The 109,645-nt window shown below is 71.9% G+C and carries 110 protein-coding genes and 1 tRNA gene (1 of these 111 running past the window's edge); 53 read left to right on the top strand and 58 right to left on the bottom strand.

What is annotated here, in order from left to right:
• Positions 1 to 47: 47 nt before the first annotated feature.
• On the bottom strand, positions 48 to 1,037 hold the full coding sequence (locus tag ACIA8R_RS40290) for a hypothetical protein (protein ID WP_397042781.1): 990 nt from the start codon (positions 1,035 to 1,037) through the stop codon (positions 48 to 50).
• A 55-nt stretch (positions 1,038 to 1,092) separates the two neighbouring features.
• Here ACIA8R_RS40290 and lepA point away from each other — a divergent pair, with 55 nt between their 5' ends.
• A complete protein-coding gene (gene lepA, locus ACIA8R_RS40285; protein ID WP_364086769.1) occupies positions 1,093 to 2,925 on the top strand; it encodes a translation elongation factor 4 in 1,833 nt (610 codons plus the stop codon).
• Positions 2,926 to 3,014: 89 nt separating this feature from the next.
• Here lepA and ACIA8R_RS40280 read toward each other — a convergent pair whose 3' ends face one another.
• Positions 3,015 to 3,332 carry an acyl-CoA thioesterase gene (locus ACIA8R_RS40280; RefSeq protein ID WP_397042779.1) on the bottom strand — a complete coding sequence of 106 codons (318 nt, stop codon included), beginning with the start codon at positions 3,330 to 3,332 and terminating at the stop codon, positions 3,015 to 3,017.
• The gene (locus ACIA8R_RS40275) at positions 3,329 to 3,622 is read right to left on the bottom strand and encodes a hypothetical protein (RefSeq protein ID WP_364086773.1); all 294 of its coding nucleotides are present in this window, start codon (positions 3,620 to 3,622) and stop codon (positions 3,329 to 3,331) included. The genes ACIA8R_RS40280 and ACIA8R_RS40275 overlap by 4 nt, the downstream gene beginning before the upstream one ends.
• 67 nt (positions 3,623 to 3,689) lie before the next feature.
• Here ACIA8R_RS40275 and ACIA8R_RS40270 point away from each other — a divergent pair, with 67 nt between their 5' ends.
• Positions 3,690 to 4,181, top strand: coding sequence for a GNAT family N-acetyltransferase (locus ACIA8R_RS40270; protein ID WP_397042777.1), 492 nt, complete (start codon positions 3,690 to 3,692; stop codon positions 4,179 to 4,181).
• Positions 4,182 to 4,185: 4 nt separating this feature from the next.
• Here ACIA8R_RS40270 and ACIA8R_RS40265 read toward each other — a convergent pair whose 3' ends face one another.
• Both ACIA8R_RS40265 and ccmA read right to left on the bottom strand, forming a co-directional pair.
• Complete coding sequence (locus tag ACIA8R_RS40265; protein ID WP_397042775.1) at positions 4,186 to 5,685, bottom strand: DUF6297 family protein; 1,500 nt, start codon at positions 5,683 to 5,685, stop codon at positions 4,186 to 4,188.
• Positions 5,686 to 5,800: 115 nt separating this feature from the next.
• Positions 5,801 to 6,424, bottom strand: a complete 624-nt coding sequence (gene ccmA, locus ACIA8R_RS40260) for a heme ABC exporter ATP-binding protein CcmA (RefSeq protein ID WP_364086779.1) — start codon at positions 6,422 to 6,424, stop codon at positions 5,801 to 5,803.
• Positions 6,425 to 6,659: 235 nt separating this feature from the next.
• Here ccmA and ACIA8R_RS40255 point away from each other — a divergent pair, with 235 nt between their 5' ends.
• Complete coding sequence (locus ACIA8R_RS40255; RefSeq protein ID WP_397042773.1) at positions 6,660 to 6,992, top strand: hypothetical protein; 333 nt, start codon at positions 6,660 to 6,662, stop codon at positions 6,990 to 6,992.
• Positions 6,993 to 7,046: 54 nt separating this feature from the next.
• Complete coding sequence (locus ACIA8R_RS40250; protein ID WP_397042771.1) at positions 7,047 to 7,679, top strand: MOSC domain-containing protein; 633 nt, start codon at positions 7,047 to 7,049, stop codon at positions 7,677 to 7,679.
• A gap of 27 nt (positions 7,680 to 7,706) precedes the next feature.
• Here the strand turns inward: ACIA8R_RS40250 and ACIA8R_RS40245 are convergent, their stop codons facing one another.
• The 3 genes from ACIA8R_RS40245 to ACIA8R_RS40235 all read right to left on the bottom strand — a co-directional run bounded on the left by ACIA8R_RS40245 (position 7,707) and on the right by ACIA8R_RS40235 (position 9,799).
• Positions 7,707 to 8,951, bottom strand: coding sequence for a glycoside hydrolase family 18 protein (locus tag ACIA8R_RS40245; protein ID WP_357694110.1), 1,245 nt, complete (start codon positions 8,949 to 8,951; stop codon positions 7,707 to 7,709).
• A gap of 63 nt (positions 8,952 to 9,014) precedes the next feature.
• The gene (locus ACIA8R_RS40240; RefSeq protein WP_364086786.1) at positions 9,015 to 9,233 is read right to left on the bottom strand and encodes a hypothetical protein; all 219 of its coding nucleotides are present in this window, start codon (positions 9,231 to 9,233) and stop codon (positions 9,015 to 9,017) included.
• The gene (locus ACIA8R_RS40235; protein ID WP_397042769.1) at positions 9,230 to 9,799 is read right to left on the bottom strand and encodes a styrene monooxygenase/indole monooxygenase family protein; all 570 of its coding nucleotides are present in this window, start codon (positions 9,797 to 9,799) and stop codon (positions 9,230 to 9,232) included. The genes ACIA8R_RS40240 and ACIA8R_RS40235 overlap by 4 nt, the downstream gene beginning before the upstream one ends.
• A gap of 55 nt (positions 9,800 to 9,854) precedes the next feature.
• Here ACIA8R_RS40235 and hemW point away from each other — a divergent pair, with 55 nt between their 5' ends.
• Entirely contained in the window at positions 9,855 to 11,072 is a 1,218-nt protein-coding gene (hemW, locus tag ACIA8R_RS40230) for a radical SAM family heme chaperone HemW (RefSeq protein ID WP_364086790.1), read from the top strand.
• On the opposite strand, the gene ACIA8R_RS40225 is transcribed toward hemW, so the two are convergent.
• From ACIA8R_RS40225 to ACIA8R_RS40215, 3 genes are read right to left on the bottom strand one after another with little or no spacing between them, the layout of a single operon-like run.
• The gene (locus ACIA8R_RS40225) at positions 11,065 to 11,667 is read right to left on the bottom strand and encodes a DUF4870 domain-containing protein (RefSeq protein ID WP_364086792.1); all 603 of its coding nucleotides are present in this window, start codon (positions 11,665 to 11,667) and stop codon (positions 11,065 to 11,067) included. The two genes, hemW and ACIA8R_RS40225, sit on opposite strands and share 8 nt — an antisense overlap.
• Positions 11,664 to 12,473, bottom strand: coding sequence for a DUF3097 domain-containing protein (locus tag ACIA8R_RS40220; RefSeq protein WP_364086794.1), 810 nt, complete (start codon positions 12,471 to 12,473; stop codon positions 11,664 to 11,666). The genes ACIA8R_RS40225 and ACIA8R_RS40220 overlap by 4 nt, the downstream gene beginning before the upstream one ends.
• Before the next feature lie 17 nt (positions 12,474 to 12,490).
• Complete coding sequence (locus ACIA8R_RS40215; RefSeq protein ID WP_357694100.1) at positions 12,491 to 13,252, bottom strand: hypothetical protein; 762 nt, start codon at positions 13,250 to 13,252, stop codon at positions 12,491 to 12,493.
• Between the two features lie 156 nt (positions 13,253 to 13,408).
• On the opposite strand from ACIA8R_RS40215, the gene hrcA reads away from it, so the two are divergent.
• The 3 genes from hrcA to ACIA8R_RS40200 are packed head-to-tail and all read left to right on the top strand — an operon-like array spanning position 13,409 to position 16,311.
• Entirely contained in the window at positions 13,409 to 14,422 is a 1,014-nt protein-coding gene (gene hrcA, locus ACIA8R_RS40210; RefSeq protein WP_357694098.1) for a heat-inducible transcriptional repressor HrcA, read from the top strand.
• Between the two features lie 11 nt (positions 14,423 to 14,433).
• Entirely contained in the window at positions 14,434 to 15,576 is a 1,143-nt protein-coding gene (gene dnaJ / locus ACIA8R_RS40205) for a molecular chaperone DnaJ (protein WP_357694095.1), read from the top strand.
• Between the two features lie 9 nt (positions 15,577 to 15,585).
• Positions 15,586 to 16,311, top strand: a complete 726-nt coding sequence (locus tag ACIA8R_RS40200) for a 16S rRNA (uracil(1498)-N(3))-methyltransferase (RefSeq protein ID WP_357694092.1) — start codon at positions 15,586 to 15,588, stop codon at positions 16,309 to 16,311.
• Positions 16,312 to 16,320: 9 nt separating this feature from the next.
• Here the strand turns inward: ACIA8R_RS40200 and ACIA8R_RS40195 are convergent, their stop codons facing one another.
• Positions 16,321 to 16,959, bottom strand: a complete 639-nt coding sequence (locus ACIA8R_RS40195) for a hypothetical protein (RefSeq protein ID WP_397042765.1) — start codon at positions 16,957 to 16,959, stop codon at positions 16,321 to 16,323.
• On the bottom strand, positions 16,956 to 17,435 hold the full coding sequence (locus ACIA8R_RS40190) for a SigE family RNA polymerase sigma factor (protein ID WP_113704031.1): 480 nt from the start codon (positions 17,433 to 17,435) through the stop codon (positions 16,956 to 16,958). The genes ACIA8R_RS40195 and ACIA8R_RS40190 overlap by 4 nt, the downstream gene beginning before the upstream one ends.
• Positions 17,436 to 17,747: 312 nt before the next feature.
• On the opposite strand from ACIA8R_RS40190, the gene ACIA8R_RS40185 reads away from it, so the two are divergent.
• The 8 genes from ACIA8R_RS40185 to era all read left to right on the top strand — a co-directional run bounded on the left by ACIA8R_RS40185 (position 17,748) and on the right by era (position 23,661).
• Positions 17,748 to 18,092 (top strand): histidine triad nucleotide-binding protein, encoded by a 345-nt coding sequence (locus ACIA8R_RS40185; RefSeq protein WP_357694087.1) that lies wholly within the window; start codon positions 17,748 to 17,750, stop codon positions 18,090 to 18,092.
• A 90-nt stretch (positions 18,093 to 18,182) separates the two neighbouring features.
• Positions 18,183 to 19,220 (top strand): PhoH family protein, encoded by a 1,038-nt coding sequence (locus ACIA8R_RS40180; RefSeq protein WP_357694085.1) that lies wholly within the window; start codon positions 18,183 to 18,185, stop codon positions 19,218 to 19,220.
• Positions 19,217 to 19,693, top strand: a complete 477-nt coding sequence (gene ybeY / locus ACIA8R_RS40175) for an rRNA maturation RNase YbeY (RefSeq protein ID WP_357694083.1) — start codon at positions 19,217 to 19,219, stop codon at positions 19,691 to 19,693. Before ACIA8R_RS40180 ends, ybeY begins: the two co-directional genes overlap by 4 nt.
• Positions 19,690 to 20,985: a hemolysin family protein gene (locus tag ACIA8R_RS40170; RefSeq protein WP_397042762.1), complete on the top strand. Its 1,296-nt coding sequence runs from the start codon at positions 19,690 to 19,692 to the stop codon at positions 20,983 to 20,985. Before ybeY ends, ACIA8R_RS40170 begins: the two co-directional genes overlap by 4 nt.
• 307 nt (positions 20,986 to 21,292) lie before the next feature.
• Positions 21,293 to 21,928, top strand: a complete 636-nt coding sequence (locus ACIA8R_RS40165) for a hypothetical protein (RefSeq protein WP_357694078.1) — start codon at positions 21,293 to 21,295, stop codon at positions 21,926 to 21,928.
• 10 nt (positions 21,929 to 21,938) lie between these two features.
• Complete coding sequence (locus ACIA8R_RS40160; RefSeq protein WP_397042760.1) at positions 21,939 to 22,256, top strand: cytidine deaminase; 318 nt, start codon at positions 21,939 to 21,941, stop codon at positions 22,254 to 22,256.
• Positions 22,257 to 22,263: 7 nt separating this feature from the next.
• A complete protein-coding gene (locus tag ACIA8R_RS40155; protein WP_364087376.1) occupies positions 22,264 to 22,734 on the top strand; it encodes an NUDIX domain-containing protein in 471 nt (156 codons plus the stop codon).
• Positions 22,735 to 22,752: 18 nt separating this feature from the next.
• Entirely contained in the window at positions 22,753 to 23,661 is a 909-nt protein-coding gene (gene era, locus ACIA8R_RS40150; protein WP_397042758.1) for a GTPase Era, read from the top strand.
• A 42-nt stretch (positions 23,662 to 23,703) separates the two neighbouring features.
• On the opposite strand, the gene ACIA8R_RS40145 is transcribed toward era, so the two are convergent.
• Together ACIA8R_RS40145 and ACIA8R_RS40140 are read right to left on the bottom strand one after the other, a co-directional pair.
• A complete protein-coding gene (locus ACIA8R_RS40145) occupies positions 23,704 to 24,177 on the bottom strand; it encodes a hypothetical protein (protein ID WP_397042756.1) in 474 nt (157 codons plus the stop codon).
• 149 nt (positions 24,178 to 24,326) lie between these two features.
• Positions 24,327 to 26,894 (bottom strand): BTAD domain-containing putative transcriptional regulator, encoded by a 2,568-nt coding sequence (locus tag ACIA8R_RS40140; protein WP_397042755.1) that lies wholly within the window; start codon positions 26,892 to 26,894, stop codon positions 24,327 to 24,329.
• A 46-nt stretch (positions 26,895 to 26,940) separates the two neighbouring features.
• Here ACIA8R_RS40140 and ACIA8R_RS40135 point away from each other — a divergent pair, with 46 nt between their 5' ends.
• Positions 26,941 to 30,393, top strand: coding sequence for a protein kinase (locus ACIA8R_RS40135; protein WP_397042753.1), 3,453 nt, complete (start codon positions 26,941 to 26,943; stop codon positions 30,391 to 30,393).
• On the opposite strand, the gene ACIA8R_RS40130 is transcribed toward ACIA8R_RS40135, so the two are convergent.
• Complete coding sequence (locus ACIA8R_RS40130; RefSeq protein ID WP_357694067.1) at positions 30,390 to 30,830, bottom strand: ATP-binding protein; 441 nt, start codon at positions 30,828 to 30,830, stop codon at positions 30,390 to 30,392. The two genes, ACIA8R_RS40135 and ACIA8R_RS40130, sit on opposite strands and share 4 nt — an antisense overlap.
• Before the next feature lie 107 nt (positions 30,831 to 30,937).
• On the opposite strand from ACIA8R_RS40130, the gene ACIA8R_RS40125 reads away from it, so the two are divergent.
• Positions 30,938 to 31,711, top strand: coding sequence for a helix-turn-helix transcriptional regulator (locus ACIA8R_RS40125; RefSeq protein WP_357694064.1), 774 nt, complete (start codon positions 30,938 to 30,940; stop codon positions 31,709 to 31,711).
• A complete protein-coding gene (locus ACIA8R_RS40120) occupies positions 31,702 to 31,941 on the top strand; it encodes a DUF397 domain-containing protein (protein WP_357694061.1) in 240 nt (79 codons plus the stop codon). The genes ACIA8R_RS40125 and ACIA8R_RS40120 overlap by 10 nt, the downstream gene beginning before the upstream one ends.
• A 9-nt stretch (positions 31,942 to 31,950) precedes the next feature.
• Here ACIA8R_RS40120 and ACIA8R_RS40115 read toward each other — a convergent pair whose 3' ends face one another.
• Together ACIA8R_RS40115 and ACIA8R_RS40110 are read right to left on the bottom strand one after the other, a co-directional pair.
• Entirely contained in the window at positions 31,951 to 32,520 is a 570-nt protein-coding gene (locus tag ACIA8R_RS40115) for a hypothetical protein (protein WP_357694059.1), read from the bottom strand.
• A gap of 235 nt (positions 32,521 to 32,755) precedes the next feature.
• Positions 32,756 to 33,487 (bottom strand): Mut7-C RNAse domain-containing protein, encoded by a 732-nt coding sequence (locus ACIA8R_RS40110; protein ID WP_397042750.1) that lies wholly within the window; start codon positions 33,485 to 33,487, stop codon positions 32,756 to 32,758.
• A gap of 26 nt (positions 33,488 to 33,513) precedes the next feature.
• Between ACIA8R_RS40110 and ACIA8R_RS40105 the strand changes: the two genes are divergently transcribed.
• A complete protein-coding gene (locus tag ACIA8R_RS40105) occupies positions 33,514 to 34,413 on the top strand; it encodes a TAXI family TRAP transporter solute-binding subunit (RefSeq protein WP_397042748.1) in 900 nt (299 codons plus the stop codon).
• Here the strand turns inward: ACIA8R_RS40105 and ACIA8R_RS40100 are convergent.
• The 6 genes from ACIA8R_RS40100 to ACIA8R_RS40075 all read right to left on the bottom strand — a co-directional run bounded on the left by ACIA8R_RS40100 (position 34,404) and on the right by ACIA8R_RS40075 (position 41,240).
• Positions 34,404 to 35,729, bottom strand: a complete 1,326-nt coding sequence (locus tag ACIA8R_RS40100) for a sensor histidine kinase (RefSeq protein ID WP_397042746.1) — start codon at positions 35,727 to 35,729, stop codon at positions 34,404 to 34,406. The genes ACIA8R_RS40105 and ACIA8R_RS40100 overlap by 10 nt on opposite strands.
• Complete coding sequence (locus ACIA8R_RS40095) at positions 35,726 to 36,391, bottom strand: response regulator transcription factor (RefSeq protein ID WP_397042744.1); 666 nt, start codon at positions 36,389 to 36,391, stop codon at positions 35,726 to 35,728. Before ACIA8R_RS40095 ends, ACIA8R_RS40100 begins: the two co-directional genes overlap by 4 nt.
• A gap of 9 nt (positions 36,392 to 36,400) precedes the next feature.
• Complete coding sequence (locus tag ACIA8R_RS40090) at positions 36,401 to 37,711, bottom strand: MFS transporter (RefSeq protein ID WP_364086823.1); 1,311 nt, start codon at positions 37,709 to 37,711, stop codon at positions 36,401 to 36,403.
• Positions 37,712 to 37,818: 107 nt separating this feature from the next.
• The gene (locus ACIA8R_RS40085) at positions 37,819 to 39,936 is read right to left on the bottom strand and encodes a glycoside hydrolase family 6 protein (protein ID WP_397042741.1); all 2,118 of its coding nucleotides are present in this window, start codon (positions 39,934 to 39,936) and stop codon (positions 37,819 to 37,821) included.
• 26 nt (positions 39,937 to 39,962) lie between these two features.
• Positions 39,963 to 40,937 carry a GNAT family N-acetyltransferase gene (locus ACIA8R_RS40080; protein ID WP_397042739.1) on the bottom strand — a complete coding sequence of 325 codons (975 nt, stop codon included), beginning with the start codon at positions 40,935 to 40,937 and terminating at the stop codon, positions 39,963 to 39,965.
• 57 nt (positions 40,938 to 40,994) lie between these two features.
• Complete coding sequence (locus ACIA8R_RS40075; RefSeq protein WP_364086829.1) at positions 40,995 to 41,240, bottom strand: DUF2630 family protein; 246 nt, start codon at positions 41,238 to 41,240, stop codon at positions 40,995 to 40,997.
• A gap of 38 nt (positions 41,241 to 41,278) precedes the next feature.
• Between ACIA8R_RS40075 and ddaH (ACIA8R_RS40070) the strand changes: the two genes are divergently transcribed.
• Both ddaH (ACIA8R_RS40070) and leuA read left to right on the top strand, forming a co-directional pair.
• Entirely contained in the window at positions 41,279 to 42,025 is a 747-nt protein-coding gene (ddaH, locus tag ACIA8R_RS40070) for a dimethylargininase (RefSeq protein WP_397042737.1), read from the top strand.
• 239 nt (positions 42,026 to 42,264) lie between these two features.
• Positions 42,265 to 43,971, top strand: a complete 1,707-nt coding sequence (gene leuA, locus ACIA8R_RS40065; RefSeq protein WP_364086833.1) for a 2-isopropylmalate synthase — start codon at positions 42,265 to 42,267, stop codon at positions 43,969 to 43,971.
• Between the two features lie 72 nt (positions 43,972 to 44,043).
• Here the strand turns inward: leuA and ACIA8R_RS40060 are convergent, their stop codons facing one another.
• Positions 44,044 to 44,739, bottom strand: a complete 696-nt coding sequence (locus ACIA8R_RS40060; protein WP_397042735.1) for a TetR/AcrR family transcriptional regulator — start codon at positions 44,737 to 44,739, stop codon at positions 44,044 to 44,046.
• 117 nt (positions 44,740 to 44,856) lie between these two features.
• Between ACIA8R_RS40060 and ACIA8R_RS40055 the strand changes: the two genes are divergently transcribed.
• Genes ACIA8R_RS40055 through ACIA8R_RS40045 form a run of 3 tightly spaced genes read left to right on the top strand, consistent with a single transcriptional unit; the run spans position 44,857 to position 47,005 of the window.
• Positions 44,857 to 45,210 (top strand): YrdB family protein, encoded by a 354-nt coding sequence (locus tag ACIA8R_RS40055; RefSeq protein WP_397042733.1) that lies wholly within the window; start codon positions 44,857 to 44,859, stop codon positions 45,208 to 45,210.
• A 2-nt stretch (positions 45,211 to 45,212) separates the two neighbouring features.
• Positions 45,213 to 46,124 carry an NAD-dependent epimerase/dehydratase family protein gene (locus tag ACIA8R_RS40050; RefSeq protein ID WP_357694031.1) on the top strand — a complete coding sequence of 304 codons (912 nt, stop codon included), beginning with the start codon at positions 45,213 to 45,215 and terminating at the stop codon, positions 46,122 to 46,124.
• Positions 46,121 to 47,005: a Gfo/Idh/MocA family protein gene (locus ACIA8R_RS40045; protein WP_397042730.1), complete on the top strand. Its 885-nt coding sequence runs from the start codon at positions 46,121 to 46,123 to the stop codon at positions 47,003 to 47,005. The genes ACIA8R_RS40050 and ACIA8R_RS40045 overlap by 4 nt, the downstream gene beginning before the upstream one ends.
• On the opposite strand, the gene ACIA8R_RS40040 is transcribed toward ACIA8R_RS40045, so the two are convergent.
• From ACIA8R_RS40040 to ACIA8R_RS40025, 4 genes are all read right to left on the bottom strand, one after another.
• Positions 46,989 to 47,813, bottom strand: coding sequence for a hypothetical protein (locus ACIA8R_RS40040; protein ID WP_364086841.1), 825 nt, complete (start codon positions 47,811 to 47,813; stop codon positions 46,989 to 46,991). The two genes, ACIA8R_RS40045 and ACIA8R_RS40040, sit on opposite strands and share 17 nt — an antisense overlap.
• A gap of 71 nt (positions 47,814 to 47,884) precedes the next feature.
• On the bottom strand, positions 47,885 to 48,889 hold the full coding sequence (locus ACIA8R_RS40035; protein ID WP_397042728.1) for an acetamidase/formamidase family protein: 1,005 nt from the start codon (positions 48,887 to 48,889) through the stop codon (positions 47,885 to 47,887).
• Entirely contained in the window at positions 48,886 to 50,253 is a 1,368-nt protein-coding gene (locus ACIA8R_RS40030; RefSeq protein WP_364086845.1) for an APC family permease, read from the bottom strand. Before ACIA8R_RS40030 ends, ACIA8R_RS40035 begins: the two co-directional genes overlap by 4 nt.
• Positions 50,254 to 50,305: 52 nt before the next feature.
• Complete coding sequence (locus tag ACIA8R_RS40025; protein WP_364086848.1) at positions 50,306 to 51,385, bottom strand: substrate-binding domain-containing protein; 1,080 nt, start codon at positions 51,383 to 51,385, stop codon at positions 50,306 to 50,308.
• Positions 51,386 to 51,436: 51 nt separating this feature from the next.
• Between ACIA8R_RS40025 and ACIA8R_RS40020 the strand changes: the two genes are divergently transcribed.
• A complete protein-coding gene (locus tag ACIA8R_RS40020) occupies positions 51,437 to 51,895 on the top strand; it encodes a MarR family winged helix-turn-helix transcriptional regulator (RefSeq protein ID WP_397042726.1) in 459 nt (152 codons plus the stop codon).
• On the opposite strand, the gene ACIA8R_RS40015 is transcribed toward ACIA8R_RS40020, so the two are convergent.
• The 3 genes from ACIA8R_RS40015 to ACIA8R_RS40005 all read right to left on the bottom strand — a co-directional run bounded on the left by ACIA8R_RS40015 (position 51,892) and on the right by ACIA8R_RS40005 (position 53,947).
• The gene (locus tag ACIA8R_RS40015) at positions 51,892 to 52,374 is read right to left on the bottom strand and encodes a cupin domain-containing protein (protein WP_357694012.1); all 483 of its coding nucleotides are present in this window, start codon (positions 52,372 to 52,374) and stop codon (positions 51,892 to 51,894) included. The two genes, ACIA8R_RS40020 and ACIA8R_RS40015, sit on opposite strands and share 4 nt — an antisense overlap.
• A 28-nt stretch (positions 52,375 to 52,402) precedes the next feature.
• Complete coding sequence (locus tag ACIA8R_RS40010) at positions 52,403 to 52,597, bottom strand: hypothetical protein (protein WP_364086852.1); 195 nt, start codon at positions 52,595 to 52,597, stop codon at positions 52,403 to 52,405.
• A gap of 72 nt (positions 52,598 to 52,669) precedes the next feature.
• Positions 52,670 to 53,947: a Glu/Leu/Phe/Val dehydrogenase gene (locus ACIA8R_RS40005; RefSeq protein WP_357694008.1), complete on the bottom strand. Its 1,278-nt coding sequence runs from the start codon at positions 53,945 to 53,947 to the stop codon at positions 52,670 to 52,672.
• 216 nt (positions 53,948 to 54,163) lie between these two features.
• On the opposite strand from ACIA8R_RS40005, the gene ACIA8R_RS40000 reads away from it, so the two are divergent.
• From ACIA8R_RS40000 to ACIA8R_RS39985, 4 genes are all read left to right on the top strand, one after another.
• Positions 54,164 to 55,717, top strand: coding sequence for an alkaline phosphatase D family protein (locus tag ACIA8R_RS40000; protein WP_397042724.1), 1,554 nt, complete (start codon positions 54,164 to 54,166; stop codon positions 55,715 to 55,717).
• Positions 55,718 to 55,726: 9 nt separating this feature from the next.
• On the top strand, positions 55,727 to 56,443 hold the full coding sequence (locus ACIA8R_RS39995; RefSeq protein ID WP_397042722.1) for a class I SAM-dependent methyltransferase: 717 nt from the start codon (positions 55,727 to 55,729) through the stop codon (positions 56,441 to 56,443).
• 130 nt (positions 56,444 to 56,573) lie between these two features.
• Complete coding sequence (locus ACIA8R_RS39990) at positions 56,574 to 57,110, top strand: RNA polymerase sigma factor (protein WP_357694002.1); 537 nt, start codon at positions 56,574 to 56,576, stop codon at positions 57,108 to 57,110.
• Positions 57,103 to 58,299, top strand: coding sequence for a CU044_5270 family protein (locus ACIA8R_RS39985; protein WP_364086861.1), 1,197 nt, complete (start codon positions 57,103 to 57,105; stop codon positions 58,297 to 58,299). The genes ACIA8R_RS39990 and ACIA8R_RS39985 overlap by 8 nt, the downstream gene beginning before the upstream one ends.
• 161 nt (positions 58,300 to 58,460) lie before the next feature.
• On the opposite strand, the gene rocD is transcribed toward ACIA8R_RS39985, so the two are convergent.
• From rocD to ACIA8R_RS39970, 3 genes are all read right to left on the bottom strand, one after another.
• The gene (gene rocD, locus ACIA8R_RS39980; RefSeq protein ID WP_357693997.1) at positions 58,461 to 59,666 is read right to left on the bottom strand and encodes an ornithine--oxo-acid transaminase; all 1,206 of its coding nucleotides are present in this window, start codon (positions 59,664 to 59,666) and stop codon (positions 58,461 to 58,463) included.
• A 1-nt stretch (position 59,667) separates the two neighbouring features.
• Positions 59,668 to 60,465 (bottom strand): dimethylargininase, encoded by a 798-nt coding sequence (gene ddaH / locus ACIA8R_RS39975; RefSeq protein WP_364086864.1) that lies wholly within the window; start codon positions 60,463 to 60,465, stop codon positions 59,668 to 59,670.
• Positions 60,466 to 60,586: 121 nt separating this feature from the next.
• A complete protein-coding gene (locus ACIA8R_RS39970; RefSeq protein WP_397042719.1) occupies positions 60,587 to 61,075 on the bottom strand; it encodes an Lrp/AsnC family transcriptional regulator in 489 nt (162 codons plus the stop codon).
• A gap of 91 nt (positions 61,076 to 61,166) precedes the next feature.
• Here ACIA8R_RS39970 and ACIA8R_RS39965 point away from each other — a divergent pair, with 91 nt between their 5' ends.
• A complete protein-coding gene (locus tag ACIA8R_RS39965; RefSeq protein ID WP_397042717.1) occupies positions 61,167 to 63,515 on the top strand; it encodes a GH1 family beta-glucosidase in 2,349 nt (782 codons plus the stop codon).
• Here the strand turns inward: ACIA8R_RS39965 and ACIA8R_RS39960 are convergent.
• The 4 genes from ACIA8R_RS39960 to ACIA8R_RS39945 form a co-directional block, all read right to left on the bottom strand.
• Complete coding sequence (locus ACIA8R_RS39960; RefSeq protein ID WP_397042715.1) at positions 63,512 to 64,459, bottom strand: isopenicillin N synthase family dioxygenase; 948 nt, start codon at positions 64,457 to 64,459, stop codon at positions 63,512 to 63,514. The genes ACIA8R_RS39965 and ACIA8R_RS39960 overlap by 4 nt on opposite strands.
• 75 nt (positions 64,460 to 64,534) lie before the next feature.
• On the bottom strand, positions 64,535 to 65,944 hold the full coding sequence (locus ACIA8R_RS39955; protein ID WP_397042713.1) for a glycoside hydrolase family 16 protein: 1,410 nt from the start codon (positions 65,942 to 65,944) through the stop codon (positions 64,535 to 64,537).
• A gap of 217 nt (positions 65,945 to 66,161) precedes the next feature.
• On the bottom strand, positions 66,162 to 66,881 hold the full coding sequence (locus ACIA8R_RS39950) for a DUF5941 domain-containing protein (protein WP_352323408.1): 720 nt from the start codon (positions 66,879 to 66,881) through the stop codon (positions 66,162 to 66,164).
• Positions 66,878 to 68,386: a CDP-alcohol phosphatidyltransferase family protein gene (locus ACIA8R_RS39945; protein WP_357693980.1), complete on the bottom strand. Its 1,509-nt coding sequence runs from the start codon at positions 68,384 to 68,386 to the stop codon at positions 66,878 to 66,880. The genes ACIA8R_RS39950 and ACIA8R_RS39945 overlap by 4 nt, the downstream gene beginning before the upstream one ends.
• A 140-nt stretch (positions 68,387 to 68,526) precedes the next feature.
• On the opposite strand from ACIA8R_RS39945, the gene recO reads away from it, so the two are divergent.
• The 4 genes from recO to ACIA8R_RS39925 all read left to right on the top strand — a co-directional run bounded on the left by recO (position 68,527) and on the right by ACIA8R_RS39925 (position 72,651).
• The gene (gene recO, locus ACIA8R_RS39940) at positions 68,527 to 69,261 is read left to right on the top strand and encodes a DNA repair protein RecO (protein ID WP_357693977.1); all 735 of its coding nucleotides are present in this window, start codon (positions 68,527 to 68,529) and stop codon (positions 69,259 to 69,261) included.
• Positions 69,258 to 70,040, top strand: a complete 783-nt coding sequence (locus tag ACIA8R_RS39935) for an isoprenyl transferase (RefSeq protein WP_357693975.1) — start codon at positions 69,258 to 69,260, stop codon at positions 70,038 to 70,040. The genes recO and ACIA8R_RS39935 overlap by 4 nt, the downstream gene beginning before the upstream one ends.
• A 116-nt stretch (positions 70,041 to 70,156) precedes the next feature.
• The gene (locus ACIA8R_RS39930; RefSeq protein ID WP_397042709.1) at positions 70,157 to 71,065 is read left to right on the top strand and encodes an ATP-binding cassette domain-containing protein; all 909 of its coding nucleotides are present in this window, start codon (positions 70,157 to 70,159) and stop codon (positions 71,063 to 71,065) included.
• Complete coding sequence (locus ACIA8R_RS39925; protein ID WP_397042707.1) at positions 71,062 to 72,651, top strand: ABC transporter permease; 1,590 nt, start codon at positions 71,062 to 71,064, stop codon at positions 72,649 to 72,651. The genes ACIA8R_RS39930 and ACIA8R_RS39925 overlap by 4 nt, the downstream gene beginning before the upstream one ends.
• 258 nt (positions 72,652 to 72,909) lie before the next feature.
• Here the strand turns inward: ACIA8R_RS39925 and ACIA8R_RS39920 are convergent, their stop codons facing one another.
• Complete coding sequence (locus tag ACIA8R_RS39920) at positions 72,910 to 73,437, bottom strand: CGNR zinc finger domain-containing protein (RefSeq protein WP_397042837.1); 528 nt, start codon at positions 73,435 to 73,437, stop codon at positions 72,910 to 72,912.
• 91 nt (positions 73,438 to 73,528) lie between these two features.
• Between ACIA8R_RS39920 and ACIA8R_RS39915 the strand changes: the two genes are divergently transcribed.
• Complete coding sequence (locus ACIA8R_RS39915) at positions 73,529 to 74,446, top strand: DMT family transporter (protein WP_397042705.1); 918 nt, start codon at positions 73,529 to 73,531, stop codon at positions 74,444 to 74,446.
• Here the strand turns inward: ACIA8R_RS39915 and ACIA8R_RS39910 are convergent.
• The 5 genes from ACIA8R_RS39910 to ACIA8R_RS39890 all read right to left on the bottom strand — a co-directional run bounded on the left by ACIA8R_RS39910 (position 74,386) and on the right by ACIA8R_RS39890 (position 77,731).
• Complete coding sequence (locus ACIA8R_RS39910; RefSeq protein ID WP_357693965.1) at positions 74,386 to 74,775, bottom strand: transcriptional repressor; 390 nt, start codon at positions 74,773 to 74,775, stop codon at positions 74,386 to 74,388. The genes ACIA8R_RS39915 and ACIA8R_RS39910 overlap by 61 nt on opposite strands.
• A complete protein-coding gene (locus ACIA8R_RS39905) occupies positions 74,772 to 75,644 on the bottom strand; it encodes a metal ABC transporter permease (RefSeq protein WP_357693962.1) in 873 nt (290 codons plus the stop codon). Before ACIA8R_RS39905 ends, ACIA8R_RS39910 begins: the two co-directional genes overlap by 4 nt.
• Positions 75,641 to 76,405, bottom strand: coding sequence for a metal ABC transporter ATP-binding protein (locus ACIA8R_RS39900; protein WP_364086887.1), 765 nt, complete (start codon positions 76,403 to 76,405; stop codon positions 75,641 to 75,643). The genes ACIA8R_RS39905 and ACIA8R_RS39900 overlap by 4 nt, the downstream gene beginning before the upstream one ends.
• Positions 76,402 to 77,274 carry a metal ABC transporter substrate-binding protein gene (locus ACIA8R_RS39895; RefSeq protein WP_397042703.1) on the bottom strand — a complete coding sequence of 291 codons (873 nt, stop codon included), beginning with the start codon at positions 77,272 to 77,274 and terminating at the stop codon, positions 76,402 to 76,404. Before ACIA8R_RS39895 ends, ACIA8R_RS39900 begins: the two co-directional genes overlap by 4 nt.
• A gap of 112 nt (positions 77,275 to 77,386) precedes the next feature.
• Positions 77,387 to 77,731: a DUF6703 family protein gene (locus ACIA8R_RS39890; RefSeq protein WP_397042701.1), complete on the bottom strand. Its 345-nt coding sequence runs from the start codon at positions 77,729 to 77,731 to the stop codon at positions 77,387 to 77,389.
• A gap of 57 nt (positions 77,732 to 77,788) precedes the next feature.
• Between ACIA8R_RS39890 and ACIA8R_RS39885 the strand changes: the two genes are divergently transcribed.
• On the top strand, positions 77,789 to 78,076 hold the full coding sequence (locus ACIA8R_RS39885; RefSeq protein WP_364086892.1) for an antibiotic biosynthesis monooxygenase: 288 nt from the start codon (positions 77,789 to 77,791) through the stop codon (positions 78,074 to 78,076).
• Positions 78,077 to 78,170: 94 nt separating this feature from the next.
• On the top strand, positions 78,171 to 79,556 hold the full coding sequence (locus ACIA8R_RS39880) for a glycine--tRNA ligase (RefSeq protein WP_357693950.1): 1,386 nt from the start codon (positions 78,171 to 78,173) through the stop codon (positions 79,554 to 79,556).
• Between the two features lie 68 nt (positions 79,557 to 79,624).
• Here ACIA8R_RS39880 and ACIA8R_RS39875 read toward each other — a convergent pair whose 3' ends face one another.
• A complete protein-coding gene (locus ACIA8R_RS39875) occupies positions 79,625 to 80,503 on the bottom strand; it encodes a dienelactone hydrolase family protein (RefSeq protein ID WP_397042698.1) in 879 nt (292 codons plus the stop codon).
• Between the two features lie 181 nt (positions 80,504 to 80,684).
• Between ACIA8R_RS39875 and ACIA8R_RS39870 the strand changes: the two genes are divergently transcribed.
• The gene (locus ACIA8R_RS39870) at positions 80,685 to 81,347 is read left to right on the top strand and encodes a response regulator transcription factor (RefSeq protein WP_357693948.1); all 663 of its coding nucleotides are present in this window, start codon (positions 80,685 to 80,687) and stop codon (positions 81,345 to 81,347) included.
• Positions 81,344 to 82,516: a HAMP domain-containing sensor histidine kinase gene (locus ACIA8R_RS39865; protein WP_364086897.1), complete on the top strand. Its 1,173-nt coding sequence runs from the start codon at positions 81,344 to 81,346 to the stop codon at positions 82,514 to 82,516. Before ACIA8R_RS39870 ends, ACIA8R_RS39865 begins: the two co-directional genes overlap by 4 nt.
• 45 nt (positions 82,517 to 82,561) lie before the next feature.
• Here ACIA8R_RS39865 and ACIA8R_RS39860 read toward each other — a convergent pair whose 3' ends face one another.
• On the bottom strand, positions 82,562 to 83,005 hold the full coding sequence (locus ACIA8R_RS39860; protein ID WP_364086899.1) for a hypothetical protein: 444 nt from the start codon (positions 83,003 to 83,005) through the stop codon (positions 82,562 to 82,564).
• A gap of 410 nt (positions 83,006 to 83,415) precedes the next feature.
• On the opposite strand from ACIA8R_RS39860, the gene ppdK reads away from it, so the two are divergent.
• A complete protein-coding gene (gene ppdK, locus ACIA8R_RS39855; protein ID WP_397042695.1) occupies positions 83,416 to 86,052 on the top strand; it encodes a pyruvate, phosphate dikinase in 2,637 nt (878 codons plus the stop codon).
• A gap of 291 nt (positions 86,053 to 86,343) precedes the next feature.
• The gene (locus tag ACIA8R_RS39850; protein WP_397042694.1) at positions 86,344 to 86,814 is read left to right on the top strand and encodes a GNAT family N-acetyltransferase; all 471 of its coding nucleotides are present in this window, start codon (positions 86,344 to 86,346) and stop codon (positions 86,812 to 86,814) included.
• On the opposite strand, the gene ACIA8R_RS39845 is transcribed toward ACIA8R_RS39850, so the two are convergent.
• The gene (locus ACIA8R_RS39845; RefSeq protein ID WP_397042692.1) at positions 86,811 to 88,301 is read right to left on the bottom strand and encodes a M48 family metallopeptidase; all 1,491 of its coding nucleotides are present in this window, start codon (positions 88,299 to 88,301) and stop codon (positions 86,811 to 86,813) included. The genes ACIA8R_RS39850 and ACIA8R_RS39845 overlap by 4 nt on opposite strands.
• A gap of 80 nt (positions 88,302 to 88,381) precedes the next feature.
• Between ACIA8R_RS39845 and ACIA8R_RS39840 the strand changes: the two genes are divergently transcribed.
• Positions 88,382 to 89,602, top strand: a complete 1,221-nt coding sequence (locus ACIA8R_RS39840; protein ID WP_357693935.1) for a deoxyguanosinetriphosphate triphosphohydrolase — start codon at positions 88,382 to 88,384, stop codon at positions 89,600 to 89,602.
• Positions 89,603 to 89,665: 63 nt separating this feature from the next.
• Here ACIA8R_RS39840 and ACIA8R_RS39835 read toward each other — a convergent pair whose 3' ends face one another.
• Positions 89,666 to 90,526, bottom strand: a complete 861-nt coding sequence (locus ACIA8R_RS39835) for a M23 family metallopeptidase (protein ID WP_357693933.1) — start codon at positions 90,524 to 90,526, stop codon at positions 89,666 to 89,668.
• Positions 90,527 to 90,762: 236 nt separating this feature from the next.
• Between ACIA8R_RS39835 and dnaG the strand changes: the two genes are divergently transcribed.
• Both dnaG and rpoD read left to right on the top strand, forming a co-directional pair.
• The gene (dnaG, locus tag ACIA8R_RS39830; protein WP_397042689.1) at positions 90,763 to 92,604 is read left to right on the top strand and encodes a DNA primase; all 1,842 of its coding nucleotides are present in this window, start codon (positions 90,763 to 90,765) and stop codon (positions 92,602 to 92,604) included.
• Positions 92,605 to 92,958: 354 nt separating this feature from the next.
• Positions 92,959 to 94,062 carry an RNA polymerase sigma factor RpoD gene (gene rpoD / locus ACIA8R_RS39825; protein WP_397042687.1) on the top strand — a complete coding sequence of 368 codons (1,104 nt, stop codon included), beginning with the start codon at positions 92,959 to 92,961 and terminating at the stop codon, positions 94,060 to 94,062.
• Positions 94,063 to 94,126: 64 nt separating this feature from the next.
• Here the strand turns inward: rpoD and ACIA8R_RS39820 are convergent, their stop codons facing one another.
• From ACIA8R_RS39820 to ACIA8R_RS39790, 7 genes are read right to left on the bottom strand one after another with little or no spacing between them, the layout of a single operon-like run.
• Positions 94,127 to 94,933, bottom strand: a complete 807-nt coding sequence (locus ACIA8R_RS39820) for a transporter substrate-binding domain-containing protein (protein WP_364086908.1) — start codon at positions 94,931 to 94,933, stop codon at positions 94,127 to 94,129.
• On the bottom strand, positions 94,930 to 96,306 hold the full coding sequence (locus ACIA8R_RS39815; RefSeq protein WP_397042685.1) for a hypothetical protein: 1,377 nt from the start codon (positions 96,304 to 96,306) through the stop codon (positions 94,930 to 94,932). Before ACIA8R_RS39815 ends, ACIA8R_RS39820 begins: the two co-directional genes overlap by 4 nt.
• Positions 96,303 to 96,941: an FHA domain-containing protein gene (locus ACIA8R_RS39810; RefSeq protein WP_357693925.1), complete on the bottom strand. Its 639-nt coding sequence runs from the start codon at positions 96,939 to 96,941 to the stop codon at positions 96,303 to 96,305. Before ACIA8R_RS39810 ends, ACIA8R_RS39815 begins: the two co-directional genes overlap by 4 nt.
• Positions 96,941 to 98,227, bottom strand: coding sequence for a VWA domain-containing protein (locus ACIA8R_RS39805; protein ID WP_397042683.1), 1,287 nt, complete (start codon positions 98,225 to 98,227; stop codon positions 96,941 to 96,943). Before ACIA8R_RS39805 ends, ACIA8R_RS39810 begins: the two co-directional genes overlap by 1 nt.
• Positions 98,220 to 99,074, bottom strand: coding sequence for a PP2C family serine/threonine-protein phosphatase (locus ACIA8R_RS39800; protein WP_397042681.1), 855 nt, complete (start codon positions 99,072 to 99,074; stop codon positions 98,220 to 98,222). Before ACIA8R_RS39800 ends, ACIA8R_RS39805 begins: the two co-directional genes overlap by 8 nt.
• Positions 99,074 to 101,230: a tetratricopeptide repeat protein gene (locus ACIA8R_RS39795; protein WP_397042679.1), complete on the bottom strand. Its 2,157-nt coding sequence runs from the start codon at positions 101,228 to 101,230 to the stop codon at positions 99,074 to 99,076. The genes ACIA8R_RS39800 and ACIA8R_RS39795 overlap by 1 nt, the downstream gene beginning before the upstream one ends.
• Entirely contained in the window at positions 101,227 to 102,393 is a 1,167-nt protein-coding gene (locus tag ACIA8R_RS39790) for a hypothetical protein (RefSeq protein WP_397042677.1), read from the bottom strand. The genes ACIA8R_RS39795 and ACIA8R_RS39790 overlap by 4 nt, the downstream gene beginning before the upstream one ends.
• A 178-nt stretch (positions 102,394 to 102,571) precedes the next feature.
• On the opposite strand from ACIA8R_RS39790, the gene ACIA8R_RS39785 reads away from it, so the two are divergent.
• Genes ACIA8R_RS39785 through ACIA8R_RS39775 form a run of 3 tightly spaced genes read left to right on the top strand, consistent with a single transcriptional unit; the run spans position 102,572 to position 104,507 of the window.
• Complete coding sequence (locus tag ACIA8R_RS39785) at positions 102,572 to 102,730, top strand: hypothetical protein (RefSeq protein WP_397042675.1); 159 nt, start codon at positions 102,572 to 102,574, stop codon at positions 102,728 to 102,730.
• Positions 102,731 to 102,762: 32 nt separating this feature from the next.
• Positions 102,763 to 104,037: an MGH1-like glycoside hydrolase domain-containing protein gene (locus ACIA8R_RS39780; RefSeq protein WP_364086921.1), complete on the top strand. Its 1,275-nt coding sequence runs from the start codon at positions 102,763 to 102,765 to the stop codon at positions 104,035 to 104,037.
• Positions 104,034 to 104,507 (top strand): hypothetical protein, encoded by a 474-nt coding sequence (locus ACIA8R_RS39775; protein WP_357693908.1) that lies wholly within the window; start codon positions 104,034 to 104,036, stop codon positions 104,505 to 104,507. The genes ACIA8R_RS39780 and ACIA8R_RS39775 overlap by 4 nt, the downstream gene beginning before the upstream one ends.
• Positions 104,508 to 104,550: 43 nt before the next feature.
• Here the strand turns inward: ACIA8R_RS39775 and ACIA8R_RS39770 are convergent, their stop codons facing one another.
• A complete protein-coding gene (locus tag ACIA8R_RS39770; protein WP_357693906.1) occupies positions 104,551 to 104,868 on the bottom strand; it encodes a YtxH domain-containing protein in 318 nt (105 codons plus the stop codon).
• 126 nt (positions 104,869 to 104,994) lie between these two features.
• Here ACIA8R_RS39770 and ACIA8R_RS39765 point away from each other — a divergent pair.
• A tRNA-Asn gene (locus tag ACIA8R_RS39765) sits at positions 104,995 to 105,069 on the top strand.
• 117 nt (positions 105,070 to 105,186) lie between these two features.
• Here ACIA8R_RS39765 and ACIA8R_RS39760 read toward each other — a convergent pair.
• Entirely contained in the window at positions 105,187 to 105,363 is a 177-nt protein-coding gene (locus ACIA8R_RS39760; protein WP_357693903.1) for a hypothetical protein, read from the bottom strand.
• A 306-nt stretch (positions 105,364 to 105,669) separates the two neighbouring features.
• Between ACIA8R_RS39760 and ACIA8R_RS39755 the strand changes: the two genes are divergently transcribed.
• The 4 genes from ACIA8R_RS39755 to ACIA8R_RS39740 form a co-directional block, all read left to right on the top strand.
• Complete coding sequence (locus ACIA8R_RS39755; protein ID WP_364086926.1) at positions 105,670 to 106,767, top strand: nitric oxide synthase oxygenase; 1,098 nt, start codon at positions 105,670 to 105,672, stop codon at positions 106,765 to 106,767.
• Between the two features lie 41 nt (positions 106,768 to 106,808).
• Positions 106,809 to 107,582 (top strand): enoyl-CoA hydratase-related protein, encoded by a 774-nt coding sequence (locus tag ACIA8R_RS39750; RefSeq protein WP_364086928.1) that lies wholly within the window; start codon positions 106,809 to 106,811, stop codon positions 107,580 to 107,582.
• A 141-nt stretch (positions 107,583 to 107,723) separates the two neighbouring features.
• Positions 107,724 to 108,761 carry an NAD(P)-dependent alcohol dehydrogenase gene (locus ACIA8R_RS39745; protein WP_397042671.1) on the top strand — a complete coding sequence of 346 codons (1,038 nt, stop codon included), beginning with the start codon at positions 107,724 to 107,726 and terminating at the stop codon, positions 108,759 to 108,761.
• Positions 108,762 to 108,830: 69 nt separating this feature from the next.
• Positions 108,831 to 109,645, top strand: partial view of a glycoside hydrolase family 15 protein gene (locus ACIA8R_RS39740; RefSeq protein WP_397042669.1) — the 5' end (the start) only. It continues 1,015 nt past the right edge of the window; 815 of the gene's 1,830 nt are visible here — the first part of the coding sequence; its start codon is at positions 108,831 to 108,833; its stop codon lies off the right edge, out of view.

Here is a 109,645-nt window from a genome sequence, read left to right as displayed (position 1 = left end):
CAATAACCCAGGTGGCTGCTCAAATCAACGCCCCGGGTGTTCTCAGTTTAGGCCAGCCAGCGGGTCATGTACTCCTTCCAGTCCTCTTCGGTGGCGGCGAAGTCGACGTACAGGGCCAGGCCGAAGCGTTCGCGGCGGCCGTGCTCGGACAGGGCCAGACTCGCGCCCTCGGCGGCCGTCGCCACGCTCTCGGCGGCGTCCAGCCAGGGCAGGCCGTGGTCGTGGTAGGCGGGGGCGCCGATGACCAGGGACTTGTCGTCGGGGACGAGGTGCAGGGCGAGCGCGGCCTGCCTGGCCACATGGCCGCCGTAGAGGGACTGCGTGGGGGCGCCCGAGTCGTACGTCATGATCGCGACCTGGTCCACCCGGTTCACGACCTCCTGGAAGTAGCCCTGCGACCAGTATTTGTCGTGGCCCAGGACGAGCCTGCCCGCCGGGCGCATGAGGGGATAGGGCTCGATCTGCGGGGTGGAGGTGGACAGCAGCCTCGTGTAGGCCCTCGTCCGCTCCAGCAGGTCGAGGAACTCGGCGTCGCCGTCGCCGATGGGCTCGAAGTTGTAGTGGATGCCGTCGTAGCCCGCCTTCATGATGTCGGCCACGCCGGCCAGGACGTTCGCGCGGGACGCGGCGTCGTCGAGGTCGAGGCCGTTCTTGACGCTCTGGCCCAGCCAGGCGGAGACACGCACGCCCGGCAGGTGCCGGTGCATCCAGGTCACGAAATCCGCGGACTTGGGGTGCTTGGCGGGGTCGAGGCGGCCGTCCCATTCGAACGGGCCGGAATGTACATACACGTCCTTGATGCCGGTGGTGCGCAGGCGTACGGCCAATTGCTCCACGTCCCGCTCCGTGCGGCGACCGTCGACCCAGGCGTGGCCGAGCCAGAGTGCGTCGTTGCCGGTGCTCTTCGCCCAGGCCGCCGGGGCACCGGTAAACTGAAGGAGGAGCGCGCCGGCGAGGAGGCCGGCCAGCGCCACCACGACGGCCGAGGCCAGCGCGACCAGGCGCAGGCCACGGCGGATGACGGTCCGGGTAATCACCCGGGCATGTCACCATGAAAGACGCTTGACCTCAACCCTGTCGAAACGGACTTCGGTGCGCACTCAGCCTGGCCAGACCGACCCCGCGTTGATCCGCAACTTCTGCATCATCGCGCACATCGACCATGGCAAGTCGACCCTTGCCGACCGGATGCTGCAGATCACCGGCGTGGTCGACGAACGCTCCATGCGCGCGCAATACCTCGACAGGATGGACATCGAGCGCGAACGCGGCATCACGATCAAGTCGCAGGCCGTGCGGCTGCCCTGGGACGGCCACGTCCTCAACATGATCGACACCCCCGGGCACGTCGACTTCACCTACGAGGTGTCGCGGTCGTTGCAGGCCTGCGAGGGCGCGATCCTGCTGGTCGACGCCGCGCAGGGCATCGAGGCGCAGACCCTGGCCAACCTCTACCTGGCCATGAACGCCGACCTGCACATCATCCCGGTCCTCAACAAGATCGACCTGCCCGCCGCGCAGCCGGAGAAGTTCGCCGAGGAGCTGGCCGGCCTGATCGGCTGCGACCCGTCCGACGTGCTCAAGGTGTCGGGCAAGACCGGCGTGGGCGTGCGCGAGCTGCTCGACCACGTGGTGCAGACCGTCCCCGCGCCCGTGGGCCAGGCGGACGCCGCCGCGCGGGCGCTCATCTTCGATTCCGTCTATGACACCTACCGCGGCGTCGTGACGTACGTCCGGGTCATCGACGGCCATCTGAGCAAGCGCGAGCGCATCCTCATGATGTCCACCAACGCCACGCACGAGACGCTGGAGATCGGCGTCATCTCGCCCGAGCCCAAGCCCTCCGACCGCGGCCTGGGCGTCGGCGAGGTGGGCTACCTCATCACCGGCGTGAAGGACGTGCGCCAGTCGCGCGTCGGCGACACCGTCACCTCGTCGGTCAAGCCCGCCAAGGAGATGCTGGCCGGCTACGAGCACCCCAAGCCGATGGTGTTCTCCGGGCTCTACCCGATCGACGGCGACGAGTACCCCGAGCTGCGCGAGGCGCTCGACAAGCTCCAGCTCAACGACGCCGCGCTGGTCTACGAGCCGGAGACCTCGGCCGCGCTGGGCTTCGGCTTCCGCGTCGGCTTCCTCGGCCTGCTGCACATGGAGATCGTGCGCGAGCGCCTGGAGCGCGAGTTCGGCCTGTCGCTGATCTCCACCGCGCCCAACGTGGTCTACCGCGTGGTCATGGAGGACGGCAAGGAGCTCACGGTCACCAACCCGTCCGAGTTCCCCACGGGCGGCAAGATCGCGCAGGTCTTCGAGCCGGTCACCAAGTCCACCATCCTGGCGCCCGCCGAGTTCATCGGCGCGATCATGGAGATCTGCCAGGGTCGGCGCGGCCAGCTCCTCGGCATGGACTACCTGTCCGAGGACCGCGTCGAGATCCGCTACACGCTGCCGCTCGGCGAGATCATCTTCGACTTCTTCGACCAGCTCAAGTCGCGCACCCGCGGCTACGCCTCGCTCGACTACGAGCCCGCCGGCGAGCAGGAGGCCGAGCTGGTCAAGGTGGACATCCTGCTGCAGGGCGAGGCCGTCGACGCCTTCAGCGCGATCGTCCACAAGGACAAGGCCTACTCCTACGGCGTCGACATGGCCAAGAAGCTGCGCGAGCTCATCCCGCGGCAGCAGTTCGAGGTGCCGATCCAGGCCGCCATCGGCGCCCGGGTCATCGCCCGCGAGAACATCCGGGCCATCCGCAAGGACGTCCTGGCCAAGTGCTACGGCGGTGACATCTCCCGTAAGCGCAAGCTGCTGGAGAAGCAGAAGGAAGGCAAGAAGCGGATGAAGATGGTCGGCCGCGTCGAAGTGCCCCAGGAGGCGTTCGTCGCCGCGCTGTCCACCGACTCCTCCGGCGCCGACAAGACCAAGAAGTAGCCGCTACAGGCCCATCACGGCGGGCGTTCGCGCGAGCGCCCGCCAGCGATTTCCCGGGTCGTGGAGCAGCCGGCGGGCCCGCAGGTCCATCAGCCCGCCACTCCGGTCAGCTCGCCGTCCGCGCCCCTGAACTCCTGCCTGATCCTGAACGTCCTCCCCTCGCCCCACTCGAACGCGCACGTCACCTCGACCTCGTCGCCGGCGCGCAGCTCGCGGTGGAAGCGGATGGTGCTCTCCAGCGTCACCGGGCCGACGCCGGCCTCCCGCAGGTCGTCGATCGAGATGCCGGCCGCGCGCAGGCACTCCCAGCGGGCGTGGTCGCCGTACTGGTGGTAGACCACGTTGTTGAGGTGGCCCTGGGTGTCGAGCTCGTAGCCGCGTACGGCGATGCGTACCGAGAAGGTCATGATCGTTCCTCCAGCCAGGCGTGCGACTTGGCGGTGAGGTAGCGCAGGCCGTCGTCGCCGAGCTCCACCCAGTCGCCGCGGGCCCAGCCGCCAGTGGTCTGGGGGGCGAAGCCGTGCCGCTGGAACAGCGCCGACGCCTCCTTCTGGGTGAGGCCGCGGCGGCCCCACTCCGCGATGACCCGGGCCGTACGCTCGGCCTCGCCCACCTCCTCGTCGCCCAGCGCGGCGGCCAGCTCCTCCAGGCCGCGCGCCATCAGACGCAGGGAGGCCTGCACGCGGGCGATGTCCATCGGGCGCTCCTCATCGCTGTTCGATCGGTACCGATAGCTTAGCGATGGAAGCGGCTACCCTGAAAGGGTGGAATTGGTACGTACGGAACGTATGGTCCTCGCCCGGGTACGCCTGGAGGACCTCGAAGCCGTGCACGAGATCCACGCCGACCCGCGGACGAACGTCTACAGCTCCGCCGGGCCCCCCGTGGACCTGGAGGCCAGCCGGGTCATGCTGGACCTGTGGCTGGCCGACTGGGCCGAGCGGGGGATCGGCTACTGGGCCGCCCGCCTGCCGGAGCGCGCGCGGGTGCTGGGCATCGGCGGCCTGCGGCATGCGACCCTGGAGGGCGAGGACGTGCTCCACCTCTACTACCGGTTCCGCCCCACGGTCTGGGGCAACGGGTACGCGGTCGAGCTCGCCAGGGCGGCCCTGCGCGTCGGGCGCAACCTGGGCACCGTGGTGGCCCTGATCGGGGGCGGCAACGAGCCGTCCCGCCGGGTGGCGGAGAAGGCGGGCCTGCACAGGGAACGCACGATCCGGTACGGGGGCGTGCCGAGCGACCTCTACGTCGCCTGACCACTCAGGCCCGAGGGCCCCCGTCAGGGCGGGACCTCAGCAGGACGCCCGCCAGGGCCGCGAGGCCCGTCAGTGCCTGGGCCGCCAGGAACCCGCCCGGTGCGGCCGGCCCGGTGGCCAGCGCGACCACCGCGGGCAGGCAGCCGAGCAGCGCCAGGTCGGCGCCCGTCGCCGCCCACAACAGCGGCCCGGTCGGGACGGCGCCGCCGGGGGTGTCGATGACCGGCATCGAATGGTCGACCGGCCCCCTCCTGGCCATCCGCAGCGCACCGGCCGCGAGCGCGGGAGCAGCCGGCAGAGCGAACCACCACATACCGGACGGAAGGCCGCCGACCACCGCGACACCGGCCAAGGCCAGGCCCGCCCAGGTACCGCCCACCAGCGCGGGCAGGAGGGCTCGCGCCGCCAGCGCCGGACGCCGGCCCACGCCGGTCAGCCGGGCCAGGGCGGGGTTGTCGGCGTCCCTGCGCGCGCCGGACGTGCCGGACGCCGCCACCGCCAGCGCCCCACCCAGCACGACCAGCCCGAGAACCGCCGGAGCGGCACCCGCCTGGGCGAACACGGCGGGCAACGCCGCGCTCGCGGCCGTGGCCGCCAGCCGCCAGGGCCGACGGCCGAGCCGCACCCAGTCCTGCCAGGCCAGCGCGAGCGGCGCGGGCAGCCCCGGCCACCGCCGCGAGGTGAGCTTCCTGGCCCGCCAGTGGTTGTCCTCGGCGATCCAGCTCAGCGCGCCGGGATCGAGAGTGACGGCGGCGTTGCTGACGTGCCCGGCCCGGGTGGAGGCGGTCAGCAGCAGGCGGGTGGGGATGGCGGCCAGCGAAGCCCAGGCCCGGCGGGCCAGGACGGCGGCGATCGCGGCCATGGCCGACGCCGTGGCGGCCGGCGCGGGCAGGGGCGCGTTCGCGGCGGCCGCGAGGGCCGTACGGGCCTGGCCGCTGACGGCGACCACGGCCAGCACGAGGAGCGCGGCCAGGACGCCGGTCAGCCAGGCGTTCCAGACCGGGGACGCTTGGGCGAGCATCGCCAGCGCCATGCCCGCCACGCTCGCCGCCGTGGCCAGCGCCAGCGCGGCGAGCAGCCGCCACACCAGCGCGCCGGGCGCGCCGAGCGCCGCGAGCAGCCCCAGCCCGAGCAGCAGCCCGGCCACCAGCGCGACGACCATGAGCACCCGCCCGGTACGCCCGAGCAGCCGGCGCCGGTTCAACGGCGACATCAGCAGCCAGGACGCCTCCGCCGCGGGCACCATCACCGGCCCAGCCACCCGCGCCACGGCCAGTAAGCCCGCGAACGCCAGCAGCACCAGGGCGACCCCCGCGCCCATCCGCCCGGACTCGACCGTCCCGGAAAGGCCCGACACCGCCGAGGACAGCGGCTGCCCGAGGACGGCGACCAGCATGCACAGGCCGAACAGGCTGACGTAGCGATCGACCAGACCGCCGCGAGCACGGCCGCGCGCCCGGACGAACGCCCGCACCGACCGCACACTCACCTCATGCGCACTCACCGCCCGTCCGCCTTCCGCCGCACTGCGCCGGCCCGCTGGGAGAACCGTCCGTCCTGGGAGAACCGTCCGTCCGCCTTGCGTGGCGGCCCGGCGGTGGGGCTGGGGGCGTGACGGCTCATGCGGGCACTCCGGCGGGGGAGACGCGGCGGGCGACGTCGGCGAGGGTCTGGTCGTGGGTGGCCATCACCACGGTGCCGCCCTCGTCCGCGTACTCTTCGAGGAGTTGGGCGAGCCGGACGCGGAAGCCGGCGTCGAGGCCGCGTTCGGGCTCGTCGAGCAGCAGCAGCGTGCTGGGCCTGAGCAGCGTGGCGGCCAGGCAGAGGCGCTGGCGCTGGCCGGTGGACAGGTTGAGCGGCGGCGCGTCGGCCCGTTCGGTCAGCGCGAACTCCTCCAGCGCCGACTCCACCGTCATGCGCGCCTCGGCGTGCACGGCCCCCATGAGCTCCAGGTGCTCGCGCGCCGTCAGCCCCGGGTACCAGGCGGGCTCGTCGCCGAGCAGCGCCACCCGGCGCCAGAAGGACGCGTCGTCGGCCGGTACGGCCCCGAACACGCGTACCTCGCCGGAGGTGGCGGGCTGGAGGCCGGCCAGGCAGCGCAGCAGCGTGGACTTGCCCGAACCGTTGGGCCCCACGACCGCCACGATCTCACCCGGCTCGACGGCCAGTTCCAGGCCCCGGAGCACCGGATTGCCTCCGAGCTCGACCGAAAGTCCCGCGACATCGATGATCAGACCGCTCATCGTTCGAGCGTAGCCACCGCCCCGGCCTCCCGCGTGACCGCCCTCCGCCCGATCCCGCCCCTCGGCCGCCGGCCTTCGGCAAGCCTCCTCAGGGAAGAAGAGCGGGCTGCCCCGAGGAAGAGACACGGGCCTCTCCGGACCCCTTCCAGAGCCCCTCCAGGGCGGAAGAGCCGATTCTGTCGGTGGTGGTCGCTACCTTTGCTGTTCCCGAACACCAGTGCTACTGGAGGGTGACGTGATTGCTTCTGAGCGATTCGAGCGTGCCGCTGTGCTGGGGGTGGCCGTGGCGGAGGAGACGCGGCGGCTGCTGCGGCTTCACCTGAGACCCGCCGAGGTGGGCGGGGACGGCAGGGTGGTGGTGGACGTGCCCTATCCCGACGCGGCCGTGGTGGCGGCGCTGCTCGACGTCGCGGCCGAGTGTTTCGGCGAACGCGGCGGCTCGGTCGAGGAGACCAGGCAGGCGGCGCTGGAGACCCTGTTACAACTGGCCGAGCTCGACGCCGACTCCCAGCTCGGCCGGATGGCGCCCGGCGGTGACAATGTCCGCCTTTCTCCCTACAAGGGCTGAGAAAAGCGGAAAAAACAGTGCAGAACACCTCGATCTGTCCGCTACGGTCGCGGCATGCGCATCCTCTCCGTGAACGTCGGGAAGTCGTTCGACGCGGAATGGGCCGGCAAGCTCGGCCGTACGGCGATCGACAAGCGAGCCGTGACCCACCGGGTGGAGGTGCTGCGCAACGGGCTCGCGGGCGACGAGCGGGCCGACACGCCCAACCACGGCGCCCCCAGCCATGCCGTCTACGCCTACGCCCGCGAGGACTACGACTGGTGGCAGGGCGAGCTGGGCCGCGACCTGCGCGACGGCCGTTTCGGGGAGAACCTGACCACCGACGGCCTCGACGTCAACGGCGCCCTCGTGGGCGAGCGGTGGCGCGTCGGCAGCGCCCTGCTGGAGGTGACCGGCCCGCGTACGCCCTGCGTGGTGTTCCGCAACTGGATGGACGAACCGGGCTGGCTCAAGCGCTTCACGCAAGCCGCGCGGCCGGGTGCGTACCTGGCCGTGGTGGAGCTGGGCGAGCTGGGCGCCGGCGACGAGGTGGAGATCGTCTCGCGCCCGGAGACCGGGATGACGGTGGCCGACGTCTTCCGCGCCCGCCACGGCGACGCCGACGCGCTCGCCCGCGTGCTCGCGGTCCCCGGCCACGGCCCCGAATGGGACGAGCTGGCCGCCCGGACAGGCCGGGCGGGCGACTGAGGAGGCCGCCCCACCCGGCCGGGCGCGTCAGCGCAGGACGGAGTACAGGGCCGAGGTGAGGGACGCGCGGGCGTCGTCCTGGTCGATCGACCACATCATCGAGCCGCCCAGCCCCTTGAGCCGGATGTAGGCCGCCTTCTCCAGCAGCGACGCCGGGTCGTCGTAGGACCAGAACTCGTTGCCGTCGTACAGCCACATCGCGCCGGTGCGCAGGTCGCGGTAGCGCTTGCCCGGCTTGGCTGCCAGGTCCTTGTAGTCCTCGCTGCCCGCCCCCCACTTGCCGGCGGCCGGTCCGGTCGCGGGCTGGTAGAGGCCGTCGCCGCCGCCGGTCACGCCGGTCCAGCCCTGCCCGTACGCGGGCACGCCCACGACGATCTTGCGCCCGGGCGCGCCACGCGACAGGTAGTCGCGCACGGTCTGGTCCACGCTGTACCTGACGGGGTTGGGGTCGCGCCGGTCGTTGAACAGGTTCCCGTTGTGCCCGGTCCGCGACTCCCACGTGCCGTGCAGGTCGTACCCCTGGACGGTGGCGAAGTCGAGCGACCGGAACACGCGGCGCACCTCGAACCCGGCGTCGATCTTGGCGGCGGCGGCCGGGAGGAAGGCCGTGAGCTGGGAGGTCGCGGAGAAGGCCCGGAGCTGGGCGCGCAGCTCCTCGACGAAGAGCGTGAAGTTCCGCTTGTCCTCGGGCCTGATCACGTTCCCGTCGTTGCCCGCCGAGCCGGGCCACTCCCAGTCCAGGTCGATGCCGTCGAACACGCCGGCGCCCGCACCCGGCTCCAGGCCGGGCAGGTTGCCGCGCAGCCACAGGTCGACGCACGAGCGCGCCAGCGCGGCCCGGGACTCGGGGGTGAGCACGGCGTCGGAGAAGTACTTGGACCCGGTCCAGCCGCCGAGCGACATCAGCACCTTGAGGCCGCGATGCTTGGCCTTGAGCTTGCGGAGCTGGTTGAGGTTGCCGTTGAGCGCCTGGCCGGGTTGGTCGGCGACGCCGTCCACGCTCTGCTCGGCCGGCACCGGGCGCTGCCAGTCGGCCCACGGGTCGGCCGAGTAGCAGGAGCCCTCGGCGTTGACGAAGCCGAAGGCGTAGTTGAGGTGGGTGAGCTTGGCGGCGGCGCCGGTGGCGTCCACGTCCTTGACGTGGTAGTTGCGCCCGTACACGCCCCACTGGATGAAGTAGGCGACCCGCTTGAATCCGGAGTGGGCCTCGGCGGGCACGGAGACCGCCGTCAGCCCGAGTAAGAGCGAGAGTGCGAGGACGATCTTCTTCACGGGCGCTCCTGGGGGGTCAACTTATAGGAAACTTTCCTATAAGTTGACGCGATCGTAGAACCGTCACCCCTCGCCGTCAACGACGAGCGCGACCTCCTCGGCGCTCGACAGCAGCTCCCACGCGCGGGCCGGGTCGCCGAACAGCGACAGCACCAGCTCGGCCACGTCCTGCCTGGTCGAGGCGGCCCTGAGCAGCGCGAGGACGTGCTCCGCCGGAGGCCGCAGGAAGGCGTTCGTCCACGCGGTGACCGGCCCGGCCGCCACCCACATGCGCCGGGTCACCTCCCGCGCGAACGCCGCGTCGTACGGGCCAGCACTTCGAGCGGACCGCCCGGGATCGCCTCGACCAGCACGCCGCCGCGCACACCGGCCCGCGTCATCATCGCCATGCTCAGGATCTCGCCGCAGCCGGGCGAGATGTTGAACCCGAAGGCCGGGCCCGGATCGAACCCGCGGAACAGCCCGGCCGCCAGGACCCGCTGCGGCGCCAGGTACGGGGACCGCGCCGGATCGCGCGGGAACAACGCGCGCACCGAACGCCTCCCGGTGGCCACCACCATCAGCTCGTGCCCGCGCGACCAGCGGTCGACCTGGCCCGCGTCCGGCGGGAGGGGATCCCCCTTGATCGAGAGCCTGCCGGCGGTCAGCAGGCAGCCCGGGTCGAGGAAGTGCAGGCTGCCCAGCTCCCGCTCGCGGGCCATCCTGCCCACGGTGTTCGGCAGCCGCCCGCGTCCCAGGTCCTCCGCGTCGCCCTCGCTGTAGAGCGTGGTCGGGACGCCGAGCTGTTGCAGCCGCAGCGCCAGCGTCAGCCCGGAGATCCCGGCGCCCACGATTCCGACGCCCGTCACGTGCCGCCTCCTTCGATGGCTCGGAGCACCCCCGTGAGCAGGCACACTGGATGACGTGCCATCCACCCTGCCCGACGGCGACCCGGCGCCCGCCTCCGGCGAGCTGCCCGACAGCGCGCTGCGCGGACTCGGCGAGCGCCCGTTCGGCTTCTACGTGCACGTGCCCTTCTGCGTGACCCGCTGCGGCTACTGCGATTTCAACACCTACACGGCCTCCGAGCTAGGGCCGGGCGCCTCCCATCGCGACTACGCCGACACGGTCGTGGCGGAGGTGCGTCTGGCCCGCCGCGTGCTGGGCGACGCCGAGCTGCCGGTGGAGACGGTGTTCTTCGGCGGCGGCACGCCCACGCTGCTGCCTCCGGAGGACCTGGCGCGCGTCCTGGCCGCGATCGACGCGGAGTTCGGGCTGCGGCCGGGGGCGGAGGTCACCACCGAGGCCAACCCCGAGTCCGTCGACCCCGCCTACCTCGACAAGCTGCGTCAGGGCGGCTTCAACCGGGTGAGCTTCGGCATGCAGAGCGCCCGCGAGCACGTGCTCCAGGTGCTCGACCGCACCCACACGCCGGGCCGCCCGGCGCGGGCCGTGCGGGAGGCGCGGGAGGCCGGGTTCGAGCACGTCAACCTCGACCTGATCTACAGCACGCCGGGGGAGTCCGACGACGACTGGCGGGCCTCGCTGGCCGCCGCGATCGAGGCCGGGCCCGACCACGTGTCGGCGTACTCGCTGATCGTGGAGGAGGGCACCAGGCTGGCGGCCAGGATCCGGCGCGGCGAGCTGCCGATGCCCGACGACGACGTGGCCGCCGACCGCTACCTGATCGCCGACGAGATGCTGGCCGAGGCCGGGTTCAGCTGGTACGAGGTGTCCAACTGGGCGACCTCCGAGCAGGCCCGCTGCCGGCACAACCTGCTCTACTGGACCGGCGGCGACTGGTGGGCCGCCGGCCCCGGCGCCCACAGCCACGTCGGGGGCACCCGCTGGTGGAACGTCAAGCACCCGGCCGCCTACGCCCAGCGTTTGGCAGCGGGCACCTCGCCCGCGCACGCGCGCGAGGTGCTCACCGACGCCGACCGGGCCGCCGAGCGCCTGATGCTGGAGTTGCGGCTGATCTCGGGCTATCCGCTCGCCGAGGTGGCCCCCGGGGCGCGCACGTCCGTGGCGAGCGCGCTGGCGCGCGGGCTGCTGGAGCCCGAGCCGTTCAGGGCGGGCCGGATGGTGCTCACCCTCAAGGGGAGGCTGCTGGCCGACGCCCTGATCACCGAGCTCATGTGATGAGGCGGATGGCGAACGGGTAGCGGTAGTTCTCGCCCCGGTTGGTGGCGACGGCCGCCTGGATGTGGAAGATCAGCGACACGATCCACACGATCGGGAACAGCAGCAGGCCGACCAGCACGACCGTCAGCACGCCCGCGATCAGATAGCCGATGAACATCGTGATCTGGAAGTTCAGCGCCTCGGCCGCCTGGTCCCTGACGTAGGGGGACTCGTCCTTCTTCATCAGGTAGATGATCAGCGGGCCGACCCACGAGACCAGCAGGCCCAGCAGGTGGGCGAGCATGGCCATCGTGGTGTCGTCGCTGCCGCGGCGCGGGCCGAACCGGCCGGGCACGTACGGCCCGGCGGGCCGGCCGTAGCCCTGCTGGGCGCCGTAGCCGGGGGGCTGGCCGTAGCCGGGCGGCGGGGGCACGTAGCGGGGCGGCGTCGGCATGGGGCCGGGCTGCGGGCCGCTCTGGCCGGGCGGCTGCCGCCCGTAGTCGGGCTGGGAGCCCGGCTGCTGGCCGTAGCCGAGCCGGGGGCCCTGGTCGCGGGGTACGTCCGAGGGCGGGACGTCCGGGGAGTCGTCGGCGGGCGGCGGATCCTGGGTCATGATGCCTCCGTAACGAAGTCGATCAGTTCCTCGACCCGGCCGAGCAGCTCCGGCTCCAGGTCGGCGAAGGACGAGACGGCGCCCAGAATGCGCCGCCAGGCGTCCGCTGGCTCCATGCGCCAGCCCAGCGCGGCGAGCACGCCCTCCTTCCACGGCACCCCGCGCGGCACGTCGGGCCAGCCGGGGATGCGCAACACGGACGGCTTGACCGCCTGCCAGATGTCGATGAACGGATGGCCCACGACGAGCACGTGCGGCGAGGTGACCCGGGCCGCGATCCGGCTCTCCTTCGACCCCGGCACCAGGTGGTCGACCAGCACGCCCAGCCTGCGGCCCGGCTCGGGGGCGAACTCGGCCACGATGGCGGGCAGGTCGTCCACGCCCTCCAGGTACTCCACCACGACCCCTTCGACGCGCAGGTCGTGGCCCCAGATCTTCTCCACGAGCGCGGCGTCGTGCACGCCCTCGACGTAGATCCGGCTCTCCTTGGCGACCCGGGCCCGCAGCCCCTCCACGGCGATGGACCCGGACGCGCTGCGCCTGGGCCCGGCCGGGGCCGCGGCCACCGGGCGCACCAGCGTCACGGGCCTGCCCTCCAGGAGGAAGGCGGCCGGCGCCAGCGGGAACAGGCGGCGCTTGCCGAACCGGTCCTCAAGGGTGACGGCCTCCTTGTCGCAGGCCACCACGGCGCCGCAGAAGCCGCTGTCGGCGTCCTCCACGACCAGGTCGAGTTCGGCCGGCACCTTCGGGATCTTGCCCTTGCCCGGCCGCCGCCAATTGCCCGCCAGCACATCACCCTCGTACACACGGGGACCGTAGCAAATCACCCGCTGACCGCAAGGCGCTTACGCGCGCCGCTGCGCCGTACGAGGATGACGATCGTGCCGATGATGCCGATGAGCAGGCCGGCGCCGGGGATCAGGAACAGCGCGGCCACGCCGCCGAACACGCCGCCCGCGGCCGAGAGCACGTCACGGCCCACGCCGAAGCGGGCCGACGACTCCTCCTGCGTGGCGCAGGTCAGCTGGTAGTCGCCCTTGGCGGGGGCGTTGACGGCGAGGATCTCCTGCCAGGTCTTCCCGCCGGCGGTGAGCGTCTGGGTGCCGGAGACCTTGACGAGCCTGGCCTGGGCCGGGCCGCCGGAGATCTCGCACTGGTAGTTGACCCGCGTGTCGGTGGCGATGTACACGGCCGGGCGCTGGGCGGGGTCGATCGCCACCTTCACGCTTTCGCCCGACGCGAACGTGGTCGTCGGGGCCATGTCGGTCACGCTGCTCAGCACGCCGCCGGCGAACACGACCACGCCGACGACGCCCAGCACCACGGCCACGGCCCACACGACCGCGATCCACCACAGGCGTGGCTTGATCGCCTTGCCGTCGATCCTGGCCGGGAACTGGGGCTGCTGGCCGTACTGGTTGTACTGGCCGTACTGGGGCGGGGGGCCGAACTGGGGCTGCTGCTGCTGGTAAGGGGGCTGGCCGTACTGCGGGGGCTGGGGCTGGGCGTACTGGGGCTGCTGACCGTAGTAGGGACCCTGCCCCTGGGGCGGTCCGTACTGCGGGGGCTGGGAATTGTCGGTCATGCGGCAAGTGTGAGGCCTGTCGCTTGTAAGTCGCTAGCAACAGGATGGGACCCGGTGTTATCGCACCTTGTGGGCGAGAGCCGTACACTTGGCACTCGGGAACACGGAGTGCTAGACCTGTCGTTTCCCTGTAAGGCACAGGCAGGAGGTGAGCACGTGCTCGACGATCGGAAGCTGGCGGTGCTCCGCGCCATTGTCGAAGACTACGTGTCCACCAACGAACCGGTGGGCTCAAAGGCGCTGGCCGAGCGCCACAACCTGAAGGTCTCCCCGGCAACGGTCAGGAACGACATGGCCGCTCTGGAGGAGGACGGCTACATCACCCAGCCGCACACCAGCGCGGGCCGCGTGCCGACGGACAAGGGCTACCGCCTGTTCGTCGACCGGCTGTCGCAGGTCAAACCCCTGTCGGGGGCCGAGCGGCGGGCGATCGAGACCTTCCTCGCCGGCGCGGTCGACCTCGACGACGTGGTCTTCCGCACCGTGCGGCTGCTCGCGCAGCTCACCAGGCAGGTCGCGGTCGTGCAGTACCCGACGCTGACCCGTTCCACGGTCAGGCACGTCGAGCTGGTCCCGCTCAACGACCGGCGGGTCATGCTCGTGCTGATCACCAACACCGGGCGCGTGGAGCAGCGCGTGATCGAGCTGCCCGAGGTGGTGGAGGACGACCGCATCGCCCACCTGCGCGCGGTGCTCAACTCCTGCCTCGACGGCTGCGGGCTGAGCAACGTCCCCGAGCTGGTCGCCGACCTGCCCGAGCGGCTCCCCGCCGAGGACCGGCCCGCCGTGGCCACGATCCTGTCGGTGCTGCTCGAAACCCTCGTCGAACGCCACGACGAGAAGATCGTGTTCGCCGGCGCGGCCAATCTCGCGGGCGCCGACTTCGCCACCGGCCTGCGCGACGTGCTGGAGGCGCTGGAGGAGCAGGTCGTGCTCATGCGGTTGCTCGGCGAGACATCCACAGACACCCCGTCCGCGCTCACCGTGCGCATCGGCTCGGAAAACCCCTACCTTCGCGGCACGTCCATCGTCGCAACCGGATACGGTTCTGGCGACAACCAACTGGCCCGGCTCGGCGTGCTGGGTCCCACGAGGATGGACTACCCCGTGACGATGGGCGCCGTACGCGCGGTGGCACGCTACGTCAGCCAGATCCTGGCTGCATCTTAAGAGGTCGATAAGTGGCAAACAGCGACTACTACGCCACCCTCGGGGTGCGCCGTGACGCCAGTCAGGACGAGATCAAGAAGGCATACCGCCGCCTCGCCCGCGAGCTGCACCCCGACGTGAACCCCGACCCTGAGACCCAGGAGCGGTTCAAGGAGATCACGCAGGCCTACGAGGTGCTGTCCGACCCGAACAAGCGCCAGATGTACGACCTGGGCGGCGACCCCTTCGGCGGCGGCGCGGGTGCGGGCGCGGGCGCCGGCGGCTTCGGGGCGGGTTTCCCCTTCAGCGACATCATGGACGCCTTCTTCGGCACCGCCGGCGGCACCCGCGGGCCGCGCTCGCGCGCCAGGAGGGGCCGCAACGCCACCATCCGGGTCGAGCTCGACCTGCGCGAGACCGCGTTCGGCACCACCCGCGAGCTGGTCGTGGACACCGCCGTGCTGTGCGAGGTGTGCCACGGCGCCGGCGCCGCCCCCGGAACCCACCCCGACGCCTGTGACATGTGCAACGGGCGCGGCGAGATCTCCCAGGTCACCCGCTCGTTCCTGGGCCAGGTCATGACCTCGCGGCCGTGCCCCCAGTGCGGCGGTTTCGGCAGCATCATCCGCCACCCCTGCCAGGAGTGCTCGGGCGACGGCCGGGTGCGCACCCGCCGCACGATCAAGGTCCGCATCCCCGCGGGCGTCGAGGACGGCACCCACATCCAGCTCGCCGGCGAGGGCGAGGTCGGCCCCGGCGGTGGCCCGCCCGGAGACCTCTTCCTGGAGATCGTCGAGCGCCCCCACGAGATCTTCGAGCGGCGCGGCGACGACCTCCACTGCACGGTCCAGATCCCGATGACGGCCGCCGCGCTCGGCACGATCCTCGCCGTGGAGACGCTCGACGGCTCCGAGGAGATCGACGTGCGCCCCGGCACCCAGTCCGGCCAGGTCATCACCATGTACGGGCGCGGCGTGCAGCGGCTCAACGAGTCCGGCAGGGGCGACCTGCTCATCCACGTCAACGTCGAGACCCCGATGCGGCTCGACCAGCCGCAGGAGGACCTGCTGCGCGAGCTGTCCAGGCTGCGCGGCGAGGAGCGGCCGCCGGGGAAGTTCGCCCCGGGGCAGCAGGGTTTTTTCTCCCGCCTGCGTGACGCCTTCAACGGCAGGTGACGATCACCCGTGACCGTCCCCGTGTTCCTCGCCGAGGACCTCAACGGCTCCGAGCTGACGCTCGACGGCCCTGAGGGGCGGCACGCGGCCTCCGTGCGGCGTCTGCGCGCCGGTGAGCGGGTCGACCTGACCAACGGCGCGGGCGACGTCGCCGAGTGCGTGGTGCGCGAGGTGTTCAAGGACGCGCTCGCGCTCGACGTGCTCGCCCGCTACACCGTCGAGCCGCCCGCGCGGCGGCTGGTCGTCGTCCAGGGGCTGCCCAAGGGCGACAGGGGTGAGCTGGCCGTCGAGATGATGACCGAGGTGGGGGTCGACGTGATCGTGCCCTGGGCCGCCTCGCGCAGCATCACGCAGTGGAAGGGCGACAAAGTCGCCAAGGCGCTGGGCCGGTGGCGTTCCACGGCCCGCGAGGCGGGCAAGCAGGCGCGCCGGTTCCACCTGCCCGAGGTGGCCGAGCAGGCCTCCACCGCGCAGGTCGAAGGGCTGCTGGCCGACGCGGCGCTGGGGCTCGTGCTGCACGAGGAGGCCGTAGAGCCGCTGTCGCAGGTGGCGCTGCCGCCCGGCGGCGACATCGTGGTGGTCGTGGGGCCCGAGGGCGGGGTCTCGGAGGAGGAACTGCGCAGGTTCGTCGCGGCCAAGGCGGTGCCCGTGCTGCTCGGGCCCACCGTGCTGCGCACCTCCACGGCGGGGGTGGCGGCGGCGGCCGTGCTGCTCGCGCGTACCGGGCGCTGGTAGGCCCGCGGCTCAGGGAGTCGTGTGCGGCACGCCCACGAGCGGGCTGCTCAGGTCGCTCGGGGCGGCCGTCGGCAGGTCGTCCGGCGGGCACTCGTCGGCGGTGCACGTCGTCGGCGTGCCGATCGACTCCGGCGACTCCGGCGCCGTCGGTGTGGGCGTCGGCGTGATCTCGGGGCAGTCCTGCTCGCCCGCGGGGTCGCCGGTCGGGCAGGGCGTCGAGGACGGTGTCGGCGACGGCGAGGGCTGCCGGGTCGACCTGGCCGTCTCCGAGGGCCTGTGGGTCTCGCTGTGGCTCGGCGGCACGACCACGACGGGCGGCGGCTCGGCGCTGTGGCTGTCGCGCCTGGGCGGCGTGGAGAGCCTGGTCGAGGAGTTGCCGGGGGTGGTGGTCGAGTTGTCCACCGGCTCGATGGGCGCCTCGAAGATCTGGGAGCGCAGCCCGGGAACGACCATCACGATCGTCCCCGCCACCAGCACGGCGCTGATCGCCGCCGCGCCCGCACGCCACCAGAACAGGTTACGGACGCCGCGCCGCTCGATGCGGGCGCGGATGATCTGCAGTCCCTCCGGCGAGGGCACGACCGCGTCCGCCTCCGCGCGGAGCGCACGGCGCAGGACGTCGCCGTACTCGTCGGGGGGCTGGGTCATGACATCTTCTCCAGAACGGATCGCAATGCGGCCATGCCACGTGCGGTGTGGCTCTTGACCGCGCCCTTGCTGATTCCCATGGCATGGGCGATCTCAGCTTCGGACAGATCTCCGTAATAACGCAGAACCAGTGCTTCTCTCTGTCGGGTCGGCAGGGCGCGTAACGCCTCGATGACGGCGGAGCGTTCCAGCTCGCCGATCGCGCCGTTCTCGGCGCTCGGGGCGTCGGGCAGGCCCTTGGGTGCGTACTTCTCGACGACCGCGCGGTGACGCAGCACGGAACGGGACCGGTTGACGACAGACTGACGCAGGTAAGCGAGTGCCTTGTCGGGATCACGCAGTCTGCGCCAGGCGCCGTGAATGGCGACGAACGCGTCCTGCACGACTTCCTCGGCGGTTGCCATGTCACGCACCAGCAACACCGCGAGACGCACCAATGACCGGAAATGCGCGCTGTAGAGCGCGGTCACGGCCATGTCGGCATCCCACCCGACCGGCACCGCCCCCAACGACCTGTCGGCCAGAAGGGTTTCGGTGGTCACATCAGTGGGACGCGCGGCCTTCCCAGAGGGTTTACTCTCTTCCGGTTCTGAAGGTTTCCCCGGTTCCTTAGGGTGCATTACCCAGTCGTGTTCCTCGCCAGGTGGCGCTCGCCCGACCCTGAATCAACTTTTTTGCTCCGAAGTGTCGCACACTCACCCTAACTGCGCGGATCTTCCGGCGCACGACACCACGGATTACCGATTCGCAACGGACTGCCGAACGGTCGCTCTCGATAGAGTACTGCTGTGAGCGACTGTCTCTTCTGCAAAATCGTGGCCAAGGAAATTCCGGCCGACGTCGTCTACGAGAACGCCAGGGCGCTGGCGTTCCGCGACATCAATCCGCAGGCCCCGACCCACGTGCTGGTCATCCCGCGGGCGCATCACCCCGACGCGGCGTCGCTGGCCGCCGCCGACGACGGGCTCGCCGACGACGTGCTGAAGGCCGCCCATGCGGTCGCCGTCCAGGAGGGGGTGGCCGAGCGCGGTTACCGGGTCGTCTTCAACACCGGCCCCGGCGCCGGCCAGACCGTCTTCCACGTGCACGCCCATGTTCTCGGAGGGCGTGACCTCACGTGGCCGCCCGGCTGATATTGACGCGAGCAATCAGCCTGGTGCCGGATACGATGGGCGGAGAAGAACACCGAACAGACCGGGAGGCATCAGGCCGCTGGCCTGCCCATGTCCGAACTACATGAATCCCGACGCACGGCACCTCCCTCGCGCACTCAAGCCAAGGTGCTGATTCCGGACGAATACCCGATGGTCAGCCTCCTCGGCTCCCGTGACGAGCTGCTTCGCGTGATCGAGGGCGCCTTCAGGGCCGACATCCACGTGCGGGGCAACGAGATCACCGTCACCGGCAGCCCCGACGAGAGCGGCGCGGTCGTGCGCCTGTTCGAGGAGCTGGTCGAAGTGCTGCGCAGCGGCGGCGAGCTCACGCCCGACGCCGTAGAGCGGAGCATCGCGATGCTGCGCATGACCTCCGACCGTCCGGCCGAGGTCCTCTCGCTCGACATCCTGTCCTCCCGAGGCCGCACGATCCGGCCGAAGACCGTCAACCAGAAGCGGTACGTCGACGCGATCGACCAGCACACGATCGTGTTCGGCATCGGCCCCGCGGGCACCGGCAAGACGTACCTGGCGATGGCCAAGGCCGTGCGCGCGCTGCAGGAGAAGCGGGTCAACCGCATCATCCTGACCAGGCCGGCGGTCGAGGCGGGCGAGCGGCTCGGCTTCCTGCCCGGCACCCTCTACGAGAAGATCGACCCCTACCTGCGGCCGCTCTACGACGCGCTGCACGACATGGTCGACCCCGACTCGATCCCGAAGCTGATGGCCGCGGGCACGATCGAGGTCGCGCCGCTGGCGTACATGCGGGGCCGTACCCTCAACGACGCCTTCATCATCCTCGACGAGGCCCAGAACTCCTCGGCCGAGCAGATGAAGATGTTCCTGACCCGGCTGGGGTTCAACTCCAAGATCGTGGTCACGGGCGACGTGACCCAGGTCGACCTGCCCTCGGGCACGGTGAGCGGGCTGCGGGTCGTCCAGGAGATCCTGGAGGGCATCCCCGACATCCATTTCGCCCGTCTGTCCAGCGCCGACGTGGTGCGCCACAAGCTGGTCAGCGAGATCGTCGACGCCTACGGGCGCTACGACGCCACCCAGGCCACGCAGGAGCCGAAGGCCATCCACCGGGGGAAGCGACGCCCGTGAGCATCGAGATCAACAACGAGTCCGGCGTCGGCGTCGACGAGGAGAACCTCGTCGCGCTGGCCACCCACGTGCTCGGCGAGATGGGCATCAACCCGCTCGCCGAGCTGTCCATCGTGGTGGTCGACGAAGACGCCATGGCCGAGCTGCACGAGAAGTGGATGGGCGAGCCGGGCCCGACCGATGTGCTGGCCTTCCCGATGGACGAGCTGCGTCCCGGCGGCGGTGCGCGCGGCGACGGCGAGAGCCCGGCCGACCCGGCGCTGCTCGGTGACGTGGTGCTCTGCCCGCAGGTCGCCGACCGGCAGGCCAAGGAGGCCGGCCACAGCGCCCAGGCCGAGCTGGAGCTGCTGTGCACCCACGGCATCCTGCACCTGCTCGGCTACGACCACGCCGAGCCCGAGGAGCACAAGGAGATGTTCGGGCTCCAGGCTCGGCTGCTCGAGTCCTGGCAGGAGGTGCGCGACTCGCGGTGAACGCCTGGTTGCTGTGGGCCATCGCCCTTGTGATCATCGGTGGCCTGATCGCCAGTGCGGAGACGGCACTGACGCGCATCTCCAGGGTGCGCGCGGAGGAGTTCGCGCGTGAGGGCCGGCGCGGGGCCGACCGGCTCCAGGCCATCGTCACCGACCCGCCCCGCTACCTCAACCTGCTCCTGCTGCTGCGCCTGAGCTGCGAGCTGGTGGCCACGGTCATCGCGACGCTGCTGTTCATCGACCTCATGCACGACCAGGGCTGGGCGTACGTGGCCGCCGCGGCGGTGATGATCGTGGTCAGCTACGTCGTCGTCGGCGTCATGCCCCGTACGCTGGGGCGTCAGCACGCCGAGCCGGTCGCGCTGGCCGGGGCGCCGATCGTCTACGGCCTGACCCGCATCTTCGGCCCGCTGCCCAAGCTGCTCATCCTGCTCGGCAACGCCCTGACCCCCGGCAAGGGCTTCCGCGACGGCCCGTTCACGTCGGAGGCCGAGCTGCGCGACCTGGTCGACCTGGCCGAGGAGCGCCGGGTGATCGAGCCGGACGAGCGCGAGATGATCCACTCGGTCTTCGAGCTGGGCGACACGCTGGTCCGCGAGGTCATGGTGCCGCGCACCGACATGGTCTACATCGAGCGCGGCAAGACGATCAGCCAGGCGCTGTCGCTCGCGTTGCGCAGCGGCTTCTCCCGCATCCCGGTCGTGGGCGAGAACGAGGACGACGTCATCGGCATTGCCTACCTCAAGGACATCGCCCGCAAGATCCACGAGTCGGGTGAGGGCGGCGGCAAGGAGACCGTCGAGTCGATCATGCGGCCGGCCGCGTACGTGCCGGAGAGCAAGCCCATCGACGAGCTCATGCGGGAGATGCAGGCCCGGCAGATCCACATGGCGATCGTCATCGACGAGTACGGCGGCACCGCCGGCCTGGTCACCATCGAAGACGTCCTGGAGGAGATCGTCGGCGAGATCACCGACGAGTACGACCAGGAGGCCCCGCGCGTGGAGACCATGCACGACGGCGCCATACGGGTGACCGCCCGCATGCCGGTCGACGAGCTCGGCGAGCTGTTCGACACCGAGCTCGAGGTCGACGACGTCGAGACCGTCGGCGGCCTGCTGGCCCACGCGCTCGGCCGGGTGCCGATCGCCGGGTCGCAGGCCGAGGTGGCCGGGCTGGAGCTGACGGCCGAGAGCCTGGCCGGGCGGCGCAACCGCATCAGCACCGTCGTCGTCCGCAGGGTCGCGCCGTCCGAGGAGGACGACGTCCAGGCCGGAGCCGAACGGGAGTGACCGCTTTGCGGGGAGATGTCGCAAGCGTTCTACAAGTCTTCTGCAAGTGGGGTCCGGCAGTCTCATCCCTGACACCCGGTGCGGTGGGTGTCACGAGGAAGCGTCCGAACGCCGGGTGGGGTTCGCGGCGGGAGGACGCTCCTGGGGGGACGATGGCGTTCCGGCCGGCTGGCCGGCCAGGGCGTCGATCGGCGTAAAGGGTGTTCTCGTCTGAAAACCAGGCGGGGGCACCCTTTTTGCGTTTGGTGGAGACGCTGGGGAGATTGCCGCATTCGTCGCCTGGGGAGGCTGCGGTCCAGGGGGAATCATGAAACCGGGGATCATCGTGTACGGGCTGCTGGCCGCGACCCTGGCGGGCTGCGCGGGAGGCGGCGCGGAGACCGTCGTCGACGCCCACGCCATGGCCCAGCTCCGCGACGTGCTCAACAGGCGGCCGAGCCTGCCGGACGGCTTCGCGCAACGGCCCGATCAGGCGTGGCGGGTGCCGTTCGGCCGGGTGGACCAGAGGTGCAGGTCCGCACTCGACGCGGCGGCCGGGCACGCGCCGCAGGAGGGGCTCACCGGCCAGGCGGCGGTCAGCTACCAGGGGGACGGCCTGGGGGAGCGCGCGGCCGTCGGCCTGGCCCGGTACGCGGGCGAGGAGGCCGAGGCGCGCTTCGACGCGCTGAGCGACGCCCTGGAGTCGTGCCGGGAGATCCGTACGGCGGGCGGCACCGACCTGCGGGCCCGCAGGCTGGACCTGGGCGACGCCGCCCGCTCCGGGGACGAGGCCGCCGGGACGCGGCTGCGCGGACGGCTGAACGGCTACCCGTACGCCCTGGACGTCGTGCTGTCGCGGACCGGCGACACACTGGTGTCGGTCGTGCACGCCGGCATCACCGACGTGGACCGGGACCGGACGAGGAAGCTGGTCGCCGCCGTGCTTTCGATGTCCACGGCCTAACCTGGTCCTCGTGACTCTCGATCCTGAAGACAGCAAGATCATCACCTTGGCGCGGGCGGCCAGGGCGCGCAACGAGGCCGCCGAGGGCGCCGCCGTGCGCGACGAGACCGGCCGCACGTACTCGGCGACCGACGTCGCGCTGTCGTCGCTGAGGCTGTCGGCCGTGCAGGTCGCGGTGGCCATGGCGGTCTCCAGCGGCGCGCGGTCGCTGGAGGCGGTCGCGCTGGTGACGGCGGGCGAGCCGTCCCCGGCCGACGAGGCGGTCGCGTCGGAGCTGGGCGTCAAGGCCCTGCTCGTGGCCGGCCCCGACGGCACGCTGAGGTCCTGACGTGGGCATGACGCCGTTCCTGGCCCGGCTGCGGGCCAAGATCGGCAACGACCTGCTCATGCTGCCGTCGGTCAACGGGTGCGTGTTCGACCACGCCGGGCGGGTGCTGATGGCCAGGCACGGCGACGACGGCCTGTGGGCCACCCCCGGCGGCGGCGTCGACCCCGGCGAGCGGCCCGAGGAGGCGGTGGTCAGGGAGCTGCGCGAAGAGCTGGCCATCGAGGTCGAGGTACGCGGGCTGGTCGGCGTCTTCGGGGGCCCCGAGTACCGCACGGTCTACCCCAACGGCCACGAGGTGGCGTACGTCATCGCCATGTACGCCTGCACCCTCGCCTCCGGCACGCCCGTCCCCGACGGGGACGAGATCACCGACTACCGATGGGTGGCCGAGCACGAGGTCGGCGGCCTGACGACGACGGCCTGGACGCCCCTGGCGTTGCCCGACGCGTTCGCCTGGTGGCGTGAACACGGCGGCTGATAAGCGACAATGCACAATGTGACTTCGCCAGACAACCATCGCGCCGGATTCGCCTGCTTCGTGGGAAGGCCGAACGTCGGCAAGTCCACGTTGATGAACGCCCTGGTCGGCGCCAAGGTGGCGATCACCTCGTCCAAGCCGCAGACGACCAGACGGGTCATCAGGGGCATCGTGCACCGCCCCGACGCCCAGATCGTCATCGTGGACACGCCGGGCCTGCACCGGCCGCGCACGCTCCTCGGCGAGCGGCTGGACAGCCTGGTGCTGTCCACGCTCACCGAGGTCGACGTGATCGGCTTCTGCGTGCCGGCCAACGAGCCCATCGGCAAGGGCGACCGGTTCATCGCCGACAAGCTGGCGGCGGTGAAGAAGACGCCCGTGGTCGCCGTGGTGACCAAGTGCGACCTGGCGAGCCGGCAGCAGATCGCCGAGCAGCTGCTCGCGGTGTCGCAGGTGGCCGAGTTCGCGGCGGTCGTGCCGGTGTCGGCGCAGTCGGGCGAGCAGCTCGACGTCCTGGGCGACGTGCTGATCGAGCACCTGCCCGAGTCGCCGCCGCTCTACGAGGGCGGGCAGCTCACCGACGAGCCCGAGCAGGTGATGGTGGGCGAGCTGATCAGGGAGGCGGCCCTGGAGGGCGTCCGCGACGAGCTGCCGCACTCGATCGCCGTGGTCGTCGACGAGATGTTGCCCCGCGAGGGGCGCGAGGACCTGCTCGACATCTACGCCCACATGTTCGTCGAGCGGCCCTCCCAGAAGGCCATCGTCATCGGGCACAAGGGCGAGCGGCTGCGCGACGTGGGCACCAAGGCCCGCAAGCAGATCGAGGCGCTGCTCGGCACGCGGGTCTACCTCGACCTGCGGATCAGCGTGGCCAAAGACTGGCAGCGCGACCCCAAGCAGCTTCGCCGGCTCGGCTTCTTCGACTGACCCGACAGCGCCCGTGACCCGACAGCGCCCGAGCGGGCCGGGTCAGCGCGCCCGGCGCACCAGGGTGAGCACGGACAGCACGACGATCGCGAGCGAGCAGGCCAGCGCGGCGAACCAGCCGAACCTGATGACCGGCTCGACCGACAGCAGCCGGCCCAGGTCGATGGAGAGCCGGTCGCCGATGCGGCCGGGGTCGGCGACGAACATCACCAGCAGCAGCGTGGCCAGCGCGCCCGGGATCACGGCGAGGGCCGCGACGCGTGGCCGGCCGCCGAGCAGGCCCATGACGCCGAGCGCCAGCGCCGCCAGCCCGGCGAGCAGGGTGTACAGGCCCGTGCTGACGTCGATGCCGCGCACGTCGTCGGAGACGCCGCCGCCGAGCAGGTCGCTGCGGGCCTCGATCCCGGCCCAGGGCATGATCGCGGTGAGCACCAGGAGGGCGGCCGCGACGGCGACGGCCAGCGCGGCGCCGCGGCGGGCGGACGTCGTCCGGGCGGGCTTGAGGTCATCGGCCACACGATCACTGTAAGCCGGGCTCCCGCCCGTCACCACCCGGCGCGACGGACTCGTCACCAAGCCGCGCGCCCGCCGCCGGGCGGGGCCGGCGGTCAGGTCGTCGCCAAGTCGCACACCCGCCGCCGGGTGGGGACGGGCGGGGGCGGCGGTCAGGGGGTGGCCAGGAAGGCGCGGGCGTTGGCGGCGGCCCGGCGGTCGCCGGTCTCGTCGAAGATCTCCAGGGCGGCCGTGGCCAGCTCGCGGGCTCGTCCGGCGGCGCCCTCCGCCCGGTTGACCCGGGCCAGGGCCAGCAGCGCGTACGCGTCGAGCAGGCGGTCGCCGAGCCGTACGGCGATGCCCCTGGCGCGTTCGGCGGCGGACCTGGCGTCGGGTTTGGCGCCCTGCGCCAGCCGTACGGCGGCCAGGTCGAGCAGGGTATCGGCCTGCCGGTGCCGGTCGCCCAGCTCGGTCAGGTGGCCGACGGCCGCCAGCAGGCGGACGGCGGCCTCCTCCAGACGGCCCGCCCGGCGCAGCACCGCGCCCAGCACGCGTTCGGCGTCGGCGGCGTCCCGCTCGTTGTCGGCCGCCTCCAGGCAGGCCAGCAGCGCCCGCTCGGCCTCCTCCAGCCGGTCCCGCTCCAGGTGCACGCGGCCCAGGCGGCGCCGGGTGTGGTTGACGTCGCGGGTGCGGCCCTGGCGCAGGAACATGCCGAGCGCCAGCCGCAGCTTCTCGTGGGCCAGGTCCCAGTCGCGCTCGGCCAGGTGCAGGTCGCCCTGGTCGAGCAGGACGAGCGCCTCGCCCCGGTCGTCGCCGGACCGCCTGGCGCTCTCCAGCGCCCGGTCCGAGACCGCCCGCCAGTCGTCGAGGAACCGGTGACGCTCCAGGTACGGCCCCAGCAGGTGCGCCAGCCGCCAGCACGGCTCGTCGAGGCCGGCGGCGTGCAGGTCGGCCACCAGGCTCACCAGGAACGGCCGTTCGGCGTCCAGCCATTCGACCGACTCCCTGATGTCCCTGGTCGCCACGGCCGTGCCCGGGTCGCCCGACACCAGCGAGAAGCGCGAGGCCCGCACCCGGGCCAGCACGAGCTCCGACACCTCGGCCAGCACGCCCGGCAGCGGCTGCTCGCGGGCGAACAGCCGGGTCAGGTCGTGCATCCGGTAGCGGACCTGGCCGGCCGCGTCCACGCCGTGCGTCTCCAGCAGGCCCGCGTCCACCAGGGCCTCGGCGCCGCCGCCGAGCCGGTCGGTGAGCCAGTCGGCGAAGTCGGGGGCCGACAGCGCGCCGAGGCCGCGTAACGTGCGCCTGGCGGGCTCGGGCAGGCCCTCGTAGCCGATGGCGAACACGCTGCGGACCGCCTGGTCGCCCGCGTGCAGCCGGTCGAGCCGCTTGTGCTCGTCCTCAAGGAGGCCCACCAGGTAGTCCACCGTCCAGTTCGGGCGGGCCGCCAGCCTGGACGCGGCGATGCGCAGCGCGATCGGCAGGCCGCCGCAGAAGCGGGCCAGGCGGTGCAGCGCCTCGTCCGCGGGCCGTCCGGAGCCGGTCGTGAGCAGGGCCAGGGCGTCCTCCTGGCCGAGCACGCCCACCGACAGCCGGGTCGCGCCGGTCAAGCCGCCCAGGGACGAGCGGCTGGTCACGACCGTCGGGCAGGACGTCAGCAGCGGGCGCACCTGGGCCTCGCCGGCGGCGTTGTCCAGCAGGACCAGCAGGCCGCGGTTGGCGGTGTAGGCGCGGAACAGGCGCTCGCGCTGCTCAAGCCCGGCCGGGATGGCCTGGGCCGGGCAGCCGAGCCAGCGCAGGAAGTCCTCCAGGACGGCCGAGGGGGCCGTGGTCTCGCGCAGGTCGGCGTACAGGATGCCGTCGGGGAAGGACTCGCGGGCCCGCCAGGCGGCGTGCACGGCCAGGGCCGACTTGCCCGCGCCGGCCTGGCCGTGCACGACGACGTGGCCGCCGACCACCCGGTCGAGCAGGTCGGCGCGGCCGGTGAAGCCCGCGATGTCGGGCGGCAGCAGCACCGGAGGGCCCGCCGACACGTGCAGCGACACGTCGTCGTGGAGCATGCGGTGGTAGAGGAGCTGGAGCTCGGGGTCCGGCTCGATCGCGTGGCCGCCGTCGAGCTGGTCGCGCAGCACCGCGTACGCGGCCAGCGCGTCGACCCGGCGGCCGCTGCGGTAGAGGGCCAGCATGTACTGGCCGCGGAAGCGCTGCCACAGCGGGTGCTGCTTGGTCAGCCGCTTCAGCTCGGCCAGCAGCTCGCGGTGGCGGCCGGCGTCCAGGTCGGCCTGGAGGCGGCGTTCCAGGGCGAGCAGGCGCAGCTCCTCCAGCTCCTCGCGCAGGCGCCGGGTCTCCTCCCACCGCTCGCCGTCGGGGTCCAGGTCCTCCAGCGCGGGGCCGCGCCACAGCGTCAGCGCCTCCTCGTACGAGCCGCGGTCCACCAGCAGCCGGAACCGGTCGACGTCGAGCTGGTGGCCGCCGATCGCCAGCGCGTACGAGCCGGACACGGTGGTGATCACGTCCTTGCCCAGGAGCTGGCGGAGCTGGCCCACGTACCCGCGTACCAGGGAGTCGGAGCGGTCGCCGCCCTCGCGCGGCCACAGCAGCCGGCGCAGCCGCTCCACGGTCAGCGGACGGCCCGCGTTCAGCAGGAACATCGCCAGCAGGTCGCGGTGCTTGGGGGTCGTGGGGGTGCGATCCCGGCCGCCGTCCCGGACGTCGAGCGGCCCCATGATGCGAAATTCCACGCGACCTTCCTTTTGGGAGGGGATGTCGATCAGAATGGCACATCTGATGGCTCCTCTGATCTCGTCCGACCCTCACCGGTTGGGCCGCTACTGGCTGGCCGGACGGCTGGGCGCCGGTGGCCAGGGCGTGGTCTACGAGGCGTACGGCGAGGCCGGGGAGCGCGTCGCGGTCAAGGTGCCCAGGTTCGACAGCGCGCAGTCGCGGTCCAGGCTGGCCAAGGAGGCGGCGGCGGCCCAGCGGGTGGCCTCCTTCTGCACGGCCAGGGTGATCGAGGCGCAGGTGGACGACGCGCCGCTGTACATCGTCAGCGAGTACGTCCCGGGGCCGAGCCTGCGGGAGGTGGCCGCGGGGACGGGGGCGTACGAGGCGGACGCGCTGCGCCGCCTGGCGATCGGGGTCGCCACCGCGCTGACGGCCATCCACCGGGCCGGGATCGTGCACCGCGACCTCAAGCCGGACAACATCATCCTGGGCCCGGACGGCCCCCGCGTGATCGACTTCGGGGTGGCCAGGGAGGCCGGGCCGACCACGAGCGGGCCGGCCATGGGCACGCCGGGCTACATGGCGCCCGAGGTGCTCACCGGGCGCGCCGCCACCGAGGCGGCGGACGTGTGGGCGTGGGGGATGGTGGTGCTGTTCGCGGCGCGGGGGCGTGACGCGGTCGAGCCGGGCGAGCCGATGGCGGTCGTGGGCCGGGTGCTGGAGTTCGAGGCGGACGTCGCCGGGCTGCCGGAGGAGCTGGCGTCGCTGGTGTCGGCCGCCACCGCCCGCGACCCCGCCGCCCGTCCCGCCGCCGGGGACCTCCTGCTCCGCCTCCTGGGCGAGGGCCCCCGGCGGGACGACGGCGATCCCCTGGCCCGTGGCGGGATCGTGGCGGGGGAGTTGAAGGGGCAGGCGGGGCCGGACCTGGGGGCGATCGCCGAAGAGCTCTACGGCGAGCTGAGCGAGGACGAGCGGGCCGCCGTGCCCGAGGTCTTCCTGCGGCTGCTCGACGGCGACGGGCTGCGTCCCGTGGAGCGCGAGGAGCTGCCCGAGGCCAGGACGGTCGACTCGATGCTGGGCCTGTTCGTCTCGGCGGGCATCCTGAGGACGGGCGGCGGCGCGTACGAGCTGGTCGCCCCCGGCCTGGTGCAGGCGTGGCCGCGGCTGCGCGACTGGCTGGCGGGCAACCGCGAGGGGCTGCCCGTGCACCGCCGCCTGGCCGAGGCCGCCGCCGAGTGGGACGGCCACGGCCGCAAGCCCGCCGACCTGCTCCACGGCACCCACCTGGACCGCACGCTGCAATGGGCCGCCACCGAGCGCAAGGACCTCACCCTGGCCAGGCGCGAGCGCGAGTTCCTGGACGCCGCCGCCGGGCAGGCCCGCACCCGCACCAGGCGGCGCGGCCTGCTCGCGGCCGTGCTGGCGGTGCTGCTGGTGGCGGCGCTGGGCGGGCTCGGCACGGCGGAGTACCTGCGCAGGGAGTCGGCCCGGCAGCGGGACGAGGCGCTGGCCAGGGAGCTGGTGCTGCGCGCCGGCGGGCTGCGCGAGCTGGAGCCCGCGCTGGCCGGCCTGCTCTCCGTGGCGGCCTGGCGGCTGGCTCCTGAGCTGATCGAGACGGCGGGCGGGCTGTACGACGCGGCCTCCCAGCACGTCACCGACGTGTTCGTGGCGCCGAACGTGGCGGCGGGGAGCGTGCAGGCGCTCAGCTTGGACGGCCGCGTCCTGGCCTCCGCGACGGACGGCACCGCCCGCCTGTGGGACATCCCGACCGGTCGGGAGCTGCACGAGCTGGCCGGTCTGGGGCCAGGCTTGCAGAGCCTCGCCGTGAGCCTCGACGGCCGTCTTCTGGCCGCCCTGGACGACAAGGGCGTGCGGCTGTGGGACACCGCCACCGGCAGGCCGCGCGGCGGCCGGTTCGCGAACAACGCGAGCGGGTTCGGGGCGCTGGAGTTCGACCGCACCGGTCGCCGGCTCTCGGTCCCGTACAGCTCCGAGAGCGAGCGATGGTGGGACGTCGCCACCCGCACCCCCCTCACCGCCCCCGACGGCGCGATCCTGAACGGCGTCAGCCCCGACGGCCGCTACGGCTACGTCGCCGACGACGACGAGGAGCGGGCCGTGGTGTGGGACCTGCGCCGCCGCAGGCGCCTGGACCTGCCGACGCTGCCCGGCACCGGCACCTCCGTCGAGGCCAGGTTCAGCGAGGACAACGGCGCCCTCGTGGTCATCGAGGACGTCCCCCGCCACGACAAACCCAAGATCCACCTGTACGAGCTGACCGCCGGCACCGCCGAGAGCGAGTTCGAAGGCCAGAACGCCCAGGCCGCGGACCTGGTCTTCGGCGGCCGGTACATGGCCACGTGGCGGCCGGGGGACCTGCTCGTCCTGCGGCCGCGCGACAGCCTGGTGACCGCTCTGCGGCTGCCCCTGCCGGACGGCGTCACGCAGGTCCGCTACGACCTGGCGGGCAAGGCCGTACGCCTGCTGGACGCGGCCGGCGGCGTCACCACGGTCGACGTCTCCACGCTGTTCGACCCGCCGGTCGAAGGGGAGCTGCCGGACCTGCGGATGCGCGAGGACGGCCGGGTCCTGGCCGTCAAGCGGGACGACCGGCTCGAACTGCTCGACCCGGCGACCCGTCGCCGCCTGGCCGGCCCGATCGCGTGGAAGGGCGAGGGATCGGCGATGGCGTTCAGCGGGGACGGCACGCGGCTGGCCTACGGCGACGGCCCCCGCGTCCGCGTGCTCGACGTCGCGGGCGGGCGGGAGACGCAGGCGTTCGAGCTGGCCGGGAAGGGTGCGGAGAAGGCCGACGCGCTCGCCTTCAGCCCCGACGGCCGCACCCTGGCCGTGCTGCCCTCCAGGTTCGAGGGGGCGCTGCCGCTGGAGCTGCGCGACCTCGCGACCTCGCGGACGCGGACCACGAAGGTGTCCGGCGTCGGGCCGATGAGCTTCGCGCCGGACGGCTCGCGGCTGCTCATGGGAGGCCCTGAGCTGCGGCTCTACGACCCGGTCGGCGGGACCGTGCTGCCGGTGGGGGACGAGGCCAGGCGGATCGGCGGCGCCTTCGCCTACAGCCCCGACGGACGTCAGGTGGCCTTCTCCCATCCCGACCGGATCACGCTGTGGGACCGGGACCTGCGGACCCTGCTCGGCGCCTTCCCCACCGTGCCGGGCGCGGAGCAGTTCGAGCTGCCGGCCTGGTCGCCCGACGGGCGGCTGATCGCCACGTACGAGAAGGGCCCGCGGATCCGCCTGTGGGACGTGGCCTCGCGGCGGCACATCGGGGTCGTGTTCGACGGGCTGGCCGAGTCGACGGGCGACAACGTCTGGCTCGGCTTCTCGGCCGACGGGACCAAGTTGCGCACGCTGGACGACGACGGCGCCTTCCGTACACATGACCTCGACCGGCGGCACGTGGCCGCGACCGTGTGCGTCCGCGCCCGCCGTGCGCTCACGGCGGCGGAGTGGCGGGCGTACCTGCCGGGGGTCGAGCCGTTCGACGTGTGCCGCTAGGACGTCCAGGCGACCACCTGGAACCAGACCGCCTTGCCGGGCGGCTCGGGATGCCAGCCCCAGCCGTAGGACAGCCGGTGGACGATGGCCAGCCCCCGCCCGCGCCCCGCCAGCGGGTCCGCCTGGCCCATCCGGGGCAGGGCCGTGCACGAGTCGCGGACCTCCACGGTCAGCAGGGAACCCTCCCTGACCACCACGATCCGGACGGGTTCCGCCGAAGGGTCGTGGGTGAGCGCGTTGGTGGCCAGTTCCGAGACGAGCAGCTGCGCCGTCTCGACGGCCTCCATCAACGCTTCGTGGTCGGTGGCGAGGTCGCCGACGAACCGCCGGACGGACGAGACGCATCCGGGATGCCGGGGCATCCACCGCTCGCCGAGGACCGTGTCCGGCAGGGGCCGCCGGTCGGCGAGCGTCACGGCGGGACTTTCGGGTTTCATGTGGCCAGCGTGACGCCACTTGACTACGGTCGGTAGTGGCTCGGTCGCAAGGAGTGGACTTTGAAGTCCGGGCCGTCGGCGTTGAACTCGGGCGAGGGGAGGGCGAGATGGTCGACTTCTACGCGCCCCAGGCGATCTGGGGCAGAGAGCTACGGCACTACCGGAAGGCGGCGGGCCTGACGCAGGGGCAACTCGCTGAGCGCATCCATTTCAGCGAGGGCCTGATCAGCGGCGTCGAGACCGGCCAGCTCCCGGCCAGCCCCGAGTTCGCCGAGTCCTGCGACAAGGCCCTGGCCACCGGCGGAGCGCTGCGCCGCCTGCTCGACTGGCGCAAGGGTCAGATCTTCCCCTCCTGGTTCGGCAAGTGGCACGAGAAGGAGCAGGCGGCCCTCACCCTGCGGACCTACGAGCCGCTGCTGGTGCCGGGGTTGTTGCAGACCGAGCAGTACGCCCGCGCCGTGCTGCGCGGCAACGAGGCCGCGGTGGCCGCCCGCTTGGAAAGACAGGCGATCCTCGCCCGCGACGACCCGCCGTCGTTGCGCTGCGTGCTCGACGAGGCGGTGCTGTTCCGGCCCATCGGCGGCCCGGAGCTGATGAAGGGGCAACTGCGACGGCTGCTCGACGTGGTCACCCCCCGGCTCAGCATCCAGGTCCTCCCGCACGGGTTGCACTCCGGCTTGACGGGTGGTTTCGTGATCGCGACCCTGGACGGAGGCTCCGAGGTGTTGTACGCGGAAACAGCGGTGCGCGGCATCACCACGAGCGATCATGAGGACGTCTCGGCGGCCGTGGAGCGGTTCGAGGCCATCCGTACCGAGGCGCTGCCCTTGAGCATGTCCCTTGAAACGATAAAGAAAGCCATGGTGGAACGATGGACCTGAGCTTCGCCCGGTGGCAGAAGTCCAGTTTTTCCGGTGACAACGGCGGCAATTGCGTCGAGATCGCCGAGCTCAAGAACGTTCATGGCGGCCCTGAGCACAAGGTCGGGCAGGACGAGCTGGTCGTCGTGCGTGACTCCAAGGACCCCGACGGGCCCAAGCTGTTCTTCACGCCCGCCGAGTGGGACGCGTTCCTGGCGGGCGTGAAGGCGAGAGAGTTCGACCGCGCGTGACGGCGGGGTTCAGCAGGTGGCCGGACCGGCGTCCCGCTGGACCTCGATGGAGGGCGTCTCGCCCTCGTGCGGCGGCATCGCGGACGCGGCCACGAGTGGATCGCCCGGGGTGCCGCCGACCTTCTCCAGGAAGTCGCTCCACTCGGTCGGCACGGCGAGCGCGGTGATCGAATACCACTCCCCGGCCATCGCGGGGTCGCCGCCTTCGAGCGAGACGGGCACGTCCCACTGGCCCGAGGCCCGTACGGTGTCGACGCGGTAGAAGCGGGTGCGTCTGGTGCGCGGGGTGCCGGTCGTCCGGCGCACCCCGACCAGCAGGGACGTGCCCTCGGGCAGCGTCGCGGTGCCTCTCACCAGCGGGCAGGGCGGCGCGGTGGCCCCGGGGCCGGTGACGGGCGCGGTGATGGCGAGCCGGGGCGTCTCCCGCTCGCTCTGCGCCTGGCTGTACTTCGCCACGACGCCGGGCAGGCCCACCAGCGTCGTGGCCATGCCGACGATGGCGGTCGCCCACTTCCTTCTGGCGCTCCATACGCGTGGAGCGGACCCGGCGCTGTGGCCGAGCTTTCGGTTCTTGGCCATGTGCGATATTTCCCCCGATCGTGCGCCGCGAGATGGATACGCGGAAACGCGACGTGTCCCATTTTTTCGGGATAAACGTCGAATTAGAGTGTTTTACTCAACGGGGTGGAAGGGTGTCGGCCTGCACCCGATTTCGGGTGATGCCGTTTCCCCTGCTCATACCCTTGATCGTCCGCGTAACCCCCGGCCGAGGGTGTTTTTGAGATCAACTTGACGGTCGTTCACCAAGCGTGAATCAGGGGTTATTGGCCCAAATGCGCGCTGACTGCACGATTTCCTCAAGGCTGTCGCTGTGCGCGCCCTTCCAATAGACCTGGCCGCAGTCGCCGCACCGGCCGTAGGCGTCATAGCTGCGCCGGGTGCCCGCCTCCAGCAGCGGTTCGACCTCCTCCTTCGGCACCGGCACGAGCACGCCGTTGCAGGCTGTGCAGCGCGTCCAGGGGGCCAGCGGCGGCGCGAACCGTTCGAGCACGTCGCGCAATTGGTCGGCGGGGCGCGAGCCGCGGACGTAGGCCCCCAGCCACAACGCGCGGCGGCGCAGCAGGCCGCGATCCTGGGTGAGCAGCACCCGCCGCTCCTCGTTGGCCTGGACCACCAGCGCCGGGTCGTCCATGTCGTTGTGGTAGGCGGTGTCCACGCCGAGCAGGCGCAGCCGCCGGGCCAGCGTGCCGAGGTGCACGTCGAGCAGGAACCGCGGCTCGGCGGGCAGCGGCTGCGGGCGGGGCATCGGCCGCACCTCGACCGCCTCGCCCGGCGCGAGCAGGTGGGAGGGGGGCACGCCGCGGCCGTCCGACACCATCGGGCCGACCTCGGTCAAGGGGATGCCGAGCGATTCCACGTGATGGCCGAGCGTCGAGGTGCCGTCGGTGGTCACCCGATGCCACTCGCGCCGGCGGCTCACGGGCAGGAACATCCTCAGCTCAGCGGCGATGCGCAGGCGTGCGTCCCGTTCGGTCACGCTGTCCATTCTGCGGGACCGGATACCGTGAAATCATGCCCATCTCCCGCCGAGCCTTCCTCGGGCTCGCCGCGCTCGCGGCCGGCTGCTCCACGGCCAGGCCCGCCGAGCTGCGGCTGGTGACCGGGCTGGCGGGCGGCCCGTATGGCGCGCTCGGGCAGCGGCTGGCGGGCGAGCTGCGGCACGACGGGCTGACCGTGCGGGTGGTGGAGACCGCGGCCAGCGTCCAGAACCTCACCATGATGGCCGGCGGCCGGGCCGACGTCGGGTTCGCGCTGGCCGACAGCGCCGACGACGCGGTCCGGGTGCGCCACCAGCCGGTCTCCGCGCTGGCCCGGATGTACATGAACTACGTGCATCTGGTCGTGCGCGAGGGCGCGCGGATCACCGGCGTCGCTGACCTGGCGGGGCGTCCGGTGTCGATCGGGGTCGAGGGGTCGGGCACGGCGGTGACCGCGACGCGCGTGTTGGCGGCCGCCGGGCTGCGCACCCCGCCGGAGATCACCAGGCTCGGGCTCGACGCCTCCGTCACCGAGCTGCGCGACGGCCGCATCGAGGCGTTCTTCTGGTCCGGCGGCGTGCCGACGCCCGCGCTCGCCGCGCTCGACGACATCGCGCTGGTCCCGCTGGAGTCGCTGGTGCCGGTGCTGCGCCGCCGCTACGGGCCGGTCTACGAGCACGCCGCCGTGCCCGCGGGCGCGTACGGGCTGGCCAGGCAGGTGCCGACCGTCGGCACGCCGAGCTACCTGATGTGCCGGACGACGCTCCCCGACGAGCTGGCCTACACCGTCACCGAGACGCTCTTCCGCGCCCGCGACCGCCTCCAGGCCCCGTCGGCCCCCGGCGGCCGCCTCGACCGGCGCTACGCCATCGGCACCGGCGTCGTGCCCCTGCACCCGGGGGCGGCCCGCTACTACCGCTCGGTCTACGGCTGACCCGGCGCCAGCTCGACCACCAGCCCGTGCGGCACGGCGGGCAGCAGCCGCAGCGTGGCCCCGCACGCCTTGGCCAGCTCGGCGGCGATGGCGAGCCCGAGCCCGCTGCCCGGGACGTTCGCGTGCGCCCCCGACCGCCAGAACCGCCCGAGCGCCTCGGCCCGCTCCTCCTCGGCCAGCCCCGGCCCGTCGTCGGCGACGCGCAGCACCCCGCCGTCGAGCGTGACCGTCACCGTGCCGCCCTCGGGGACGAACTTCTGGGCGTTGTCCAGGGCGATGTCGGCGATCCTGGCCGCCGCCTCCGGCACCAGCGCGCCCGCGGGGACGTCGGCCACCAGGCACACCCCCTTGGCCGCGTAGACCTCGCGCCACACCGCCAGCCGCCCGCCGAGCGCGACCTCCTTGCCCGCCAGCCCCGCGCCCGCCTCGACAGTGGCCAGCGCCAGCAGGTCCTCCACCAGCAGCGCCAGCCGGTCGAGCTCGGACATCGCCTCGGCATACTCGGCCGTGCCCTCCTCGCGCAGGTGCGGCTCCAGGTTCTCCAGCCGCAGCCCGAGCACGGTGAGCGGGGTGCGCAGCTCGTGCGAGGCATCGGCCACGAACGCCCGCTGCCGTTCCATCGCCGCCGAGACCGCGTCGGCCATCGCGTTGAAGCGCTCCTCCAGCCGCCGCAGCTCCGACGGGCCCACCCCGGGATGCGCCCGCGCGTCGAGCTGACCCTGCGCGATGGCCCGCGTGGTGCGGTCGAGCTCGGTCACCGGCCGCAGGATCCAGCGGGCCAGCCGCCGGGCCGCCAGCGCCGAATAGGCCAGCGCGACCAGCGCCCCCGCCGCCAGCGCGCCCCACACCAGCGACACGTCCAGCCGGGCCTGGCCGGTCGGGGCCTCCAGCAGCACCACGCCGGACAACTGCGCGTCGCGTCCGGCGGGCTCGGCCAGCAGCACCGTGGCCGGGCCGAACGGGCTGACCGTGGGCAGGTCCTCGGTCGTGCGGCCGGACAGCGCGAGCCGGGTCGCCTCCCGGTCGTCGGCCTCGAAGCGGCCGGCCGAGACCAGGATCGAGCCGTCGCGGTCGCGCACCCGGACGGCCGCGCCGTACAGGTCGGCGTACCGGGAGACCTCGGTGATCAGGCCCGTACGGTCGTCGTCGCGGGCCGCCGCGTCGGCCAGCTCGGCGAACCGGGTGGCGTCGGCGCGCCGGTCGAGCAGCAGGCGGTTGGTCCGGTGGGAGGCGTAGGCCAGGCCGAGCGGCACCGCCAGCGCCGCGATCAGGAAGACGATCAACGTGGTGAACGTGACCACCAGACGCGTGTTCATCCCGTCGAGCCCAGCCGGTAGCCGGTGCCGCGCAACGTCTCCACCAGCCCCGGACGCCCGGTCTTGGACCGCAGCCCCGCCACGTGCACGTCGAGCGACCGGGACGCCGACAGCAGCGGGTCGCCCCAGACCTCGTCGAGGATCTCCTCCCGGCTGCGCACCACGCCCGGCTCGCGGGCCAGCAGCGCCAGCACGTCGAACTCGCGCCTGGTCAGCGTCACCGGCTCCCCGGCCACCGTGACGTGCCGCGACTCCAGGTCGATGCGCACGTCGCCGACGCACACCACGTGGTCGCGCACCGGCATCGGACGCGTGCCGCGCCGCATCACCGCCTCCATGCGGGCCATCAGCTCGACCGTGCGGAACGGCTTGACCAGGTAGTCGTCGGCCCCCGAACGAAGGCCGCGCAGCACCTCGCGCTCCTGCGTGCGCGCGGTGACCACGATGAGCGGCACCGCCGAGACGCGGCGCAGCCGGCGCAGCACGTCGAGCCCGTCCATGTCGGGCAGGCCCAGGTCGAGCAGTACGAAGTCGACGCCCCCCGCCAGGCGGAGGGCGTCGACGGCCAGGCCGGCGCGGGTGACCGAGTGGCCGTGCCGGGCCAGCGCCGTGGTGAGCGCGGAGGCGAGACGATCGTCGTCCTCGACCAGGAGAACCCGCATATGGCCAGGTTAGACGCGGGCGGTGACCGGATCCGACGGCTCGGCGCCTTCGCTGCGGGACAGCGCCACGTCGCGCGTCTCGCGCATGGTCAGGTAGACGACCAGGGACACGGCGGCGCAGGCGGAGACGTACCAGAAGTAACCGGACTCGATGTCGTGGCGCTTGAACCACAGGGCGACGTACTCGGCGGTGCCGCCGAACAGGGCGTTCGCGATCGCGTACGGCAGCGCCACCCCCAGGGCGCGCACGTGCGTCGGGAATAGCTCGGCCTTCACCACGGCGTTGATCGAGGTGTAACCGGTGACGATGACCAGGCCGGCCAGCGACAGGACGAGCGCGCCCCCGAAGCCGCTCGCCCCGCCCAGCGCGCTCATCAACGGCACGGTCCCCAGCATCGACCCGATCCCGAACGTGATCAGCAGCGGCCTGCGCCCGATCCGGTCCGACAACGCCCCGGCCAGCGGCTGGATGCACATGAAGATGAACAGCGCGCAGAAGCTGACCAGCGTCGCGGTCTCCTTCGCCAGGCCCGCGCTGTTCCACAGGTACTTGGTGAGGTACGTCGTGTAGGTGTAGTAGGCGACCGTCCCGCCCATGGTCAGGGCGATGACCAGCAGCGCCTCCTTCTTGTGCGCGAGGAGCTGCCTGATGGTGCCCTTGTCCCGGTGCTCCTCTTCCTCCTCGCCGTACACCTCCGTCTCCAGCAGGCTGCGGCGCAGGTAGAACACGACGGCGGCGGCCACGGCCCCGACCACGAACGGGATGCGCCAGCCGTAGGAGTTCAGGGCGTCGGTCGACATCGTGTTCTGCAGGATGATCTGCAGGCCGAGGCCGACGAGCTGGCCGGCGGTCATGGAGACGTACTGGAAGCTGGAGGCGAAGCCGCGCCGGCCGCGCGGGGTGGCCTCGGTCAGGTAGGTGGCGCTGGCGGCGTACTCGCCCCCCACCGACAGGCCCTGGAGCAGCCGGGCGACCACCAGGACCAGCGCGCCGGCGTAACCGGCCGACTCGTACGTCGGGGCGACGGCGATGAGCAGCGCGCTGGCCGACATCAGCGTGACGGTGAGCGTGAGCGCCGCCTTGCGGCCCCGGCGGTCGGCGTAGCGGCCGAGCAGCCAGCCGCCGAGCGGGCGCATGAAGAAGCCGACGGCGAAGATGGCCGCGGTGTTGAGCAGTTTGGCGGTGTCGTCCCCGTCAGGGAAGAACGAAGCGGCGAAGTACACGGCGAAGCTGCTGTAGACGAACCAGTCGTACCACTCGACCAGATTGCCGACGGAGCCGCCGATCACTGCCTTCCACGGCACGCGCGCTTTGTTCATGTAGGACCTCCTGGGGGGAGTGGATGCAGGCCAGAGCCTCTCCCCAGAAGGTTGTTCGGACAAGGTCGGCGGCTCAGATCTAACGTGCGCTTAACATCGGGTTCTTCTCAGCGCAACGGAGGCTGCGCGTTCCTGGCGCGTTCGAGCGCCAGATCGGCCCACCACTCGCCGCTCTCCGGGGCCACCACGCCGCGCTCGGGGTCCTTGTCGCCGTTCGTGCCGCGCCGGCAGCGTCCGCCGGAGCTGCCCGCCCGGGTGATCCACAGGTAGGCGTCCGCGAGCTCCTCGCCGGTGTCGGTCGTGGGCCGTTCGCCGACGCCCCGGCCCGGCGGGTTGCACCAGACCTGCGGGTCGGCGTACTTCTTCGTCGGCGTCCACGAGCCCTGGCCGTTCCTGGCGGTGTCCACCACGAAGTGCGGCAGGTCGCCGCCGGGGTCGGCGTCCTTCGGGCAGGTCGTGCCGCCCGTCCTGCGCATGACGGCGACGCAGGCCGACAGCGACTTGCCGTACTCGACGGCCTTCGGGGTGCGCTGGAAGGAGGCGGTGTTGACGAAGAACCCGTCGGCCTGGTCGATCCCCGCGCCGATCAGGCGCCGGGCCATGATCTCGGTGCCGGGGTAGAGGTCCTGGCTGCCGTCGAGGTAGACGGCCGTGCCGGGGTGCCCGGTCCGCAGCGACCGCACGGCCTCGCGCAGGTCCCGGTAGCGCTGCTCGGCCGTGCCGGCCAGCTTGCAGTCCTTGGTGCCGGGGAGGTTGACCAGGCTGGAGGGCTCCAGGATGATCACGGCCTTGCGGTCGCCGATCTGGCGGGCGACGCCCTTGACCCACTCCTGGTAGACCCGCATCTCGCCCGCGCCGACGGCGGCGCAGTCGCCGCCGCCCGGCATGTAGTTGATCAGGAGCACGGGCACGCCGCCCGCGTCCTGGGCGGCGGTCACGGCGGTCTCGACCGTGGCCCTGACCTCGGGCTGGTTCAGGCGGACGGCGTGCGGGACGGCGGCCAGCCGGTCCATCAGGGCGGCGTCGGCCGGGCGGTCCTTCCGCCACACGGCGGCCTGGCGGGCGGCGGCCTTCTCCTTCTCGGAGTAGAAGGTGACGCCGTTCTCGCGGAGGGGGTTGCGGGGGGTCGTCGTTCGGGCGGGGGTTCCCTGGTCGGTGGTGGGCGTGGTCGTACGGGGGGTGGCGGTGTCGTGGCGGGTCCACAGGAGGGCCGTGGTGACGCCCGCGGCCAGCACGACGGCCGCGGAGGCCGCCAGCAGCCTCGTACGCCGCCTTCCCGCCGCCGTCCCGTCCGTCCCTTCGGGGGGAGCCGTCCCGTCCGTCCCTTCGGGGGGAGAAGGGGGAAGAGTGCGCCGCCCGTCGGTGGTGGGTGGGGGAGGGGGAGTCCGGGCCTCGGAGGGAGGTGGGGTGGGGAGGGCGGTTGAGGGGGTGGTGGTGCTGAGGTGGTCCATCAGTTGCTGGGCCGTGGGGCGGGTGGCGGGGTTCTTGGAGAGGGACGCCGTCACCAGGTCCAGCAGCGGCCCCGACAACCCGCGCAGCTCGGGAGCCTCGTTCACGATGCGTAACAGGATCGTCGGCACCGACCCCGCCCCGAACGGCGGCAGCCCCCCGGCGGCGAAGGCCACGGTGCAACCCCACGAGAAGACGTCCGAGGCCGGCCCGACCGGCGAGCCCGCCACCTGTTCGGGCGACATGTACGACGGCGTCCCCACGATCGCGCTGCTCATTTCCGCGTCCGCCAGCCGCGCGATGCCGAAGTCGATGACCTTGGGCCCCACCTGGGACAGCAGCACGTTCGACGGCTTGAGGTCCCGGTGCACGACCCCGGCCCCGTGGATGGCGCGCAACGCCATCGCCATGGCCGCCGCGAGCCCGTCCAGCGCCGAGCCCTTCAGCGGCCCGGAGTCGCGCACGGCGTCGTCGAGGCTGGGCCCCTCGACGTACTCGGTGACCAGGTACGCCACGTCCGCCCGTACGTCGGCGTCGAGCACCGGGGCGGTGCAGAAACGGGCGACCCGCCGGGCGGCGGCCACCTCGCGGGCGAACCGCCGCCGGAAGTCGGGGTCGGAGGCCATCCTGGCGTGGATGAGCTTGACGGCCACCCGCGTGCCGCCGGGGTCCTCGCCCAGGTAGACGACGCCCATGCCGCCCTCGCCCAACCGGCCCAGCAGGGCGTAGCGCCCCACCTGCCGCGGATCACCGTCCCTCAGCGCCTCCGACGTCATGACTCGTCAGGTTACTCGGCGAGGGGTCAGAGCGTCAGCCGCCATTCGTCCCACTCGTCGAGCAACTCGAAGCCCATGGCCTCGTTGATGGCCAGCATGTGGGCGTTGGACGTGGCGTTCCAGGTGATGATCCGCTCCAGGTGGGGCTCGCGCTCGCGCAGCCACAGCAGGTTGGAGATCTTGAGCAGCAGGCCCAGGCGATGGCCGCGGTGCTCGCGCAGGACGGTGGTGTCGGTCTGGTGGCCCCAGCCGTCGGAGCGGTCGGCGGCGAGGTAGATCCGCGTGTAACCGGCGGGCGCGCCGTCGGAGTCGCGCCTGGCGATCATCGTGTAACAGGTCTCGCCGCCGACCGTGACGCGCTCCTCGCGCAGGCGCAGGCGGTCGAGGCTGAAGGTCATGTCCTGGACGTCGGCGTCGCGCGGGGCGTCGTTCATGCCGCTCATCACCGTGGCGAGGTCGGCCAGCAGCTCCGGCCCGGCCGGACCGGCGAAGCGCTCGACGGTGTAGCCGGGGACCTCGGGCAGCATGCCGCGCAGCGCGTCCCAGTCGGCCGTGCGCAGGTCGAGCGTGCGGCGGGCCTCCTGGAGAGCGACCGTCATCCCGTGGGCGCGGGCGAAGCGGGCGCCGACGCCGGTGGTGGGGGTCTCGGTGAGCAGCAGGGTGCGGCCGTGGGCACGCATCCGGCCGAGCGCGTGCTCGAACAGCTGGGTCCCGAGGCCGCGGCCGCGCAGCTCGGGCCGGACCACGAGCGGGAAGATCCAGCCCATGTGCCGGTTGTCGTGCTGAGGGAGCGCCAGGCTGTAGCCGCCGGCGACCTCGCCGCCGTCGGTCAGGACCCAGGTCTCGACCCGGTCGCCGGGAGGGCCCAGGCGGGCGATGACGGACAGGCGGAGGAGTGACAACTTGGGGCCGGGCTCGTGCGCGTGGGCGGCCAGGTAGGCGTCGTACAGGCCCGTCATCAGCTCGCCCGGCCGGTCGAAGTCGATTGGCTGGATGTGCATCCGTCCAGCCAATCGCATCGGCGCCGCCTCCGGCCAGCCGTTTTACCGCCGGTGCCCCTACTGCCGGTAGTTCTCCACCTCGCCGGCCGGGCGGACGGCCGCGCCGTCGGGGTCGTCGCCCGCGCCGCGCCTGGCCCGGCGCTGCCGGAGCAGGTCCCAGCACTGGTCGAGCGCCACTTCCAGCTCCTTGACGCGCGCGTGCTCCTCGTCGGAGGTGACCTCGCCCGCCGACAGCCTGCCGCGCAGTTCGTGCTCTTCGGTGACCAGAGCGCTGATCCTGGTGAGAATCTCGTCGTCCCGCATGCCCAAGACTCTAACGACTGCGTGATAGAACACGCCCTATGTCTGGTATCGCGCTGGTAAGGAAGCCCGGCCCCCGGATCGCCGAGGGCATCGTCACGCACATCGAGCGCGAACCCGTGGACCACGAGCGTGCACGTCATCAGCATGACGCCTACGTCGCGGCGCTGGCCGCCGCCGGATGGCGGCCCGTCTACGCCGAGGACGCCGACCACCTGCCCGACGCGCCCTTCGTGGAGGACGCCGTGGTGGTGTCGGGACGGCTGGCCGTGCTCACCCGGCCGGGCGCGCCGGGCCGGCGTCCCGAGGTCGAGTCGGTGGAGCGGGCCGTACGGGAGCTCGGCCTGAAGGCCGTCAGGATCGCCCGCCCCGGCACCCTGGACGGCGGCGACGTGCTCCAGGTCGGCCCCACCGTGTACGTCGGCAGGTCGGGCCGGACCAACGACGAGGGCGTCGGCCAGCTCGCCGCCCTGCTGCCCGAGCGCCGGATCGTGCCGGTGGGCCTGCGCGGCGTGCTGCACCTGAAGTCGGCGGTGACCGCCCTGCCCGACGGGACGCTCATCGGCGATCCCGGTCGCGTCGAGCTGCCGGGCCTGCTGGAACCACCGGAGGAGCCGGGCGCGCACGTGGTGCCGCTGGGCGGCGACCGCGTCCTGCTGGCCGCCTCTGCGCCGGTGACGGCGGCGATGCTGGAGCGGCGCGGGCTCGCCGTGACGACGGTGGACATCTCGGAATTCGAGCGGCTGGAGGGCTGCGTCACCTGCCTGAGCGTGCTCATCCCGGACTAGAGGACAGGGCGAGCCGGAATTTCACGGCCCCCACCAGGCGTTTTCCCATTGGTTGACCGATCGGCTCTCATGATGTGAGATCAAGGGCGGCGTATCCCGAGACGTCTGGTAGCGTGCTTGGCATGCTGCGCGGGCTGCTTCTTAGCTGCCGCGGCGAGGGCCTGTAAGGCCGGCTCCCTCGTCGCGGAGCCAGTCATGCGCGTCGGCCGCTTTCACTCGACCGACGAGGAGCAGCAGACATGAACGCCCAGCAGCCCAGCCCCATGCCGGCCCATCGTTACGAGCCGTTCCAGCCGATCAGGCTGACCGATCGCACCTGGCCCGACCAGGTCATCACCAAGGCGCCCCGGTGGTGCGCGGTAGACCTGCGCGACGGCAACCAGGCCCTGATCGACCCGATGGACTCCCACCGCAAGCTCCAGATGTTCGAGCTGCTGGTGCGCCTGGGCTACAAGGAGATCGAGGTGGGCTTCCCGGCCGCCTCCCAGACCGACTTCGACTTCATCCGGCAGATCATCGACGAGGGCCGCGTCCCCGACGACGTCGCCATCCAGGTGCTGACCCAGGCCAGGCCCGAGCTGATCGAGCGCACCTTCGAGGCGATCGAGGGCGCCAAGCAGGCCATCGTCCACCTGTACAACTCGACCTCCACCCTCCAGCGCCGCGTCGTGTTCGGCCTGGACCGGGAGGGCATCACGGCCATCGCCGTCGAGGGCGCCAAGCTGGTCAAGAAGCTGGCCGACGCCACCGACGTCGACGTGCGCTTCCAGTACTCGCCCGAGTCGTTCACCGGCACCGAGCTGGAGTACGCCGTCGAGGTGTGCGACGCCGTCAACGAGGTGTGGCAGCCCACCCCCGACCGCAAGGTCATCATCAACCTGCCCGCCACGGTCGAGATGGCCACGCCCAACATCTACGCCGACCAGATCGAGTGGATGCACCGCAACCTCAAGCACCGCGACTCGATCGTGCTGTCCCTGCACCCGCACAACGACCGCGGCAGCGCCGTGGCCGCCGCCGAGCTGGGCTACATGGCGGGCGCCGACCGCATCGAGGGCTGCCTGTTCGGCAACGGCGAGCGCACCGGCAACGTCTGCCTGGTCACGCTGGGCATGAACCTGTTCTCCCAGGGCGTCGACCCCGAGATCGACTTCAGTGACATCGACGAGATCCGCCGCGTCACCGAATACTGCAACCAGCTGCCGGTGCACCCGCGTCACCCGTGGGGCGGCGAGCTGGTCTACACCGCCTTCTCCGGCTCCCACCAGGACGCCATCAAGAAGGGCTTCGAGCACCTGGAGCGCGACGCCGCGGCGGCCGGCACGCCGGTGGCCGAGTTCACCTGGGCGGTGCCCTACCTGCCCATCGACCCGAAGGACATCGGCCGCTCCTACGAGGCCGTCATCCGGGTCAACAGCCAGTCGGGCAAGGGCGGCGTGGCCTACATCATGAAGGCCGACCACCAGCTCGACCTGCCGCGCCGGCTGCAGATCGAGTTCTCCAAGGTCGTGCAGGCCCGTACCGACTCCGACGGCGGCGAGATCAGCCCCGCCGCCATGTACGAGATCTTCCGCGACGAATACCTGCCCAATCCCGCCAACCGCTGGGGCCGCCTGAGCCTCATGGCCCACCGCCACGAGTCGACCGTCGACGACAAAGACCGCATCGGCGCCGACGTGCGCCTCGACGGCGAGATCCGGGAGATCGCGGGCGTGGGCAACGGCCCGATCTCGGCGTTCATCGACGCCATCGCCGGGGTCGGCATCAAGGTGCGGGTCCTCGACTACGTCGAGCACGCGATGAGCGCGGGCAGCGACGCCAAGGCCGCCTCCTACCTGGAGTGCGAGGTCGACGGGCAGGTGCTGTGGGGTGTGGGCGTCGACGCCAACACCACGACGGCCTCGCTCAAGGCGATCATCTCGGCGGTCAACCGCGCCGCGCGCTGAACCGTCCGGTCGTGCGGAGAAGGGCAGGAGCACCGCGCTCCTGCCCTTCGCCGTGTCGTGGCGGCGTGCCGTTCACGTGGCGAGCCCGAACTCCCCGGCGGCCAGGCGCAGCGCGTGGTCGAAGGCCGCCCGCCGGCGCTCGATCGTGTTGTTGAACTGGCCGAACACCTCGAAGTTGACCCAGCCGTAGAGCGTCGCCCAGGACGCCATCGCCCGCCACACCACGTCGTCGGGCACGCCGGACATCAGGGCGCGGATGTTCTCGGCGTCCGCGGCCACCTCGGCGGGCGGCTCGGGAGTGGCCGGCGGGTGCAGCGCGCCCGCGTTCCAGGCGTCGGCGACGATCGCGCCGAGCACGGTGACGTCGCGCAGGCGGGCCACGACGGTGTCCTGCGGCGCCTGGTAGCCGGGCACGGGCGAGCCGTAGATCAGCGCGTACTCGTGGGGATGGGCCACCGCCCAGTCGCGTACGGCGTGGCCGGCGGCCAGCCAGCGGTCCAGGTGGGCCGTCCGCGGGCAGGCGGCCTCGGCCTGCTCGACGGCCTCGCCCAGCGCGTTGTAGCCGTCGATGATCAGGGCGGTCAGCAGGTCGTCGCGGCTCGGGAAGTAGCGGTAGATGGCCGAGGAGACCATGCCCATCTCCCGCGCCACGGCCCGCAGCGACAGGCCGCCGGCGCCGTCGGTGGCCAGTTGGCGGCGGGCGATGTCGGTGATCTCCCTGGTGAGCTCGGCTCTCACGCGTTCTCGCGCGGTACGGCTGGCTGTCATGGACAGCAGATTATCAGAGCACTAGCAAAAAACGAGAGCACTGCTCTTGACGATTGCCGCTCTCTTGAGAGAGCATTGCTCTCGTAAGCGAACAGCGCACCCCCACAGGAGACCCCCATGCTCGCCCTCGCCAAGAACGCCAACGCCGTCCTGATGTTCTTCCTGGAGCTCGGCGTGCTGGGCGCGGTGGCGTACTGGGGGTTCACGCTCAGCCCCAACTGGGCGATCAAGCTCCTCGCCGGGCTGGGCGGGCCGGCGCTGTTCATCGCCGCGTGGGCGCTGTTCGGCGCGGGGGGCGGCGCCAACGCCACGATCCCGCTTACCGGTCTGGCCCGCGCCGTGCTGGAGATCCTCTGGTTCGGCGGCGGCGCGCTCGCGCTCTACGCCGCCGGCCGGGTCACCCCGGCGATCGTCTTCGCCGCCGTCTTCATCGTCAACGCGGTGCTCCGCGTCATCTGGAAGCAGGTCTGATCATGGGTAAGCACGTCGTCGTGGGGTCCGGCCAGGTCGGCACGCATCTGGCCACCAAGCTCGCCGCTCAGGGACACGAGGTCGTCGTCGTGACCCGCTCGGGCCGCGGTCCCGAGGGGACGGTCAGGGTGGCCGCCGACGTCGCCGACAAGGCCCGGCTGTCCGAGCTGAGCAAGGGGGCCGACGTCCTGTACAACTGCGTCAACCCGGCCTACCACCGCTGGCTCACCGACTGGCCGCCGATGGCCGAGTCGTTCCTCGCCGCCGCGGAGTCGAGCGGGGCCGTGCTCGCCATCCTGGGCAACCTCTACCCGTACGGGCCCGTCACCGGCCCGATGACCGAGGACCTGCCGCTCGCCTCCACCACCCCGAAGGCCCAGGTGCGGGCGAAGATCTGGCACGACGCGCTGGCCGCCCACCGGGCCGGGCGCATCAGGGCGACCGAGGTGCGCGGCTCGGACTTCTTCGGCCCAGGTGCCACCGACCAGTCCCACCTGGGCACCCGCTTCATCCCGGCGCTCAGGGCGGGCAAGACCGTCCGGCTCGTCTTCCCGGCCGACGTCCCGCACAGCTGGACCTACCTGCCGGACGTGGCCGACGCCCTGATCACGGCGGGCGCCGACGAGCGGGCCTGGGGCCGCCCCTGGCACGTGCCCACCGACGACCCGATGACCTTCCGCGAGGTCGGCGCGCGGATGGCCGCCCTGCTGGACCTGCCGGCGCCGAAGATGAGCACGCTGCCGTGGCCGCTGCTGCGGGTGTCCGGGCTGTTCTCGCCCATGATCGGCGAGCTGCGGCACGTGCGCTACCAGTTCACCGCGCCCTTCGTGCTCGATTCCTCGGCGTTTCAGCAGGTCTTCGGCGTCGCGCCTACGCCGATGGAGGCCGCGCTGAGGGCTACGCTCGACGGATGAAGATAGCCATGATCGGCCTGGGCGACATCGCGGAGAAGGCGTACCTTCCCGTGCTCGCCGCCCAGTCCCTCGACCTCCACCTCTGCACCCGCAACACCGCGCGGCTCGACCGGCTCGGGGACGCCTACCGCGTCGCCGACCGGTCCACCAGCGTCGACGAGGTGATCAAGGCAGGGGTCGACGCCGCGTTCGTGCACGCCGCGACCGAGGCGCACGCGGAGATCGTCGAGCCGCTGCTCAGCGCCGGGATCCACGTCTACGTCGACAAGCCGATCGCCTACAGCCTCGCCGAGTCCGAGCGCCTGGTGCGCCTGGCCGAGTCCGAGGGCCGGTCGCTCATGGTCGGGTTCAACCGTCGCTTCGCCCCCGGCTACGCCGGGCTCCTCGCCCTTCCCCGCCACCTCGTGCTGATGGAGAAGAACCGCGACAACTACCCCGACGCGCCCCGGCGGGCCATCTTCGAGGACTTCATCCACGTCGTGGACACGCTCAGGTTCCTCGCCCCCGGCCCGGTCACCGAGACCAGGATCCGCACCCGCGTCCGCCGCGACCTGCTCGAACACATCGTCCTGGAGCTGTCGGGCGCCGGGTTCACCGCGATCGGCGTCATGAACCGGGTCAGCGGCGCCGGCGAGGAGACCTGCGAGGTCATGGGCGACGGCATCAAGCGGCGCGTGGTCAACCTCGGCGACGTCCTCGACTACGAGGGCGGCGAGATGCTCACCCGGCGGCCCGACTGGGTGCCGGTCGCCCGGCAGCGCGGCATCGAGCAGATCTGCCAGGAGTTCCTGCTCGCGGTCCGCGAGGGCCGGGTGATCGGCGCCGACGACGCCCTGATCACCCACGCGATCTGCGAGGAGGCCGTCAGCCTGGCTTCCTGACCCGCATCGACTCGTCGGCCCTGGCGAACATGCGGTCGAACGTCGTCCCGCCCAGCCGGGCGAGCACCGTGTAGCCGTCGGTGTCGCTCAACGGGCTGGAGGAGGAGACCACCCCCGCCACCGAGTCGCCGTACAGGACCGGGCCGCCGCTCCCCCCGGCGGCGGCGTGGCAGTTGCGGGTGACCATCACCCCGGGGCCCACCGTCGAGCCCTCCACCGCGTCGCCCAGGCATCGGTACATCTGCGTGCCCGGGTAGCGCTTGCCCGCCGGATAGCCGAGCAGTTCGAGCCCGCGCAGCCCGGCGCCCCGGCCCGTGCGCAGCGGCGGCAGGCCCTGGCCGACCACCGCCTCCAGCGGGCGCTTGCCCTTGACGACCCCGACCAGGCCGACGTCGTACGGGAGCACGTCGGGGGAGTCGGGGTCGGCCTTCCAGCGGTCGGGCACCCAGGTCCGCACCGCGGACCAGACGCCGAGCCGCGGGTTCCCCCGGTCGAAGCCGGGCATGAAGGCCAGCCGCCTGAGCGGCCGGCCGTCGTGGTAGAGACAGTGCGCGGCCGTCAGCACCAGGCTGCGGCTGCGCGAGCCGATGACCGCGCCCCCGCACCACACGTCGGTGCGGGTGACGGGATCATGGCCGAGCAGCACTCCGGTCAGCCGCCGCGCCCCCGTGTAGGGGCGCGGGACCGGCGCGTAGCCCAGGCGGTCGCCGTCCGGGGTCAGCACCTGGGGGACGGGGACGCTGCGCTGTGAGACATCGGTGACGCCAGCCGGATCGAGCAGGACCAGAGACAGTACCAACCTGAGCACCTTCCCACTCTACGGGGAAGATGATCAATGCTCTGACCTGCGACACCAAGGTTTACCTAAGTGGGGGATTGTCATGCGTCGTACTGGGCGCCCAGGGCCCGCAGGCGGGCGTGGACGTCCTCGTACACCGATGGGGCTCCCAGGTAGGTCTTGGGCAGCTTGGCGACCATGGTGTAGTTGGTGTCGCACACGTTCCCGACCGGCGCCTGGCCCGCCTGGCTGACGAGCTGGTACGCGTCCAGCGTGTCGAGGCCGGTCAGCTCCGACGTCCAGGTCACCAGGTCGTGCTGGCTGATGCGGTAGGCGTCCTCCAGGGGCCTGGCCGAGCCGGTGGACATCAGGTGCAGGTCGTCCTCCAGTCGGGGCCACGGCGTGGCCACGCCCTTGATCAGCTCGACCGCGACCACGGTGTTCATGGCCGACTCCACGGCCGTGCCGCAGACCTCGCCGTGCCCCTGCAGACCATGGCCGTCACCGATCGAGAACATGCCGCCCTCGACGTTGACGCCCAGGTAGACGGTGACGCCCGCGCGCAGCTCCGGGGTGTCCATGTTGCCGCCGTGCGCGTCGGGGGTGATGGTCATGCGGGCCTCGTTCGCGCCCGGGGCCACGCCCACCGTGCCGTGCATCGGGTCGAGCGGCAGCGCGACGCTGAAGTCGCTGTTGCGCGCGTGGTAGACCGCCACGCCCTTGTCCACGTCGATGTCGTAGCGCCACACCCGCTCCTCCAGCGGCGGCTGGAGCGTCGCCGTGGTGTGGGTGCCGGTCAGCGCGCCGAAGTGCGGGAACGTGGTCGAGACCGCCCAGTCGCGGGCGGGCGTGATCTTGACGAAGTGCAGCGCCAGCGTGTCGCCGGGCTCGGCCCCCTCCACGTGGAAGGGGCCGGTCACCGGGTTCAGGTACGGGAACTCGCAGACCCGCGACGGCAGGTCGTCCACGGTCCGCACCCGGCCGCCGAAGCAGTCCTCGGTGTACAGCTCCATCACCGTCCCGGGCCGCACCCTGCCCAGGGCGGCACGGCCGCCGAAGGTGTAGCTGAGCTCCTCCGGCGAGGGGTGGTAGGAGACGACGTTCACTTGACCTCCGAGGGAAGAACGGGCCTGCGGCCCATGCGGTAGGCGATGCCGAGGCCGAAGATACCGAGCAGCAGCCAGATGCCGCCTACCCACTGGGCGGCCACGTTCTGGTTGTACACGACGGCCACCAGGACGACGAACCCGACGACGGGCACCACGAGGTGCATCAGCAGGTTACGGCTGCGCCTGCGGAAGACGTAGTGCACGACCACGGCGATGTGCAGCAGCAGGAAGGCGGTCATGGCGCCGAAGTTGACCAGCGAGGCCAGCTCGCCGATGCCGTTCTTCCGCGTGCTCATCCAGATGCCGAGGGCCAGGGAGATCGCGGCCACCAGCAGGGTCGCGTTGACCGGGACCTTGTGCCGCGGGTCGACCTTGGACAGGAACGAGGGCAGCATGCGGTCGCGGGCCATCGCGAACAGCAGCCGGGAGGTGGCCGCCTGGGCGACCAGCGAGTTGGCGAAGCCCCACGCGACGGCGGTGGCCACGGCCGTGAGCACGGACAGCCAGTGGCCGCCGGCGAACTCCGCGGTGTCGTAGAACGCGTTGCCCGTCGTGTCGCCCGCGGAGATCAGGGTCTCCCGGTTGGGCGTGAGCAGCGCGGCCACCCAGGTCTGGACCACGAACAGGACGGCGGCCAGGCCGAGCGCGGCCAGCATGGACCGGCCGAGCCGGGCGCCGCCCTCGCGGTTCTCCTCGGCCAGCGTGGAAATGCCGTCGAAGCCCAGGAACGACAGCACCGCCACCGACGCGGCGCCGAAGACCACCGTCCAGGTGAACGAGGAGGACTCGAAGATCGGGGTGAACGCGCTGGTCTGGGCCTTGCCCTGGGCCAGGGCGATGACGCCGACCACCAGGAAGATCGCCAGCACGATCAGCTCGGCCACCAGCATGACCCTGGTGATCCTGGCCGTCATCTGGATGCCCAGGTAGTTCACCACCGTGTTGAGCAGCACGAACACGACCAGCCAGCCCCAGATGGGGATGCCGGGCACGAACGAGGTCATGGCCGTGCTGGCCACCAGGTAGAGCAGCGCGGGCACGAGGATGTAGTCGAGCAGGATCGCCCAGCCGGCGATGAACCCGACCGGCGCGGCGATGCCCCGCCCGGCGTAGGTGTAGACCGAGCCGGCCATCGGGAACGCGCGGGCCATCTGCGCGTACGACAACGCGGTGAACCCCATCGCCACCAGGCCGATGATGTAGGCGAGCGCGACCATGCCGTGGGAGACGGCGAAGACGTTGCCGAAGATGCCGAACGGCGCGATCGGCACCATGAAGATCAGGCCGTAGATCATCAGGTCGGAGAAACCCAAGGATCTCTGGAGTTCCTGGCGGTAGCCGAACTGCTCGATAGTGCTCATCTGGGGCTCCTCGAAGCGTGGGGGGCGATTGGCACCTTAGAGCCAAAGCTTTCTAGTGAAAAGGTTTCTCAAGCAAGAAATCCAGGCCGTCCGCCCTGCCGAGGTGCACCGTGCGCCGCACCTGGCGGTTCAGCAGCGTGAGCGGGCCGCGCGCGCTCACGATCGTGGTGCCGTCGGCGACCGCGTCGAGGGCGGGGACGGCCAGGCTGCCGGCCCGTCCGGACAGGGCGGCGAGCATCGCGACGGCCTCGTAACAGCCCTGGCCGTGGGCGTTGAGCATGGGGGCGTGCGGGCCGAAGCGTTTGGCGTACCGCTCGGCGAAGTGCAGGCTGGCCTCGGTCGGCAGGTCGCGGAAGTAGCCCATCGAGGTGTAGAGCTCGCCGGTGCCGTCGCCGCCGATGCCGAGCAGGCCGTGCTCCTCCAGCGCCCCGCACAGCCGGGCCGCGCCGAGCCCGCTCGCCGCGTAGGCCCGGTTGAAGGCCACCAGGTCGCTGCCGATCAGCGTGAGCAGGATCGCGTCGGGGCGGGCGTCGGCGATCCGGTCGAGCCAGGAGGCCGCCTCGCCGTACCGGACGAACGTCTCGCCGACGACGGTCGCGCCGCGCGCGCGCAGCCGGCGCCGGGCGCCCGCGTGCACCAGGCGCGGCCAGACGTAGTCGTTGCCCAGCAGGTACCAGCGGCGTGCCCGGTGGGCGCGGACCAGCCATTCGATGCCGGGTTCGAGCTGCCTGCCGGGGGTCTCGCCGAGGAAGTAGACGCCCGGCGCGTGCCCTCCGCCCTCGTACGGCGGCGCGTACACGAACGGGACCCGCCCGCCGATCGCGGCGACCACGTCGACCCGGACGTCGCTCGCGTGCGTGCCCACCACGGCCTCGACCGTGCCGGACGCCACCAGGCCGGCCACCTCGGCGGCCACCTCGCGCCCCGGCCGCCCGCCGTCGACGAGCACCAGCTCGACCTGCCTGCCCAGGACGCCGCCCCGGGCGTTGACCTCTTCGGCGGCCAGCACCGCGCAGTTGATCGCGCACGGTCCCACCAGCCCGAGCACCCCGGACACGGGCACGACGAGGCCGATCCTGACCGCGTCTGAGGGGAGGAGCCGGGCCTCGAAAGGATCGACGATCGCCGCCACGCCGACGAGTATCCTCCGAACTAGCTCTCCGGTGAAAGGACCTGATCATCCATGGCTAAATCCGGGCTGGGGTCCTCACTCGCGTACGTGCTCAGCCGCGCCGAACGCGAGGTCACGCGCGGCCTGGCGGCGACCCTGGCCGGTGAGGACGTCACCGTCGAGCAGTGGCGCATCCTGCGCGCGCTGGCCGACGGGCGCGGCCACTCGATGGGGGAGCTGGCCGAGGCGGTGCTCATGCCGCACCCGACGCTCACCAAGGCGGTCGACCGGCTGATCGACCGGGCGCTGGTCCACCGGGGCGCGTCGGCGGGCGACCGGCGGCGGGTGGCGGTGTTCCTGGCCGACCGGGGGCGCGACCTGCTGGCCCGCGTGGACGGCGCGGTGGCCGAGCACCACCGGGCCGTCGCCGCCGCGTTCGGCCAGGAGCGCACCGAGCGGCTGATGCGCGAGCTGGAGGACCTGGCGGCGGCCCTCGACCACGCCTCGGCCGAAGCCGTGGCCCCCCGCTAGCCCAGCCAGTACGTGTCGTGGCGGATGAAGAACTCGGCCTTCTCCTCCTCGCTCTTGCCCGCCAGCTCGGGCAGCCCCTCGAAGTAGCCCTCGCGAGGGGCGCCGGGGGCGAAGTGCAGCAGCATGGTCGCGGGCTCGCCCGACTCGTTGCGGAAGGCGTGCACGCCGCCCTCGGGCACGTGGACCCAGTCGCCGGGCCGCGTGTCGATCCAGCGGCTGCCGTCGTAGATCCGCACCGAGCCTTCGAGGATGTAGAACGACTCGGAGATCGACTTGTGGAAGTGGGGGCTCGGCCCGGACGGCTCGGGACCCATGACCCAGCGGTAGAGCCCGAACTGGCCGTTGGTGGTGGCTCCGGTGGCCAGGTAGTGGACGGTGTTGCCGTTCTGGTAGGTCAGCTCGGGGCCGTGGGCGTAGGGGCGGTACGTGGCCGACAGCTCGCCGGTGTCGCCCGAATAGCGCGGTTCCGGATAGGTCATGAGGCCATCCTGCCCGAACCGCCGGCGGTCAGCTCTCGCGGTTCCTCCTGTCGTGGTCGCCCCACACCAGAAGGGCCACGCCGATGGCCGCGAGCCCCAGATACGCCGCGAGGGGCAGCTCCACGAGCCGCCCCACGAACCCCCACTCCGTGTCGAACCAGACGCGCCCGACGAACCCGCCGAGCCCCTGGAGCACGGCCATGATCCCGAAGAAACCCCTCATGGCCTCGACAGTGGCAGAACGGGACCCGCCCCGGCATCCGACCTTGGGCGGGTCACGTGCGACCAAAGTCGGTCAGGGGTAGAGCCCGCGCATGCTGTGCGCCTCGGCGACCCGGCCCACGCCGATCACGTGCGCCGCCTCCCGCAGCGTCAGCCCGCGTTCGGCGGACATCGACCTGACCTCGGCGAAGGCGCTCTCCATCAGGTCGCGCAGCTTCACCTCGACCTCACGCGAGCTCCAGGAGAAGGCCTGCATGTTCTGCACCCACTCCAGGTAGGACACGATCACCCCGCCCGCGTTGGCCAGGATGTCCGGCACGACGGTGGTGCCGTTGGCGGCCAGGATCTCGTCGGCCTCCGGCGTGGTGGGGCCGTTGGCGCCCTCCACGATCAGCCGGGCGCGCACGCGGGGCGCGTTCGCCTCGGTGATCACGCCTTCGAGCGCGGCCGGGACGAGCACGTCCACGTCCAGCTCGAAGAGGTCGTCGTGGGCCATCGCGTCGGCGTGCGGGTAGCCGGACACGCCGCCGGTCTCGGCCACCCAGGCGCGCACGCGGGCGACGTCGAGGCCGCCGGGCGCGTAGAGCGCGCCGGTCACGTCCGAGACGGCGACCACCTTGCAGCCCTCGTCGGACAGGTACTGCGCGGCCAGCGCGCCCACCTTGCCGAAGCCCTGCACGGCCACCGTGACGCCCTCGGGTGAGCGCCCGAGCGCGGCCAGCGCCGCGATCTGCACGCCGCGCGAGGTCGAGCCGGTGCGGCCGAGCGAGCCGCCGAGCGTCATCGGCTTGCCGGTGACCACGCCGGGCACCGAGTAGCCGGCGTTGACGCTGTAGGTGTCCATGATCCAGGCCATGGTCTGCTCGTCGGTGCCGACGTCGGGGGCCGGGATGTCCTTCTCCGGGCCGATCAGCGGCAGGATCTCGTTGACGTAGCGGCGGGTGAGCCGTTCGAGCTCGATCGTGGTCAGCGCGCCCGGGTCCACGGCCACGCCGCCCTTGGCGCCGCCGTACGGGATGCCGACCAGTGCGCACTTCCACGTCATCCACATCGCCAGGGCGGTGACCTCGTGGATGTCGGTGCCGGGATGAAAGCGGATACCGCCCTTGGCGGGGCCGCGCGAGACGTTGTGCTGGACGCGGAAGCCCTGGACGACGTCCATGCGCCCGTCCTCGCGGCGCACCGGGACCGAGACGGTCAGCGAGCGGCGCGGCGTGGCCAGCATCGTGCGGAGGCCGTCGTCGAGCCCGAGGTGGGCGGCGGCCTGATGGAGTTGGTGGAGAGCGGAGTCGAGCGCCTGTTGACCAGGTGTGATCAGCGCCGGCGTCTTTGACGGCACCATGATGCTCATGGTCGAGTTTCCTCCTGTATGCGCGCCCAGTTTGCGGGAGAAGGCGCCATTGCCTTCCCTCTTGGGCGTGTTGTCTCGATCATCCTAGGCCGGGCTGTTTGACCTTGCCTAGGTTATGAAGGGATATCCAAGCCGTTGATCAACGTGCTGGGAACGTGCCACTCTGGCAGGCTGTCGATCGAGAGTTTGCCGAATCGTCGAAAACCGGAGGGTTGGATGCCCGCACTCGTGGTTGGGCCGATGTTGCGTCACGTCGACTCGGTCAGCGCCTCGATCTGGGTGGAGACCAGCGAGCCCTGCACGGTCACCGTCGAGACGGCAGGCGGGGCTTATCGGTCGCCCACCTTCACCGTGCACGGTCACCACTACGCGATCGTGGATCTCGTCGGCCTGTCCCAGGATATCGCCTCCTATTCCGTCAGCCTCGACGGGGACCAGGTCTGGCCCCTGGCGGGTCGCCCGGCCAGCCGGGTCCGGCTGCTGCCCGCAGAAGGGCCGCGCAGGCTGGCGTTCGGGTCGTGCCGGACGAGCGTGCCGCACGACTCCGCCCACGTCCGCACCCACGGCGACGACGTGCTGCGCGCGTACGGCGTGAGCCTCATGCGCGCCGACGAGCAGGAGTGGCCCGACCTGCTGCTGCTCCTCGGCGACCAGGTCTACGCCGACAGCCCCTCGCCCCAGATGCTCGACTACATCCACGCCCGCCGCACCACCGAGCCGCAGGGCGAGATCGCCGACTTCGAGGAGTACGCCGAGCTCTACCGCCAGGCGTGGACCGACCCCGAGATCCGCTGGCTGCTGTCCACCGTGCCCACCGCCATGATCTTCGACGACCATGACCTGCGCGACGACTGGAACACCTCGCAGTCCTGGCGGGAGAAGATGGCCCTGACGAGCTGGTGGCCGCGGCGGGTGGTCGCGGGGCTGGGGGCGTACTTCGTCTACCAGCACCTCGGCAACCTGACTCCGGTCGAGCGCGCGGCCGACCCGCTGGTGCGCGAGCTCACCGAGGGCGGCGGCGACGGCGGCCCGGCCCTCGACGCGTTCGCCGCCAAGGCCGACGCCGAGCCGAGCAGCAACCGCTGGAGCTACACCCGCGACCTCGGGCACACCCGGCTCATCATGATCGACACCAGGTGCGCCAGGCAGCTCACCCCCGGCGACCGGCGCATGCTCGACCCCGACGAGTGGGCCTGGCTCCAGGAGCAGGCCGCCACGCCGGCCGAGCGGCTGGTCATCGGCTCCTCGATCCCGTTCCTGCTGCCCGAGGGCGTCCACGGCGTCCAGAACTGGAACGAGGCGCTGTGCGACGGCAAGTGGGGCCGTACGGCCCAGCGGCTGTCGGAGCAGCTGCGCCAGGCCGTCGACCTGGAGCACTGGGCGGCCTTCCGGCGCTCGTTCGAGGACCTGGGCAGGATGCTGGTCAAGCTCGGCAAACCGGCCGTGATCCTGTCCGGCGACGTCCACTACTCCTACCTGGCCAAGGCGTCGGCCGGGCAGATCTACCAGGTCGTCTGCTCGCCGATCCGCAACCCGCTCAGCCGGCTGCTGCGCTGGGCCAACGTGCTCACCCAGTTCGGGCTGGCGACGCTGGTGGGCAGCCTGCTGGCGCGGCTGGCCGGCATCCCGCGGCCGCCGTTCCGCTGGCGCGTGACCAAGGGGCCGCTGTTCCAGAACGCGCTGGCCACGCTGACCTTCCCCGACACGATCACCTGGTACGAGTCGGTGGGCGACGGCGTCCGGCCGATCGACTCGGCCCGGCTGGCGTAGAAAGGACCCATGAACGACGACCAGTACTCCAGGGCGGTGCCCTTCTACGACCTGTGGCACGAGGACGGGCACGTCCCCGAGATCCGCGAGTCGCTGCCGCCCCTGCTGAAGGGGGTGCGGGGCGGCGTCATGGAGATCGGCGCGGGCACCGGCCTGATCACCGAGCTGATCGTGCGCGAGACGCGCGGCGAGGTGTTCGCCGTCGAGCCGGCGCTCGCCATGCGGTCGGTGCTGCTGTCGCGGCTGGCCGGTGACGAGGAGGCGCGCCGCCGCGTCACCGTGCTGGCCTGCGGGGCGCTCGACGTCGACGTCGACGTACCGGTCGAGGCGGTCGTGATGATCTCGGTGCTCCAGGCGTTCCCCGCCGGGCGGCGGGAGGAGCTGTGGCGGGTGCTGGCCAGGCAGCTCGAACCGGGCGGGCTGCTGCTGTTCAACTGGCGCGAGCGGCCCGCGCCCACGCCGGGTGAGCTGGAGCTCATGGGGTCGTACCAGGTCGGGCGGCACGCCTACGAGGTCTGGGGCCAGGTGCTCGGCGTCTCCGGCGAGACCGTGCGCTCCCGCTTCCTCTACCGGGTCAGGCAGCGCGGCGTGGTGATCGGCGAGGACGAGGTGACCAGCGAGGCCCACCGGCCGGGCGGCGAGCGGCTGGCCGCGGAGCTGACGGCGGCCGGGTTCGTCAAGGACGAGGCCCCCGACGGCCTGGCGGCCTGGCGGAAGGCGGCGTAACCCGAAAAAGGTGGAACCGGGCTTCCGGGTGCGGCCAACAACAGGGTGACCGCATGAGAGAGGACCGGATGTGGTGAGTGTCGAGGACACAACCGAAACGCTGGATGACTCGACCCTGATCGGGCATTCCATGGGCGACCCTGAGCGTTTCGCCGCACTGTTCGACCGGCACGCCGACGAGATCCACCGGTACGCCGCCCGCCGCCTGGGCGCGGAGCTGGCCGACGACGTGACGGGGGAGGTGTTCCTCGTCGCCTTCCGCGGGCGCGGCCGCTACGACCGCACCCTGCCCGACGCCCGGCCCTGGCTGTACGGCATCGCCACCAAGGTCGTGTCCCAGCACCGCAGGGCCGAACGGCGGCGCACCGCGGCCATGGCCAGGGTCGGCGCCGACCGTCCCGGCACGTTCGACGAGCGCAGCGCCGACCGGGTCACCGCAGAGCAGCTCCAGCCGCGCCTGGCCAGGGCGCTGACCAGGCTCAGCGCGAGCGAGCGCGACCTGCTGCTGCTCGTGGCGTGGGCCGACCTGACCTACGAGGACGCCGCCCGCGCCCTCGGGGTGCCGGTCGGCACCGTCCGGTCCAGGCTGCACCGGCTCCGCGTCAAGGTACGCAGGGCGCTCGGCGGCATCGACCCCTTCGCAGCAGAGGAGCCCCAGCATGGATGACGAGATCCGGACGTTCGCCGACGGCAGGCCGTCCGCGCCGCCGTACGAGCCGCAGGCCCGCGCGCGGGCACGGGAACGGCTGCTGGCCGAGGCGCGCGGCGGGCGACGCCTGCGGCTGCCGAGGCTCGGCTGGCAGACGGCCGCCGCGTTCGGCGTCACGGTCGTCCTGGTCGGCGGCGTGGCGGTGGCGCTGTCCGGCCAGGGCGGGACGGAGATCCGCCCGGCCACCTCCGTGGTCCTCTCGGGCGGAGAGCTGAACCCCAGGCCGGACCAGTTCATCCTGGTCGAGTCCGACACCATGTACGGCTCGCACTCGGTCGACGCGTCCGGAGGACAGACTCGCTACCTCTACCGCCAGCACCGCAAGATCTGGAAGTCGGTGGACGGCAGCAAGGACGGCCTGCTGCTGACCGAGGGGCAGGAGCCGCGCCCCTGGCCGGGCGAGCCGCTGCCGGCGGACGCCAAGAGCTGGCGAGGCAGCGAGTGGAACCAGCTCGCCTCCTGCCCCGACCTGCGCGGCCCCTACCGCGACGACTACGCCTTCCTGAGCACGCTCCCGACCGACGCCACGGCCATGCGCGACCGCCTCTACCAGCCGGTCCCCAAGGGCAAGGACGTCAACGCCGACGCCGCCGCCTTCACCCGCGCAGGCGACCTCGTCAGGGAGAACTACCTGCCCAAGCCGCAGCGGGACGCCCTGTTCGAGGCGGTCAAGACGATCCCCGGCGTCGAGGCGGCCGAGGGCGTGGCCGACTCCTCGGGACGCGTGGGCGTGGCGCTGGGCCGGGTCGCCGACTGGGGCGTGCGTGAAGAGCTGATCTTCGACCCGGCCGCGCACACGTTCCTGGGCGAGCGGCAGGTCGCGGTGGACGCCAAGGCCGGGGCGCCGAAGGACAGCGTCCTGGCGCTGACGGCCCAGCTCGACGTCTCCGTGGTGGACGCCCTGCCGGACGCCCCCGACGCCGGTGCCGACGCGAGCTGCACGCCGGAGACCCAGGCCCCCACGCCCATTCCCTCGGAGTCCGGCTCGACGACGGCGGAGCTGCCGGCGGCCGAGGCGACGATCACGTTCACCCCGGAGCCGACCAGCGCGTTCGCGGTCGAGTCGACCAGCGAGCCGGAGACCGGGCCGACCGGCACCCCGGAGCCGACGGTGACGCGTACCGTCACCCCCACCCCGGGTTCGTGACCTCCACCGGCGGCCGGCGGCCGGCCACCCGGTAGACCCACCCAGCAGGCCCACAGGGCGCGCCGCCACGGCGGCGCGCCCGTGCGGGGTCAGCGGCCGTTTCCCGGAGGGCCGCCGGCCGAAGTACGGCGGGTGGCGTGACCAGGCGAAGCCGTGAAGACCTATAGGTCTTCGAGGACGGCGGCGAGCTGGTCGACCGCCCAGACCAGGTCCTCCTCGGAGATCACGATCGGCGGCGCGAGCCGGATCGTGGACCCGTGGGTGTCCTTGGCGAGCACGCCGCGCGCCATCAGCGCCTTGGAGACCTCGCGCCCGGTGCCGAGGGCCGGGTCGATGTCCACGCCCGCCCACAGCCCGCGCCCGCGCACCGCCACCACGCCCTTGCCGGCCAGCTCGCGCAGCCGCGCGTGCAGCACCTCGCCGAGCCGGGCGGCCCTGGCCTGGAACTCGCCGGTGTTCAGGATGTCGATGACGGCGATGCCGACCGCGCAGGCCAGCGGGTTGCCGCCGAACGTGGACCCGTGCTGGCCCGGCTTGATCACCCCGAGGACGTCCTCGTCCGCGGCGATGGCCGACACCGGCACCACGCCGCCGCCGAGCGCCTTGCCCAGGATGTAGATGTCGGGGACGACGTTCTCGTGGTCGCAGGCGAACGTGCGGCCGGTGCGGCCGAGCCCCGACTGGATCTCGTCGGCGATCATCAGCACGTTGTTCTCGGTGCAGATGCGCCTGACCTCGGTGAGGTAGCCGTCCGGCGGCACCAGCACGCCCGCCTCGCCCTGGATCGGCTCGACGAGGACGGCGACGGTGTTGTCGTCGATCGCCTCCCTGATCGCCTCGGCGGACCCGTAACGGACGATCGTGAAGCCGGGCGTGTACGGGCCGAACCCGTCGTGCGCGTCGGGGTCGGTCGAGAAGCTGATGATCGTGGTGGTGCGGCCGTGGAAGTTGTCCTCCATCACGATGATGTTGGCCTGCTCCGGCGCGACGCCCTTGACCTCGTAGCCCCACTTGCGGGCCACCTTGATCGCGGTCTCGACGGCCTCGGCGCCGGTGTTCATCGGCAGGATCATGTCCTTGCCGGTGAGGTCGCCGAGCCCGGCGCAGAACCGGGCGAACTGGTCGTGGTAGAAGGCCCGGCTGGTCAGCGTGAGGTTCTTCAGCTGCTCCTGGGCGGCCTCGATGATCTTCGGGTTGCCGTGGCCGAAGTTCAGTGACGAGTAGCCCGACAGGCAGTCGAGATAGCGCTTGCCCTCGACGTCGGTGACCCACGCGCCGTGCGCCTCGTGGATGACCACGGGCAGCGGATGGTAGTTGTGCGCGCTGCGGCGCTCGCTTACTTCGATCAGCTCTGCGCTGGTGCTCATGTTACTTCTCCCCCCTGATCTCCAGTGTGCAGCACTTGGGACCGCCGCCCGCCTTGCGCAGCTCCGACAGCTCGACCGGGATGACCTCGTAGCCGTGCCGCTTGAGCTCCAGCTGGAGCCCGGACGCCTCGGAGTTGATCACCACGTTCCTGCCGTCGCTGACCGCGTTGAGGCCGAGCACCTCGGCGTCCTCGGCGGTCGCGATCACCGCGTCGGGGAACATCGAGCGCAGCACCTCCTGGCTGCCCTTGGAGAAGGCGCCGGGGTAGTAGGCGACGTTGCGGCCGTCGAGCGGGAACAGCGCGGTGTCGAGGTGGTAGAAGCGCGGGTCCACCAGCTTCAGCGAGACGACCGGGCGGCCCAGGTACTCCTGCGCCTCCTGGTGGGCGACCACGTCGGTGCGGAAGCCGGTGCCGGCGAGGATGACCTCGTCGAGGGTGAGGAAGTCGCCCTCGCCCTCGTTGACGTACGTGGGCTCCAGGGTCGGGTAGCCGCGCTCGACGAACCAGCGCAGGTAGGCGGGGCCCTCGGGGCCGCGCTCGGGGAAGGTGAAGCGGGCGCCGTAGACCCGGCCGCCGACGACCAGCGCGCCGTTGGCGGCGAACACCATGTCGGGCAGGCCCTCGATCGGGTCGATGAGGCTGACCTTGTGCCCGAGCTCCTCGTACGCCGACTTCAGCCCTTCCCACTGCCGGATCGCCACCTCACGGTCGGCGCCGGCCTCGGGGTCCATCCACGGGTTGATCGCGTACTCGACCGCGAAGTGGTCCGGGCGGCACATGAGGAAGTGTTTGGGCATGCAGGGCTCCGTCGTCATTGCAGGGGAAGTTCCCGTGTCGGGGGAGACGAGCACAGCCTAAGAATTGACGTTTGCGCAGGCCAAGCGGTGCGCATTGCGCGTTGGCGCAGGTCTGTTGCGTCTATCGGGTGACGACGTGCGATCCGTTGCGCACATCGGTGAGAGCGGCTCCCGGAGGCGTGTCGACCAGCCGTGACAGCACGATCGAGCTCTTCGTCCGGACCACGAAAGCCTCGGCCGCGATGCGCTCGATGACCCGCTCGACGTGCCGCACGTCGGTGGCCCTGATGTGCAGCAGCGCGTCGGCCTCGCCGGTGATCGTGGCCGCCGCCACCACCTCGGGGAACTTGGCCACCGCCAGCGCGATGTCCGACGGCTTGGTCTTGCCCTGGCAGAACAGCTCGACGTACGCCTCGGTGGTCCAGCCGAGCGCCTGCGGCGCGACCCGCGCGCTGAAACCGGTGATCGCCCCGCTCTTCTGCAGCCGGTCGACCCGCCGCTTGACGGCCGACGCGCTCAGCCCCACCTGATGGCCGATGTCCGCGTAGGTCGCGCGGGCGTCGTCGACGAGCGCCGCGATGATGTCACGATCGAGCCGGTCCAGTTCCACGCGCTCTGTATACCGCCTGGCCAGGCTGGCGCGCGACGAGCGCCGCGCGGGAGACTGGGCGCTCGGTCCACTGCCGGAGGATTGACGCCACATGAATATCGCACGCTTTCCCGAGGGTTTCGTCTGGGGGGTCTCGACGTCGGCCTTCCAGATCGAGGGCGGCACGGCCGCCGACGGCCGCGGGCCGTCCATTTGGGACGCCTTCGCCGGCGGCCCGGCCGACGCCTGCGACCATTACCACCGATATCGCGACGACGTACGGCTGATGAAAGACCTGGGAATGGCGGCGTACCGATTCTCGGTGAGCTGGCCGCGCATTCTTCCCGAGGGCGCGGGAAAGGTGAACGCGGCCGGTCTCGACTTTTACCAGCGGCTGGTCGACGCGCTGCTGGAGGCGGGCATCACGCCGTACGCCACGCTTTATCACTGGGACCTGCCGCAGGCGCTGGAGGAGCGCGGCGGCTGGCCGTCCCGCGACACCGCCCGCTGCTTCGCGGACTACGCGGCGATCGTCGCCGACCGGCTGGGCGACCGGGTCGGCACCTGGTTCACCGTCAACGAGCCGTGGGTGGCGGCCTTCGTCGGCCACGGCTCGGGGGTGCACGCGCCGGGCCGCCGGTCGGCCGCCGACGCGTTCCGGGCCGCCCACCACCTGCTGCTCGCCCACGGCCTGGGCGCCCAGGCCCTGCGCGCCGCCGGGGCCGCCGAGGTGGGGGCCGTGCTCAACTTCTCGCCCGTCCTGACGCCCGCCCAGGTCGGCGACTTCGACCGGCCGCTGTCGGAGGAGGACGCCGAGGCCGTGGCCAGGATCGAGGCCCTGGTCCACCGGCAGTTCCTGGACCCGATGCTGCGTGGCGCCTACCCCGCCGACCTGCTGCCGGTCATCGAGGAGCACGCCGGGCTCGGGCACGTCCACGACGGCGACCTGGCCGACATCGCCCAGCCGCTCGACCTGCTCGGCGTCAATTACTACGCGCCCGCCGTCGTCCAGGCGCAGCCCGGCGAACCGGCCGACCCGGCCTATCCGGGAAGCGCGGGCGTGCTTTTCAGCACCATTCCCACGGCGGTCACCGCGATGGGCTGGCCGATTGTCCCGAACGCCCTCTCCCTGTTACTGCGGCGGCTCTCCAGGGAATATCCCGGCCTCGAACTCATGGTCACCGAGAACGGCGCCGACTTCGTCGACACGGTCACTCCCGACGGCATTCACGACGTCGACCGCGTGCATTTCGTCGAGGAACACCTGAGGGCGCTGCGTTCCTCGGTCGAGGAGGGCGCGAACGTCCGCGGATATCTCGTCTGGACGCTGCTGGACAATCTCGAATGGGCCGACGGCTACCGGCGCAAGTTCGGCCTCGTGCACGTCGACTTCGACACCCAGCGCAGGCGGCCCAAGGACAGCGCGCTGTGGTACCGCGACGTGATCAGGCGCAACGGCCTGACCGAGGCCCCGCCCAGGCGGCCCACGCTGGAGACCGTGGCCGCCCGCGCCCGCGTCTCCCGGGCCACGGTCTCCCGCGTGGTCAACGGCGAGGCGTCGGTCAGCCCCGAGGTGCGCTCCACGGTCCTCCAGGCCGTCAAGGAGCTCGGCTACGTGCCCAACGCCGCCGCCCGCAGCCTGGTGACCCGGCGCACCGACACCGTCGCGCTCGTGCTGTCGGTGCCCAGGCACGCCGCCGACCCGATGGTCCCGGCCGTCGTCCAGTACGTGACGAGCCTGCTGGAGGGCGCGGGCAAGCAGATCACCCTCATGCTCGCCGACACCGCCGAGAGCCACCGCCGCATCGTCCGGCACGCCGAGGCCCGCCTGGTGGACGGCGTCGTCCTGCTGCCGCCCGAGCGGGGCGACACACTGGCCGAACGCCTCTCGCGCACCGGCGTGCCCCTCGTGCTGCTGGGCCGGCCGCCGGTCAGCTCGCTGGTGCCGTACGTGGACGCCGACAACGCCGCGGGCGCGGCGGCGGCCACCGAGCACCTGCTGGCCACCGGCCGCCGCCGCATCGGCGTGATCTGCGGCCCGATGGACCTGGTCGCCACCCAGGACCGGCTCGCCGGCCACCGTGCGGCCATGGAACGCGCCGGGCTGCGGGTCCGCCCGGCGATCGGCGACCTGACCCGCGCCTCCGGCACGGCGGCCGCCGGGCAGCTCCTCGGCGACGCCCCCGACCTGGACGCGATCTTCGCGGCTGACGACCGGATGGCGATCGGCGCGCTGCTGGCCGCCCGCGCCGCGGGCCGGCGGGTGCCCGACGACCTGGCGATCGTCGGCTTCGACGACATCGACGCCGCCTCGGCCACCACCCCCGCGCTCACCACCGTGCGGGTGCCGGTCACCGAGCAGGCGCTGGCGCTCGCGCGGCTGCTGCTGTCGCGGCTGGAGGGCAGGAGCACCACGCCGGTCGTGCTGCCCACCCGGCTGGTGGTGCGGGAGTCGGCCTAGATCTGCCGCCCGAACAGGCGCGGGAAGACCTTGGACACCTTCGACAGCAGGTACTGGCCGTAGGTTCCGGTGAAGTCGACCTGCCCGTCCCAGCGCTCGCCGGCGGCGTAGGGGAGGGGCGGGACCTCGCTGTCCCAGCCGGGGTCGAAGAAGAACGGGTAGCTCAGGCGCTCGTTGCCGCTGCGGTTGCGTACGCGGTGCGGGGTCGAGCGGTAGCGGCCGCCGGTGAGCTTGTCGAGCATGTCGCCGATGTTGCAGACGAACGTGCCCGCCAGCGGCGGCGCCTCGATCCAGCCGTCCGCGGTGCGGACCTGGAGGCCGCCGTTGGAGTCCTGGAGGAGGAGGGTGAGCAGGCCGTAGTCGGTGTGCTCGCCCACGCCCCAGGTCTCGTCGTCGTCCGGCGGCGCGGGCGGGTAGTGGAAGATCCGGAACAGGACGGTGGGGTCGGCGGTGTAGCCGGTGCGGAAGTAGCCCTCGTCCAGGCCCAGGCTGAGCGCCACGCCGGACATGACCGCCTGCGCGACCCCCGTCATCGTGTCCAGGTAGGCGAGCACGGCCTCCCGCAGCTCGGGCACCTGGACGGGGAACTGGTTGGGGCCGTGCAGCGGGAGCGGGCCGGGCGGCTGCTCGGCGCCGAAATAGACGCCCTCCTTCAGGTCGGGCCTGCCCGAGGTGAGCTCGCCGCCCACCGGGAAGAAGCCGCGCCAGGCCGGGCCGCCCCGGTCCATGGAGATCTCGTTCTTGACCTCCTCGGGCAGCGCGAAGAAACGCCTGGCGGCCGCGTCGAGCCGGTCGAGGAGCTCCTGCGGCACGCCGTGCCCGGAGACGTAGAAGAACCCGTTGTCCCGGCAGGCCGCGCCGATCGCCGCGCCGGCGGCCTGCCTGTCACCGCCCGTGGCACCGTCGAGCAGCGGGGAGATGTCGATCACCGGCAATTCGCGCACCGTCCCATTGTTCCCCGGCCCGGCCGCGGCGTACCGGAGGCGCCGAGCCGGGCCTGAGGGGAACCCTGAGGGAGGTCAGGCCGTCGAGAAGGTGAACCAGTTGACGTTGACGAAGTCGGCGGGCTGGCCGCTGCTGAAGGTCAGGTAGACGGTGTGCGTGCCGGTCACCCCGCCGATGTTGGCCGGTACCGTGCGCCAGCTCTGCCAGCCGCCCGTGTCGGCCAGCGCGAAGTCGCCGATCGGCGGCGCGGACGGGCTGTCCAGCCGCACCTGCACCAGCCCGCTCACACCGGCCGCCGCCCCCGACGCCACCCTGGCCTTGAACTGGAGGGCGGGCTCGGAGCCGAAGTTCACCCCGTCGTAGCGCAGCCAGTCGCCGTTGGCGATCGCGCCGACGTTCTGGCCGCCGCCGGTGTCGGTGGTGGTCTCGACGATGGTGCCCGACTGGCCCTGGTAGCGCTCGGCCTGGATGGTGGAGCGCGCGTCCACGCCGCCCGGGACGGTGGGGGTCACGGTCGGGGTCGCGGTCGGGGTGGAGACCGTGCCGCTCTGCCAGACGGCCACGTAGTCCACCAGCATCGGATGCCCCGGGACGGTCGCCGCCGTCGGCGTGCCCGTGCCGGCCAGGGCGTTGGGGAACGCGCCGCCCATCGCCAGGTTGAGCAGCAGGAAGTAGCCGCCGTGCCCGGTCATGTTGTTCCAGGTGGTGGCGTCGAGCTGGTTCTGGCTCACGCTGTGGAACTGCTGGCCGTCGACGTACCAGCGCAGCTGGTTCGGGCTGGCGGCGCGGTCCCACTCGAAGCGGTAGGTGTGGAAGGCCGACTGGCAGGTGGAGCCCGGGCAGGCCCGGCTCGCGCCGAGGCCGGTCGTCTCGTTGCAGGGCCCGCCGGGGTTGACGCCGCAGTGGAGCACGCCCCACACGGAGTTGAGGCCGTTGACGTTCTCCATGATGTCGAACTCGCCGATGCCCGGCCAGTTCCAGTAGTTCCCCCGGTACGGCGCCCCGAGCGCCCAGAACGCCGGCCAGTAGCCGAGCGCCGCCTGACCGGTCACGTTCGGCATCTGGATCCTGCCCTCGATCCGCAGGACGCGTCCGGCGGCCGGCTTGAAGTCGGCCCGCCTGGTCTCGATGCGGGCCGAGGTCCACTCGCCCGAGCCACTGCGCAGGGGCGTGATGCGCAGGTTGCCGGAGCCGTCGAGGCCGATGTTGGACGTGCCGGCGGTGTAGTTCTGGACCTCGCCGGTGCCCCAGTTGCCCGGCCCGCCGGGGTAGCCGTGCCCGGTGTCGACGATCCACTCGGCGGACGAGGGCGGCGTGCCCGCCGAGCCGTTGAAGTCGTCGGACCAGACCAGCGACCAGCCGGACGGCGTGGACGGCACGGACGCCGAGGCGCTGACGGCCACTTTGACGAGCAGGCCGGTGAGTGCCACGAGCACCACCGCCACGGCCACCAGGCGGCGCCGGTGCCGGATCTCTGTTGTCATCCCAGCTCCATGGGGGGTGTGGAGTCGAGCGAGAGAGCGCTCTCTTGACGCGACGTAAACACGCCTTTGACCGCGTGTCAATACGGGAGAGCGCTCCAGGATCGGGCGTCGCGGCCGGTTCCGGGCGCGGACGCGAAACGGCGGCCACCGGCGCCCTGGTCGGGAGCCCGTGACCGCCGTCGTGCCCGGCGTCGTGTCCGGAGGGGGAGGTGGCCGCTCAGCCCTTCTCCGCCTCGCCGGTGGCCTGTTCGAGCGCGTCCTCGGGCGAGGCCTCAAGGTCCTGCTCGGCGTCGGCGCCGGCCTGCGCAGAGGCCTTGTCCAGACGCACCCAGCTCGTCACGCTCTCCACCGCGAACAGCACGAACAGGTACGCCGTCAGCACCGCGAGCACCGGCGTCAGCCAGCCCAGCGCCGCGCCCGCACCGATGATCAGCAGGCGCAGCTCCCAGCCGAGCCCCGCGTGGAACACCCACGCGGGCGGCCAGATGCTCTGCCGGGTGCGGTAGACGGTGTCGTAGGTGTGGTAGCCCACCACGTAGACCAGCACGAACAGCAGCCACTTCGGCGCGCCGGCGGCCAGGCCGATCGCGATCATGGCGAGGAACTCGGTGCCGCGCAGCAGCGGCGGGGTGAGCCAGTCGAAGCGGCCCAGGTGGTCGCGCGGCGCGGTCGGCAGCACGAGCAGCAGCGTGATGGCCACCGGCACGAGCAGCAGCGGCCCCTTGTCGGGCAGCCCGACGACGGTGACGGCGACGACGGCGAGCAGCGCCACGAGCGTGGCGGGCACGGGCGGCAGGCCCTTGCCCAGCTTGCCCGCCAGGGCGTGCACGAGCGGGCCGTCGTCGCGGTAGGCGAGCAGGCGGGCGGTCTGGATGCGGCGGCGTTCCTCGTCGGGGTCCGGCGTGGGGGTGGCCATGGCCTGCGGTTGAGTGATCATACGAGCGACCTCATGAGGCGTCCGGTGAGGGTGTAGGCGGCGGCGACGGAGCCCCAGATCACGAGGGTGAGGAAAGTGATCCGGGCGTCGAAGAGGGCGGCGGTGATCGCGATGGCCGCGAACCGCTCGCCGATGGGGAACACGATCATCTTCCGCGCCCAGTGGACCGCGCGGAACTTGCCCGCCCTGGTCCACATCTTGAGCACACCGCGCAGGCCCTGGCTGCGCTCTGCCTTGCGCCGCTCCAGCGCCTTGCGCAGGTCGCGGTCGTCGGGGGCGTCGAGCGGGAGGGTGGGGAGCTGCCCGGGCGGCTTGCGCCGGTTGGAGATGCCGAAGGAGAAGTCGAGCAGGTGGCGTACGGACTGGAGCCCGATGGCGGCCAGCGCCAGGATCCAGATGTCGTCGCCGTTGCCCGAGACGACCCAGCCGACGGCCAGACCGGCGAAGACCACGTATTCCTTGAAGCGGTCGAAGGTGGCGTCGAGCCAGGCCCCCAGCACGCCGAACTTGCGGGCGTAGCGGGCCACCTGGCCGTCGACGCAGTCGAAGACGAAGGCGAAGTAGATCAGCAGGCCGCCGGCGACCATCCACGGACGGTCGCCGGTGGCGAAGCAGGCGGCCGCGGCCACGCCGAGCGTGATCGAGATCAGCGTCACCTGGTTGGGCGTCAGCCCGCGCCGCGCCGCCCAGCGGGCGATGAAGCGCGAGTAGGTGGAGACGAAGTAGGTGGTGAAGAAGCCGTCGGCGCCCTTGACCGCGTTGTTGAGCCGGGCGCGGTCCTCGTTCATGCCGGCCATCTCGGAGCCGGCCTCGTTGACCTCCTCCTGCGTGCTCACCCGGCGGTAGAACAGGTCGCGGCGGCCGCGCACGCCGACCGACACGCCGTTGCGCACCAGGCCGAACACGAGGAGCTGGACGAGGTCGTCGTCCTTGCCGAAGCGGCCGGCCATCTGGGCCAGCTCGCGGCAGGTCTGCGCGAGCACGGGGGCGTTGCGGGCGCTGATGTGCAGTGGGCCGAGCACCACCGCGTTGGGCCTGGTCACCGCGTGGTTGGCGGTGCCGACCGACACGACGCGGGACTTGCCGACGCGGGCGCGCACCGGCAGCCCTTCGAGGCGGCCGTAGCCGATCTCCGGATCGGCCTCGTCGATCGGTACGGTGTCCTCCTGCGCCTCCTCGGTCACCTCCAGCCGCGGCTCCTTGGCCACGAGCGCCAGCGCGCCGCGCTTGGCCTTGCTGATCTGGTAGATCAGCTCGTCGTGGACGACCGAGTTCTGGGGGATGATGAAGAGGTTCTCCGTTGCCGAATCTGCGACGTCGGCCAGGGCACGCAGGGCGGCGGCCACGTCGCCGGTCTCGATCGTGGCCGGCCGCGGGTCATAGGAAGCGAGCTGGCTTCGCAGCCGCTCGGCCACGGTGGGATTGCCGGGCAGCGCGGCCAGCCTCAGGCCGGTCGGAGAGGTGTCGGGGCCGGGCGAAGAGCCCAGCAGGACCACGCGGGTCATGACTCCCTTTCGAGGCAGTAGCGGGGGGTTGAACAACGGGTGATGCGGGGACAGACGTCAAAGTCTAGTGACGGCAGGGCAAAGTCGCGTCACAAGAGCATGCCCGGAACATGCCTCGCGTGCGGCCGTAAGATGGGCAAGTGAGTCTCTACCGCGACGAAGGCGTCGTCCTGCGGACGCAGAAACTCGGTGAGGCCGATCGCATCGTCACCGTTCTGGCCAAGCGCACCGGCAAGATCCGGGCGGTGGCGAGGGGCGTGCGCCGCACCAAGTCCCGCTTCGGCGCGCGGCTGGAGCCGTTCACGCACGTCGACCTCCAGCTCCACACCGGCCGCACGCTCGACGTGGTCACGCAGGCGGAGACCATCAGGCCCTACGGCGAGGCGCTGGCCGTCGACTATCCCCGCTACACCGCGGGCAGCGCCATGCTGGAGACGGCCGACCGGCTGACCCACGGCGAGAAGGAGCCGGCGCTGCGGCAGTTCCTGCTGCTGGTCGGCGGGCTGCGCACGCTGTCCGAGCGCGTCCACGAGGCCAGGCTGGTGCTCGACGCGTACTTCCTGCGCTCGCTGGCGGTGGCCGGCTACGCGCCCGCGCTGGAGGCGTGCGCCAAGTGCCAGGCCCCGGCGGTCAGGGCCTTCGCCATCGTCGCGGGCGGCGTGGTGTGCGGGGCGTGCCGCCCGGCGGGCTCGGCGGTGCCGGCGGGGGAGACGATCGGGCTCATGACGGCGCTGCTGCGCGGCGACTGGGCCACCGCCGACGCCTCGGAGTCGCGTCACCGCAGCGAGTGCAGCGGTCTGGTCGCCGCATATCTGCAATGGCATCTCGAACACGGAATACGCTCTCTGCGACACGTCGAAAGGGAGCATGCGTGAACGTCCGGCCTCCGACCCCTCATCCGTCAGGCGCCACCCCGCCGCCGATCCCGCGTGACCTCGTGCCCCGGCACGTCGCCGTCGTGATGGACGGCAACGGCCGCTGGGCCAAGGCGCGCGGCCTGCCCCGCACCGAGGGCCACAAGGCGGGCGAGTCCTCGCTGTTCGACGTCATCGAGGGGGCTCTTGAGCTGGGCGTGCCCTACCTGAGCGCCTACGCCTTCTCCACGGAGAACTGGAAGCGCTCGCCCGACGAGGTGCGCTTCCTCATGGGCTTCAACCGCGACGTGATCAGGCGGCGGCGCGACGAGCTCAACGCCATGGGCGTGCGGGTGCGCTGGGCGGGCCGTCCGGGGCGGTTGTGGAAGAGCGTGATCTCCGAGTTGCAGACCGCCGAGCAGATGACCGTCGGCAACAGCAAGCTGACGTTGCAGTTCTGCGTCAACTACGGCGGCCAGGCCGAGATCGTCGACGCGGCGGTCAAGCTGGCGGCCGACATCGCGGCGGGGCGGGTCAAGCCGTCCAAGGTGAACGAGAAGGTGTTCGCCCGCTACCTCGACGAGCCGGAGATCCCGCCGGTCGACCTGTTCCTGCGCTCCTCCGGCGAGCAGCGCTTCTCCAACTTCCTGCTGTGGCAGTCGGCCTACGCCGAGATGGTCTTCCTCGACCGGCTCTGGCCCGACTTCGACCGCCGCGACCTGTGGGAGGCGTGCGAGACGTACGCCAAGCGCGACCGCCGCTACGGCGGCGCGATCCCCAACCAGGTCCCCGGCGCCTAGGGAAACCCCGAGTGCACCTCCGCTGAGCTGCCGCACTGGACGGCGACTATACGCTGATATAGCGTCCTACTCGTTCGGGTAGTCAACTGTACGAGCGAATAGTCATGAGGCAGATCATGAGCGACGCCATCTCGGTGGCCGGACTCGTCAAGGCGTACGGCCGGACCAGGGCCCTCGACGGCCTCGACCTGACCGTGCGCACCGGCGAGGTGCACGGTTTCCTGGGCCCCAACGGCGCGGGCAAGAGCACCACGATCCGCATCCTGCTCGGCCTCGCGCGGGCCGACGCGGGCAGTGTCCGCCTGCTCGGCGGCGACCCCTGGCGCGAGGCCGCCGAGCTGCACCGCCGCCTGGCGTACGTGCCGGGCGACGTCACGCTCTGGCCAGACCTGTCCGGCGGCGAGGTCATCGACCTGCTGGGCCGGCTGCGCGGCGGCCTCGACCGCGGGCGCAGGAACGACCTGCTCGACCGGTTCGGCCTCGACCCGCGCAAGAAGTGCCGGGCCTACTCCAAGGGCAACCGGCAGAAGGTCGCGCTGGTCGCGGCGCTCGCCTCCGACGCCGAGCTGCTGCTGCTCGACGAGCCGACCTCCGGGCTCGACCCGCTCATGGAGGAGACGTTCCGGGAGGTCGTCAGGGAGGAGCGGCGGCGCGGCGACCGTACCGTGCTGCTGTCCAGCCACGTCCTGTCCGAGGTCGAGGCCCTGTGCGACCGGGTCACGATCATCCGCGACGGGCGCGCGGTCGAGAGCGGCACCCTGGCCGGCCTGCGCCACCTGACCCGTACCACCGTCCACGCCGAGCTCGACCGGCCCGCCGAAGGGCTGGCCGGGCTGCCCGGCGTGCACGACCTGCGCGCGGAGGACGGCCGGGTGCGGTTCGACGTGGACGCGGACGCGCTCGGCGCGGCGCTGCGCAGCCTGACCGCGGCGGGCGTGCGCACCCTGGACAGCCGCCCGCCCACGCTGGAGGAGCTGTTCCTGCGCCACTACGAGGGCGGCCGGCGGGCGGAGGCCGTGCGATGAGCGGCACCGGGACGCTCGTCCGCCTGGCGCTGCGCCGCGAGCGTGCCGTCGCCCCCTGGTGGTTCCTGCTGCTCGTGGCCCTGAGCCTGGCGATGGTCGGCTACATCAACCGGAACATGGGCACCTACGAGCTGAAGCTCGCCTACACCGACGTCGTCCGCCGTTACGCCTTCTTCCGGGCGCTCGGCGGCGGGGTCGTCGAACCGCGCCTGGAGGTGCTGGCGACCTGGCGCAGCGGCGGCTTCCTCTACGTGATCAACGCGTTCGCCGCCCTGATGACCGTCGTGCGGCACACCCGCGGGGAGGAGGACGCGGGCCGGACCGAACTGGTGCGCGCGGGCGTGGCCGGCCGCCGAGCGCCGCTCGGCGCGGCCCTGCTGGTCGCCGGGGCGACCAGCCTGACCGGCGGGGCGCTGACCGCCGCCGCCCTGCTCGCCGCCGGCCTCGAACCCGTCGGCACGCTCGCCTACGGCGCCGCCGTCGTGGTGGCGGGCTGGGTGTTCGCGGGCGTCGCCGCCGTCGCCGCGCAACTGGCGCGCGACGCCCGTACCGCCACGGTCATCGGCCTGTACGCCCTCGGCCTCGCCTACATCCTGCGCTACGCCGCCGACGCGAGCGACCGGCCCTGGCTCAAGGCCCTGTCACCGCTCGGCTGGAGCCACCTGGTGGACGCCTACCGGGACGAGCGGTGGTGGCTGCTCGGCGTGTCCACGCTGGCCGCCGGTGCGCTGTGCGCGGTGGCGTACGCGCTCCTCGGCCGCCGCGACCTCGGCTCGGGCCTGCTGCCGGAACGTCCGGGCAAGGAGGAGGCCCCCGGGCTGCGCGGCCCGGTCTCGCTGGCCTGGCGGCTGCACCGCGGCCTGCTGCTGAAGTGGGCGGCCGGGACGGCGGCGTTCGCGGCGGTGGGCGGCGCGATGGGCCCGCTGGCCAAGGACGTCCTGGCCCGCCCGAGCGTCGTGGTCACCAACATCACGACCCTGCTCGGCGTCCCGGCGGCCGACGCCCTCGACGGGTACATGTGGTACTACCTGCTGATCCTCGCCTACGGCATCGCGCTCTACCCGGTGCTCATGATCATGCGGCTGCGCGCCGAGGAGACCTCGGGCCGCGCCGACCACGTGCAGTCCACGCCCCTGACCCGGGTCCGCTGGGCGGCCGGGCACCTGGCGGTGGCCGCGCTCGGCACGGTCGCGCTGCTGGCGCTGGCCGCCCTCGTCTTCAGTGCCGTGTACGCCGCGCTCCTCGGCGACCTCGCCGGCACCGCGCCGCGCTTCCTGGCCGCCGCGCTCAGCCAGGCTCCGGCGGCCTGGTGCGTCGGCGCGGTCTGCCTGACGGCCTACGGGCTGCTGCCCCGGGCGAGCGTGCCGCTGTGCTGGGCGGCCTGGGTCCTGACCGCCCTGCTCGGCCAGGTCGTCGCCCCCTTCTACGGGGTGTGGGGCGGCACGCCGTTCGAGCCGTTCCACTACCTGCCGAACATCATGGCGGGGCAGGCGTTCGGCACGGCGCCCGAGCTGACGCTGCTCGCCCTGACGGCCGCGCTCACCGCCGGCGGGCTGTTCGCCCTGCGGCGGCGCGACGTCGGCTGAGGAACGTGGCTCGGCGGCGGGATTGGGAATTCTGTCACGCGGGTCAGGCTGAGAGCGGGTGAAGGCGGGTACAACCCGTTCCCCCACGAAGAAGGAGGGCCGATGATCCCAGGTTGCGGCTCGTGCAACTGCTCCGACGTCTTCGCCACCGCCAAGCCGCCGTGGTGGCAGACGTCCAGCGAAGCGCCCTGAATCCGGCGCGGCTGCCGCCCGCCCCCGGTCATCGCGGGGGCGGGCGGTTCGCGTGATCGGGGACGGTCAGGCGCGCCGGCGGGCGCGGTAGGCGGCGACGTGCATGCGGTTGCCGCAGGTGCGGCTGTCGCAGTAGACCCGTGAGCGGTTGCGGGACTCGTCCACGAACACGCGGTCGCAGTCGGGGGCCGAGCACGTGCGCAGGCGTTCAATCTCGCCCTCCACCAGCAGGTGCGCCAGCGCCACGCCGCAGTCGGCGGCCATGTGCTCGGCCAGCGTGGCGTCGGTGGCGAAATAGTGGACGTGCAGCGGATGGCCGTCGTGCTCGGTCAGCCTGGGCGTGATGCGCGTCTCGGCGAGCAGCGCGTTGAGGGTGCGCACGGCGCTGGCCACGTCGGAGGCCGTGAACACCCGGTGGAACGCCTCGCGCACCATGCGGACCTGGCCGAGGTCGCGGGCCGTCAGCGCGCCGATGCCGCTGATCTGCCGGGACTCCACGAAGGTTTGCAACTCGGCCAGGCTGGCCAGGTCGTCATCGCCGCCGGTGGACGGCGAGGTGTTGACCAGGTCGACAACGGTCGCCAAAGAATGCACCATGTCATGGCCAAACGGCATGTTGACTCCTGTCGGGGCCGGTTCTAGCGTGGTCGCAGCGTATCTCTCCCATGGGGCTCGGGGGGTTTCCATGAGTGCATATCGGCGTATCGTCCTGATCGCGATCGCCGGAGCACTGATCATCTCCACCTCCGCGCCGCTGGTGCGCCTGTCCGGGGTGTCGCCCGCGACGTCGGCGTTGTTCCGCTGCGCGTACGCGGTGCCGCCCATGCTCCTGCTCGCCTGGCTCGAACGGCGGAAGCTGGGGCCCCTGCCTTGGAAGAGCGCGTGGCGGGCCTGGGCCGCGGGCGCGCTGTTCTCGCTCGACCTGCTGTTCTGGCACCAGTCGATCAAGTGGGTCGGCGCGGGCCTGGCGACCGTGCTGGGCAACCTTCAGGTGTTCATCGTGGCCTTCGCCGCCTGGGGCATCTTCCGCGAGCGCCCCTCCAACCGGCTCATGGCGAGCACGCCGATCGTCTTCGGCGGGGTCGTGCTGATCTCCGGCGTGTTCGACGGCGCGGCGTACGGGCTCGACCCCGTCATGGGGGCGGCCACCGGGATGGCGACCTCGGTCGTGTACGCCGCGTACCTGCTGCTCATGAAGGCCGGCCCGGGACGGACGGCGGGTCCGCTGGCGCAGGCGACCGTCGTGGCCACCGTGCTGATCGCGGCGCTCAGCCCGCTGTTCGGCGGGGCCGACCTGGCGCCGGAATGGCCGGCGCACGGGTGGCTGCTGCTGCTCGCCCTGGGGCCGCAGGTGGTGGGGTGGCTGCTGATCACGTACTCGCTGCCCAGGCAGCCCGCGGCGCTCACCGCGCTGCTGCTGCTCGTGCAGCCGATGACCACCGTCGCCGTCTCCACCCTCACGCTGGGGGAGCGGCCCTCGGCGCTGCAACTGGCCGGATGCGCCGCGGTCGTGCTCGGCGTCCTGTACGGCTCCCGCGGCCCTCAGCCCACCCGGGCCGGCGCCGAGCAGGACGAGCAGGTGCCGAAGACCTCGACCGTGTGAGTGATCTCGGTGAAGCCGTGGTCGCTGCCCACCGCCTCGGCCCAGCGCTCGACGGCCGGCCCGGCCACCTCGACCGTGTGGCCGCAACGACGGCACACCAGGTGATGGTGATGGTCGTCGCTGGCGCACGCCCGGTAGACCGACTCGCCCTCGTCGGTGCGCAGCACGTCGACCTGGCCGCAGTCGGCCAGCGCCTGCAGCGCCCGGTAGACGGTGGTCAGACCGATCTTGGCGCCGTGCAGGCGCATCTCGGCATAGACGTCCTGGGCGCTGCGGAACCCCTCGCTCCCGCGAAGGGTGTCGTGCACGGCATCGCGCCTCGTCGTCATGCGACCTCCTCGACACGGACTTGTGGTCGCCGGCTCACTGGGGACTCCTGGATACGGCCTCGCCGTACGAATTTACCGACAGCGAGGGCCAGGACGAAGCCGGCGAGGGCGAGAAGCACGATCGCCGCGCCCGGAGGCACCCGCGACGACATCGTCGAGGCGAGCAGCCCGCCCACCGAGGCGAGCACGCCGAACAGCATCGCCAGCCCCATCGTGGCCCGGAAACCCCGGGTGAGCTGCTGGCTCGTGGCCACCGGGATCACCATCAGCGCGCTGACCAGCAGCAGGCCGACCACCCGCATGGCGATGACCACGGTGAGCGCGGCGGTGACCGCGATCAGCAGGCTGAGGAAGCGCACCGGCAGGCCGCTGGCCCTGGCCATCTCCTCGTCCTGGCAGAGCACGAACAGCTCCCTGCCGAAGACGACGACCACGCCGATCACCGCCACGGCCAGCGCGCCGATGATCCAGATGTCCTGCTGGGTGACGCTGGCGATGGCGCCGAACAGGTAGGAGTTGAGCTTGGCGTTGCTGCCGCCGGGCGCGATGCCCATGAGCATGACGCCGCCCGCGATGCCGCCGTAGAACAGCAGGGCGAGCGCGACGTCGCCGCTGGTCCGGCCCCGGGCCCTGACCAGCTCGATCGCCACCGCGCCCAGCACGGAGACGACCACGGCCGTCAGCACCGGCGCCGTGCCGGTCAGGAAGCCCAGCGCCACGCCGGTCAGCGCGACGTGCCCGATGCCGTCGCCGAGCAGCGACAGCCTGCGCTGCACGATGAACGTGCCCACCGCGGGCGCGCACAGCCCCACCAGCAGCGCGGCGATCAGCGCGAGCTGGAAGAGGTTCTCCTGCAGAAGCTCGATCATCGTGGTTCTCCCTGCCGTCCGGTCGGCGGTCCGGCGTGCGGATGTCGGTGCTCGTGTCCCGGCCCGGCGTGCTCGCCACCGGTCCGCGGCGGCTCGCCGTCGTGCGCGACGCGGCCCTCCCGGACCACGACGCCGCGCGTGATCAGCGGCTCCAGCGGGCCCAGCTCGTGGGCGACCAGGACGATCGTCTTGCCGTCGCGGACCAGGCCCGTCAGCGTGCCGGCCAGGAGTCGCTGGGTCTCGGCGTCCACGCCCGCGGTGGGCTCGTCCATCACGTACGTGTCGGGCTCGCCGGCCAGGGCGCGGGCGATGAGCACGCGCTGCTGCTGGCCGCCCGAGAGCGACTGCACGGGGTCGCCGGCCCGGCCGGTCAGGTCGACCGCGTCCAGGGCGTGGGCGACCGCCGCCCGGTCGGCCGCGCTGGTCCTGCGCAGCCGGCTCTGCCGGGCGACGCGGCCCGAGGCCACGACCTCGCGGACCGTGGCGGGCACGCCGCCGCCGACCTGGAGGCGCTGGGGCACATAGCCGATGCGCCACCAGTCGCGGAACCTGGCGGGCGGGGAGCCGTACAGGAGGGTCCGGCCGCCGGACAGCGGGGTGAGGCCGAGCAGCGCGCGGACCAGGGTGGACTTGCCCGAGCCGTTGGCGCCCAGGAGCGCCACGACCTCGCCGGGACGGACGGTCAGGTCGATGCCGCGCAGGATCTGCCGGCCGTCGAAGCCGACCCGGCCGTCGGTCATCGCGAAGGCCGTCTCGCTCATGCCGCACACCCCAGCGCCGTCCGGAGGGTCTCCAGGTTGCCGCGCATGGCCGTCAGGTAGTCGCCGGCGGGCTTGCTCTCCAGCGGGTCGAGCACGGCCGTCTTCGCGCCGACCTCGCCGGCCAGCACCTCGGCCACCTTCGGGCTGACCAGGGACTCGGTGAAGATCGTGGTGGCGCCCTCGGACCTGGCCAGCGCGGCCACCTCCGACAGGCGCTTCGGCGACGGCTCGGTCTCGGGGTCGAGCGTGATGCCCACCTGCTTGAGCTTGTAGCGGTCGGCCAGGTAGCCGAACGCCTCGTGCGCGGTGATCAGGGTCTTTCCCGCGCAGGCGGCCAGGCCCTTGGCGAACTCCTGGTCGAGGCCGCCCAGCACGCCCGCCGCCTTGGCGGCGCGGTCCTCGTACGCCTGGGCGTGGTCGGGGTCGGCGGCGGCCAGGCGCTCGCCCAGCTTGCCGGCGACCGTGGCCAGCCGGGACGGGTCGAGCCAGATGTGCGGGTCGTAGGAGACGCCGTGCTCCGCTGCGTGCTCCTCCGTGTGCCCCTCCTCATCGGCGTGCCCGCCCGCCGGGATCGTCGTGACGACGGCGGCGGCGTCGAAGGCCGTGTCGCCGGAGACGGCGTCGTCGACGGCGGGCTGCACGCCCTTGACGTAGACCGTGAGCGCGGCGTCCTGGAGCTTGGTCATCTGCTGGATGCCCAGCTCCAGGTCGTGCGGCTCGACGCCGGGCGCGGTCAGGACGGTCACGTTCGCGTCGGGCCCGGCCACCTGCTCCGTGAGCCACTGGAGCGGGTAGAAGGCGGCGATCACTTCGGGCCTGCCGTCCGCGGCGGTCTCCGCCGACCCGGCGCCGCAGGCGGACGTGGCCAACAGGGCTGCTCCGGCGAGGAAGGTTACGGCGCGCATTGGGGGCGTACGGGACATCACGCCCTCAAGTATGGAGGAAAATGAAAATGATTGTCAAAATCTCCGGCGGGCCGGACTAGAACGCCCCAAACCGGTCAGCCGCCAGGATCGCCAGGAAGACCACCATCGCGACCCGCAGCAGCCGCCCGCCGACGCCCAGCGACGGCCACGACAGGTACGCCAGCCAGCCGACGAACGCCAGCACCACCAGCGCCGCCACGCCGCCCAGCCAGTTGCCCACCGCGAAGGCGGCCAGCAGCAGGATCACCAGCACGGCGGGCGTCGCCCACCTGGGCACCTGCGTGAACAGGAACGTCATCGGGATCGCGCTGCGCCGCTCGACGGCCTTGCGGACGCCGCTCGCGCCCGGCGTGAAGAACTGCTCGCCCTGGGGCAGCGGGCGCTTGTTTTTGGAGGCCACGTCGAGAGCCTATGGGAGTTCGCGTGACAGCAGGGTGCGCACCTCTAGGCTGGGCTGGTGCTCGCCGTGATCCGATACACCGTGCCAGAGTCCCAGTCTCAGGACTTCCTCAAGCAGGGCCACGCCATCCTCGACACCTTCGCCGCCCAGCCGGGCTACCAGCGCGGGCGGCTGGCCCGTTCGGTCGACGAGCCCAATCTGTGGGCGCTGATCAGCGAATGGGAGGGCGCGGGGTTCTACCGGAGGGCGCTGTCGGCCTCCAGGATGGTCATGTACCCGTTGATGATCCTCATGGTCAACGAACCCAGCGCGTACGAGGACGTGTACACGCAAGAGGGTGCGTAGCGTTACTCGCGCGCGAGACCGGGTGAGCGTCCCCTAAGCTGGGATCTCATCGAATTCACTCGCCGACCTCCAGCCGGAAAGAGACGCAACCAAAATGGCACGACGCACCGACGTCATGGACACCATCGTCAGCCTCGCCAAGCGCCGCGGGCTCGTTTACCCGTCGAGCGAGATCTACGGCGGACTTCGCGCGTCGTGGGACTACGGTCCTCTGGGCATCGAGCTGAAGAACAACGTCAAGCGGCAGTGGTGGCTGTCGATGGTCCAGTCGCGCGACGACGTGGTGGGCCTCGACTCCTGCGTCATCCTGGCCCCCGAGGTCTGGCGGGCCAGCGGCCACGTCGAGACCTTCACCGACCCGCTGACCGAGTGCCAGTCGTGCCACAAGCGTTTCCGCGCCGACCATCTCGTCGAGGCGTACGAGGAGAAGAACGGCAAGGAGCCCGACAACGGCCTGGCCGACGTCACCTGCCCCAACTGCGGCAACAAGGGCACCTTCACCGAGCCCCGGCAGTTCAGCGGCCTGCTCAAGACCTTCCTCGGCCCGGTCGAGGACGAGTCGGGCCTGGCCTACCTCCGTCCGGAGACCGCGCAGGGCATCTTCATCAACTACCTCAACGTGCAGCAGTCGGCGCGCAAGAAGGTCCCGTTCGGCATCGGCCAGGTCGGCAAGTCCTTCCGCAACGAGATCACCCCGGGCAACTTCATCTTCCGCACCCGCGAGTTCGAGCAGATGGAGATGGAGTTCTTCGTCAAGCCCGGCACCGACGAGGAGTGGCACCAGTACTGGATCGACGAGCGCTTCCGCTGGTACTCCGACCTGGGCATCAACAAGGACAACCTGCGCCTGTACGAGCACCCGCAGGAGAAGCTGTCCCACTACGCCAAGCGCACCGTCGACGTCGAGTACCGCTTCAACTTCCAGGGCTCGGAGTGGGGCGAGCTGGAGGGCATCGCCAACCGCACCGACTTCGACCTCACCGCCCACTCCAAGGCGTCGGGCGTCGACCTGAGCTTCTTCGAGCAGGACACCGGTGAGCGTTACGTCCCCTACGTCATCGAGCCGGCCGCCGGCGTCGACCGGGCCACGCTGACCTTCCTGCTCGACGCCTACACCGAGGACGAGGCGCCCAACGCCAAGGGCGTCCTGGAGAAGCGCACGGTGCTGCGGCTCGACCACCGGCTCGCGCCGGTCAAGGCCGCGGTGCTGCCGCTGTCGCGCAACGCCGACCTGTCGCCGAAGGCCCGCGACCTGGCCGCGCAGCTGCGCAGGCGGTGGAACGTCGAGTTCGACGACGCGGGCGCGATCGGCCGCCGCTACCGCCGCCAGGACGAGATCGGCACCCCGTTCTGCATCACCGTCGACTTCGACACCCTCGAAGACCACGCGGTGACGATCCGCGAGCGCGACAGCATGGCCCAGGAGCGCATCGCCATCGACCAGGTCGACTCCTACCTGCGTCAGCGCCTCAACGACTGACCTCGGCACCACCAGCGCCGCCCCGGCTTCGGCCGCGGGCGGCGCTCGCCGTTCACGGCCCGGCCGGTTCAGGACAGGTGGCGGCCGAACCAGGTCAGCACGTAGTCGTAGGCCTGCGAGGCGGCCCGCGCGTCGTAGCGGGCGCCGGTGTCGTTGAAGAAGGCGTGGCCGACGCCCGGGACGGTCACCAGCTCGTGGGTGAGCCCGGCCTTCGTCAGCGCCGTCTCGGCCGCGTCCCTGGTGGCGTTGACGCGGTCGTCCTGCTCGGCGTAGATCGCCAGGACGGACGCCCGCGCGCCGGTCAGATCGGCGTCGTCGGGCAGCGGGCCGTAGAAGGGCGCGGCGGCGGCCAGCCGGTCCTCCCCGGACGACAGCAGCAGCCACGTCATCCCGCCGCCGAAGCAGAAGCCGATCATGCCCAGCCGGACGCCCTCGGCCCGGTTCCGCAGCTCGCCGACGGCCGCCTTCATGTCGGCCACGAACCGTTCCTGCGGGATCTCGCCCAGCTTGGCCGTGACCTGCGCGGTGTCGGCGAACGCGGCCGTGCCGCCCTCGCGGGAGAGCAGATCGGGCGCGAGGGCCGAGTAGCCGCTCGCGGCCAGACGGCCGGCGACCGAGCGGATGTGGTCGGTCAGGCCGCGGTTCTCGTGCAGGACCAGCACCGCGCCCTTGGGGGCGGCGGCCGGGGACCAGGCGGCCCGCAAGGTGGTCCCGTCCGGGCCGGGGAACGTGATCGCCTGCGTGGGGAGCGGCGGCGGGCCCGCGGGGGAGGCCGCGCCGGGCGGCGAGGCCGTCTGCGGCCCCGGGGGGCTCGCCGGGTCGGTGTCCGGGGTGGCGCCGCAGGCGGCGAGGAGAGCAGTGGCGGCGGGGAGGGCGAGCCCGAGAAGGCCCAGGCGGCGCAGGGCCTCGCGCCGCGAGATCAGGCCCTCAACGTGATCGAGTGCCACTTCTTCTGCCAAATATCGCTGGAAGGGCGTCATGGTCGAAAGATCTAACTGTCAACACCGAAAAATCGTGTAAAGACGATAGTTATGTGGTTTTTCGCGGGTGTTTGGTGCAGTGTTGCCGGGCCGGGAAGGCCGACCCGACCCATGGCGTGACACCCCATCCGGAACTAGGGTCAAGATCATGCGACTGCTGGTGGTCGAGGACGAGGAAGACCTGGTCGACGCGTTACGGGTGGGTCTGGTCCGGGCGGGCTACGCGGTGGACGTGGCCTACGACGCGCCGTCGGCGCACGAGAAGCTGGAGGTCAACACCTACGACCTGGTCCTGCTCGACCTGAACCTGCCCGGCGGCGACGGCTTCCAGCTCTGCCGCTCGGTACGGGCCGCCGGCCGCGGCGTGCGGATCATCATGGTGACCGCCCGCGACCGCCTCGACGACCGGGTACGCGGCCTCGACGAGGGCGCCGACGACTACCTGGTCAAGCCGTTCGCCTTCCCCGAGCTGCTGGCCCGGGTACGGGCGCTGCTGCGCAGGGACACCGGCGGCACCGCCGTGCTCCAGGTGGGCGGGCTGCGCATCGACACCGCCCGCATGGAGGTCTCCCTCGACGGCCGCTCCCTGGCCCTGACCCCCAAGGAGTACGGCGTGCTGCACTACCTGATGACCCGTCCCGGTCACGTCGTCTCCACCGAGGAGCTGCTCGAACACGTCTGGGACGAGCACGCCGACCCGTTCACCAACACCGTCCGGGTCACCGTCGGCAACCTGCGCCGCAAGCTCCAGGAGGACGGCCTCATCGAGACGGTGATCAGCCGCGGCTACCGGCTCAAGGAGCCGGCGTGATCCACACCATCCGCTTCCGGCTCACCGTGCTCTACTCGGGGCTGCTGTTCGTGCTGGCCGCCCTGGTGCTCGGCGGCATCTATGCGGCCGTCTCCAAGACCACCGAGGAACGCCCGTACTCGACCGAGTACGCCAAGGCGTACCGCGGCAACCAATACGTGGGCAAGCAGGAGGTCGTCTTCATCGAGGAGGTCGAGAACGAGGTCAACATCAGGACGCTGGCCACGCTGCGCGACTACTCGCTGGCCACCCTGGCCGGGCTCTACCTGGCGTCCCTGGGCATCGGATGGGTGCTGTCGGGGCGGGTGCTGCGTCCGGTGCGGTCGATCACGCGTACGACGGAGGAGATCCAGGCGACCGACCTGACCCGGCGGATCAGGCTGGGCGGCTCGCGCGACGAGCTCAAGGACCTGGCCGACACCATCGACACCATGCTCGACCGGCTGGAGGAGGCGTTCAGCGCGCAGCGCCGGCTCATCGACGACGCCTCGCACGAGCTGCGCAGCCCCCTGACGATCATCCGGGCCAACGTGGACGCCGTGCTCGCCTCGCCGGAGGCCAGCGACGAGGAGCGGGCCAGGGCCGTGCAGATCGTGGACCGGGCGACCACCCGCATGACCAGGCTCGTGGAGGACCTGCTGGCCAGCGCCCGGCGGCAGGCGACCGCGTTCGCCGACACCGACCTCGACCTGGGCAGGGTGGCGCGGGAGGCGTGCGAGGAGTACGCGGCGCCGGCCGCCGCCCGCGGCCTGACGATCACCCGCGCGCTGGACCGGGACCTGGAGATGACCGGCGACCAGGACGCGCTGCGCCGCGCCGTGGCCAACCTGCTGTCCAACGCGGTGCGGCTGACCCCGCCGGGCGGCCGCGTCCGGGTCGGGGCCGGCCGGTCGGACGGCTGGTTGTGGGTCGCGGTCAGGGACGACGGCCCCGGGCTCGGCGCGGCGGAGCAGGAGCGGGTGTTCGACCGGTTCTGGCGCGGCGAGGCCAGCAGGCGCGACCGGCACACCGGCCTGGGCCTGGCCATCGTCCGGCAGATCGTGGAGTCGCACGGGGGGCGGGTGGCGGTGTTCTCCGCGCCCCGGCAGGGGGCCACGTTCGTGCTGTGGCTGCCGCCGCGCGACGGCGCGCCGGGCCCGTCGCCCGAGACCAACCCGATCCCCGCGTGACCCGGCCCCCACGCCTGCTCCAGAACGCGCCCGAGGCCCTCGCGCCTACTCCAGGACGCGCCCGACGAGCTGCCCCTGCCGGGCCACCGCCACGCAGTACGCCGTGCGGTGACGCGGCCACTCAGCCTCCAGCGGCGGCAGCGCGGTCACCTCGATGTCGCTCAGCCGTTCCTGCTTGACCCGCAGCCGCGGCGCGCAGAAGCTCTTGGCCTGCCGCCTGGCCTGCTCGGTGCCCGGCCACGGACCCTCCGGCACGACGTAGATCATGCCGAACTCGGCCCTGTGCGGGTTGCCGCACGGGACGAGCGTCGCGATCAGGTCGTCGGGGATCGACACCAGGCAGTCTCCAGGCCTGAGCTGGGTCGCGTGTCGCTGCTCCGCCCCCGGTAGCAGCGACCCTGCGGCGGGCTCGGGCGTTCCCGAGCCGCAGGCGGACAGCGCCAAAGCCAGGCAGGCGGCCATCAGGCCTCGTGGCGTCGTGCGGGGCATGCGAGCAGAGTGTCATGTCCCGATCACGTCCATATCGCGGAACGAGCCGAGCTGGGTCACGTTGAGCGATCATGCCGCCGGCGCCCCGGGCCGGGCCGGGCCGCCCAGGTGCGTCACCGTGCCCACCGGCGGCCTTGGCGGGGCCCTGCACGACGCTTGGGCTCGGCGGGAGACGGCCGTGGCGACCTCCTGGCGCAGGTGTGATCCGATTCTGCGGCCCGGCTCCTCTTTCTCAAGAATTGGTGTAAACCAATTGGTATAAACCAATTTATCGGGTAGCGGTCCCTGTAATTGGATTAGACCTGTGTCGGGCGGTTGACCTGCATAAACGATGACTTAACCGAGGAGTGCAGTTTCATCATCAATTTCGCCGGTAGAGTCCGGGACAGAAGCGTTGGATTGGAGCTGTGGTGGCCAAGTACGTTTACGACTTCACCGAGGGCAACAGGAATCTCAAGGATCTTCTCGGTGGAAAGGGCGCGAATCTCTCCGAGATGATGAATCTCGGGCTGCCCGTTCCCCCCGGATTCACGATCACCACTGAAGCCTGCCGTCACTACCTGACGGAAGGCGCTCTTCCCGACGGCCTGGAGCGCGAGGTCGCCGAGCACCTGGACGCCCTGGAGGCCCAGATGGGCCGCCGCCTCGGGCAGGCCGACGACCCCCTCCTGGTCAGCGTACGGTCGGGCGCGAAGTTCTCCATGCCGGGCATGATGGAGACGGTCCTCAACATCGGGCTCAACGACGAGTCGGTCCACGGCCTGGCCAAGCAGGCGGGCGGCAACGACCGCTTCGCCTGGGACTCCTACCGGCGGCTGATCCAGATGTTCGGCAAGACCGTCCTCGGCCTCGACGGCGAGCTGTTCGAGCACGCGCTCGACGAGCTGAAGGGCCGCCGCCAGGACACCGACCTCGACGCCGGCGAGCTGCAGGGTCTCGTGGAGACCTACAAGAGCATCGTCCGGGAGCAGACCGGCAAGGACTTCCCCGCCGACCCCCGCGAGCAGATGCGGCTGGCCGTCATGGCGGTCTTCGACTCCTGGAACGCCCCGCGCGCCATCCTCTACCGCCGCCAGGAGCGCATCCCCGCCGATCTCGGCACCGCCGTCAACATCGTGGCCATGGTCTTCGGCAACGTCGGCAACGACTCCGGCACCGGCGTCGCCTTCACCCGCGACCCCGGCTCCGGCCAGCAGGGCATCTACGGCGACTACCTGCAGAACGCCCAGGGCGAGGACGTCGTCGCCGGCATCCGCAACACCATCCCGCTGCAAGAGCTCGAACGCCTCGACAAGCCCTCCTACGACGAGCTGCTGCAGATCATGGAGACGCTGGAGAACCACTACAAGGACCTGTGCGACATCGAGTTCACGATCGAGCGCGGCAAGCTGTGGATGCTCCAGACCCGCGTCGGCAAGCGCACCGCCGCGGCCGCGTTCTGCATCGCCACCCAGCTCGTCGACCAGGGCCTGATCACCCTGGACGAGGCCGTCACCCGCGTCACCGGCGACCAGCTCGCCCAGCTCATGTTCCCCCGCTTCGACGGCGGCGCCGAGAAGAAGAAGATCGCCAAGGGCATGAACGCCTCGCCGGGCGCCGCCGTCGGCAAGGTCGTCTTCTCCTCCGAGCGCGCCGTCGAGCTGGCCGGCCGGGGCGAGGACGTCATCCTCGTCCGCCGCGAGACCAACCCCGACGACCTGGCCGGCATGATCGCCGCCAAGGGCATCCTGACCAGCCGCGGCGGCAAGACCTCGCACGCGGCCGTGGTCGCCCGCGGCATGGGCAAGACGTGCGTGTGCGGCGCCGAGGAGCTGGACGTCTCCACCGTCGAGCGCAGGTTCACCGCGCCCGGCGGCGAGGTCGTCTCCGAGGGGGACGTCATTTCCATCGACGGCACCACCGGCGAGGTCTACCTCGGCGAGGTCCCGGTCGTGGACTCGGCCGTGGTCGAGTACTTCGAGGGCGCGCAGCCGGACGACGACCTGGTCAGGGCCGTGGACCGGATCATGGCCCACGCCGACTCCGTCCGCCGGCTGCGGGTGCGCGCCAACGCCGACGCCCCCGAGGACGCCGCGCGGGCCCGCCGCTTCGGCGCCCAGGGCATCGGCCTGTGCCGCACCGAGCACATGTTCCTCGGCGAGCGCCGCCGGCTCGTGGAGGACCTCGTCCTGGCCGACGGCGACGAGGAGCGGCAGGCCGCGCTCGACGCCCTCGAACCCCTCCAGAAGGCCGACTTCATCGGCATCTTCAAGGCCATGGGCGGCGACCCCGTCACCATCCGGCTCATCGACCCGCCCCTGCACGAGTTCCTGCCCGACCTCGTGGACCTGGCGGTCAAGGTGGCCACCTCGCCCGACGTGACCGACAAGGACCGCAGGCTGCTGGCCGCCGTCAAGCGGCTGCACGAGCAGAACCCGATGCTGGGCCTGCGCGGTGTGCGCCTCGGCCTGGTGATCCCCGGGCTGTTCGCCATGCAGGTGCGGGCGATCGCCCAGGCCGCGGCCGAGGTCCCGGGCGCGCGTCCGGAGATCATGATCCCGCTGGTGGCGGCCGTCCAGGAGCTGGAGTCCGTACGCGAGGAGGCGGCCGGGATCCTCGCGGAGACCGGCGTCGAGGCGCTGATCGGCACGATGATCGAGGTGCCGAGGGCGGCGCTGACGGCGGGCCAGATCGCCGAGGCCGCCGAGTTCTTCTCCTTCGGCACGAACGACCTGACCCAGATGACCTGGGGCTTCAGCCGCGACGACGTGGAGGCCGCGTTCTTCTCGCGCTACCTGGAGCTCGGCATCTTCGGCGTCAGCCCGTTCGAGACCCTCGACCGCGACGGCGTCGGCCGGCTGGTCAGGATCGCCGTCGAGGAGGGCCGCGCCGCCCGTCCCGACCTGCACGTGGGCATCTGCGGCGAGCACGGCGGCGACCCCGACTCGGTGCACTTCTGCCACGAGGTCGGCCTCGACTACGTCTCCTGCTCCCCGTTCCGCATCCCGGTGGCCCGGCTGGAGGCCGGCCGCGCCGCCCTGACCGACACCGACTCCGACACCCGCTGACCCGCCCGGCGGCCGGGCCCGGCCCCGGCCGCCTCCCGCGCGCTACCCGCGCCGCCGGTTGGCCAGCACCACGGCGGTGAACACCACGAGCCCGATCAGGAGGAAGAAGAGCACGAAGCCGATGATGATCTCCGGGACGCCTAGGTTCACGACGGGTTCCCTCCCTGCCGGCGCTCCCTGGAGGAGCGCTCCTCGGGACGGATCCTAGGAACGGCCGGTTGAGGATCTGTTGACTTCTTGTCGACAGACCCGGAGATCACCTCAAAACCGGTCATTGCGATACTTTCCGCCATGGAAAATCTCGTGGACTGGGAGCTGCGCACCGCCGGGCCGGACGAGGTCGAGGCGATCGCGGAACTGCGGGCGACGGTGATGCGCCCCGACCTGGAGCGGCTGGGCCACTACGACGAGCACCGGGTGCGTCAGCGGTTCCGGGACTCCTTCTCTCCCGGCCACACCTCCGTCATCCTGGCCGGCGGCGCCTTCGCGGGCTGCGTCACCCTGCGCCCCGCCGAGGACGGCCGCTGGCTGGAGCACTTCTACCTCGACCCCGCCCTCCAGGGACGCGGGCTCGGCTCGGCCGTCCTGCGGACGCTGCTGGACCGCGCGGACGCCGAGGGCGCGCCCGTACGCCTGATCGTGCTGCGGGGAAGCGCCGCCCAGCGGCTCTACGAACGGCACGGCTTCACCGTCGAGGGCGAGGACCAGGTGGACGTCCTCATGGTCCGCCGGCCGGCCGCGAGCCTTCCCACACCCGGCTAGCGGGGCAGGGCCTCCTCCAGCGGTACGTAGTCGTGCCGCATCCCGTGGTCGCCCAGCCACTTCCGCAGCCCGGCCACCGCCTGCGGATCGCCGGCGACCCTGGCCGCGTACTCGGCCAGGGCCACCTCCTCGCCGTCGTCGTACAGCAGCCGGGCGGGGCCCGACCAGGACAGCGTCCACCTGGCCTCGCCGAGCTGGATCAGCACCGCCTCCAGCGCCTGCCCCAGCACCCCGCCGAGCAGCGTCTCGGACGGCTTCCACCCCAGCTCGCGCAGCTGCCCGGCCAGCTCGGCCCCCCGGCCCCTGGCGATCGCCTCGAAGGCCGCGTCGAGGTAGGGGCGCGTGGCCCCCATCACCCGCTGCCCCGCCACCGCCAGGTCGCGCAGGGCCTCGGCGTTGCGCCCGGCGTACATGCCCTGGGCCACCAGCTCGTCCCACGGCACCGGACGCAGCCCGGCCAGCGCCTCCGGCGTCCACATCGACCGCTCCACCGCCTCGGCCGCCACGTCGGGGTCGCGCAGCAGCGTCAGCGCCGGACGCGGATCGGGGACGTGCTCCGGCTCCGGCAGGTTCGCGATGGCGGCCAGGCGGTCGGCCAGGCTGGGATGGGAGTCGTACGGCGAGACGTCCTCGGGCCGCTCGCCGAGCCGGGCGATCTCGGCCTGCCGGCCCGGGTCGTTCATCAACGCGTGGAAGCCGCCGAACACTGAGGCGGGCCGGGAGCCGCCCACGCCGGTCAGCGACAGGTAGTCGCCGACGTACAGGTCCCAGCCCAGGGCGGTGTCGTGGATCTTGCGGAGCGCGCCCGACATGGCCTGTCGCCCGCCGATCGCCACCGCGAACTCGTCGGCCTCCAGCTCCTGCCGGCGCGACACGGCCTGGGAGACCCGCAGGTAGAGCTTGGCGTACCCGGCGAAGAGCCGTTGGATGAGCGGATGGTTGCCGAGCCCCTGCACGGTCGCGATCAGCGAGACCCGCCCCCGGTAGACCGGCGCGCCCAGCCGCGTGTGGGCCCCGCTGTAGTGGCCCAGCTCGTGCCCGAGCACGGCGCGCATCTCGTCGACGGTGAGGGTCTGCAGCAGCGGCAGGCCGATGAACATCCGCCGCCGGGTCGCGCGCAACCCCAGGAACCGGGTGTCCTCCGAGACCGCCGCGTTCACCTCGGGGACCAGCCGGATCTCGTCGGGCGGCGCGGTGCGCACCCGCCGGGACAGGTCCTCCACCACCTGCCAGAGCGCGGGCTCGTGCTCGCGCCCCACCTGCACGCCCGGCTGCTCGCCCCCCTGGCGGCGGCCGACCATGAACAGCGCCCGCACCAGCGCGCCCGCCGCCAGCGTGAGCACGATCGCGGCCTTCAGCGCCGTGGCGTGGAAGTCCACCAGCAGCAGGACGTCGAAGAACACGGCGGCCGCCAGGATGATGCCGACCAGCACGTAGAAGCCGGCGAGCAGACTGAAGGCCAGCACCGCTCGGAACGCTGTCGTCATGGGGGAGGGCTCCCGGGGAAGGGGTTCTCGCGAGGCTTGACACTAGCGGAGACGGGAAACTGGATAAAATCACTGCAGAAATGTCGTACTACGACGAGCACGACCAGGAACGATGGGTCCCGGAACCACCCGGCAACCCCGGACGAGGCGCGTTCGAACGCGACCGCGCCCGCGTCCTGCACAGCGCCGCGCTGCGCAGGCTGGCGGCCAAGACGCAGGTCGTGGGCCCCGGCGAGACGCTCGGCGGCGGCCAGCACATCCCGCGCACCCGGCTGACGCACTCGCTCGAATGCGCCCAGGTCGGCAGGGAGATGGGCGCCACGCTCGGCGTCGACCCCGACCTGGTCGAGACCGCCTGCCTGGCCCACGACCTCGGCCATCCGCCGTTCGGGCACAACGGGGAGGTGGCGCTCAACGCGCTGGCCACCTCGTGCGGCGGCTTCGAGGGCAACGCCCAGAGCCTGCGCCTGCTCACCAGGCTGGAGGCCAAGGTCCTCACCGAAGACGGCCGCAGCGCCGGGCTCAACCTCACCAGGGCCGCCCTCGACGCCGCCGTCAAATACCCCTGGACGTGCGAGAAGTCCCCGAAGTTCGGCGTCTACCACGACGACCTGCCGGTCTTCGAGTGGATCAGGGACGGCGCCCCGGAAGGCCGGGTGAGCTTCGAGGCCCAGATCATGGACTGGGCCGACGACGTGGCCTACTCCGTCCACGACCTGGAGGACGCGCTCCACTCCGGCCACGTCACGCCCGAGGCGCTCCAGTCGCCCGTCGAACGCGGCGCGGTGGCCCGCATCACCCGCACCTGGTACGCGCCCGGCGCCGACCTCAACGAGCTGGAGGAGGTCTTCGCCAAGCTGATCGCCGACCCGCTGTGGCCGCGCCGCTTCGAGGCGACGCTCGCCGACCTGGCCGGCCTCAAGGCGCTCACCAGCGGCCTGATCGGCCGGTTCTGCCGCTCGGCCCAGACGGCCACCAAGGAGGTCCACGGCGCCCGCCACCGCGCCGACCTCGTCGTGCCGCGCGCCACGCTGATGGAGTGCGCCCTGCTCAAGGGCGTCACCGCCCACTACGTGATGACCACCGAGGGCCACCACGCCAACCAGGCCAGGCAGCGGGAGCTGATCACCGAGCTGGCCTCGCTGATCACGCTCGGCGCCCCCGGCACGCTCGAACCCGCCTTCCGGCCCGCCTTCCTGGAGGCCCCCGACGACGCGGCCCGGGTGCGGGTCGTGATCGACCAGATCGCCTCCCTCACCGACACCTCGGCCGTGGCCTGGCACCGCCGCCTGTCGACGTGACGGCACAGGGCGGGTGAAACCGCTCCCACGAGCGGTCCCGCCGGTGGACCGGGCCGGGCGTCGTCACTGACCGAAGGGGGTCGACGTCGGCTCCGTCGTGACCGGATCGTCGTCCTTGGTGTCGTCGGTCCGCGGCTTCCTGGGCTTCTTGCTGGCCTGGGGCACCTTCTTGGACTTGCACTGGACCGCGCAGCGCGGCGTCTCGCCGAGCCTGCCGCGCAGCCCCAGCGTCTCCTTGCGCGGGGAGAGCGTGCGGTTGCCGGACCGCCAGGCGTCCAGGTAGTCCCACGGCTCGACCATGCCCCGGCGGACCCACCAGTAGGCCGGGCCGGTCTTCCAGGAGATCGCGAAGTAGAGGTTGGAGCCGGTGTCGCGGGCGTTGCCGGACCTGCCCACCCGGCCGAGCAGCTGCCCGGCCTTGACGCGCACCCCTGGCCGGACGCCGGCGGCGACGGAGTCGAGGTGACCGCCGAGGTAGCGCACGCCGTCGTCGCCGATGATCGTGACGAACCTGCCCTCGCGGTCGGCGCCCTTGTCGGTGGAGGGCGTCCACCGGTTCTTGACGTTGACCTCGTCCACGACGCCGCCCACGGGAGCGACGAACGAGCAGCCCTGCGCGGCCCAGATCGTCGTCTTGGGCAGCACGAGCAGGGCGCGCTGGTAGGTGCTGGCGCAGCCCTTGACCGGGAACGCGTAGGTGAACTTCGACAGCTTGGGCGGCGGCACCTTGACCGGGTCGTCGCCCTTGGGCGGCTGCTCGGCGCCCTGGTCGGACGGGCCGGGTGAGGGGATGGTGGCGGTGACCGCCGGCGTGGGGGTGGGCGTGCTCGTGGCCGGGGCCGTGGAGGGCGACTGGGCGCTGACGCCCGCCACCCCGGTCGCCTGGGCGCAGGCGCCGGTGAGCAGCACGGCGGCGACAGCCACCCACCGTGCGATATGCCCGGAACGCATAGTTTTCCTCACCCGTGTCACCGTTTCCACCGACAACCCTCACCTTTGTAGCCGACCACGGGACTCCGCATCACCAGTTTCCCGCTTTAGCAACCCAGAGGTGACGCGCGTCTTCCCCGGCCGTCCACCGCCCGTGCCTCGCCGTTCACCGGCCGCGGCACAGCCCGCGGGGGGCGGAACCGTCGGTCGGGCGGAATAGACTCACCGGCGTGGCTGGCCGGATCCGTGATGTCGACATCGCGCTCGTACGTGAGCGTTCACCCATCGCCGACGTGATCGGCGAACACATCCAGTTGCGCAACGCCGGAGGGGGCAACCTCAAGGGCCTGTGCCCCTTCCACGACGAGAAGAGCCCGTCCTTCAACGTCACCCCCGAGCGCGGAATGTACTTCTGCTTCGGCTGCGGCGAAGGCGGCGACGTGATCACGTTCGTCGAGAAGATCGAGCACCTGCCGTTCGGCGAGGCGGTCGAGCGGCTGGCCCAGCGGGCCGGCATCCAGCTCCAGTACGAGCAGGGCGGCTACGTCCCCAAGCGCGACCACGGCGAGCGGGCCCGGCTGATCGAGGCCCACCGGGTGGCCGCCGAGTTCTACGCCGAGAAGCTGTTCGGGCCCGACGCGGCCCCGGGGCGCCGGTTCCTGTCCGAGCGCGGGTTCGAGCGCGCCGACGCCGAGGCGTTCGGCGTCGGCTACGCCCCGGCCGAGTGGGAGGCGCTGGCGCGTCACCTGATGGGGCGCGGGTTCAGCGCCGACGAGCTGGTCAAGGGCGGCCTGGCCAAGGAGGGCAGGCGCGGGCCGATCGACCGGTTCAGGGGGCGGCTGATCTGGCCGATCAGGGACGCCACGGGTGACGTGATCGGATTCGGCGCCCGCAAGTTGCTCGATTCCGACGATGGCCCGAAATATCTGAATACGCCTGACTCGCCGCTTTACAAGAAGAGCCAGGTCCTTTATGGCATTGATCTCGCCAAACGAGAGATCAGCAAGCGCGCCCAGGCGGTGATCGTCGAGGGATACACCGACGTGATGGCCTGCCATCTGGCCGGCGTGCCGACCGCGGTGGCCACCTGCGGCACGTCGTTCGGCGAGGAGCACATCAAGATCCTTCGCCGGTTCCTGCTCGACCAGGCCGAGTTCCGGGGCGAGGTCATCTTCACCTTCGACGGCGACGCGGCCGGCCAGAAGGCGGCGCTGCGGGCCTTCGCCGACGAGCAGAAGTTCGTCACGCAGACCTACGTCGCGGTGCAGAGCGACGGGCTCGACCCGTGCGACCTGCGGATCAAGCAGGGCGACGCGGCGGTGCGCGACCTCATCGCCAGCCGCGAGCCGCTGTTCCAGTTCGCCATCAGGAGCACCATCTCCCGCTACGACCTGCGCAGCAACGAGGGCAAGATCGCCGCCCTCGACGCGGCGGCGCCCATCGTGGCCGGGATCAAGGACGTCGGCCTGCGCAAGCGCTACGCCATCGACCTCGACCGCTGGCTCGGGTTCATGGACGAGCGGTTCGTCATGCAGCGCATCGGCGAGGTCGCCAACACCCAGCAGGGCCGTCCCCAGCGCGCCCCCAAGGCGGCCCCCGTCGATCCGAGCGTGCGGGTGGAGGGCGAGCTGCTCAAGCTGGCCGTCCAGCGGCCCGCGCTGCTCGGGCCGCGCTTCGACGCCCTCGACCCGCAGGCGTTCACCGCCCCCGACCACGTCGCGCTGCACAAGATCGTCCAGGCCGCCGGAGGCGCCGGCTCGGCCGGTCACGGCGGCCGTGAGTGGGTCGACCGGCTGCTGGAGCACGCCCACGACGAGGGCGCCAGGGGGCTCGTGACGAGGTTCGCGGTGGAGCCCATCCAGGCCGACGCGCACGCCGAGGAGCGTTACGCGGGGGCCATGCTGGCGGCCATCGAGGCGATCGCGGTCGACCGGGCCATCGCCCAGGTCAAGTCCCGCATGCAGCGCCTCAACCCGGTGGAGGAGCAGCAGGAGTACAACAAGCTGTTCGGCGAGCTGGTCGCGCTGGAGCAGCAGCGCCGGGTGCTGCGCGACCGCGCCGCCGGAAGCTGACCGCGGGGGCCTTTGATAACAGTTCGGCAGCGGGGGCAGGCGGTGAACCAGAGTGGTTGACCGGGGAATTCCGGCCGGCCCGCGCTGCCGTGAAGGCGCATCTCGGGCATTGCGGGCAGCGAAAGAGATACGTCCGGCCGTCATGCCTCGCCGGACGTCTGATTCCAGACCGCGTAATTGACTTTTCTTTCCTGATCAAACTCCGGCCAAACCTTTACTCGATCTCAATTCGGTAATGCTGATCGTCTTACCTTCCGCAACAAAAATGGGTCTGCCATTTGATGGAACCAATACTGCAGACTGTCTCCCGTGGGTGCATCGGTGCTGCCAAGCGGGCCGCCATCGGTAGATCAGGTGGCGGACCTCGTCGCGAAGGGAAGGGAGCGCGGAAGCGTAACCGTCGATGACGTCGCCGCCGCGCTTGACCGATCCGAGCTGCCGTCCGACGCGCTGGAACGCGTCGTGCGGATGCTCGCAGAGAACGGCGTGGAGGTCCTTGAGCCCCAGGGCGACGAGGAATCCACCCGCGCCGATGAGGAGGACGTAGGCAAGCGGGCGCCGACCAGCGATCTCGTCCGCATCTACCTGCGCGAGATCGGTCGCGTCCCCCTGCTGACCGCCGAGGAGGAGGTGGAGCTCGCCAAGTCGATCGAAGCCGGCCTGTTCGCCGAGGACAAGCTGGCCACCGGGGTCTCGCGCCTGGCCTTCCCGGAGTTCAGGGAGCTCGTCTGGCAGGGCACCAGGGCCAAACAGCGGCTCATCGAGGCCAACCTCAGGCTCGTGGTGTCGATCGCCAAGCGCTACGTCGGGCGCGGCATGCTCTTCCTCGACCTGATCCAGGAGGGCAACCTCGGGCTCATCCGGGCGGTCGAGAAGTTCGACTACACGAAGGGCTACAAGTTCTCCACCTACGCCACCTGGTGGATCAGACAGGCGATCACCCGGGCGATCGCCGACCAGGCGCGCACCATCCGCATTCCGGTGCACATGGTGGAGACCATCAACAAGCTCGTCAGAGTGCAGCGTCAGCTCCACCAGGATCTCGGCCGCGAGCCCATCCCCGAGGAGATCGCCAAGGAGATGGACCTCCCGGTCGACCGCGTGGTGGAGATCCAGCGCATCGCCCAGGAGCCGGTGTCCCTGCAGTCGCCGATCGGCGAGGAGGACTCCGACCTCGGTGACTTCATCGAGGACGCCGACGCCGTCGTGCCCATGGAGGCCGCCGCCTTCATCATGCTGCAGGACCAGCTCGACGACATCCTGGCCACGCTGTCCGACCGCGAGCAGCGCATCATCCAGCTCCGCTTCGGCCTGGCCGACGGGCATCCGCGCACGCTGGAGGAGGTGGGCAGGGAGTTCGGCGTGACGCGGGAGCGCATCCGGCAGATCGAGTCGAAGACCCTGGCCAAGCTCCGCCACCCGACGCGCGCGCAGATGCTCAAGGACTACCTGGACTGACCCTTCGACCCCGCGACGGGCCCGGCGAGCGCGCCGGGCCCGTCCGCATGCCGGAGCCGGTCCTTCAGGAGCAGCCCTCGAACTGCGGTACGGCGATGTTGTCCAGGTTCAGTCCCGCCTTGCCGAACCACTTGTGCAGCAGCTTGCCCGCGGTCCCGTCCTGGTACATGTCGGTGATCGCCCGGTTCACCGCCTCGCAGCCGGGCACGTCGTCCTTGTGCAGGCCCACCCCGGTGCGCTGCTCGTTGAACTGGGCGTTGGCCAGCCGCAGCCCCGAGCCGTCCTGGTTGGCCAGGCCGGCCAGGATCACGTCGTTGGTGGTCACGGCGTCCACCTGCCTGCTCTTCAGGGCGCTCAGGCACGACGCGTAGTCCTTGAACGGCACCAGCTCGGCCGCCACGCTGCGCTCCTTCACGACCCGCTCGGCCGCGTTCGAGCCCTCCACGGCGCAGATCCGGCGGCCCTTCAGCTCCCGGACGTTGTCCACCCTGTCGTCCGGCCGCGTCAGGATGTCCTGGTAGGAGACGTGGTACGGCCCCGCGAACAGCACCTTCGCCTTACGGTCCATGCTGATCGTGTACGTCGCCAGCACCAGGTCGGCCCGCCCCTGGACCAGCACCTTCTCCCGATCGCCCGCCAGCACGGGGATCAGCTTGAAGTCCTTGCCCAGCCGCTTGGCCACGTAGCGCGCGACGTCGACGTCGAAGCCCTCGAAGGTGCCGTCCGGCTTGCGGAAGCCCACCGACGGCAGGTCGGGGCGGACCGCGATGACGAGGGAGTCCTTGTCGAGGATCGACTCCCGGTCGCCGGTACCGCAGGCCGCGGTGACCACCGCGACCAGGGCCAGCGCCGCTACCAGTGCCCGCTTCAACGGTACTCCTTGAGTCTCGGCCACACCCCGGCGATCATCAGCAGCCCGATCCCGGCGATCGCGAACGGCAGCAGCCGCCACAGGTTGTCCAGCGCGTTCTCGCCGGCGTCGATGGCCCGGTCGAAGGTGTGCTCGTGCCGGTCGGCCAGCGCCACCAGGGACCGGTCGTAGGCGTCGAACGCGGCGGTGACCGGCCCGAGCTTGGCGGTCACCGCCTCGGCCGTCCGGCCGGCCAGCGCCAGCTCCCGGAAGGAGGTGTCGGCCTGCTGGAAGGCCTTGTACGCGTCCAGCACGCGCCCGCCCTCCACGCCGGTGAGCTCGGGCCCCAGCATGCCCAGGGCGTCCCCGGAGTCGCCGGCCACCTTCGCGTGGTACTGGGTGAGGTTGCCCGACTCGTAGTAGACGACCGACTGCGACTTGTCCAGGAACGTGTGCTCGTAGGTGTCGGCGCGCTCCTTGTCCAGCAGGTACCGGCTCTGGTCGCCCTGCATGCTGTTGCTGATCGCGCGGGCCTTGGCCAGCGTCAGCACCGAGTCGAAGCCCTGTGCCTTGGCCGTGCGCAGGTCCTCCTGGTCCTGGCCGAGCACGTTCGCGCCGAGGATCAGCGAGACCGCCGTGGCCAGCGTGGCGACCAGCAGCGCCGGGCCGAACACCCGGCGGAAGCGCCGGGCCAGGAAGACCTGGAGCCAGATCAGGCAGCCCAGCGCGAGCAGCCCGGCCAGCAGCACCGCGGTCCGCAGCAGCGGGACCCAGGCGTTCTTCTCGTCGTAGGTGCTGCGGACGATCGTGCCGCTCTCCAGGGTCAGGTTGTAGGCCTGCGGCAGCAGCACCAGCCGCATCAGGTCGGTGGCCTGCCGGTAGGTGCCCACCACGTTCTCCGGCGGCGCGCCGGGCGCGTGCCGGGCCTGCTCGTTCAGCAGGAGCGCCTGCCCGGCGAGCCGTTCGTAGCGGCCGAGCCCGTCGAGCACCGACTGCACGGTCCGCCGATCGGCCGCGTTGTCGCCGGCCAGCTCGAACGCCTTCAGCAGCGCCTGGTTGGCCTCCGAACGCCGCCGCTCGTACCGGTCGACGGCGACGCGGCGCTGCTGGCCGTACTGGTCGCCCATGACCAGCGCGTTGGCGACCTGGGCGTCCATGTCGCTGAGCGCCAGGTAGAGCCCGGCGGTGGCGACGACCTGCGGTCCGGCGTCGCGGCCGATGACCTGCAGCCCGTCGCCGGCGGTCAGGCTGCCGACCCCGAGCGCCGCGAACAGCAGCGCCAGCGCCGCCACCGTCACGCCGGAGATCACGCGGATGCGCCCGGGCACGCTGCGGTGCGGCGGGGGCGCGGCTCCCGCCTGGAGCAGGGGGCCGGGGTTCTGCACCAGGGTCACGGCGTTCCCTCCCTGATGGTGATGACGGTCCAGGCGCCCAGGTGGATCCGGTCGCCCGGCCCGACCCTGACGGGCGTGTTGATCTCGACCGTCCTGCCGTTGACCTGGGTGCCGTTGGCCGAGCCGGGGTCGACCAGCGTCCACGTGCCGTCGGGCCGGCCCAGCAGCACGGCGTGCAGGTGCGACACGCCCGGGTCCTCGGGCGGGCCGGTCAGGTCGATCTCCGGCGCCAGGTTCCTGGCCCTGCTGCGCCGCCCGATGCGCACCTGCTCGCCGACCAGCCCGAACGAGCGCTCGGGACAGTACGGCGGGAAGGCCATGCGCGCCGCGTCGGGGCCGCCCTCGGCGACCACCTTCTCGTAGTAGGTGCGGTCGGCGGCCGCGACGGCCTCCCATCGCGCCCCTCGCACGGGGATCGGGACGCCGCCCCCGCCGCCGGTGAAGTCGTGGCCGCACACCTCGCAGAACTGCCCGGCGCGCGGCGTCTGGCAGACCGGGCAGGCGTCGTCACCGCCGCCGGGGGCCGCCGCCGTCGCCTGGGGCTGGGACGGGGCGGCGGTCCCGCCCATCTGCGCGCCGCAGACGTCGCAGTAGTCGTCGGAGCCGGAGGCGTGCCCCTGGGGACAGGTCGCCATCAGCCCTCGTCCTTACGCAGCCGGCTGGTGCGGACGGAACCGGTGTCCAGCTCGATCTCGTCCGCCTTGTCCACGTTCCTGCGCAACCGGGCCGTGCCGGTGGCGGGATCGACCTCCACGACCTTCTCCAGCAGCCGGGCGGTGTCCTCGCGACCCGACTCGGCGGCCAGTTCCCTGGCCTTGGCCAGGCGCGCGGTCGCGGCCTCGACGTCGCCGGCGGCGCGGGCGCTCAGGCCGTCCTGGATGAGCTCGTGCAGCTCGGCCTGGCCGGTGTAGTGGGCGACCTTCCGGTTGATCTGCGTGGACTGCGCCAGGTCGTCGGTCCACTGGGCCAGCACGTTGCCGCTGGCCACGACGTCCTGGGTGTCGGGGCGCACCAGCTTGACCCAGCCCGCCCTGATCTCCTGGCCGATCTGGCCCGGCGGCACCTCCACGCACAGGTGGTACTCGCGTTGATCCTGGCCCCACGAGCCGGTCGGGTAGTCGCCGGTCAGCGGGTTGACGTCGGTGCGCTTGCCGGTCAGGTCGAGCAGCGTGGGGGAGACCTGCTTGACGAACTTCAGCTTGGCCGTCTGCGGCACCCACACCCGCAGCGACAGGTCCGCCACGGTCTTGCTCATCGACGTCTGCGTCACCCGGCGGAAGAACTCGGCCAGATCACTCTGGTTCCGTACGAACTCGAACGAGCCGAGCATCGCCTCGGCGACCTTCCGCAGCTCGGCGGGCACCCAGTCGTCGCCCACGCCCAGGCTGTCGCAGACGAACTTGCCGCTCCACCCCTGCAGCACGGCCCCGAACACCTCGGGACGCTCGTTGTTCTGCCCGTCGGTCATCAGCAGCGCGTGCCTGATCGCGTTCGGGTACGCGCTCAGCAGGTGCCCGGCCAGCTTCAGCCACTCGCCGATGGCCGTGCCGCCGTGCGCGAGCAGCCGGCTGATCGCGCGCTCGGCCTCGGCCCGGGTGGCGGGCGTGGATCTGACCAGGTTGGCGTTGCCGCCGGGGTAGACGACCTTGGCCTTCTCCGTCCCGGCGATCACCGCGAAGTACACGCCGTCGCGCAGCGCGTGCACGGCCGCCGCCGCGGCCTGCCGGGCCTCGCGGATCTTGCCGCCGCTCATCGAGCCGGAGGTGTCGACGATGATGACCTCGGCCGCCTCGGTGGGCGCGGCCTGGGCGAAGCCGCCGCCGGAGGAGGCCACGGTGAGGACCGCGTGCACCTCGCGGGCGTCGGTGGACAGGTACTTGTTCTGGTCGATGTTCAGCGTGAACGTGGGCTGGTCACCCATGCGTTTCTCCTAGGGGGATGAGAACGATCGTCACGTTGTCCTGGCCGCCGGAGGCCAGTGCGTGGCGCAGCATCTCGCGGGCCATGTCGAGAGGGGTTCCCGTGTGCGGGAACCGGTAGCCGTCCAGGTAGCGCCACAGCCCGTCGCTGCACACCAGCAGCAGGCCGGGCGCCCCCGGGGCGAGTGTGCGCACATGCAGCGACACCTCGCCGGAATCCGCGCCGAGCCACGCGGTGATCTCGCCGGTCGGGACCACGTCGTCCTCGGTCAGCAGCACGCCCTGCCCGGGGTCCGCGCCGGGCAGCCAGTACGCCCGCGTGTCCCCGGCCCAGCTCAGCGTGATCCCGCCGGGGCCGGCGACCGCGGCGACGTAGGTGCAGGCGGGGGCGTCGTCCACGGACGTGGCCAGCGCGGCCACGGCCTTGCCGGCCAGCTCGAACGCCTCCTGCGCGGACGTCCCCCTGGCCAGGGCGGCGCCCGCGGTCTCCACCGCCGCGGCCGAGGCCTGGTCGGCCCGCGGCGAGCTGCCGACGCCGTCGCACACGACCGTCACCACGGCGTCGCCGGTGGTCAGCAGCGCCACGGCGTCCTCGTTGCGGGCCCGCCGCAGCCCCCGGTCGGTCACGGCGGCGGCCCCGCCGTCGAGCACGGTCTCGGCGTGGTCCCGGCCGGTGGGCTGGCGCACGCCGCAGCGTTCGCAGTAGCCCTCCGGGTCCACCGCGGCCGCGCCGCAGGAGGTGCAGACCGGCGCGCCGAGCGCGTGCCCGCACCGCTCGCAGTAGACGTCCCCCTGGACGACCGGGGAGGCGCACATCGGGCAGCTCTGGGCGTTCGGTACGGGTTCCATCACAGCCACGTCCTCGGTCGTACGGCGTTCGCCTCGTCGATGAGCGCGTGGCGTTCGTGGCGGGAGCCGGCCGCCACCGCGAGCTTCCTGAAGATCGACTCCAGCCGCCTGCGCAGCCCCGGTTCGGTGAAGTCGGCCTCGGCCAGCTTCGTCCCGGGCGGCGCGGGGTTGTTCTCCAGCCAGGCCAGCGCGCAGCGCAGCAACTCGGTGGTGAGCAGGTCGCGGCGGCGCGGGTCGAGGTCGACCAGGTTGGCCAGCCGCCCGGCCGCGCCGACCAGGTCGGCCGCGGACAGCGTGCTCAGGTCGGTCCGGCGGAACGCCGAGGCGGCCAGCGCCACCTGCGCCGCCACCCGGTAGCTGGAGGTGGGCGGCACCTCGTCCAGGACGTTGACGCGGCCCGTCCTGGCCAGCCCGAACGCGGCGCTGACGTAGGAGTGGTCGGTCCGCCAGACGGCGTTGTACCAGTGGGCCGACTGCCTGCCCGCGCATTCCAGCGCGAACGCCAGCGCCAGCTTGGGCGCGAGCTCGCCGGGCAGCGCCGACACGCACGCGTCGAACATCGTCACCGCGGTGTCCGTCTGGCGGGTGGCCAGCGCGAGCACGCCGCGGTACCAGGTCGTCCGCCAGTCGCCGGGGAGCTGACGTTCCAGCTCGGCCAGCGCCGCCGGCGTCTCGGCCGCGCCCGCCTCGGCCAGCAGCCGGGTGCGCATGAGCCGGGTCTCGGGCGTCGGCGGCATCGCCGAGAGCTGGTCGAACAGCTCCTTGCCGTCGAACCCGACCAGGCCCGCCAGCGGGCCCGCCGCCGGGTCGAGCGGATCGACATGCGGTACCGGCAGCTCGACCGCGACCGCGGCCGGGTCGAGCGGGCCGAACACCTCCTGGCGCGAGTCCGACAGCGCCGTCCACACGGCCGAGCGTTCGGGCCCGAACAGGGTCGAGGGCGCGGGGAAGGGCACGCCCTCCTCGGCCGCGCTGATCTCCCGCAGCACCCCGACGAGCTGCTCCTCCATCTCCCAGGCGCTCTGGAACCGGTCGGCGGGGTTGGGCGCGGTGGCCTTGCGCAGCAGCCGGGCGAACGACTCGTGCCCGCAGTCCTGCGGCAGCGGGCTGGCCACGCCGCCCTTGGCCGGGCTCCAGGACGGGATCGCCAGCACCGCCAGCGTCCTGGCCACGGTGTAGAGGTCGGAGGACACCGACGAGGGATGGGTGTCCAGCTCGGGCGCATGGTAGCCGACCGTCGCCCAGGACGTGCCGGGCGGGGAGCCGATCGGCTGGACGGCCCCCAGGTCGATCAGCCTGAGCCGCCGGCCGACCCTGATCACGTTGGCCGGCTTGAGGTCGCAGTAGACCAGGCCGTTCTCGTGCAGGTAGCCGAAGGCGTGCAGGATCTCCCGGCCGTAGATCAGGGCCTCGCGCAGCGGCAGCGGGCCCTTGCGGCGCAGCTCGTGCAGGGACTGGCCGCCGACGTACTCCATGACGATGTAGCCGAGGCCGCCGGAGAGCTGGAAGTTGAGGATCTTGACGATGTTCGGGTGGTCGACCGTGGTGAGGAACTTGCGCTCGGCCTCGGCCGCCGCCAGCGCCTCGGCGTCGTTGGTGTTGAGCAGGCCCTTGAGGACGACCCAGCGGCCGTCCAGGTTCTCGTCGGCGGCCAGGTAGATCCAGCCGAGACCGCCGTGGGCCAGGCAGCCGAGCACCCGGTACTGCCCGGCCACCATGTCGTCCTTGCCCAGCTTCGGGGTGAACGAGTACGGCGTGCGGCAGTGCGGGCAGAACCCCTCCGTCAACCCCGGACGGCCCTGCCGGGACCGGCCCACCGGCTCCCCGCAGGCCGGGTTGGCGCAGAACCGCTTCTCCTCCGGCACCTGCGGATCGGCCATCACGGCCGTCGCCGGATCCCGGTACGGGACGGACGGCAGGTCGGCGATGCCGCCCAGCACCCCGGCCCGCGACCTGCCGCTGCTGCTCACCGGCGAGGTCAGCGACCGGCTCACCGGCTGGGTGTTCACCGGGCCCGAGAGCGGCCCCGAGATGGGCCCTGACACCTGCTGGGGGACGGACACGGGCGCCGGTGGCGCGGCCGCCGCGTTGCCGCACAGGTCGCAGTAGCCGTCCTCGATGGTGCCGGTGCAGCCCGGCTGCGCGCAGCGGGTCATGGCTTACCTCCGTGTATCGCGCGCTGGTAGGTCTCGACCGCGGCGGCAGCCTCGGTCAGGTCGCAGGGGGCGGTCCACAGCAGGGATCGTGCCCGCTCGAAGCACGCGGTGGCGGCGGGGTCCTCGGCCATGCCCTTGCGTACCGCCATGGCCTGGCAGGCGCCGAGCCGGCCGCGTAACTCGTCGCGTCTGCCGACCAGCCCGTACAGGGCCTTGGCGGTGGCCCGCGCCCGGTCGGCCGCCTTCGCCGCCTCGCTCTCCACGGCCGCCAGCCGCCTGGCACGTACCACCCAGGTGTCGGCCGAGGCGTCGAGCGCGTCCAGTTCGCCGGTCAGCTCCTCGACGCGGCTGCGCGGCCGGGCCTGCGGCGGCAGGGCGATCTTGACCACCACCGCGCCGTGGGCCAGCCTGGCCTCGCTCTCGGCCGCGCGTACCCGGTCGAGGGCCGCGACCAGGTCCTCGCGGCGCCTGGCGTACTCGCGCTTGACCACGATCGCCTGGTCGACCTCCGCGCGGGCCTCGGCCAGCGCGCGGGCGACCCCGCCGAGGTCGGGGCCGACGCCCGCGCCGAGCGGGTCCGAGAGCAGGGCCGCGCGCATCCGCCGCAGTTGCGACTCCTGCGCGTCCAGGCCGGCGCTCTCGCCCAGCTCGCGTTCCAGGTCGCGGAGCTCGCGCAGCGCGCGGTCGGCGTCGTCCAGCCGGGGCAGGACGGCGTTCCAGACGGCGTCGATGTCGTTGAGCGCCGAAGTGACCTCGCGGAACGCGCCGTCCATGCGGGCCACGGTCTCGTCGAGGGTCAGCCGCTCGTCGGCCTCGGGCAGCAGCGAACGCTGCTCGACGGGCTTGGCCGCGGCCCGCAGCACCACGGACGGCCCCGAGAGCAGCCGGGTGAGCTCGTCGAGCTGCTCCGCGCCCGGCTTCGCCCGTACGGCCCTGACCTGCTCGGCCTCGCGCAGCACGGCCCGGTAGGCGTCGTTCAGCAGCCACAGCCGGGCCAGCGCGGCCTGGACGGCGGTCCAGCGCTGCCGCGTCATCCCGTCCAGCGCCGCGCCCTTGAGCAACTGGTAGGTGGTGTGAGATTCGAGGTCGAGCAGGTCGCCGGAGATCCGGTCGCGTTCGTCGGCCCGAGCGCGCAGCGCGTACTCGGCGCCTTCCCTGCTCATGGGCGGTCCCAGACTCATCACGCTCCCCGTGAAGAGGGCCCCCGATGCCCCGGTGGTTCTACCGGATCAACGGGAGGCTTGACCGGTTGGTTCCAATGGGTAGGGGTGACCCTGACTTGTCCCTGATTCAACCCTCGGTCACCTGCAAACGGCTTAAAGGATCTCCTACCGTGGAGACATGGCACGCATCCTTCTGATCATCGCCGCGATCATCGTCGCACTGCTTCTCGTCGGCCCGCTCGTGGGTTTCGTCTTCACGCTTCTCAAGTGGGCTCTCATCATCGGCGCCGTCGTCCTCGGTGTCACGTTCGTCTCGAAGTGGGCCCAAAGGCCGTAGCTTCCGCCCGCTTCCCAAGGCATAGTGAGTGAATGGAGGCGCGGCCGGCGGTTGACGATGCCGCGCTCGGGCGCGAGGCGCTGGCCGTGCTCGAGGCGAACTGGACGGGCAGCGGCACCGTGCCCGCGCCCGGCCTGTACCCGCACCAGTGGAGCTGGGACTCCGCGTTCGTCGTCATCGGCCTGGCCAGGCACCGTCCGGAGCGCGCCCGGGAGGAGCTGCTCAGCCTGCTGAGCGGCCAGTGGGCGACCGGCATGGTGCCCCACATCGTCTTCCACACGCGCGAGGCGTACTTCCCCGGGCCGTCCGTCTGGCGTTCGCAGGAGCACGAGTCCGCGCCGAGGGTCGGCACCTCCGGGCTCACCTCACCGCCGCTGCAGGCGCTGGCGCTGCGGTGGCTCTACCGGCACACCGGCGACGTGGGGTTCGTCCGGCGGACCTTCCCGTTGCTCGTCGCCCAGCACCACTACCTCGCCTCGGCCCGCGATCTCGGCGGCGCGGGGCTGGCGGCCATCGTCCACCCCTGGGAGTCGGGCATGGACGACAGCCCGGCCTGGGACCAGCCGCTCGCCGCGCTGCCCGTCATCGGCTACGGCTACCGCAACGTGGAACTGGCCGACCGCCATCCCGACAGCGACCACGACCGTTACGTCTGGCTGGCCATGCGCTACCGCGACGCCGGCTACCGCGCCGAGTACCTGCGCGACGAGCACCCGTTCGCGGTCGAGGACCCGATGTTCAACGGCATCTGGCTCGCCTCCTGCCAGGCGCTGGCCGAGCTGGCGCCGCTGGCCGGCGCCGATCCCGCGCCCCACGCCGAACAGGCCGAACGCATCAGGCAGGCCATGCTCGACCGGCTCTGGGACGGCTGCTTCTACCCCCGCGACCTGCGCTCCGACCGGCTGATCAAGGTCTGCACGGTGGGCGCGTTCGGGCCGCTGCTCGATCCCGGGCTGCCCAGCGACCAGCTGCACGCCTGCGTCGAGGTGCTGGAGTCGGCCCGGTTCATGGGCGCGACCGGCTACCCGGTGCCGAGCTGCGAGATCCGCGCCGCCCAGTTCGACCGCACCCGCTACTGGCGCGGGCCGTCCTGGGTGAACACCAACTGGCTGTTACGCCGGGCCGCCGCCGTCCACTCGCTCGACCAGCTGGGGCGGCAGCTCGCCAACGGCACCCTGCGGCTCGTCCGGCAGGCCGGGTTCCGCGAGTGTTTCGATCCCTTCGACGGCAGCGGGCGCGGGTGCAGGGACTTCTCGTGGAGCGCGGCGCTCACCCTCGACCTGCTCGCCGATACCGTGGAGGTATGAGCATTTTTCGCCGCCTGCCCGCCGACGTGCGCCGATCGCTGGACGTCCGGCCGGGGGAGCGGGTGCTGACGTTCACCGAGACGGGTGACGGTCACCTGGTGGCCACCAACCTGGCCCTGTTCCTGTCGGACGGGACGCGGGTGCCGTACGAGGAGATCGACAAGGCGTCGTGGGACGACGAGGGGCTGCGGGTCGTCACCGTCGGCGGCGCCCGGTACTTCGAGCGGGTCGCCGAGCCGCGGATGGTGCCGGAGACCGTGCGCGAGCGGGTGAACTCCACCATCGTGGTCAACAAGCGTGTCAGCCTGCCGGGGCGCGGCGGCGTACGGCTGGTGGCCAGGCGTCCGCCGGGCGGCGAGGTGCTGGGCTGGACCCTGGTCTTCGACGAGGGGCTCGATCCGGCGGACCCGGGGCTGCGCGCGCAGGCCGAACAGGCCCTGGAAGGCGTCCGGCGCAGCATGGGCGTGTGAGGGATCACACGTCCGTGCCGCGCCGGATCTCGGGGTCTCGGCCTCAGTAGGGGATGCCGGTCTCGCGGGACTTGCGTTCCGCGAGATCCTCCTCCTCGGGCCAGCCGCTGCCGGACCTGTGATGGCCGTCGGAGCCGAGGAACGGGATCTTCTCCTGAAGAGTTCCGCCCACCTTCTCCCTGGCCGCTCCGGCCAGCTTCGACGCCTGCGCGCCGACCACGCCCGCGGCCTCCTGGACCCTCGGGCTGTCGGCCACCCGCTGGGCCGCCCGCTTGATCTGTTCGTACCGCTCGCGGCCCGCCCGGCTGCCGAGCACGTAACCGACCGCCAGACCGACCGCAAATGTCATCCGATAACGCATGTTGCACCTCCGCTGTCTCCCGGCCTACCCCAGTTGCGATGCGACACGCACTCCCGGAGTGCGCTAATCTATTCCTGCGCACGAAGGAAGGGCCCAACAAGCCCGACCAGCAGGGCGAACGTTCGATCCCGCGTAGCTCAACGGCAGAGCAGCCGGCTGTTAACCGGCAGGTTATAGGTTCGAGTCCTATCGCGGGAGCCAGTGGTCAGGCCCTCTACCTGGAGACAGGTGGAGGGCCTGAGTCGTTTCCGGGGCGTCGTCCGGGGTCTCGGACGACGCGTTCCCCTCACTCAAGGCCCAGGTCCTCGACCGCCGGTCCTACGGGGCGAGGTAGTACTCAGGGGCGCCGCCCGTGGCCTGGACGACGATGGGCTCCGCGCCTTCCCAGCCCGTGTTCTTGAGGTGGTACCGGACGCGGTAGTCGTGGAGACCGGCGACGTCGTAGTCGGTGACGTCGAGCGTCAGGCGTACGGTGCGGGTCTCGTCGTTGCTCATGAACGGGGAGCGTAGACGTCGCCACCGACAAGATCGTGCGAGGCGGCGCGTGGGGTGTACGGGTTGTAGTTGGTGGGTTACGGGATTTTGGGGTTTGGGGGACAAGGGGAGGGTTGGGGCGGAAGATGGGGGAGCCGGTCGGGTATGGCCGGCAGCCGCGGGAAGTCGTCGAAGGTGGCGTGGAGAGGGCGCCGCCGCAGGACGTGCCGCCGACCCGGAATCGGCGGGGCGCTCCGCTGACGGAGAAGTGTTGGTTGCCGCGTGCGTACCTGGATCAGATCCCTGCGTCCCTTCGATGTGCAAGCCGTGCACGCGCTGTTCGAGCGCACCACGGACGTCCGCGAGGCGGAGCGCTTCATCAGGCTCTTCCACGCCGAGAACCCCTCCGCCGGCGGCCTGGCCGCCCGGCTGCGCGACGTCGCCAGAGACGTCGCCCGCCACGGCACGTACGCCCACACCTTCGAGGAGCTGGAGTTCGGCGCGCGGGTGGCCTGGCGCAACAGCGGCCGGTGCATCGGACGCCTGTACTGGCGCTCGCTGAAGCTGCGCGACCGGCGGGAGGTGGCGACCGCGGAGGGCGTGGCGGTGGAGTGCGTGGCGCACCTGCGGGAGGCGACGGGGGAGGGGCGCATCAGGCCCACCATCACCGTCTTCGCCCCGGACACCCCGGCCATGCCGGGCCCGCGGGTGCTCAACGACCAGCTCGTCCGCTACGCCGGGCACCGTCTGGACGGCGGCGGCGTCCTGGGCGACGCGCGCAACGCCGGGCTCACCGACCTGGCCAAGGAGCTCGGTTGGCGCGGCGGGCCGGGCCGGTTCGACGTGCTGCCGCTGATCGTGCGGGCCGGGCTCGGCGACCCGCTGCTGTGCAACCTGCCCGGCGACGCCGTGCTGGAGGTGCCGCTGCTGCACCCCGAGTACGCGTGGTTCGCCGAGCTGAGGCTGCGCTGGCACGCCGTGCCGGTCATCTCGGACATGTGCCTGGAGATCGGCGGCGTCTGCTACCCGTGCGCGCCGTTCAACGGCTGGTACATGGGGACCGAGATCGGGGCGCGCAACCTGGCCGACGCCGACCGGTACGACCTGCTCCCCGAAGTGGCCAAGCACCTCGGCCTGGACACCTCCACCGAGCGCTCGCTGTGGCGCGACCACGCGCTGGTCGAGCTCAACGTGGCGGTGCTGCACTCGTTCGAGGCGGCCGGGGTGACGATCACCGACCATCACACCGAGTCCCGGCGCTTCCTGACCCACCTGGAACGCGAGGAGCGCGCCGGACGCCGCTGCCCGGCCGACTGGTCGTGGATCGTCCCGCCGCTGTCGGGCGGCGCGACCCCGGTCTTCCACCGGTACTACGACACCTGCGAGCTGACCCCCGCCTACGTGCACCGCCACCCCACCCGGTGACATGCTTGCCAGCCCTGCCCAGAACATGGTTCGGTTAGCGCATGGCGGAACTCGTGCTCTCATCGTCGGACCGGGGCGTGCTCACGCTGACCTTCAACCGTCCCGACACGCTCAACGCCTGGACGGACGCCATGGGCCGGCGCTACTTCGACCTGCTGGCCGAGGCCGAGAAGGACCCCGACGTCCGGGCCGTCGTGGTGACCGGCGCCGGCAAGGGTTTCTGCGCCGGAGCCGACTTCAGGACGCTCGCCGCCATCCAGACCGGCTCCTACGACGAGACCCCCGACCCGCGGCCCAACACCTTCCCCACGACCATCGGCAAGCCGATCATCGCCGCGGTCAACGGGGCCTGCGCCGGGCTCGGCATGGTGCACGCGCTCGTCTGCGACCTGGTCTTCACGGCCGAGGAGGCCAAGTGGACGACGGCGTTCCCGCGCCGCGGCCTGGTCGCCGAGTACGGCCTGTCCTGGGTGCTGCCGAGGGTCATGGGCCAGCAGCGGGCCATGGACGTCCTGCTGTCGGGCCGGGTGTTCAGCGGGCGGGAGGCGTACGAGCTGGGCCTGGCCAACCGGGCGGTGCCCGGGGAGTCGCTGCTGGAGCAGGCCCAGGAGTACGCGAGGGAGCTGGCCGTGCACAGCTCGCCGGCGTCCATGGCGGTGATCAAGCGGCAGGTGTGGCACGACTGGGACACCACGCTGGAGGAGTCGGCCAGGAAGGCCGTCCACGAGATGCTGGCCTCCTTCGGGCGGCCCGACTTCGCCGAGGGCGTCGCCAGCTTCCTGGAACGCCGCCCGCCCAACTTCCCGGCGCTGTGAAACCGCAGGCCGGAGGGGGGCCGGCCGGCGCGCGCCGAGGTTAGACGACGAGCCCCGCCGGGTAGGCAGGGCGTGTCCGGGAGCTTCACGGCGAAGCGGGGACGCGGGGCAGGTTCGGGGGGCGCGGTGCAGGCTTTCGTCATGAGGGAGATCGGCCGGGTCGGCTTCATGGACAAACCCGTGCCGCGACCGGGCCCGCGCGACGCCGTCGTCCGCACCACCACCGCACTCATCTGCACCTCCGACTCCCACACCGTCCAGGGCGGCATCGGCCCGCGCACCGACCTGACGCTCGGGCACGAGGCCGTCGGCGTCGTGCACGAGGTGGGCGGCGAGGTGCGCGACTTCCGGCCGGGCGACCGCGTCCTGGTGGGGGCCATCACGCCCGACTGGGGCGATCTCGCCTGTCAGGACAACCACCCGTCGCAGTCCGGCGGCCCGCTCGGCGGGTTCAAGTTCGCCAACTCCAAGGACGGCGTCTTCGCCGAGTTCTTCCACGTCAACGAGGCCGATGCCAACATGGCCAAGATCCCCGGCGGCGTGCCGGACGAGACGGCCGTCTACTGCGCCGACATGCTCTCGACCGGGTTCATGGGCGCCGAGAACGGCGACATCCCCATCGGGGGGACGGTCGCCGTGCTGGCCCAGGGCCCGGTGGGGCTCATGGCCACCGCCGGCGCCCGGCTGCGCGGCGCGGGCCTGGTCATCGGGGTCGAATCGGTGCCCCGCCGCAAGCGGCTCGCCCGCGACTACGGCGCCGACGAGATCGTCGACTTCACCACCGAGGACGTCGTCGAGCGCGTCCTCGGGCTGACCGGGGGCCAGGGCGTGGACACCGCCATCGAGGCGCTCGGCGCGGACGCCACCTTCCAGACCGCGATCAAGATCACCAAGCCGGGCGGGACGGTGTCCAACACCGGCTACTACGGCCAGGGCGAGTTCGTCCGCATCCCGCGCGTCGAGTGGGGCGTCGGCATGGCGGAGAAGAAGATCACGACCGGCCTGTGCCCGGGTGGACGGCTGCGCATGGAACGCCTGCTGCGCATCCTGGAGGGCGACCGGCTCGATCCCACGCCCCTGACCACCCACACGTTCGGCTTCGAGGAGATGGAACGCGCCTTCGAGGTCTCGGACAAGAAGCTCGACGACGTGGTGAAGGTGATGATCGCCTTCCAGTGACGGCAAGGGCACCAAAAGGCGCCGAGAAGCACTGAGGAGCGCCGAGAAGCACTGAGGAGAACGCCGGCCATGCTCGACCTCGACCCACCCTTCCGCCCGGTGCGCCGCCGGGACGGCTACCCGGCGCTGGAGGACCTGGGCCTCATCGGCGACGGCACGACGGCGGCGCTGGTCGGTCTCGACGGCTCGATCCCGTGGTTGTGCCTGCCCGACTTCGACAGCGATCCCCTGCTGTGCGGCCTGCTGGACCACGAGCGCGGCGGCCACTTCACGCTGACGGCCGACGACCTGCGCGAGGCCAGGCAGTACTACGAGCCGGACACCGCCGTGCTGGTCACCGAGCTGCGCGGCCCGTCCGGCGTGGTGCGGATCACCGACGCGCTGGTCCTGCGCGCCGGCGCCGACCTCAGCGACGACGCGGGCGGCGGCAGGGGCGAGCTGGTCCGGTCCGCGGTCGTCCTGGCGGGGAGCGTACGCCTGCGGGCGGAGCTGGAGCCGCGCGGCGGCGGGCAGGCCCGGATGCTCGGCAGCGGCCTGGAGGTGCGCGCGTCCCGGCGGCCCGACCTGCGGCTGCATCTGCGCTCCGACCGGCCGCTGACCGGGCTGCGCACCGTGCACGACCTCCAGGAGGGCGACCGCCTCGACCTGGTGCTGTCGTGGGGGCGCATCCACCGCCACCACCGGTTCGACCCCGAGGCGATGTTGCGGCAGACCGCCGACGCCTGGCGGCGCTGGATGGGCGCGTGCGGCTACCGGGGCCCGCAGGAGGCGCTGGTCCGGCGTTCGGTGATCACGCTGAAGCTGTGCGACGACTGGGTCAACGGCTCGCTGGTGGCGGCGCCGACGTCCTCGCTGCCCGCGCCCGTCGGCGGGGTGCGCAACTG

The sequence above is a fragment of the Nonomuraea sp. NPDC051191 genome (assembly GCF_044455665.1).
Classification (GTDB): domain Bacteria; phylum Actinomycetota; class Actinomycetes; order Streptosporangiales; family Streptosporangiaceae; genus Nonomuraea.
Note: the sequence above shows the minus strand (reverse complement) of the source record. Positions and strands in the feature narration are given on the sequence as shown.

Excerpts from the sequence above, each read along its gene's own strand:
- ACIA8R_RS40085 (WP_397042741.1), bottom strand. The coding sequence starts at position 39,936 with ATGACGTCGGAGGCGCTGAGGGACGGTGATCCGCGGCAGGTGGGGCGC.
- ACIA8R_RS40165 (WP_357694078.1), top strand. The coding sequence starts at position 21,293 with ATGAAACCGGGGATCATCGTGTACGGGCTGCTGGCCGCGACCCTGGCG.
- ACIA8R_RS39810 (WP_357693925.1), bottom strand. The coding sequence starts at position 96,941 with ATGGCGACCTGTCCCCAGGGGCACGCCTCCGGCTCCGACGACTACTGC.
- ACIA8R_RS39840 (WP_357693935.1), top strand. The coding sequence starts at position 88,382 with ATGTCGTACTACGACGAGCACGACCAGGAACGATGGGTCCCGGAACCA.
- ACIA8R_RS39750 (WP_364086928.1), top strand. The coding sequence starts at position 106,809 with ATGGCGGAACTCGTGCTCTCATCGTCGGACCGGGGCGTGCTCACGCTG.
- ACIA8R_RS40090 (WP_364086823.1), bottom strand. The coding sequence starts at position 37,711 with ATGAACAAAGCGCGCGTGCCGTGGAAGGCAGTGATCGGCGGCTCCGTC.
- ACIA8R_RS39770 (WP_357693906.1), bottom strand. The coding sequence starts at position 104,868 with ATGCGTTATCGGATGACATTTGCGGTCGGTCTGGCGGTCGGTTACGTG.
- ACIA8R_RS40115 (WP_357694059.1), bottom strand. The coding sequence starts at position 32,520 with ATGGCCAAGAACCGAAAGCTCGGCCACAGCGCCGGGTCCGCTCCACGC.
- ACIA8R_RS39965 (WP_397042717.1), top strand. The coding sequence starts at position 61,167 with ATGAATATCGCACGCTTTCCCGAGGGTTTCGTCTGGGGGGTCTCGACG.
- ACIA8R_RS39900 (WP_364086887.1), bottom strand. The coding sequence starts at position 76,405 with ATGAGCGAGACGGCCTTCGCGATGACCGACGGCCGGGTCGGCTTCGAC.
- ACIA8R_RS39780 (WP_364086921.1), top strand. The coding sequence starts at position 102,763 with ATGGAGGCGCGGCCGGCGGTTGACGATGCCGCGCTCGGGCGCGAGGCG.
- ACIA8R_RS39795 (WP_397042679.1), bottom strand. The coding sequence starts at position 101,230 with ATGACCCGCTGCGCGCAGCCGGGCTGCACCGGCACCATCGAGGACGGC.
- ACIA8R_RS39905 (WP_357693962.1), bottom strand. The coding sequence starts at position 75,644 with ATGATCGAGCTTCTGCAGGAGAACCTCTTCCAGCTCGCGCTGATCGCC.
- ACIA8R_RS39990 (WP_357694002.1), top strand. The coding sequence starts at position 56,574 with ATGGGCGACCCTGAGCGTTTCGCCGCACTGTTCGACCGGCACGCCGAC.
- ACIA8R_RS40225 (WP_364086792.1), bottom strand. The coding sequence starts at position 11,667 with ATGACCCAGGATCCGCCGCCCGCCGACGACTCCCCGGACGTCCCGCCC.
- ACIA8R_RS40180 (WP_357694085.1), top strand. The coding sequence starts at position 18,183 with ATGTCCGAACTACATGAATCCCGACGCACGGCACCTCCCTCGCGCACT.
- ACIA8R_RS39850 (WP_397042694.1), top strand. The coding sequence starts at position 86,344 with ATGGAAAATCTCGTGGACTGGGAGCTGCGCACCGCCGGGCCGGACGAG.
- ACIA8R_RS40155 (WP_364087376.1), top strand. The coding sequence starts at position 22,264 with ATGACGCCGTTCCTGGCCCGGCTGCGGGCCAAGATCGGCAACGACCTG.
- ACIA8R_RS40130 (WP_357694067.1), bottom strand. The coding sequence starts at position 30,830 with ATGAAACCCGAAAGTCCCGCCGTGACGCTCGCCGACCGGCGGCCCCTG.
- ACIA8R_RS39760 (WP_357693903.1), bottom strand. The coding sequence starts at position 105,363 with ATGAGCAACGACGAGACCCGCACCGTACGCCTGACGCTCGACGTCACC.
- ACIA8R_RS39915 (WP_397042705.1), top strand. The coding sequence starts at position 73,529 with ATGAGTGCATATCGGCGTATCGTCCTGATCGCGATCGCCGGAGCACTG.
- ACIA8R_RS39950 (WP_352323408.1), bottom strand. The coding sequence starts at position 66,881 with ATGATCACTCAACCGCAGGCCATGGCCACCCCCACGCCGGACCCCGAC.
- ACIA8R_RS39985 (WP_364086861.1), top strand. The coding sequence starts at position 57,103 with ATGGATGACGAGATCCGGACGTTCGCCGACGGCAGGCCGTCCGCGCCG.
- ACIA8R_RS40195 (WP_397042765.1), bottom strand. The coding sequence starts at position 16,959 with ATGACCCAGCCCCCCGACGAGTACGGCGACGTCCTGCGCCGTGCGCTC.
- ACIA8R_RS39800 (WP_397042681.1), bottom strand. The coding sequence starts at position 99,074 with ATGGAACCCGTACCGAACGCCCAGAGCTGCCCGATGTGCGCCTCCCCG.
- ACIA8R_RS40075 (WP_364086829.1), bottom strand. The coding sequence starts at position 41,240 with ATGCGGGACGACGAGATTCTCACCAGGATCAGCGCTCTGGTCACCGAA.
- ACIA8R_RS39870 (WP_357693948.1), top strand. The coding sequence starts at position 80,685 with ATGCGACTGCTGGTGGTCGAGGACGAGGAAGACCTGGTCGACGCGTTA.
- ACIA8R_RS40135 (WP_397042753.1), top strand. The coding sequence starts at position 26,941 with ATGGCTCCTCTGATCTCGTCCGACCCTCACCGGTTGGGCCGCTACTGG.
- ACIA8R_RS39910 (WP_357693965.1), bottom strand. The coding sequence starts at position 74,775 with ATGACGACGAGGCGCGATGCCGTGCACGACACCCTTCGCGGGAGCGAG.
- ACIA8R_RS40275 (WP_364086773.1), bottom strand. The coding sequence starts at position 3,622 with ATGGACATCGCCCGCGTGCAGGCCTCCCTGCGTCTGATGGCGCGCGGC.
- ACIA8R_RS39925 (WP_397042707.1), top strand. The coding sequence starts at position 71,062 with ATGAGCGGCACCGGGACGCTCGTCCGCCTGGCGCTGCGCCGCGAGCGT.
- ACIA8R_RS39930 (WP_397042709.1), top strand. The coding sequence starts at position 70,157 with ATGAGCGACGCCATCTCGGTGGCCGGACTCGTCAAGGCGTACGGCCGG.
- ACIA8R_RS40015 (WP_357694012.1), bottom strand. The coding sequence starts at position 52,374 with ATGACCTATCCGGAACCGCGCTATTCGGGCGACACCGGCGAGCTGTCG.
- ACIA8R_RS39805 (WP_397042683.1), bottom strand. The coding sequence starts at position 98,227 with ATGGGTGACCAGCCCACGTTCACGCTGAACATCGACCAGAACAAGTAC.
- ACIA8R_RS39955 (WP_397042713.1), bottom strand. The coding sequence starts at position 65,944 with ATGACAACAGAGATCCGGCACCGGCGCCGCCTGGTGGCCGTGGCGGTG.
- ACIA8R_RS40100 (WP_397042746.1), bottom strand. The coding sequence starts at position 35,729 with ATGAACACGCGTCTGGTGGTCACGTTCACCACGTTGATCGTCTTCCTG.
- ACIA8R_RS40125 (WP_357694064.1), top strand. The coding sequence starts at position 30,938 with ATGGTCGACTTCTACGCGCCCCAGGCGATCTGGGGCAGAGAGCTACGG.
- ACIA8R_RS40105 (WP_397042748.1), top strand. The coding sequence starts at position 33,514 with ATGCCCATCTCCCGCCGAGCCTTCCTCGGGCTCGCCGCGCTCGCGGCC.
- ACIA8R_RS39745 (WP_397042671.1), top strand. The coding sequence starts at position 107,724 with ATGAGGGAGATCGGCCGGGTCGGCTTCATGGACAAACCCGTGCCGCGA.
- ACIA8R_RS39995 (WP_397042722.1), top strand. The coding sequence starts at position 55,727 with ATGAACGACGACCAGTACTCCAGGGCGGTGCCCTTCTACGACCTGTGG.
- ACIA8R_RS40020 (WP_397042726.1), top strand. The coding sequence starts at position 51,437 with ATGGCTAAATCCGGGCTGGGGTCCTCACTCGCGTACGTGCTCAGCCGC.
- ACIA8R_RS40095 (WP_397042744.1), bottom strand. The coding sequence starts at position 36,391 with ATGCGGGTTCTCCTGGTCGAGGACGACGATCGTCTCGCCTCCGCGCTC.
- ACIA8R_RS39790 (WP_397042677.1), bottom strand. The coding sequence starts at position 102,393 with ATGAGCAGGGAAGGCGCCGAGTACGCGCTGCGCGCTCGGGCCGACGAA.
- ACIA8R_RS39880 (WP_357693950.1), top strand. The coding sequence starts at position 78,171 with ATGGCACGACGCACCGACGTCATGGACACCATCGTCAGCCTCGCCAAG.
- ACIA8R_RS40110 (WP_397042750.1), bottom strand. The coding sequence starts at position 33,487 with ATGGACAGCGTGACCGAACGGGACGCACGCCTGCGCATCGCCGCTGAG.
- ACIA8R_RS40280 (WP_397042779.1), bottom strand. The coding sequence starts at position 3,332 with ATGACCTTCTCGGTACGCATCGCCGTACGCGGCTACGAGCTCGACACC.
- ACIA8R_RS40055 (WP_397042733.1), top strand. The coding sequence starts at position 44,857 with ATGCTCGCCCTCGCCAAGAACGCCAACGCCGTCCTGATGTTCTTCCTG.
- ACIA8R_RS39845 (WP_397042692.1), bottom strand. The coding sequence starts at position 88,301 with ATGACGACAGCGTTCCGAGCGGTGCTGGCCTTCAGTCTGCTCGCCGGC.
- ACIA8R_RS40000 (WP_397042724.1), top strand. The coding sequence starts at position 54,164 with ATGCCCGCACTCGTGGTTGGGCCGATGTTGCGTCACGTCGACTCGGTC.
- ACIA8R_RS40030 (WP_364086845.1), bottom strand. The coding sequence starts at position 50,253 with ATGAGCACTATCGAGCAGTTCGGCTACCGCCAGGAACTCCAGAGATCC.
- ACIA8R_RS40250 (WP_397042771.1), top strand. The coding sequence starts at position 7,047 with ATGCGCATCCTCTCCGTGAACGTCGGGAAGTCGTTCGACGCGGAATGG.
- ACIA8R_RS40060 (WP_397042735.1), bottom strand. The coding sequence starts at position 44,739 with ATGACAGCCAGCCGTACCGCGCGAGAACGCGTGAGAGCCGAGCTCACC.
- leuA (WP_364086833.1), top strand. The coding sequence starts at position 42,265 with ATGAACGCCCAGCAGCCCAGCCCCATGCCGGCCCATCGTTACGAGCCG.
- ACIA8R_RS39775 (WP_357693908.1), top strand. The coding sequence starts at position 104,034 with ATGAGCATTTTTCGCCGCCTGCCCGCCGACGTGCGCCGATCGCTGGAC.
- ddaH (WP_364086864.1), bottom strand. The coding sequence starts at position 60,465 with ATGCCCAAACACTTCCTCATGTGCCGCCCGGACCACTTCGCGGTCGAG.
- ACIA8R_RS39785 (WP_397042675.1), top strand. The coding sequence starts at position 102,572 with ATGGCACGCATCCTTCTGATCATCGCCGCGATCATCGTCGCACTGCTT.
- ACIA8R_RS40120 (WP_357694061.1), top strand. The coding sequence starts at position 31,702 with ATGGACCTGAGCTTCGCCCGGTGGCAGAAGTCCAGTTTTTCCGGTGAC.
- ACIA8R_RS40050 (WP_357694031.1), top strand. The coding sequence starts at position 45,213 with ATGGGTAAGCACGTCGTCGTGGGGTCCGGCCAGGTCGGCACGCATCTG.
- ACIA8R_RS40215 (WP_357694100.1), bottom strand. The coding sequence starts at position 13,252 with ATGACCGACAATTCCCAGCCCCCGCAGTACGGACCGCCCCAGGGGCAG.
- ccmA (WP_364086779.1), bottom strand. The coding sequence starts at position 6,424 with ATGAGCGGTCTGATCATCGATGTCGCGGGACTTTCGGTCGAGCTCGGA.
- ACIA8R_RS40045 (WP_397042730.1), top strand. The coding sequence starts at position 46,121 with ATGAAGATAGCCATGATCGGCCTGGGCGACATCGCGGAGAAGGCGTAC.
- ACIA8R_RS40080 (WP_397042739.1), bottom strand. The coding sequence starts at position 40,937 with ATGCACATCCAGCCAATCGACTTCGACCGGCCGGGCGAGCTGATGACG.
- ACIA8R_RS40010 (WP_364086852.1), bottom strand. The coding sequence starts at position 52,597 with ATGAGGGGTTTCTTCGGGATCATGGCCGTGCTCCAGGGGCTCGGCGGG.
- ACIA8R_RS39945 (WP_357693980.1), bottom strand. The coding sequence starts at position 68,386 with ATGACCCGCGTGGTCCTGCTGGGCTCTTCGCCCGGCCCCGACACCTCT.
- rocD (WP_357693997.1), bottom strand. The coding sequence starts at position 59,666 with ATGAGCACCAGCGCAGAGCTGATCGAAGTAAGCGAGCGCCGCAGCGCG.
- ACIA8R_RS39860 (WP_364086899.1), bottom strand. The coding sequence starts at position 83,005 with ATGCCCCGCACGACGCCACGAGGCCTGATGGCCGCCTGCCTGGCTTTG.
- ACIA8R_RS40005 (WP_357694008.1), bottom strand. The coding sequence starts at position 53,947 with ATGAGCATCATGGTGCCGTCAAAGACGCCGGCGCTGATCACACCTGGT.
- ACIA8R_RS40190 (WP_113704031.1), bottom strand. The coding sequence starts at position 17,435 with ATGGCCGTGACCGCGCTCTACAGCGCGCATTTCCGGTCATTGGTGCGT.
- ddaH (WP_397042737.1), top strand. The coding sequence starts at position 41,279 with ATGTCTGGTATCGCGCTGGTAAGGAAGCCCGGCCCCCGGATCGCCGAG.